105 protein-coding genes, 1 tRNA gene, 1 other RNA gene, 1 pseudogene, 1 riboswitch and 1 other annotated feature (2 of these 110 running past the window's edge) are annotated in these 113364 nt (G+C 60.5%); of the genes and pseudogenes, 41 read left to right on the plus strand and 67 right to left on the minus strand.

Annotated elements, in window-relative coordinates:
- Together glnK and amtB are read left to right on the plus strand one after the other, a co-directional pair.
- Positions 1-219 carry the 3' portion of a P-II family nitrogen regulator gene (gene glnK, locus IT763_RS04785; protein ID WP_049299676.1) on the plus strand. The gene continues 120 nt to the left of window position 1, outside the view, so 219 of the gene's 339 nt are visible here — the last part of the coding sequence; its start codon lies off the left edge, out of view; the stop codon is at positions 217-219.
- A gap of 35 nt (positions 220-254) precedes the next feature.
- Positions 255-1541 carry an ammonium transporter AmtB gene (gene amtB, locus IT763_RS04790; RefSeq protein WP_206195216.1) on the plus strand — a complete coding sequence of 429 codons (1287 nt, stop codon included), beginning with the start codon at positions 255-257 and terminating at the stop codon, positions 1539-1541.
- A gap of 90 nt (positions 1542-1631) precedes the next feature.
- Here the strand turns inward: amtB and tesB are convergent, their stop codons facing one another.
- Positions 1632-2495, minus strand: coding sequence for an acyl-CoA thioesterase II (tesB, locus tag IT763_RS04795; RefSeq protein WP_016928847.1), 864 nt, complete (start codon positions 2493-2495; stop codon positions 1632-1634).
- A 230-nt stretch (positions 2496-2725) separates the two neighbouring features.
- On the opposite strand from tesB, the gene IT763_RS04800 reads away from it, so the two are divergent.
- Positions 2726-3217, plus strand: coding sequence for a YbaY family lipoprotein (locus IT763_RS04800; RefSeq protein WP_016928846.1), 492 nt, complete (start codon positions 2726-2728; stop codon positions 3215-3217).
- Between the two features lie 64 nt (positions 3218-3281).
- Here IT763_RS04800 and IT763_RS04805 read toward each other — a convergent pair whose 3' ends face one another.
- Entirely contained in the window at positions 3282-3596 is a 315-nt protein-coding gene (locus tag IT763_RS04805; RefSeq protein WP_004940317.1) for an MGMT family protein, read from the minus strand.
- 156 nt (positions 3597-3752) lie between these two features.
- On the opposite strand from IT763_RS04805, the gene ffs reads away from it, so the two are divergent.
- Positions 3753-3849, plus strand: an RNA gene (gene ffs / locus IT763_RS04810) — signal recognition particle sRNA small type.
- 330 nt (positions 3850-4179) lie between these two features.
- Here ffs and IT763_RS04815 read toward each other — a convergent pair.
- The 3 genes from IT763_RS04815 to IT763_RS04825 all read right to left on the minus strand — a co-directional run bounded on the left by IT763_RS04815 (position 4180) and on the right by IT763_RS04825 (position 5313).
- Positions 4180-4383 (minus strand): HHA domain-containing protein, encoded by a 204-nt coding sequence (locus IT763_RS04815; protein ID WP_004940313.1) that lies wholly within the window; start codon positions 4381-4383, stop codon positions 4180-4182.
- A 49-nt stretch (positions 4384-4432) separates the two neighbouring features.
- Entirely contained in the window at positions 4433-4801 is a 369-nt protein-coding gene (tomB, locus tag IT763_RS04820; protein ID WP_004940312.1) for an Hha toxicity modulator TomB, read from the minus strand.
- A gap of 158 nt (positions 4802-4959) precedes the next feature.
- Positions 4960-5313, minus strand: a complete 354-nt coding sequence (locus IT763_RS04825) for a hypothetical protein (protein ID WP_016928845.1) — start codon at positions 5311-5313, stop codon at positions 4960-4962.
- A 404-nt stretch (positions 5314-5717) separates the two neighbouring features.
- Between IT763_RS04825 and IT763_RS04830 the strand changes: the two genes are divergently transcribed.
- The 3 genes from IT763_RS04830 to IT763_RS04840 are packed head-to-tail and all read left to right on the plus strand — an operon-like array spanning position 5718 to position 8189.
- Complete coding sequence (locus IT763_RS04830) at positions 5718-6431, plus strand: metal ABC transporter ATP-binding protein (protein WP_206195217.1); 714 nt, start codon at positions 5718-5720, stop codon at positions 6429-6431.
- Positions 6428-7285 carry a metal ABC transporter permease gene (locus IT763_RS04835; RefSeq protein WP_206195218.1) on the plus strand — a complete coding sequence of 286 codons (858 nt, stop codon included), beginning with the start codon at positions 6428-6430 and terminating at the stop codon, positions 7283-7285. The genes IT763_RS04830 and IT763_RS04835 overlap by 4 nt, the downstream gene beginning before the upstream one ends.
- Positions 7286-7310: 25 nt before the next feature.
- The gene (locus IT763_RS04840) at positions 7311-8189 is read left to right on the plus strand and encodes a metal ABC transporter substrate-binding protein (RefSeq protein ID WP_016928843.1); all 879 of its coding nucleotides are present in this window, start codon (positions 7311-7313) and stop codon (positions 8187-8189) included.
- Positions 8190-8296: 107 nt separating this feature from the next.
- Here IT763_RS04840 and ykgO read toward each other — a convergent pair whose 3' ends face one another.
- From ykgO to sdeX, 4 genes are all read right to left on the minus strand, one after another.
- Positions 8297-8437 (minus strand): type B 50S ribosomal protein L36, encoded by a 141-nt coding sequence (gene ykgO, locus IT763_RS04845; protein ID WP_004940304.1) that lies wholly within the window; start codon positions 8435-8437, stop codon positions 8297-8299.
- 12 nt (positions 8438-8449) lie between these two features.
- Entirely contained in the window at positions 8450-8704 is a 255-nt protein-coding gene (locus IT763_RS04850; RefSeq protein ID WP_004940303.1) for a type B 50S ribosomal protein L31, read from the minus strand.
- Between the two features lie 186 nt (positions 8705-8890).
- Positions 8891-12037 carry a multidrug efflux RND transporter permease subunit SdeY gene (gene sdeY, locus IT763_RS04855; protein ID WP_206195219.1) on the minus strand — a complete coding sequence of 1049 codons (3147 nt, stop codon included), beginning with the start codon at positions 12035-12037 and terminating at the stop codon, positions 8891-8893.
- Positions 12038-12054: 17 nt separating this feature from the next.
- Entirely contained in the window at positions 12055-13242 is a 1188-nt protein-coding gene (gene sdeX, locus IT763_RS04860) for a multidrug efflux RND transporter periplasmic adaptor subunit SdeX (RefSeq protein WP_004940290.1), read from the minus strand.
- Positions 13243-13384: 142 nt separating this feature from the next.
- On the opposite strand from sdeX, the gene acrR reads away from it, so the two are divergent.
- From acrR to mscK, 3 genes are all read left to right on the plus strand, one after another.
- Positions 13385-14068, plus strand: coding sequence for a multidrug efflux transporter transcriptional repressor AcrR (acrR, locus tag IT763_RS04865; RefSeq protein ID WP_042705619.1), 684 nt, complete (start codon positions 13385-13387; stop codon positions 14066-14068).
- A gap of 11 nt (positions 14069-14079) precedes the next feature.
- Positions 14080-14433, plus strand: coding sequence for a DsrE/DsrF/TusD sulfur relay family protein (locus IT763_RS04870; protein WP_016928839.1), 354 nt, complete (start codon positions 14080-14082; stop codon positions 14431-14433).
- A gap of 100 nt (positions 14434-14533) precedes the next feature.
- The gene (mscK, locus tag IT763_RS04875) at positions 14534-17926 is read left to right on the plus strand and encodes a mechanosensitive channel MscK (RefSeq protein ID WP_206195220.1); all 3393 of its coding nucleotides are present in this window, start codon (positions 14534-14536) and stop codon (positions 17924-17926) included.
- Between the two features lie 31 nt (positions 17927-17957).
- Here mscK and rsmS read toward each other — a convergent pair whose 3' ends face one another.
- Together rsmS and priC are read right to left on the minus strand one after the other, a co-directional pair.
- Positions 17958-18137, minus strand: coding sequence for a pleiotropic regulatory protein RsmS (rsmS, locus tag IT763_RS04880; protein ID WP_016928837.1), 180 nt, complete (start codon positions 18135-18137; stop codon positions 17958-17960).
- Between the two features lie 106 nt (positions 18138-18243).
- On the minus strand, positions 18244-18780 hold the full coding sequence (gene priC / locus IT763_RS04885; RefSeq protein ID WP_033641136.1) for a primosomal replication protein PriC: 537 nt from the start codon (positions 18778-18780) through the stop codon (positions 18244-18246).
- 134 nt (positions 18781-18914) lie between these two features.
- On the opposite strand from priC, the gene IT763_RS04890 reads away from it, so the two are divergent.
- The 12 genes from IT763_RS04890 to IT763_RS04945 all read left to right on the plus strand — a co-directional run bounded on the left by IT763_RS04890 (position 18915) and on the right by IT763_RS04945 (position 32217).
- Positions 18915-19295, plus strand: a complete 381-nt coding sequence (locus tag IT763_RS04890) for a DUF454 family protein (protein ID WP_049299671.1) — start codon at positions 18915-18917, stop codon at positions 19293-19295.
- Positions 19296-19448: 153 nt separating this feature from the next.
- A complete protein-coding gene (apt, locus tag IT763_RS04895; RefSeq protein WP_015376864.1) occupies positions 19449-20000 on the plus strand; it encodes an adenine phosphoribosyltransferase in 552 nt (183 codons plus the stop codon).
- Positions 20001-20092: 92 nt separating this feature from the next.
- Positions 20093-22051, plus strand: a complete 1959-nt coding sequence (gene dnaX / locus IT763_RS04900) for a DNA polymerase III subunit gamma/tau (RefSeq protein WP_016928834.1) — start codon at positions 20093-20095, stop codon at positions 22049-22051.
- Positions 21384-21448 (plus strand) — a sequence feature (DnaX frameshifting element). It overlaps the preceding gene by 65 nt.
- A gap of 41 nt (positions 22052-22092) precedes the next feature.
- Positions 22093-22422 (plus strand): YbaB/EbfC family nucleoid-associated protein, encoded by a 330-nt coding sequence (locus tag IT763_RS04905; protein ID WP_004940264.1) that lies wholly within the window; start codon positions 22093-22095, stop codon positions 22420-22422.
- The gene (gene recR / locus IT763_RS04910; RefSeq protein WP_004940263.1) at positions 22422-23027 is read left to right on the plus strand and encodes a recombination mediator RecR; all 606 of its coding nucleotides are present in this window, start codon (positions 22422-22424) and stop codon (positions 23025-23027) included. The genes IT763_RS04905 and recR overlap by 1 nt, the downstream gene beginning before the upstream one ends.
- A gap of 143 nt (positions 23028-23170) precedes the next feature.
- Complete coding sequence (htpG, locus tag IT763_RS04915) at positions 23171-25036, plus strand: molecular chaperone HtpG (RefSeq protein ID WP_016928833.1); 1866 nt, start codon at positions 23171-23173, stop codon at positions 25034-25036.
- Positions 25037-25238: 202 nt separating this feature from the next.
- A complete protein-coding gene (gene adk / locus IT763_RS04920) occupies positions 25239-25883 on the plus strand; it encodes an adenylate kinase (RefSeq protein ID WP_004940261.1) in 645 nt (214 codons plus the stop codon).
- Positions 25884-26048: 165 nt separating this feature from the next.
- On the plus strand, positions 26049-27182 hold the full coding sequence (locus tag IT763_RS04925; protein ID WP_016928832.1) for a sugar diacid recognition domain-containing protein: 1134 nt from the start codon (positions 26049-26051) through the stop codon (positions 27180-27182).
- Positions 27183-27301: 119 nt separating this feature from the next.
- Positions 27302-28567, plus strand: coding sequence for a GntP family permease (locus IT763_RS04930; protein ID WP_033641131.1), 1266 nt, complete (start codon positions 27302-27304; stop codon positions 28565-28567).
- A gap of 9 nt (positions 28568-28576) precedes the next feature.
- Entirely contained in the window at positions 28577-29740 is a 1164-nt protein-coding gene (locus IT763_RS04935) for a glycerate kinase (RefSeq protein WP_049299669.1), read from the plus strand.
- 119 nt (positions 29741-29859) lie between these two features.
- Positions 29860-30822 (plus strand): ferrochelatase, encoded by a 963-nt coding sequence (hemH, locus tag IT763_RS04940; protein ID WP_049299668.1) that lies wholly within the window; start codon positions 29860-29862, stop codon positions 30820-30822.
- A gap of 90 nt (positions 30823-30912) precedes the next feature.
- Positions 30913-32217 carry an inosine/guanosine kinase gene (locus tag IT763_RS04945; protein WP_004940249.1) on the plus strand — a complete coding sequence of 435 codons (1305 nt, stop codon included), beginning with the start codon at positions 30913-30915 and terminating at the stop codon, positions 32215-32217.
- Positions 32218-32276: 59 nt separating this feature from the next.
- On the opposite strand, the gene ybaL is transcribed toward IT763_RS04945, so the two are convergent.
- On the minus strand, positions 32277-33968 hold the full coding sequence (gene ybaL / locus IT763_RS04950; protein WP_004940247.1) for a YbaL family putative K(+) efflux transporter: 1692 nt from the start codon (positions 33966-33968) through the stop codon (positions 32277-32279).
- A 245-nt stretch (positions 33969-34213) separates the two neighbouring features.
- Positions 34214-35434: an MFS transporter gene (locus IT763_RS04955; RefSeq protein WP_048795904.1), complete on the minus strand. Its 1221-nt coding sequence runs from the start codon at positions 35432-35434 to the stop codon at positions 34214-34216.
- Between the two features lie 178 nt (positions 35435-35612).
- On the opposite strand from IT763_RS04955, the gene ushA reads away from it, so the two are divergent.
- Positions 35613-37265, plus strand: coding sequence for a bifunctional UDP-sugar hydrolase/5'-nucleotidase UshA (gene ushA, locus IT763_RS04960; protein WP_033641128.1), 1653 nt, complete (start codon positions 35613-35615; stop codon positions 37263-37265).
- A gap of 149 nt (positions 37266-37414) precedes the next feature.
- Positions 37415-38881 carry a D-alanyl-D-alanine carboxypeptidase/D-alanyl-D-alanine-endopeptidase gene (dacB, locus tag IT763_RS04965; protein WP_049299667.1) on the plus strand — a complete coding sequence of 489 codons (1467 nt, stop codon included), beginning with the start codon at positions 37415-37417 and terminating at the stop codon, positions 38879-38881.
- Between the two features lie 10 nt (positions 38882-38891).
- On the opposite strand, the gene ybaK is transcribed toward dacB, so the two are convergent.
- The 17 genes from ybaK to IT763_RS05050 form a co-directional block, all read right to left on the minus strand.
- Positions 38892-39371 (minus strand): Cys-tRNA(Pro)/Cys-tRNA(Cys) deacylase YbaK, encoded by a 480-nt coding sequence (ybaK, locus tag IT763_RS04970; protein WP_016928825.1) that lies wholly within the window; start codon positions 39369-39371, stop codon positions 38892-38894.
- A gap of 228 nt (positions 39372-39599) precedes the next feature.
- On the minus strand, positions 39600-40406 hold the full coding sequence (locus IT763_RS04975) for a TraB/GumN family protein (protein ID WP_016928824.1): 807 nt from the start codon (positions 40404-40406) through the stop codon (positions 39600-39602).
- 133 nt (positions 40407-40539) lie between these two features.
- Entirely contained in the window at positions 40540-43251 is a 2712-nt protein-coding gene (copA, locus tag IT763_RS04980; RefSeq protein ID WP_206195221.1) for a copper-exporting P-type ATPase CopA, read from the minus strand.
- 206 nt (positions 43252-43457) lie between these two features.
- Positions 43458-44186: a DUF1295 domain-containing protein gene (locus tag IT763_RS04985; RefSeq protein ID WP_206195222.1), complete on the minus strand. Its 729-nt coding sequence runs from the start codon at positions 44184-44186 to the stop codon at positions 43458-43460.
- Positions 44187-44204: 18 nt separating this feature from the next.
- The gene (locus IT763_RS04990) at positions 44205-45263 is read right to left on the minus strand and encodes a hypothetical protein (RefSeq protein ID WP_016928821.1); all 1059 of its coding nucleotides are present in this window, start codon (positions 45261-45263) and stop codon (positions 44205-44207) included.
- Positions 45260-45907, minus strand: coding sequence for a 4'-phosphopantetheinyl transferase superfamily protein (locus tag IT763_RS04995; RefSeq protein WP_164052916.1), 648 nt, complete (start codon positions 45905-45907; stop codon positions 45260-45262). The genes IT763_RS04990 and IT763_RS04995 overlap by 4 nt, the downstream gene beginning before the upstream one ends.
- Complete coding sequence (locus tag IT763_RS05000; protein WP_004940233.1) at positions 45891-46205, minus strand: RedY-like protein; 315 nt, start codon at positions 46203-46205, stop codon at positions 45891-45893. The genes IT763_RS04995 and IT763_RS05000 overlap by 17 nt, the downstream gene beginning before the upstream one ends.
- A 13-nt stretch (positions 46206-46218) precedes the next feature.
- Positions 46219-48507 (minus strand): polyketide synthase, encoded by a 2289-nt coding sequence (locus tag IT763_RS05005; protein ID WP_206195223.1) that lies wholly within the window; start codon positions 48505-48507, stop codon positions 46219-46221.
- Positions 48504-49979 (minus strand): D-alanine--poly(phosphoribitol) ligase, encoded by a 1476-nt coding sequence (locus IT763_RS05010; RefSeq protein ID WP_241005489.1) that lies wholly within the window; start codon positions 49977-49979, stop codon positions 48504-48506. Before IT763_RS05010 ends, IT763_RS05005 begins: the two co-directional genes overlap by 4 nt.
- Positions 49980-49983: 4 nt before the next feature.
- Positions 49984-51930 carry an aminotransferase class I/II-fold pyridoxal phosphate-dependent enzyme gene (locus IT763_RS05015; RefSeq protein ID WP_143778562.1) on the minus strand — a complete coding sequence of 649 codons (1947 nt, stop codon included), beginning with the start codon at positions 51928-51930 and terminating at the stop codon, positions 49984-49986.
- Positions 51927-52190, minus strand: a complete 264-nt coding sequence (locus IT763_RS05020) for an acyl carrier protein (protein WP_004940224.1) — start codon at positions 52188-52190, stop codon at positions 51927-51929. The genes IT763_RS05015 and IT763_RS05020 overlap by 4 nt, the downstream gene beginning before the upstream one ends.
- Positions 52191-52213: 23 nt before the next feature.
- Positions 52214-53230, minus strand: coding sequence for a methyltransferase (locus tag IT763_RS05025; protein ID WP_004940222.1), 1017 nt, complete (start codon positions 53228-53230; stop codon positions 52214-52216).
- A gap of 10 nt (positions 53231-53240) precedes the next feature.
- Complete coding sequence (locus IT763_RS05030) at positions 53241-55802, minus strand: aminotransferase class III-fold pyridoxal phosphate-dependent enzyme (RefSeq protein WP_164052928.1); 2562 nt, start codon at positions 55800-55802, stop codon at positions 53241-53243.
- Positions 55799-58402, minus strand: coding sequence for a biosynthesis protein PigD (locus IT763_RS05035; RefSeq protein ID WP_206195225.1), 2604 nt, complete (start codon positions 58400-58402; stop codon positions 55799-55801). Before IT763_RS05035 ends, IT763_RS05030 begins: the two co-directional genes overlap by 4 nt.
- Positions 58403-58572: 170 nt before the next feature.
- Entirely contained in the window at positions 58573-61239 is a 2667-nt protein-coding gene (locus IT763_RS05040; protein ID WP_206195226.1) for a PEP/pyruvate-binding domain-containing protein, read from the minus strand.
- Positions 61236-63251 carry a DUF6041 domain-containing protein gene (locus IT763_RS05045; protein ID WP_228009801.1) on the minus strand — a complete coding sequence of 672 codons (2016 nt, stop codon included), beginning with the start codon at positions 63249-63251 and terminating at the stop codon, positions 61236-61238. Before IT763_RS05045 ends, IT763_RS05040 begins: the two co-directional genes overlap by 4 nt.
- The gene (locus IT763_RS05050; protein ID WP_228009804.1) at positions 63248-64420 is read right to left on the minus strand and encodes an acyl-CoA dehydrogenase family protein; all 1173 of its coding nucleotides are present in this window, start codon (positions 64418-64420) and stop codon (positions 63248-63250) included. The genes IT763_RS05045 and IT763_RS05050 overlap by 4 nt, the downstream gene beginning before the upstream one ends.
- Positions 64421-64811: 391 nt before the next feature.
- Between IT763_RS05050 and cueR the strand changes: the two genes are divergently transcribed.
- On the plus strand, positions 64812-65213 hold the full coding sequence (gene cueR, locus IT763_RS05055; RefSeq protein WP_015376888.1) for a Cu(I)-responsive transcriptional regulator: 402 nt from the start codon (positions 64812-64814) through the stop codon (positions 65211-65213).
- On the opposite strand, the gene IT763_RS05060 is transcribed toward cueR, so the two are convergent.
- Together IT763_RS05060 and IT763_RS05065 are read right to left on the minus strand one after the other, a co-directional pair.
- On the minus strand, positions 65210-65671 hold the full coding sequence (locus IT763_RS05060) for an NfeD family protein (RefSeq protein WP_016928811.1): 462 nt from the start codon (positions 65669-65671) through the stop codon (positions 65210-65212). The genes cueR and IT763_RS05060 overlap by 4 nt on opposite strands.
- Positions 65672-65673: 2 nt before the next feature.
- Positions 65674-66579 (minus strand): SPFH domain-containing protein, encoded by a 906-nt coding sequence (locus IT763_RS05065; protein WP_004940203.1) that lies wholly within the window; start codon positions 66577-66579, stop codon positions 65674-65676.
- A 325-nt stretch (positions 66580-66904) separates the two neighbouring features.
- Here IT763_RS05065 and cfa point away from each other — a divergent pair, with 325 nt between their 5' ends.
- Positions 66905-68056: a cyclopropane fatty acyl phospholipid synthase gene (gene cfa, locus IT763_RS05070; protein ID WP_110146740.1), complete on the plus strand. Its 1152-nt coding sequence runs from the start codon at positions 66905-66907 to the stop codon at positions 68054-68056.
- Between the two features lie 114 nt (positions 68057-68170).
- Here the strand turns inward: cfa and IT763_RS05075 are convergent, their stop codons facing one another.
- The 3 genes from IT763_RS05075 to tesA form a co-directional block, all read right to left on the minus strand.
- The gene (locus IT763_RS05075) at positions 68171-69025 is read right to left on the minus strand and encodes a co-chaperone YbbN (RefSeq protein ID WP_025160052.1); all 855 of its coding nucleotides are present in this window, start codon (positions 69023-69025) and stop codon (positions 68171-68173) included.
- 77 nt (positions 69026-69102) lie between these two features.
- Complete coding sequence (locus IT763_RS05080) at positions 69103-69879, minus strand: SDR family oxidoreductase (RefSeq protein WP_097102630.1); 777 nt, start codon at positions 69877-69879, stop codon at positions 69103-69105.
- 26 nt (positions 69880-69905) lie between these two features.
- Positions 69906-70544, minus strand: coding sequence for a multifunctional acyl-CoA thioesterase I/protease I/lysophospholipase L1 (gene tesA / locus IT763_RS05085; RefSeq protein ID WP_161545168.1), 639 nt, complete (start codon positions 70542-70544; stop codon positions 69906-69908).
- Between tesA and ybbA the strand changes: the two genes are divergently transcribed.
- The 3 genes from ybbA (at position 70515) to IT763_RS05100 (ending at position 74059) form a co-directional block, all read left to right on the plus strand.
- On the plus strand, positions 70515-71201 hold the full coding sequence (gene ybbA / locus IT763_RS05090; RefSeq protein WP_004940192.1) for a putative ABC transporter ATP-binding protein YbbA: 687 nt from the start codon (positions 70515-70517) through the stop codon (positions 71199-71201). The two genes, tesA and ybbA, sit on opposite strands and share 30 nt — an antisense overlap.
- A complete protein-coding gene (gene ybbP / locus IT763_RS05095) occupies positions 71198-73630 on the plus strand; it encodes a putative ABC transporter permease subunit YbbP (protein WP_206195227.1) in 2433 nt (810 codons plus the stop codon). The genes ybbA and ybbP overlap by 4 nt, the downstream gene beginning before the upstream one ends.
- Before the next feature lie 129 nt (positions 73631-73759).
- Positions 73760-74059 carry a hypothetical protein gene (locus IT763_RS05100; protein WP_016928804.1) on the plus strand — a complete coding sequence of 100 codons (300 nt, stop codon included), beginning with the start codon at positions 73760-73762 and terminating at the stop codon, positions 74057-74059.
- 78 nt (positions 74060-74137) lie between these two features.
- Here the strand turns inward: IT763_RS05100 and purK are convergent, their stop codons facing one another.
- From purK to ppiB, 4 genes are all read right to left on the minus strand, one after another.
- The gene (purK, locus tag IT763_RS05105; protein WP_115435648.1) at positions 74138-75205 is read right to left on the minus strand and encodes a 5-(carboxyamino)imidazole ribonucleotide synthase; all 1068 of its coding nucleotides are present in this window, start codon (positions 75203-75205) and stop codon (positions 74138-74140) included.
- Positions 75202-75726 (minus strand): 5-(carboxyamino)imidazole ribonucleotide mutase, encoded by a 525-nt coding sequence (gene purE, locus IT763_RS05110; RefSeq protein ID WP_016928802.1) that lies wholly within the window; start codon positions 75724-75726, stop codon positions 75202-75204. The genes purK and purE overlap by 4 nt, the downstream gene beginning before the upstream one ends.
- A 149-nt stretch (positions 75727-75875) precedes the next feature.
- Positions 75876-76598: a UDP-2,3-diacylglucosamine diphosphatase gene (locus IT763_RS05115; protein WP_049299651.1), complete on the minus strand. Its 723-nt coding sequence runs from the start codon at positions 76596-76598 to the stop codon at positions 75876-75878.
- A 10-nt stretch (positions 76599-76608) separates the two neighbouring features.
- Complete coding sequence (ppiB, locus tag IT763_RS05120; protein ID WP_016928800.1) at positions 76609-77103, minus strand: peptidylprolyl isomerase B; 495 nt, start codon at positions 77101-77103, stop codon at positions 76609-76611.
- A gap of 309 nt (positions 77104-77412) precedes the next feature.
- Here ppiB and cysS point away from each other — a divergent pair, with 309 nt between their 5' ends.
- Positions 77413-78798 (plus strand): cysteine--tRNA ligase, encoded by a 1386-nt coding sequence (gene cysS, locus IT763_RS05125; RefSeq protein WP_016928799.1) that lies wholly within the window; start codon positions 77413-77415, stop codon positions 78796-78798.
- Between the two features lie 60 nt (positions 78799-78858).
- Here the strand turns inward: cysS and ybcJ are convergent, their stop codons facing one another.
- Complete coding sequence (ybcJ, locus tag IT763_RS05130) at positions 78859-79071, minus strand: ribosome-associated protein YbcJ (RefSeq protein ID WP_015376914.1); 213 nt, start codon at positions 79069-79071, stop codon at positions 78859-78861.
- Positions 79072-79081: 10 nt separating this feature from the next.
- A complete protein-coding gene (folD, locus tag IT763_RS05135) occupies positions 79082-79948 on the minus strand; it encodes a bifunctional methylenetetrahydrofolate dehydrogenase/methenyltetrahydrofolate cyclohydrolase FolD (RefSeq protein ID WP_016928798.1) in 867 nt (288 codons plus the stop codon).
- Positions 79949-80153: 205 nt separating this feature from the next.
- Between folD and IT763_RS05140 the strand changes: the two genes are divergently transcribed.
- Positions 80154-80363: a hypothetical protein gene (locus IT763_RS05140; protein ID WP_028128232.1), complete on the plus strand. Its 210-nt coding sequence runs from the start codon at positions 80154-80156 to the stop codon at positions 80361-80363.
- A gap of 412 nt (positions 80364-80775) precedes the next feature.
- Positions 80776-80852 (plus strand) — tRNA-Arg (locus IT763_RS05145).
- Between the two features lie 21 nt (positions 80853-80873).
- Here IT763_RS05145 and IT763_RS23335 read toward each other — a convergent pair.
- Both IT763_RS23335 and IT763_RS05150 read right to left on the minus strand, forming a co-directional pair.
- Positions 80874-81109, minus strand: a pseudogene (locus tag IT763_RS23335) (tyrosine-type recombinase/integrase); the annotation flags it as partial.
- 188 nt (positions 81110-81297) lie between these two features.
- Positions 81298-81609: a hypothetical protein gene (locus tag IT763_RS05150; RefSeq protein WP_115435688.1), complete on the minus strand. Its 312-nt coding sequence runs from the start codon at positions 81607-81609 to the stop codon at positions 81298-81300.
- Positions 81610-81965: 356 nt separating this feature from the next.
- Between IT763_RS05150 and IT763_RS05155 the strand changes: the two genes are divergently transcribed.
- The 4 genes from IT763_RS05155 to IT763_RS05170 all read left to right on the plus strand — a co-directional run bounded on the left by IT763_RS05155 (position 81966) and on the right by IT763_RS05170 (position 86721).
- Complete coding sequence (locus tag IT763_RS05155) at positions 81966-82109, plus strand: hypothetical protein (RefSeq protein ID WP_185976506.1); 144 nt, start codon at positions 81966-81968, stop codon at positions 82107-82109.
- Positions 82110-82234: 125 nt separating this feature from the next.
- Positions 82235-83767, plus strand: coding sequence for a glycosyltransferase family 39 protein (locus IT763_RS05160; RefSeq protein ID WP_197758195.1), 1533 nt, complete (start codon positions 82235-82237; stop codon positions 83765-83767).
- A gap of 324 nt (positions 83768-84091) precedes the next feature.
- Positions 84092-84643: a flavodoxin family protein gene (locus IT763_RS05165; protein ID WP_004940045.1), complete on the plus strand. Its 552-nt coding sequence runs from the start codon at positions 84092-84094 to the stop codon at positions 84641-84643.
- Positions 84644-85272: 629 nt separating this feature from the next.
- Positions 85273-86721: a GGDEF domain-containing protein gene (locus IT763_RS05170; protein ID WP_033634293.1), complete on the plus strand. Its 1449-nt coding sequence runs from the start codon at positions 85273-85275 to the stop codon at positions 86719-86721.
- 24 nt (positions 86722-86745) lie between these two features.
- On the opposite strand, the gene IT763_RS05175 is transcribed toward IT763_RS05170, so the two are convergent.
- Positions 86746-87225 carry a cold-shock protein gene (locus tag IT763_RS05175; protein ID WP_016928791.1) on the minus strand — a complete coding sequence of 160 codons (480 nt, stop codon included), beginning with the start codon at positions 87223-87225 and terminating at the stop codon, positions 86746-86748.
- Positions 87226-87391: 166 nt separating this feature from the next.
- Between IT763_RS05175 and IT763_RS05180 the strand changes: the two genes are divergently transcribed.
- Positions 87392-87901, plus strand: a complete 510-nt coding sequence (locus IT763_RS05180) for a VOC family protein (RefSeq protein ID WP_016928790.1) — start codon at positions 87392-87394, stop codon at positions 87899-87901.
- A gap of 36 nt (positions 87902-87937) precedes the next feature.
- On the opposite strand, the gene IT763_RS05185 is transcribed toward IT763_RS05180, so the two are convergent.
- The 6 genes from IT763_RS05185 to IT763_RS05210 form a co-directional block, all read right to left on the minus strand.
- Positions 87938-88765 (minus strand): amino acid ABC transporter ATP-binding protein, encoded by an 828-nt coding sequence (locus IT763_RS05185; RefSeq protein WP_015376924.1) that lies wholly within the window; start codon positions 88763-88765, stop codon positions 87938-87940.
- A 9-nt stretch (positions 88766-88774) separates the two neighbouring features.
- The gene (locus IT763_RS05190; protein ID WP_004940038.1) at positions 88775-89662 is read right to left on the minus strand and encodes an amino acid ABC transporter permease; all 888 of its coding nucleotides are present in this window, start codon (positions 89660-89662) and stop codon (positions 88775-88777) included.
- A 31-nt stretch (positions 89663-89693) separates the two neighbouring features.
- Positions 89694-90221: a GNAT family N-acetyltransferase gene (locus tag IT763_RS05195; protein WP_016928789.1), complete on the minus strand. Its 528-nt coding sequence runs from the start codon at positions 90219-90221 to the stop codon at positions 89694-89696.
- A 9-nt stretch (positions 90222-90230) separates the two neighbouring features.
- Positions 90231-91151 carry an ABC transporter substrate-binding protein gene (locus IT763_RS05200; RefSeq protein WP_004940036.1) on the minus strand — a complete coding sequence of 307 codons (921 nt, stop codon included), beginning with the start codon at positions 91149-91151 and terminating at the stop codon, positions 90231-90233.
- 26 nt (positions 91152-91177) lie between these two features.
- The gene (locus IT763_RS05205; RefSeq protein ID WP_016928787.1) at positions 91178-92503 is read right to left on the minus strand and encodes an LLM class flavin-dependent oxidoreductase; all 1326 of its coding nucleotides are present in this window, start codon (positions 92501-92503) and stop codon (positions 91178-91180) included.
- Positions 92504-92692: 189 nt separating this feature from the next.
- Positions 92693-93856, minus strand: a complete 1164-nt coding sequence (locus IT763_RS05210) for a M20 peptidase aminoacylase family protein (protein ID WP_033641098.1) — start codon at positions 93854-93856, stop codon at positions 92693-92695.
- A gap of 346 nt (positions 93857-94202) precedes the next feature.
- Between IT763_RS05210 and cspE the strand changes: the two genes are divergently transcribed.
- The gene (gene cspE / locus IT763_RS05215) at positions 94203-94412 is read left to right on the plus strand and encodes a transcription antiterminator/RNA stability regulator CspE (protein WP_004940030.1); all 210 of its coding nucleotides are present in this window, start codon (positions 94203-94205) and stop codon (positions 94410-94412) included.
- A 57-nt stretch (positions 94413-94469) separates the two neighbouring features.
- Here the strand turns inward: cspE and IT763_RS05220 are convergent, their stop codons facing one another.
- The 3 genes from IT763_RS05220 to crcB form a co-directional block, all read right to left on the minus strand.
- Positions 94470-95660, minus strand: a complete 1191-nt coding sequence (locus IT763_RS05220; protein WP_206195228.1) for a multidrug effflux MFS transporter — start codon at positions 95658-95660, stop codon at positions 94470-94472.
- Between the two features lie 6 nt (positions 95661-95666).
- On the minus strand, positions 95667-96263 hold the full coding sequence (locus IT763_RS05225) for a TetR/AcrR family transcriptional regulator (protein WP_016928784.1): 597 nt from the start codon (positions 96261-96263) through the stop codon (positions 95667-95669).
- Between the two features lie 289 nt (positions 96264-96552).
- Positions 96553-96936 carry a fluoride efflux transporter CrcB gene (gene crcB, locus IT763_RS05230; RefSeq protein ID WP_016928782.1) on the minus strand — a complete coding sequence of 128 codons (384 nt, stop codon included), beginning with the start codon at positions 96934-96936 and terminating at the stop codon, positions 96553-96555.
- 79 nt (positions 96937-97015) lie between these two features.
- Positions 97016-97078, minus strand: a riboswitch (Fluoride riboswitch).
- Between the two features lie 83 nt (positions 97079-97161).
- On the opposite strand from crcB, the gene IT763_RS05235 reads away from it, so the two are divergent.
- Entirely contained in the window at positions 97162-97590 is a 429-nt protein-coding gene (locus IT763_RS05235; protein ID WP_079449585.1) for a GNAT family N-acetyltransferase, read from the plus strand.
- Between the two features lies 1 nt (position 97591).
- Here IT763_RS05235 and IT763_RS05240 read toward each other — a convergent pair whose 3' ends face one another.
- A complete protein-coding gene (locus IT763_RS05240; protein ID WP_079450890.1) occupies positions 97592-98659 on the minus strand; it encodes a diguanylate cyclase in 1068 nt (355 codons plus the stop codon).
- Between the two features lie 218 nt (positions 98660-98877).
- On the opposite strand from IT763_RS05240, the gene tatA reads away from it, so the two are divergent.
- Positions 98878-99093: a Sec-independent protein translocase subunit TatA gene (gene tatA, locus IT763_RS05245; protein ID WP_004940019.1), complete on the plus strand. Its 216-nt coding sequence runs from the start codon at positions 98878-98880 to the stop codon at positions 99091-99093.
- Positions 99094-99186: 93 nt separating this feature from the next.
- Here tatA and lipA read toward each other — a convergent pair whose 3' ends face one another.
- The 13 genes from lipA to leuS all read right to left on the minus strand — a co-directional run bounded on the left by lipA (position 99187) and on the right by leuS (position 112688).
- On the minus strand, positions 99187-100152 hold the full coding sequence (gene lipA / locus IT763_RS05250) for a lipoyl synthase (protein WP_004940018.1): 966 nt from the start codon (positions 100150-100152) through the stop codon (positions 99187-99189).
- Positions 100145-100813, minus strand: a complete 669-nt coding sequence (gene lipB, locus IT763_RS05255) for a lipoyl(octanoyl) transferase LipB (RefSeq protein WP_015376934.1) — start codon at positions 100811-100813, stop codon at positions 100145-100147. The genes lipA and lipB overlap by 8 nt, the downstream gene beginning before the upstream one ends.
- A gap of 134 nt (positions 100814-100947) precedes the next feature.
- Positions 100948-101214 (minus strand): DUF493 family protein YbeD, encoded by a 267-nt coding sequence (ybeD, locus tag IT763_RS05260; RefSeq protein ID WP_004940012.1) that lies wholly within the window; start codon positions 101212-101214, stop codon positions 100948-100950.
- A 104-nt stretch (positions 101215-101318) separates the two neighbouring features.
- Positions 101319-102530 carry a D-alanyl-D-alanine carboxypeptidase DacA gene (gene dacA / locus IT763_RS05265; RefSeq protein WP_004940010.1) on the minus strand — a complete coding sequence of 404 codons (1212 nt, stop codon included), beginning with the start codon at positions 102528-102530 and terminating at the stop codon, positions 101319-101321.
- Positions 102531-102710: 180 nt separating this feature from the next.
- The gene (gene rlpA, locus IT763_RS05270) at positions 102711-103796 is read right to left on the minus strand and encodes an endolytic peptidoglycan transglycosylase RlpA (protein WP_079449582.1); all 1086 of its coding nucleotides are present in this window, start codon (positions 103794-103796) and stop codon (positions 102711-102713) included.
- Between the two features lie 10 nt (positions 103797-103806).
- On the minus strand, positions 103807-104919 hold the full coding sequence (mrdB, locus tag IT763_RS05275; RefSeq protein WP_004940006.1) for a peptidoglycan glycosyltransferase MrdB: 1113 nt from the start codon (positions 104917-104919) through the stop codon (positions 103807-103809).
- An 8-nt stretch (positions 104920-104927) separates the two neighbouring features.
- Positions 104928-106823 (minus strand): peptidoglycan DD-transpeptidase MrdA, encoded by a 1896-nt coding sequence (mrdA, locus tag IT763_RS05280; protein ID WP_016928775.1) that lies wholly within the window; start codon positions 106821-106823, stop codon positions 104928-104930.
- A 38-nt stretch (positions 106824-106861) separates the two neighbouring features.
- Entirely contained in the window at positions 106862-107332 is a 471-nt protein-coding gene (rlmH, locus tag IT763_RS05285; protein ID WP_004940002.1) for a 23S rRNA (pseudouridine(1915)-N(3))-methyltransferase RlmH, read from the minus strand.
- A 3-nt stretch (positions 107333-107335) separates the two neighbouring features.
- Entirely contained in the window at positions 107336-107653 is a 318-nt protein-coding gene (gene rsfS / locus IT763_RS05290; RefSeq protein ID WP_016928774.1) for a ribosome silencing factor, read from the minus strand.
- Between the two features lie 194 nt (positions 107654-107847).
- Complete coding sequence (nadD, locus tag IT763_RS05295) at positions 107848-108510, minus strand: nicotinate-nucleotide adenylyltransferase (protein ID WP_015376938.1); 663 nt, start codon at positions 108508-108510, stop codon at positions 107848-107850.
- Positions 108500-109534, minus strand: coding sequence for a DNA polymerase III subunit delta (holA, locus tag IT763_RS05300; protein WP_016928772.1), 1035 nt, complete (start codon positions 109532-109534; stop codon positions 108500-108502). The genes nadD and holA overlap by 11 nt, the downstream gene beginning before the upstream one ends.
- Positions 109531-110091, minus strand: coding sequence for an LPS assembly lipoprotein LptE (lptE, locus tag IT763_RS05305; RefSeq protein WP_016928771.1), 561 nt, complete (start codon positions 110089-110091; stop codon positions 109531-109533). Before lptE ends, holA begins: the two co-directional genes overlap by 4 nt.
- Positions 110092-110105: 14 nt before the next feature.
- Positions 110106-112688 (minus strand): leucine--tRNA ligase, encoded by a 2583-nt coding sequence (leuS, locus tag IT763_RS05310; RefSeq protein WP_033641093.1) that lies wholly within the window; start codon positions 112686-112688, stop codon positions 110106-110108.
- Between the two features lie 286 nt (positions 112689-112974).
- Between leuS and IT763_RS05315 the strand changes: the two genes are divergently transcribed.
- Positions 112975-113364 carry the 5' portion of a zinc ribbon-containing protein gene (locus IT763_RS05315; RefSeq protein WP_004939988.1) on the plus strand. Its footprint extends 93 nt past the window's final position, so only the first 390 of its 483 coding nucleotides appear in the window; it begins with the start codon at positions 112975-112977; the stop codon falls past the right edge of the window.

Consider the following 113364-nt stretch of genomic DNA (forward strand, 5'->3'; position numbering starts at 1 on the left):
GGGCACGCCGAGCTGTATCGCGGTGCCGAATATAACGTCAACTTCCTGCCCAAGGTCAAAATCGATATCGCCATCGCCGACGATCAGTTGGATGAAGTGGTTGAGGTGATTAGCAAAGCCGCCTACACCGGCAAAATCGGCGACGGCAAAATTTTCGTTGCCGAATTGCAACGCGTGATCCGCATTCGCACCGGCGAAACCGACGAATCGGCACTGTAACCGCGAACTCAGTTAAGTGATGGGGATGATTGATAATGAAAAGACTGTTATCCATGTTGGGCCTGAGTTCGGTAACCCTGGTTCCTTCTTTGGCCCTGGCCGCCCCGGCGGTCGCCGATAAGGCCGACAACGCCTTTATGATGATCTGCACCGCGTTGGTGCTGTTCATGACGCTGCCGGGCATCGCGCTGTTTTACGGCGGTCTGCTGCGCGGTAAAAACGTGCTGTCGATGCTGACGCAGGTCACCGTCACCTTCGCGTTGGTCTGCGTGCTGTGGGTGCTGTATGGCTACAGCCTGGCGTTCAGCGAAGGCAATGCGGTGTTCGGCGGATTCGAGACGGCGATGCTGAAAGGCATCGGCATCGACAGCGTCACCGGCAGCATCAGCCAGATGATCCACGTCGCTTTCCAGGCCTCCTTCGCCTGTATCACCGTGGCGTTGGTGGTGGGCGGCTTCGCCGAACGCATTCGTTTCTCGGCGGTGCTGATCTTCGCGATCCTGTGGTTCACGCTGTCTTATCTGCCGATCGCGCACATGGTGTGGGGCGGAGGCTACCTGGCCGCCGACGGCGCATTGGACTTCGCCGGCGGCACCGTGGTGCACATCAACGCCGCCAGCGCCGGGTTGATCGGCGCCTACCTGATTGGCAAACGCGCCGGCTTCGGTAAAGAGGCCTTCAAACCGCACAACCTGCCGATGGTGTTTACCGGGGCGTCCATCCTGTATATCGGCTGGTTCGGCTTCAATGCCGGTTCCGCCAGTGCGGCCAACGGCATTGCGGCCTTGGCATTCCTCAATACCGTGGTTGCCACTGCGGGCGCCATTCTCTCCTGGACCTTCGCCGAGTGGATGCTGCGCGGCAAGCCTTCATTGCTGGGCGCCTGCTCCGGCATGATCGCCGGGCTGGTTGCAGTGACGCCGGCGGCGGGCACCGTGGGGGTGGGCGGGGCGTTGATCATCGGCCTGGTGGGCGGCGTCGCTGGCCTGGGGGGCGTCGTGACGCTGAAAAAATGGCTGAAAGTGGACGACACCTGTGACGTGTTTGGTGTGCACGGGGTGTGCGGCATCGTCGGCTGCCTGTTGACCGGGGTGTTCACCGCCTCTTCACTGGGCGGCACCGGTTACGCCGAAGGGGTGACGATGGGCCATCAGGTCTGGATCCAACTGGTGAGCGTGCTGATCACGCTGGTGTGGTCGAGCGTCGCCGCCTTTATCGCCTTCAAGATCGCGGGCGCCATGGTTGGATTGAGAGTGCCGGAGGAGCAGGAACGCGAGGGGCTGGACGTCAACAGCCACGGCGAGAGCGCCTACAACCAGTAAGGCTCAAAGCAGGGCAGTGCGCTAAAGACTAAAATAATGATGAAGCCAAAAGGGGCGATGGAAACATCGCCCCTTTCTTTATGCTGCGGATCAGGCGTCGCGTTGGCGAATCACCCCTTCCTGCACGGTGGTGGCGACCAGTACGCCGTCGCGGGTATAAATCTGGCCGCGCACAAAGCCCCGTGCGCCGGAGGCGGAGGAGCTCTCCACCGCGTACAGCAGCCAGTCATCCATGCGGAACGGGCGGTGGAACCACATTGAGTGGTCAATGGTGGCCACCTGCATGCCCGGCTCGAGGAAACCGACGCCGTGCGGCTGCAGCGCCGTCGGCAGGAAATTAAAGTCCGACGCGTAGCCCAGCAGATATTGGTGGATGCGCTGATCGTCCGGCATGCTGCCGTTGGCGCGGAACCACACGTAGCGATGCGGTTCTTCCACGCTGCCTTTCAGCGGGTTATGGAATTTCACCGGGCGCATTTCGATCGGCTTCTGGCCGATAAATTTTTCGCGCACTTTTTCCGGCAGCATATGCGCCAGCTTCTGGGCGATCTCTGATTCAGACAGCAGCCCTTCCGGCGGCGGCACGTCCGGCATCAGGTTCTGATGCTCGAAGCCCGTTTCCGGACTTTGGAAGGAGGCGGTCATATAGAAGATAGGTTTGCCGTGCTGGATGGCGCTGACGCGGCGCGCGCTGAAGCTGTTGCCGTCGCGCAGGGTTTCCACGTCGTAAACGATAGGTTTGCTGCTGTCGCCCGGGCGCAGGAAGTAGCTGTGGAACGAATGCACGCTGCGCTCGTCCGGCACCGTTTGTTTGGCGGCGTACAACGCCTGGCCGACCACCTGCCCGCCGAACACCTGGCGCAGCCCCAGATCTTCACTCTGACCGCGGAACAATCCTTCTTCGATTTTCTCCAGATCCAGCAGATCGAGGAGGTTTTGCAATGCCTGGCTCATAAAGTTGTTACCTTTCTAATAATCATTTTGCGCAGTGTGCGGAATATCACGGCGCGGCGTCAACATTTTGCGTTAAGGGCCGATGAGAATGCTCTTAATCATGGACGCCTTGGGCTGTTTAAGTGATTAATAGACGGGGTAAAGTGGATTTATCAGTGTTTTGTGCTAGGTTTAATAGGTGAGGTGGTGAAAGCCACCAACATGTTGATAATAAAAAAGGAGACCGATCCATGAAACTCTGGCAAATCGTAGGCGGTGCCGCGGCACTGACGATCACGCTGGCAGGATGCGCGCAAAAGAGTGCCGATGTGCCTACCCAGGCGGCCGGTAACCCGGCGGCTGCGCAAACGCAGATTCAGGGCCCGGCGGTGACAGGTTCGGTTAATATACGTCAGCGCATTGCGCTGCCGCCGGACGCCGTACTGACGGTCACCCTCTCTGACGCTTCGCTGGCAGATGCGCCGTCCAAAGTGATTGCACAGCGCGCGGTACGTACTGAAGGGCAGCAGGCGCCATTCAGCTTTACGCTGCCGTACAACCCGTCCGACATCCAACCGAATGCGCGCATCATTCTGAGCGCGGCGGTGACGGTCAACGGGCGCCTGATGTTCATTACCGACACCATCCAGGAAGTGGTTAACCGCAACGGCACCCGCGCCGATCTGCTGCTGGTTCCGGTTCAGGGTGTGCCGATTCAGGCTGCGCCAACCGCCATGCAGTAAACTTACTGCGGTACAGCAAGATGAAATCAACAGCCTTTGCGCTTCGGCCAAAGGCTGTTTTGTTTTACCAGCGCCAGCCGTAGCGTTCGAAATCGACCGTGCTGTGCGGGCCGAAAATTATCCCCTCCGCCAGCAGTGCCTGCCGTTGCCGTTGAAAATCCTCCCCCTGCTGCGAGATCTGTCCGTGCCGGTTGATCACCCGGTGCCAGGGCAGCGTGCTGCCTTCGGGCAAACGCCGCAGCACGCCGCCAACCTGACGCGCGGCGCGCGGCGAGCCGGCCAGCCGGGCGACTTCACCGTAAGTGGTGACTTTGCCGAACGGGATGGCGGCCACGATATGGAAAACCCGCTGGCTGAAAGAGGCGTCTTCTGGTTGCATATTGCTGTTCCTGCACGAGTCAAAACCCAGGCGAAGAGTGTGCCACAGCGCAGGTGGGTAAGAAAACAGCGGTTGGCCCCGGTTGGCTTGCTATTTGGTGGGGCATCGCCGATAATGCCCACCGCTTCAGAGTACAGAAGCCGTCAATGGGGGCCCTGTTGGTTCTCCCGCAACACTAACTTGTGAACTCGGTCAGGTCCGGAAGGAAGCAGCCGCAGCAGGTGACGTGTGTGCCGGGATGTAGCTGGCAGGGTCCCCACCCATTTGGGCTTCGCCAATCCGCGCTTTTGTCACCTCTCTTCCACGTATCTATTATCCATTTCTGTCATCAGGCAGAGCGACACGCATTTCTTTTCTTCCCGCCCTCAATTCTTTTGGATAATGAATTAGCGGTGCTGGGGGCAGGCATAGTGAGGCGGGCGATGAGGTAACCTGTCTCGATAAAAAAAGAAAATTGTTTCCGGACAATATTATTATCGAAAGAGGGAACGTAAATGAAGTTTTACTGTCAATAGGAAAAGTACGTATTTAACTTGAACATTGAGGCCGATAAAAGCATCGGCTCAACGCGTTGGGGGGCTGATTATCTGACATATTTCCAAACGGAGGTGGGGATTTTGTCATACAGTTTGTTCATGGTGAGCTCTGCCAGACGGTGATCGGCCGCTGAGTAAAACAGCTCCAGTTCATCATCGGAAAGCTCGTACTTATTTTTCTCAATAACACGTTCGAGAGTATCAATCGTGGTGCATTTACGTAAACGCATCAGATAGTCGGTTTTAGTCATGGTGGCCTTTAGTTTAATAACCGTAAAATAGCTTGGGAATAATTATCCCCTAAGTTTTCATTGTCGTACAGATGTCCTCTCCTGAGAACATTCTGAATAATCTCGCCTTGGTTTTTTGCCAGCGGCGCAGGTCGGAATCATTGATACCATAGCTGCTGAACAGCGTATAGGTATCGTCGAGATATTCTTCGACTAACTCCGACAGGTCAGATTCGTCCATGTATTTAATTTTATAACTCATCACAAACGAAGCGATATGTTCGATCAACTCATTAAGCTGCAGGTTGACGGAGGACGTCGGATCGTTGACCCACCCATGATGACTGTCTCCCAGGGTAGCGATACCTTCATCATACAAATTTTCGCACAAGAATTTGAGCTGAGCAATGTCGTGCCGCTTAGGCGAATACTCATCCATATCATCCCCTCCGTAAGTCTTAATTGCGGTGTGATAACACTATGTGAGTAAGCTGATTTACATCATGAACGGAGGCAGCTTAACGGTGGTTAAATAAACTTCCCGTAAAATGAATATAAATCATTTTTTCGCGTTTGGCCTGTAGTTATTACGTAAACTTACAATTCATCCGCAGTTGATGGGCGTGAGTTATCAATGATGTCGAAGATTAAACCCCGTGACGTCACTTGAAACCGGACGCTGTCGTTGATGATATCTTCGCTGTTGATATCCAGGCAGGCATTAAAAATGCCCCACTTATAACGATAACTCATTGAATAATCGCCGCCACCTTGCTGCACTATATCAAGTATTTCTAATGAATCTTCGGCATAGCGTGCGCTTTCAGAATAAAAGCTGAGTCCGCTGGTCAGCGCCGGCACTAACTCCGCGCTATTGTCATTAATCACTTTCTTTAATTTTTTAACAGAAAGTGCGTTGACTTCCAGGTTACAGGCAAGGGTAACAAGCATTAATCTCGGCCAACAACAATGTTATCTGCTTATCTTACTCCTTTTCCACCCTCGTCGGTAAATTTTTCGATTTACCGCTGTTCTTTACCTTACGCCAACATTCCAACCGAATGGAAATAGCCCTGAGTTTTGTAAGGGGGACAGGGGAAGATCCGCTGTGCGAGGGATTGTTACGTTCCGTTGCATTATTGTCGCGCCATAGCTTGAGATACGGTAGTTGTTGTGATGTTATATTATAACCATTAACCCGTCATTTTGGTCACCACATTGATTCCCACTTCGCAACATGGCGCCGCGTCGTCACTGAATTCGTTGTTCACCACCTCCGCTGCCGCGCGTTGTGCGGGTGCCGCTGTGCTGCTGGCTCTGCTGTGGCTCGGCATCTTTTGGGCGGTATCGCTGCCATGATCACCCTGCGTCAGTTGGTGCTGGGCTATGGCACCACGCCGCTTTTTCCGCCGCTGAGCGGGCAGTTTACCGCCGGCTCGTTGACCGCGGTGGTGGGCGTCAATGGGGCCGGAAAATCGACATTGCTGAAAACGCTCGCCGGTTTGCTGCCGCCGATGAGCGGCAGCCTGAATTTTAGCGGCGGAAAGCCGCCGCGCAGAGCTTATTTGCCGCAGCAGGCGGAATTGGATCGGCAATTCCCGATCGCGGTGAGCGATCTGGTGGCGATGGGCTGTTGGCCGCAAAGCGGCATGTTCGGAGGCATGAACAAGCGTGCGGCGAGCCAGGTCAATGAGGCGTTGGCGAGCGTTGGCATGAGCGCGCTGGTGCGCAACCCGGTGGGCGAGCTGTCCGGCGGTCAGCTGCAGCGGGTGTTGTTTGCGCGCCTGCTGGTCCAACAAGCGCTGCTGATTTTGCTGGATGAACCTTTCACCGGTATCGACAGCGCCACCACGCAGATCCTGCTGCAGGCGATCGCGCAACTGCACCGGCAGGGGAAAACGGTGATCGCCGTGCTGCACGATATGTCGATGGTCGCCGAGCATTTTCCGCAGGCGCTGTTGCTGACGCCGCAGGCTTGCCACTGGGGCGCGGCCGAGCAAGTGCTGGAGCAGGTGCCGAGGCATCATGCCGCCGAACGGCAGCCGGATCTGCGGGCGGTGGCGCCATGATGCTGTTGCATGGGCTTATCGATCCTTTTCTCTCTTTCGGTTTTATGCGTCGCGCGCTGATGGCTTGCCTGGCGTTGTCGCTCAGCGCCGCCCCGCTGGGCGTGTTTCTGCTGCTGCGCCGCATGAGTCTGGTCGGGGATGCCTTGTCCCACGCGGTGTTGCCGGGCGCGGCGATCGGCTATCTGGTCTCCGGCATGTCGCTGGTGGCGATGGGCGTAGGCGGCTTTATCGCCGGGCTGGCGGTGGCGATGTTGTCCGGCCTGGTGAGCCGCCGCACGCCGCTGAAAGAGGACGCCAGCTTCGCCGGATTCTATCTGGGTTCACTGGCGCTGGGGGTCACGCTGGTCTCGCTGCGCGGTTCCAGCGTGGATCTGCTGCACGTGTTGTTCGGTTCGATCCTGGCGGTGGATGTGCAGGCGATGCTGATGGTCGGTGCGATCGCCTCGGTTTCGCTGCTGGCGCTGGCGGCGCTGTACCGCGCGCTGGTGATCGAATCATTCGACGTCACTTTCCTGCGCGTTAACGCGCCGCGCCGGTTGGCGCTGATCCACGGCCTGTTTTTGGCGCTGGTGGTGGTCAATCTGGTGGCGGGATTCCAGATCCTCGGCACCCTGATGTCGGTTGGGTTAATGATGTTGCCCGCCGCCAGCGCGCGCTTCTGGGCGCGCAATCTGCCGCAGACGCTGGCGACGGCGATGGGCATCGGCGCGCTTTCCAGTCTGATTGGGCTGGTGTGGTCCTATCACGCTTCGCTGCCCGCCGGCCCGGCGATCGTGCTCAGCGCCAGCATCCTCTTTTTTGTCTCAATCCTGTTTGGAACGCGCGGAGGCATTTACGCCTTTGCGCGCCGTTGAGAAGTGCCATTTGCAAGGAGAAAGTATGAAACGTTTACCTATATCGCTGGCGGTTGCTGCTCTGCTGGCCAGCCCATTGGCGATGGCGAAGACCGTCGACGCCGTCGCCAGCTTTTCCATTCTGGGAGATATCGTCAAGCAGGTGGGCGGCGATCACGTCAAGGTCAGCACGCTGGTGGGGCCGGATGGCGATCCGCACAGTTTCGAGCCTTCGCCGCAGGACGGCAAGAAGCTGGCTCAGGCTGATGTGGTCTTCGTCAGCGGCCTGGGGCTGGAAGGGTGGATCGATCGCCTGGTCAGCGCTTCGGGTTATAAAGGGCAGGTGATCACCGCTTCACAGGGCATCAACACCCGCCAGATGGAAGAGGATGGCAAACCGATTACCGATCCTCACGCCTGGAACAGCATGAAAAACGGCGTGCAGTACGCCACCAACGTGATGAACGCCCTGATCGCCGCCGATCCTGAGGATGCCAACTATTTTCGCCAGCGCGGCGCCGACTACATTCAGCAGCTGCAAAAGTTGGATCTGTGGGCCAAAACCCAGTTCGCCGCAGTGCCGCCGCAGAAACGTAAGGTGCTGACCAGCCATGATGCTTTTGGCTACTTTGGGCAAGAGTATGGCGTCACCTTCCTTGCCCCGGTCGGATTTTCCACCGAAGCGGAAGCCAGCGCCAGCGACGTGGCGAACCTGATTAAGCAGATTAAACAGGAGAAGGTTAACGCTTACTTTATCGAAAACCAGACCGATCCGCGGCTGGTGAAACAGATTGCCGCCGCCACCGGCGCCAAGGCGGGCGGCGAGCTGTACCCTGAAGCGCTCTCCCGCGCCGGCGGCCCGGCGGCCACCTATGAGCAGGCGTTCAAACACAATGTCGACACGCTGCTGAGCAGCATGAAGTAATCTCTGCCCCCCGCCCGCGGGTGGGGGACAGCTTGCAGGCACTTTCTCGCCATAAAAAAAGCCCCGTTGAGCAGCAACGGGGCTTTGCGACAGATGACACTTGGGAGTTAACGCTTTTTCTTACGTCCCTGTACCGCTTTGAATCGCGGATTGCTTTTACAGATCACATAGATGCGGCCACGACGACGCACGACTTTGCAATCCGGGTGGCGGTTTTTCGCCGAACGCAATGAACTCAATACCTGCATGGGGTTTCCTTGTTACTTATTGCCGATAAAGCGGCCAAAGCGCTGCTGGAAGCGCGCCGTGCTGCCTTCTTTGGAATAGTCTTTCTGCTTGCCGGTGTAATACGGATGCGAAGCGGAAGAGACGTCGAGGGTGACATACGGCCAGCTTTCGCCGTCCAGTTCGATAGTGCGATCGGTTTTGATGGTCGATCCCACTTTGAAGTAGGCATTGGCGCTGACGTCGTGGAACACCACGGTGCGGTAATCGGGGTGGATGCCGGGTTTCATAACAGCTCTCTCGTGTAATGTTATACTATAACAATAATTATGCGCTGACCTGGCATCGCGATCAAGCGCAAATTGCACACAAAAGTGAATTAATGAGAATGGTTTGCATTAAGTAACTGAAACAAAATAAAAAGGCCGCATGCGCGGCCTTTTCGATTATCAGGTGGAGCTCACGTCACTGAGCGATCAGTGGTGCTCTACCGGATGGCTGTGTTCCAGGTCTTCGTTCTTCTTGCTGAAGCGGCGGCGAACCACCACGAAGAACACCGGTACGAAGAAGATCGCCAAGACGGTAGCGGTGATCATCCCGCCCATTACGCCGGTACCAACCGCGTTCTGTGCGCCGGAGCCCGCACCGCTGCTGATAACCAGCGGCAGAACCCCGAGGATGAAGGCCAGGGACGTCATCAGGATTGGACGCAGACGCATACGCACCGCTTCCAATGTCGCTTCGATCAGGCCTTTGCCTTCTTTTTCCATCAGGTCTTTGGCGAACTCCACGATCAGGATGGCGTTCTTCGCCGATAGACCGATGGTGGTCAGCAGCCCCACCTGGAAGTACACGTCGTTGTTCATGCCGCGCATCGTCGCGGCCAACAACGCACCGATAACCCCCAGCGGCAATACCAGCATGACCGAGAACGGCACGGACCAGCTTTCATACAGCGCCGCCAGCGACAGGAACACCACCAGAATCGAGATGGCGTACAGCGCCGGCGCCTGGTTGCCCGACAGACGTTCCTGATAGGACATGCCGGTCCAGTCGTAACCGATGCCGCTTGGCAGTTTGGACGCCAGTTGCTCCATCAGGTTCATCGCTTCACCGGTACTCTTGCCCGGTGCGGCCTGGCCCAGAATTTCCATCGACGGCAAGCCGTTATAGCGTTCCAGACGCGGTGAGCCGTATTCCCATTTCGCCGAAGAGAAGGCGGAGAATGGCACCATCTGGCCGCTGGTACCGCGCACGTACCACTTGTTGATGTCTTCCGGCAGCATGCGGAACGGCGCTTCGGCCTGTACGTACACCTTCTTCACACGACCGCGGTCGATGAAGTCGTTGACGTACGAACCACCCAGTGCAGTGCTCAGCGTGCTGTTGATGGTGGTGATGCTCACGCCCAGCGCCTTGGCTTTCTCCTGATCGACGATCAGTTTGAACTGCGGCGTATCTTCCAGGCCGTTCGGGCGCACGCCCACCAGCACGTCCGGATGCTGAGCAACCATGCCCAACAGCTGGTTACGCGCTTCGGTCAGTTTTTCGTGCCCCAGGCCGCCCTGGTCAATCAGCTCGAAGTCGAAGCCGGTTGCGGTACCGAGTTCGATGATCGCCGGCAGGTTGAACGGGAACACCAGGCCTTCTTTAATCTGCGAGAAGGCGCCCATGGCGCGACCCGCGATCGCTTCTACCTTGTTCCCGGCCCCTGGGCGCTCGCCCCAGTCTTTCAGGCTGACGAATGCCAGGCCGTTGTTCTGGCCGTTACCGTTGAAGCCGAAGCCCGCGACGGTAAACACCGAAACCACGTTGTCCTTTTCCTTGTTCAGGAAGTAGTCGGAGACTTCTTCCAGCACTTTGTTGGTGCGGGACTCGGTGGCACCGGCAGGCAACTGCACCATGGTCAACAGGATGCCCTGATCTTCGTCCGGCAGGAACGAGGAAGGCAGGCGCAGGAACAGCAGGCCCATGCCAACCACGATCAGCAGGTAGATGATCAGATAACGGCCGGTGCTGCGCAGGATGTTGCCCACGCTGTCGGTATAGTGATGCGTGCTCTTCTCGAACATGCGGTTAAACCAGCCGAAGAAGCCTGTTTTAACCCCGTGATCGCCTTTCGGGATCGGTTTGAGCATGGTGGCGCACAGCGCCGGCGTCAGGATCAAGGCCACCAGCACCGACAGCGCCATCGCGGACACGATGGTGATCGAGAACTGGCGATAGATGGCGCCGGTTGAGCCGCCAAAGAACGCCATCGGCACGAATACCGCCAACAGCACCATGGCGATGCCCACCAGCGCGCCCTGGATCTGGCCCATCGATTTACGGGTGGCTTCTTTCGGCGGCAGCCCCTCTTCGGACATGACGCGCTCGACGTTTTCCACCACCACGATGGCGTCATCCACCAGCAGGCCGATCGCCAACACCATGCCGAACATCGTCAGGGTGTTTATCGAGAAGCCGAACGCCGCGAGTATCGCAAAGGTCCCCAGCAGTACTACCGGCACCGCGATGGTTGGGATCAGCGTCGCGCGGAAGTTCTGCAGGAACAGATACATCACCAGGAACACCAGGATGATGGCTTCGATCAGCGTTTTCACCACTTCGTTGATGGAGATTTTAACGAACGGGGTGGTGTCGTACGGATAAACCACTTTCATCCCTTGCGGGAAGAATGGCGCCATCTTGGCCAGCTCGTCTTTCACACCTTTGGCGGTGTTCAAGGCGTTGGCGCCGGTTGCCAGTTTGATACCCAGGCCGGCGGCAGGCTTGCCGTTATAACGCGCGGTAACGGCATAGCTTTCCGCGCCGCGCTCGATGTGAGCGACGTCGCGCAGGCGCACCTGGGAACCGTCGGTATTCACCTTCAGCAGGATCTTGCCGAACTCTTCCGGCGAAGTCAGACGGGTCTGCGCGATGATCGAGGCGTTCAACTGCTGCCCCGGCACCGGCGGCAGGCCGCCCAGCTGGCCTGCGGCGATCTGGTTGTTCTGCTCGGTGATGGCGGAGGTCACGTCCGTGGTCGTCAGCTGGTAGTTGTTCAGCTTGTTCGGATCCAGCCAGATACGCATCGCGTACTGGGCACCGAACAGCTGCACCTCGCCCACGCCGGACGAACGGCTGATCGGATCCTTGATGTTGGACGCCACGTAGTCCGCAATATCGTCCTGCGTCATGTTCGGATCGTCGGAAACGAAGCCGGCCACCATCAGGAAGCTGCTGCTGGATTTTTCTACTTTCAGGCCCTGTTGCTGAACTTCTTGCGGCAGCAATGGGGTGGCCAACGACAGTTTGTTCTGAACCTGAACCTGCGCGATGTCAGGATCGGTGCCGGAATCAAACGTCAGGGTAATGGTGACGCTACCAGAGGAATCACTGGTGGAGGACATGTACATCAGGTTATCGATACCGTTCATGTTCTGTTCGATAATCTGCGTGACGGTATCCTGCACCGTTTTGGCATCTGCGCCCGGGTAGGTGGCGGAAATACTCACCGCCGGCGGTGCAATAGTGGGATACTGCGCGATCGGCAGTTTCATTATTGCAAGCACCCCCGCCAACATGACGATGATGGCGATTACCCAGGCGAAAATTGGGCGGTCTATAAAGAACTTAGCCATGTATTACAGGCTCCTTTTTATGACTTCTGCGCTTCAGACTGCGGCTGTTTTTGCGCCTGAGTGTCAACTTCCTGCACCTTTACCTGCGCGCCTGGATGCACTTTCATCAGGCCGGAGACGATCACGCGATCGCCGGCTTTCAGGCCATCGGTAACCAGCCATTTGTCGCCAATCGCCTGATCCGCCTTCAGCGTGCGCAGCTCAACTTTATCGTCTGCACCGACCACTAACGCCGTCGCTTCACCACGCGGGTTGCGGGTGACGCCTTGCTGCGGCACCAGCAGCGCATCGCTGCGCACGCCTTCGTCCAGACGGGCGCGCACGAACATGCCAGGCAACAGCGTATCGTTCGGGTTAGGGAACAGGGCGCGAATGGTAATGGAACCGGTGGTCTCATCGACGGTGACGTCAGAGAATTCCAGCGTGCCTTCCTGCGCATATTCGGTGCCGTTTTCCAGCATCAGTTTCACCTTGGCCTTGCCGTTTTCCTGCTTCAGCGCGCCGCTGGCCAGTTCTTGCTTCAGGCGCAGGAAGTCGGTGCTCGACTGGGTGACGTCGACATACATCGGATCCAACTGCTGCACGGTGGACAGGGCGGTCGCCTGGCCGTTGCTGACCAGCGCGCCTTCGGTCACGGCGGATTTGCCGATGCGGCCGGAGATCGGGGAGGTCACTTTGGTGTACGCCAGATTAATGCGCGCGGTTTCGACGGCGGCCTTGGCGGCCACGACGGCGGCATCCGCTTGCTGCAGCGTGGAGACGGCGTTGTCGTAGTCCTGCTTACTGATATAGCTGGTACCCAGCAATGGCTTGTAGCGGTTTACCGTCACGCGTGCGATGGAAGCGCTGGCCTGTGCTTTGGCCAAATCGCCTTTCGCGCTGTCGTAGCTGGCTTGATAGGTTGCGGGATCGATTTGGTACAGAGACGTCCCGGCCTTGATATCGCTACCTTCGACGAAGTTGCGCTTCAGGATGATGCCGCTGACCTGAGGGCGAACTTCGGCGATACGATACGCAGCGGTGCGGCCAGGAAGATCGGTAGTGATGTTGAGAGGCTCGGCCTTCAAGGTGACTACGCCCACTTCAGGTGCCTGTTGTTGGGCACCTTGCTGTTGGGTTTCTTTATCGTTACATCCTGTTAGCACTAAGCTGCCTGAAAGCATCAGAACGGCCGCCAGAGGCGTTAACCCTCTGTTTTTGTTCATAGAAAAACCTCAAGTGTCCGATTTCAAAATGATCAATGGATCACAAGCTTTAAAACCCATTGCTGCGTTAATTATATGTGCGTGCTATGGTACATACATTCGCGAATGTATGTAAATCACACTCCCCCTAAATAACAATGCCATGGCACGAAAAACCAAACAGCAGGCGCAAGAAACCCGACAGCAAATCCTCGATGCTGCGGTGAGAGAGTTCTCTGAACGTGGCGTTGCTGCAACGTCACTGACAGATATTGCCACCGCTGCTGGGGTTACGCGTGGAGCCATTTACTGGCACTTCAAGAATAAGGTAGACCTGTTTAATGAAGTTTGGGAATCTACCGAGCCGAAAATTGACCAGCTCGAAACAGAGTATCAGGCAAAGTTTCCCGATAATCCACTGCGGGTTATCCGAGAAATTCTGATTTACATTCTGACGTCTACGGTTGAAGACGGCCGCAGGCGGGCGTTGATGGAAATTATATTCCACAAATGCGAGTTTGTCGGTGAAATGATGCCGCTGCTGGATTCGCGCAAGGTGCTGTACCTCGCCGGTTACGAACGCATCGAGGCGGTGCTGTGCAACTGCATTCACCACGGGCAATTGCCGGCCGATCTGCACACTCGTCGCGCGGCGATCATCCTGCGCGGTTATATCACCGGCCTGCTGGAAAACTGGCTGTTTATGCCGGAAAGTTTCGATTTGCGGGCTGAAGCCGAAGCGCTGGTGGATGCGTTTTTGGAGATGCTGCAGTTTTGCCCCACCTTGCGCCTCAAATCCGATATGCCGACGGCAGCACCGTCCAACGCCGGCTCCCTGCCTTTATAAGGAGAGATTTCATGTCATCAGTCGTTCTCATCGCCAATGGCGCCGCCTATGGCCACGAATCCTTGTTCAATGCGCTGCGGTTGGCCATCGCCATGAAAGAGCAGCAGAGCGATCTCGATCTGCGGCTGTTTCTGATGTCCGATGCGGTGGTGGCCGGGTTGGCCGGGCAGCAGCCGCACGAGGGGTACCACCTGCAGCAGATGCTGGAAATCCTCACCGCGCAGCAGGTGCCGGTCAAGCTGTGCAAGACCTGCGCCGACGCGCGCGGCGTCAGCCGCTTGCCGCTGGCGGACGGCGTGGCGATCGGCACCTTGGTCGAGCTGGCGCAGTGGACGCTGGCGGCGGAGAAAGTGCTGACTTTCTGATTTCGCGACAATGGGACATCACCGGCAACGCTTTTGTTGTTCGTTGCCTGCCGGCGATCGTGATAATCTTCAGGCTTCTTAACCGATCCGAAGCTAAATCATGCATCGCTGGTTGACTCTGCCTTCTCTGGCGCCGCTCATGTTTGTCGGCGCATGCCGGCGGCGCATCGCCGCCGCGACTCTCCTTTTCCTTATTTACGCGTTCAGCTCGCCGGCGCAGGCGGCGCTGAGCGGCGATCTGCCGCAGCGCAGCGAAGTGCAAAGCCAGCTGGAAATGCTGAACAAGCAAAAAGCCCTGACGCCGGTCGAAAAGCTCTCCCAGCAGGATTTGACCCGCACGCTGGAGCTGCTGGATGCCCTTGAGCGCAACCGGCAAGACACCGCGCAGCTTAAACAGCAGGTGCAGCAGGCGCCGGCGAAACTCAGTCAGGTCACCGCCGAATTGGATGCGCTGAAGCAGCCGGTAGACAATGCGGCGGCGCGCGCTGCGCTGTTGCCGCTGTCGCTGCGTCAGTTGGAAAGCCGGCTGTATCAAACGCTCGACGAGCTGCAAAGCGCGCAGGAGAGCCTCTCCACCTACAACAGCCAACTGGTGTCGCTGCAAACCCAGCCCGAGCGGGTACAAAGCACCATGTACGCCGCCTCGCAGCGCCTGCAGGAGATCCGCAGCCAGCTCAGCGGCCAGACGCCGGGGCAAGATTCGCTGCGCAACAGTCAGCAGGTGATGCTGAGCACCGAGCAGGCGCTGCTCAATGCGCAGCTGGAGTTGCAGCGTAAAAGCCTGGAAGCCAATACCACGCTGCAGGATCTGCTGCAAAAGCAGCGCGATTACACCACCGCGCATATCGATGCGCTCGATCGGTCGGTGCAACTGCTGCAGGAGATCGTCAACAGCAAGCGGTTGACGCTGTCCGAAAAGACCGCCAAAGAGGCGCAGAACCCGGAAGACGCCACCGATATTCAGCACGATCAGCTGGTCAGCAAGCAGCTGGACGTCAACCGCCAACTGAGCCAGCGGCTGATCGCCGCCACCGAAGAGAGCAACACCCTGTTCCAGCAGAACATTCGGGTCAAGAACTGGCTCGACCGCGGGCTGCAGGCGGAGCGTAACCTGAAAGAGCAGATCCAGGTGCTGAAAGGCAGCCTGGTGCTGTCGCGCATTCTGTATCAGCAGCAGCAAAGCCTGCCGCAGGGCACGCTGCTGGCGGATATGGATACACGCATCGCCGATCTGCGGCTGGAGCAGTTCGATATCAATCAGCAACGCGACGATCTGTTCAAGGGCGAAGATTACATCAACCAGCTGGTGACCGAGAGCAAGGAAAAGGCCGGCCCGGAAGTGATCGACGCGTTGAACGAGATCGTCGACATGCGCCGCGAACTGCTGGATCAGTTGAACAAGCAGCTCAGCAACCAGCTGTCGCTGTCGATCAACCTGCAGATTAACCAACAGCAGCTCACCAGCGTCTACGGATCGCTGCAGGATACGCTGACCCAGCAGATTTTCTGGGTCAACAGCAACAAGCCGGTCGATCTGGCGTGGCTGAAGGCGATGCCGGAGGCGGTGCGCGATCAGATTGCCGGGCTCGATCTCAAATTCGACGGCGGCAAGCTATTGCAGGGCGGGGTGAATGCGCTGGTGTTCCTGATCCCGCTGCTGTTGGCGATCGGGGTATTGCGTTGGCGCTACCGGCTGATCGACGGCCATTTACAAAAGCTGGCCAACGATGTGGGGCAACTGAAGCGCGACGGCCAACTGCATACGCCGAAGGCCATCGCGCTGACCTTGCTGAAGGTGTTGCCCGGCGCCGCGTTGCTCCTTGGCGTCGGTTTCTGGATGTATCGCGCAGATTTTGGCATCAGCGACTTTATCTGGGCATTGTCGCAGCAGCTGGCGCTGTCATGGCTGGTATTCGCTTTCAGTTACCGCATGCTGAAACCGGGCGGCATCGCCGAGCGGCATTTCAACTTCGGCGCCAACCTGTGCGCGCATTACCGCCGCCAGACGCTGCGGCTGGGGCTGGCGCTGCAGCCGCTGATCTTCTGGTCGGTATTGGGCGAAAAAGCGCCGCTGCGCCTGGTGGAAGACGTTATCGGCCAGATCGTGGTGATGTTGACGCTGGCGCTGCTCACGGTGCTGGTGTTCCCGCTGTGTCGCGACAGCTGGCGTGAAAAGGGCTCGCACGCCGTGCGGCTGGTGATGGTCACTGCGCTGGCCGCCACGCCGCTGATCCTGCTGGGGCTGATGTTCGCCGGCTACTTTTATACCACGCTGCGGCTGGCCAGCCGCTGGATAGACAGCCTGTATCTGTTTTTCCTGTGGAATATTGTGTACCTGACTGCCCTGCGCGGCCTGAGCGTGGCGGCGCGGCGTCTGGCCTACCGGCGCGCGTTGGCGCGGCGGCAAAACGTGGCGAAAGAGGGGGCCGAAGGCGGTGAACCGGTGGTGGAAGAGCCGCCGCTGGCGCTCGATCAGATCAACCAACAGTCGCTGCGCCTGACCACCCTGGTGCTGTTCGCCATCTTCGCCAGCGCCTTCTACGCCATTTGGTCGGATCTGGTGACGGTCATCGCTTACCTGGACAGCATCACGCTGTGGCATTACACCAGCACCGTGGCGGGCAGCAGCGTGGCGCAGGCGGTGACGCTGGGCAATATGATGGTGGCGATCGCCGCGGTGATCGTCGCCTACGTGCTCACCCGCAACCTGCCCGGTTTGTTGGAGGTGGTGGTGCTGTCGCGGCTGCAGCTGCGGCAGGGGGCGTCCTATGCCATCACCACCGTGCTCACTTACCTGATTACCGCCGTGGGCGCCGTGGTTGCGCTGGGATCGCTCGGCGTATCCTGGGACAAACTGCAATGGCTGGCCGCCGGTCTGACGGTCGGGCTGGGCTTCGGCCTGCAGGAGATCTTCGCCAACTTCGTCTCCGGCCTGATCATTCTGTTCGAACGCCCGATCCGCATCGGCGATACCATCACCATCGGCACCTTCTCCGGTTCGGTCAGCAAGATCCGCATTCGCGCCACCACCATTACCGACTTCGACCGCAAAGAGGTGATCATTCCGAACAAGGCGTTCGTCACCGAGCGGCTGATCAACTGGTCGTTGTCCGATACCATCACCCGCGTGCTGATCAAGGTCGGCGTGGCCTACGGCTCCGATCTCGACAAGGTGAAAAAGGTGCTGCTGCAGGCGGCGCACGACAACCCGCGGGTGATGACCGATCCCGAACCGCAGGTGTTCTTCCTCAACTTCGGCGCCAGCACGCTGGATCACGAACTGCGGCTCTATGTGCGCGAACTGCGCGATCGCAGCTACACGGTGGATGAACTGAATCGCTCAATCGACCGCTTGTGCCGGGAAAACGACATCGACATCGCTTTCAACCAGCTGGAGGTGTATCTGCATAACCAGCAGGGCAACGAAGTGCAGGAAGTGAAAAGAACGCTGTCGCCGGACGACGGCGGCCAGACGGCGGCGGATAAGCAATGAGAGGCGAAAGGGACAGCGGCGCTGTCCCCGGTTACTGTCCGGCGGGCAGATAGGGCGAGGTGACGCCGGCGCGCTGCAGCTTTTCCTGATAATCCCGTTTGACGATATCCAGCGCCGCCAGCGCGGTAGCCGGATCGATCTCGTTGCATTCCAGCAGGTAAATCAAGTCTACCGCCAGCTGCAGTTCGGGTGAGGCGTTTTCCAGAGACATAGCACCTGCGCTTATTAATTAATGGGATGAAAAACTCGTGTCTCGGCAGAGTATAGTGAACCCGGCGCGCAACCGGGAATAATCATTAAAATATTGTGATAAATCTTCAAAAACCGTTTTCTTTGCGCTCGATATTGCGCTCGATGCGCGCCAGCGCCTGACGGCAGCGCATCAGTCTCCCCTCCAGCGCCGCCAGCTCGTGCTGCAGCTTTTGCTGCGCCGCCAGCGTGGTCTGGCGCCCCAGCAGGCTTTCCCGATCCTGAATCATGGCGATCAGCCGGCGTTCGTAGTCCTGATGTTCGGCCAGTTTGTGGTACAGATCGGCCTCGGGGGCTTCTTTCGGCTGGTTCTTGCGCCGCAGCGCCTGGGTTGCCAGCTCGCGCTGCAGGGCAGAGATTTGAGCCACCAGTTTTTCGGCCAGAAAGGCCACCTGGCTGGTGCGGTTGTCGTTGGCGGCGCTTTGCAATTGGGCGAAATTTTTCTCCACTTCGGCCAGGTAGTCGCGCAGCCGCGTGCCGCGATTGGCGAACAGGGCGGCGTCGAAGCGCGCCTGCGGGATCGGAACGTCGCCGCGCGGGGTCACTTCGGCCGCCAGCGCCGCGATCTGCTGTGCCAACACCTGTAATAGACGCTGAGTGCTCACATAAGCTCCCTCTTGATTTCAACAGGCGTAAGCTTGCCCGCGATCCTGCCGTGAAACAAGCGCCGTACGCATATTCCGCCGGCGCGGCGCCGATGCTACAGTAGGCGGCAACCGATTGAGGAGCGAAGAGCCGCATGACGCGTGGGTTATTGATCATTTTGGGTTGGCTGGCGGTGGTGCTGGCGACGTTGGGCGTGGTGCTGCCATTGCTGCCGACCACACCGTTCCTGCTGTTGGCCGCCTGGTGTTTCGCCCGCTCTTCGCCGCGCTTTCATCACTGGCTGCTGTACCGCTCCTGGTTCGGCCCTTATCTGCGCCACTGGCAGCAGCATCGCGCGCTGCCGCCGGGGGCGAAGTGGAAGGCGGTGCTGGTTATTGTACTTACCTTCGCCTGTTCGCTGTGGCTGGTGAAAATCTGGTGGGTGCGCGGGCTGTTGCTGCTGATGTTGGCTATTTTGCTGACCTTTATGCTGCGCCTGCCGGTTATTGACCTGTCGCAACAAAAACAGCGCTGATTGTGCGCCGCTGGTTGCATTTGTCCGCCAGTTTGCATAGATTTGGGCGTTTTCGTGCGCGGATCGCCTGCCATTTCTTCTCCGGTGTGTTTCACCCGGGGGCGGCGGGTGAGCGGCGCGCCGGTTTTCAGGCAGTTTTATCAGGCAACAATTATGACCGCTACTGCGCAGCAGCTTCAGTTTATTAAAGACAGTATCAAAACCATCCCGGATTATCCGAAGCCGGGCATCCTGTTCCGCGACGTGACCAGCCTGCTGGAAAACCCGTTGGCCTACGCCGCCAGCATCGAGCTGCTGGTTGAGCGCTATCGCGAAGCGGGCGTGACCAAGGTGGTGGGTACCGAAGCGCGCGGTTTCCTGTTCGGCGCGCCCGTCGCGCTGGCGCTGGGCGTCGGTTTCGTGCCGGTGCGCAAACCGGGCAAACTGCCGCGCGCCACGCTCAGCGAAAGCTATGAGCTGGAGTACGGCACCGACAAGCTGGAGATCCACACCGACGCCATCACTGCGGGTGACAAAGTGCTGGTGGTGGACGATCTGCTGGCGACCGGCGGCACCATCGAAGCGACCACCAAACTGATCCGCCGTCTGGGCGGTGAAGTGAACGACGCCGCGTTCATCATCAACCTGCCGGATCTGGGCGGGGAAGCGCGTCTGAACAAGCTGGGCATCGATTGCTACTGCCTGGTGGACTTCGCCGGCCATTGATGCGGCATTGCCCCTTGGGCACAACGGCCTCGCGGATCGCCGCGGGGCTGTGTTAGCATGACCCTCCAGATTCCTCGACTTCTCCGGTATTAATGAGCTATCAGGTTCTCGCCCGTAAGTGGCGCCCTCAAACGTTCGCAGACGTGGTCGGCCAGGAACATGTCCTGACCGCGCTGGCCAACGGCCTCTCACTGGGGCGGATCCATCACGCCTATCTGTTCTCGGGCACGCGCGGCGTGGGGAAAACCACCATCGCCCGCTTGCTGGCCAAAGGCCTGAACTGTGAAACCGGCATCACCGCCACACCGTGCGGCCAATGCGACAACTGCCGCGAGATCGAGCAGGGGCGCTTCGTCGATCTGATCGAGATCGACGCCGCTTCCCGAACCAAGGTGGAAGATACCCGCGATCTGCTGGACAACGTCCAGTACGCGCCGGCGCGCGGCCGCTTCAAGGTCTACCTGATCGACGAAGTGCACATGCTCTCGCGCCACAGCTTCAACGCGTTGCTGAAGACGTTGGAAGAGCCGCCGCCGCACGTCAAATTCCTGTTGGCCACCACCGATCCGCAAAAGCTGCCGGTGACCATTCTCTCGCGCTGTCTGCAGTTCCACCTCAAAGCGCTGGACGTCGATCAGATCCGTCAGCAGCTGGAAACGGTGCTGACGGCGGAGCAGATCACCAGCGACGCGCGTGCGCTGCAGCTTCTGGCGCGCGCCGCCGACGGCAGCATGCGCGACGCGCTGAGCCTGACCGATCAGGCGATCGCCATGGGGCAGGGGCAGGTGACCGCCGCCACCGTCAGCCAGATGCTCGGCACGCTCGATGACGAGCAACCGCTGGCGATCCTCGAAGCGCTGGTCAGCGCCGACGGCGAAAAGGTGATGGCGCAGGTCGCGCAGGCCGCTTCGCGCGGCGTGGACTGGGAAAATCTGCTGGTGGAGACGTTGGCGCTGCTGCATCGCATTGCGATGGTGCAGCTGTTGCCTTCGATGCTCGACAACCAGTACGCCGCCGTGGAGCAACGGCTGCGCGAGCTGGCGCGAACCCTGCCGCCGGCCGATGTGCAACTTTACTACCAGACGCTGTTGGTGGGCCGCAAAGAGCTGGCCTATGCGCCGGATCGCCGCATGGGGGTTGAGATGACCCTGCTGCGTGCGCTGGCGTTTCACCCGAAAGCGGTGATCCCGGAGCCGGTGGCGTTGGTGCAGACCGCGCCGGCGCCGATGGCGCAGCCGCAGGCCGCCGCTTCACAACAGCCGCCGCAGTTTCAGGACGCGCCGCCGCCGCTAGGGCAGCCGGCCGCGCCACAGCGACAATCATCGGCCCCTTTACCGGATGCCACCGCCCAGCTGTTGAAAGCGCGGTCCCAGCTGCAACGGCAGCAGGGAGCATCTACACCAAAAAAGAATGAGCCGGCGGCGCCAGGAATAGCGCGGCCGGCAAACTCGGCGCTGGGGCGTTTGGCTTCCGTGACCGAGCGCAGCCAGCAGCGCCTGGCGGAGAAGAAGGTGCCGGAAAAACCGGCGAAACCGGAAGCCTATCGCTGGCGCGCGCAGACCGAGCCGGAAGCGGCGCCGGAACCGCTGGCGACGCCGAAAGCGCTGCGCACGGCGTTGGAGCACGAGAAAACGCCGGAGCTGGCCGCCAAGCTGGTGGTGGAGTCGCTGGAGCGCGACGCCTGGGCGGCGGAAATCGATAAGCTGAAGATCCCAAAATTGGTGCAGCAGCTGGCGTTGAACGCCTTCAAGCAGCAGCCGGAGCCGGGCAAAATTAACCTCCATCTGCGGTCTTCGCAGCGCCATCTGAATTCGCCTTCGGCGCAGAAGACGCTGGCCGACGCGCTCGGTGAGCTGTACGGCGGCCCGATTGAGCTGACCGTGGTGGAGGACGATAATCCGGCGGGGCGGACCCCGCTGGAATGGCGACAAGCCATCTATGAAGAAAAGCTGGCGCAGGCGCGCCAGTCCATCGAAGCGGATACCAACATTCAGACGCTGCGCCGATTCTTCGACGCGGATCTGGATGAAGAGAGTATTCGTCCCCTTTAAACGCCGCGCGAGGTGCGCGGCCCTAGCGACGAGAGACGACTATGTTTGGTAAAGGCGGTCTGGGCAACCTGATGAAGCAAGCCCAGCAAATGCAAGAGAAAATGCAGCAGATGCAGGAAGAAGTCGCCAAATTGGAAGTGACCGGCGAATCCGGCGCGGGCCTGGTGAAAGTCACCATCAACGGCGCGCACAACTGCCGCCGCGTGGAGATCGATCCTAGCCTGATGGAAGACGACAAAGAGATGCTGGAAGATCTGATCGCCGCTGCGTTTAACGACGCCGCGCGCCGCATCGAAGAGACTCAGAAAGAGAAAATGGCTTCCGTCTCCAGCGGCATGCAGTTGCCGCCTGGCTTCAAGATGCCGTTCTGATGCAAACCAGCCCGCTCCTTGAATCCCTGATGGAGGCGTTGCGCTGCCTGCCGGGCGTCGGCCCGAAATCGGCGCAGCGCATGGCGTTTCAGCTGCTGCAGCGCGATCGCAGCGGCGGGATGCGCCTGGCGCAGGCGTTGACGCGCGCGATGTCGGAGATCGGCCACTGCGCCGACTGCCGCACCTTCACCGAACAGGACGTCTGCACTATTTGCGCCAATCCGCGCCGTCAGCAAAACGGCCAGATTTGCGTGGTGGAAAGCCCGGCGGATATCCACGCCATCGAGCAGACCGGCCAGTTCGCCGGGCGCTACTTTGTGCTGATGGGGCATCTGTCGCCGCTGGACGGCATCGGGCCGGGCGATATCGGTCTGGATCGCCTGGAGCAACGGCTGGAAAAGGAAAGCATCACCGAAGTGATCCTCGCCACCAACCCGACGGTGGAAGGGGAAGCGACCGCCAACTACATCGCCGAGATGTGCGGCCAGTATGGCGTGCTCGCCAGCCGCATCGCCCACGGCGTGCCGGTGGGCGGCGAGCTGGAGATGGTCGACGGCACCACGCTGTCGCATTCGCTGGCCGGGCGCCACGCCATCAAGTTCTGATGTTTTCCCGGATGGGGCCGCCCGGCCCCACCGTTTTTTGCCAAAAAATTCCCGCTGTCCGCTTGAAAAACAACACCCTGACCCTCATCTGATCCTCATTGTTCGATTTTGGTAGCCATTGTCTTTTGAGGTAATCAATGAGTATGAAAGGTCAAGAAACCCGCGGGTTCCAGTCTGAAGTAAAACAGCTGCTTCATTTGATGATCCATTCGCTGTACTCCAACAAAGAAATTTTCCTGCGCGAGCTGATTTCCAACGCCTCTGACGCCGCCGACAAGCTGCGCTTCCGCGCCCTGTCCGCGCCAGAGCTGTACGCCGGCGACGGCGAACTGCGCGTACGTTTGTCCTTCGATAAAGAGCAGCGCACCCTGACCATCGCCGACAACGGCATCGGCATGCGCCGCGAAGAAGTGATTGAAAACCTCGGCACCATCGCCAAGTCAGGCACCAAAGCGTTCCTGGAGTCCATCGGTTCCGATCAGGCGAAAGACAGCCAACTGATCGGTCAGTTCGGCGTCGGTTTCTATTCGGCGTTCATCGTGGCGGACAAAGTGACCGTGCGCACCCGCGCCGCCGGCGCCGCCGATGACGAAGGCGTGTTCTGGGAGTCCGCCGGCGAAGGCGACTACACCATCGCCGACATCACCAAAGAGACCCGCGGCACCGAAATCACCCTGCATCTGCGCGAAGGCGAAGATGAGTACCTCGACGCCTGGCGCCTGCGTTCTGTGATCGGCAAATATTCCGATCACATCGCCTTGCCGGTGGAGATCGAAAGCAAAAACGAAGAAGACGACACCGTCACCTGGGAGAAGATCAACAAGGCGCAGGCCCTGTGGACCCGCAGCAAGGCTGACGTGACCGACGAAGAGTACAAAGAGTTCTACAAACACATCGCCCACGACTTCACCGATCCGCTGAGCTGGAGCCACAACCGGGTGGAGGGCAAGCAGGAATACACCAGCCTGCTGTACATCCCGGCGCAGGCGCCGTGGGACATGTGGAACCGCGATCACAAGCACGGCCTGAAGCTGTATGTGCAGCGCGTGTTCATCATGGACGACGCCGAGCAGTTCATGCCGAACTACCTGCGCTTCGTGCGTGGCCTGATCGATTCCAACGATCTGCCGCTGAACGTGTCGCGCGAGATCCTGCAAGACAGCCGCGTGACGCAAAACCTGCGCGGCGCGCTGACCAAGCGTGTGCTGCAGATGCTGGACAAGCTGGCCAAAGACGACGCCGAAGGCTACCAGAAATTCTGGCAGCAGTTCGGTCTGGTGCTGAAAGAGGGCCCGGCGGAAGACAACGGCAACCAGGAAGCGATCGCCAAACTGCTGCGCTTCGCGACCACCCACGGCGACAGCTCGGCGCAGACCGTATCGCTGGAAGAGTACGTCGGCCGGATGGCGGAAGGCCAGGAGAAGATTTACTACATCACCGCCGACAGCTACGCCGCGGCCAAGAGCAGCCCGCACCTGGAGCTGTTCCGCAAGAAAGGCATCGAAGTGCTGCTGCTGTCCGATCGCATCGACGAGTGGATGATGAGCTACCTGACCGAGTTCGACGGCAAGCCGTTCCAGTCGGTCAGCAAGGCGGATGAAGCGCTGGATAAACTGGCGGATGAAACCGAAGAGCAGAAGGCCGCCGAGAAGCAACTGGAACCATTCATCGAACGCGTGAAAACCCTGCTGGGCGATCGCGTGAAGGATGTGCGCCTGACGCACCGCCTGACCGATACGCCGGCGATCGTCGTGACCGACGCCGACGAAATGAGCACCCAGATGGCCAAGCTGTTCGCCGCTGCCGGCCAGCAGGCGCCGGAAGTGAAGTACATTTTCGAGCTTAATCCGGAACATGCTCTGGTCAAACGCGCATCCGACGTGGGCGATAACGAACATTTTGCCGAATGGATCGACCTGTTATTGGATCAGGCGCTGTTGGCTGAACGCGGCACATTGGAGGATCCGAACCTGTTCATCCGCCGCATGAATAAGTTGCTGTCCGCCTAAAGTTGAAGATATGCGCCCTTAACGGTACCGTTAGGGGCGCATTTTCGGTTTTTCCCCACCTTTTCTCGCCTTTTGTACGTCGGTTTTTTTGCACATTCCGCAATCGATTTCCTTCGCGCGCCTTGAGCCTGCCCCCCCTGAAATGGTATCGTTGAGCGTTTTCGCAATTTTATAAAAACTACATAGCAAGGGGATTTACGCAATGCGTATCATTCTGCTGGGCGCTCCGGGCGCTGGTAAAGGTACTCAGGCTCAATTCATCATGGAGAAATACGGCATTCCGCAAATCTCCACCGGTGATATGTTGCGCGCAGCCGTGAAGGCCGGCAGTGAACTGGGCAAGCAGGCGAAAGAGATCATGGACGCCGGCAAGCTGGTGACCGATGAACTGGTGATCGCGCTGGTCAAAGAGCGCATCGCTCAGGAAGATTGCCGCAAGGGCTTCCTTCTGGACGGTTTCCCACGCACCATTCCGCAGGCTGACGCGATGAAAGAAGCCGGCATCAACGTGGACTTCGTGCTGGAGTTCGACGTGCCGGACGAGCTGATCGTTGACCGCATCGTTGGCCGCCGCGTGCACGCGCCGTCTGGCCGCGTATACCACGTGAAGTTCAATCCGCCGCAGGTGGAAGGCAAAGACGACGTGACCGGCGAAGAGCTGACCACGCGCAAGGACGATCAGGAAGAGACCGTACGCAAGCGTCTGGTGGAATACCATCAGATGACCGCGCCGCTGATCTCTTACTACAGCAAAGAAGCGGCAGCGGGCAACACCCAATACCGCAAAATCGACGGCACCCGCAAGGTGGCCGAAGTGAGCGCAGAGCTGGCGACCATCCTCGGTTGATCGCAAGCGCATTGTGCATGACGCCGGGCCCGTGGCCCGGCGTTTTTTTTGCCGTTTTGCCGCCAAATTGTGATCGCTGCGGCTTGTTGCAACCGTGCCCGTTAATCGCCCACGCCAAATGGCGTATAACAAGCCTGCGTTTTCACCCTCAGCAGGGAGCCGGGCATGCTCAGACAAACCAATCTTCTGGCGGAAGCCACCGCGCGCCAGATCGTCCAGCGGGCGATGGGCATCATCAGCCATTCCGTCAACGTGATGGACAGCAACGGCGTGATCATCGCCTCCGGCAACCCGCAGCGCCTGTTCCAGCGCCATGAAGGCGCGGTGCTGGCGCTGGCGGAGAATCGGGTGGTGGAAATCGACCGCGCCACCGCCGAGCACCTGAAGGGCGTGCGGCCAGGCATCAACCTGCCGTTCAGCTTTCGTAACCAGCGGGTGGGGGTGATTGGCATTTCCGGCGAACCGGCCGAGGTGCGCGCCTACGCCGAGTTGGTCAAGATGGCGGCGGAGATGATGGTAGAGCAGGCGGCGCTGCTGGATCAGCACCAGTGGGAAAAGCGCTACCGGGAAGAGCTGGCGAACCAGCTGTTGCAGCCGCAGCCGAACACGGCGTCGCTGGAAGCGATGGCGGCGTATCTGGGATTGGATCTGCGCCAGACGCGCATCGTGTGGATCGTCGAGCTGCAAGAGGCGCAGCCGCACCTGTTGCGCGAGCTGTTGGCGGAGCTGGAGGCCACCCAGCGCGACGCGTTGATCGCCATTACCGGCTTCAATGAAATGACCCTGTTGCGCCCGGCCTGCATGGCTCAGGGCGAATGGAGTTTGAAGCTGGAGCGCCAGCAGGCGCAGCGTTTGCAAAATCAGCTTAAACACCGCTTTCGGGTGCGGCTGATCGTCGGCGGTTTTTATGACGATCCGCAAAGCGCCTACCGTTCCAGCCTGACGGCGCGCGCCACCCAGGCAATGGCGCAGCGCCTGAAACTGCGTCACGCCACGCTGTTCTACCACGACTATCCGTTGCCGTCGCTGCTGTGCGATCTGGGAGAGGACTGGCGCGCGCAAGAGCTGGGGCGCCCCTGGCGGACGCTGGGCGAACAGGATGAAAAAGGCGTGCTGCGCAGTACGCTGCGCCACTATTTTTCGCAGAATTGTGATCAGACGCAGACCGCCGCGCAGCTGCATATTCACGTCAATACCCTGCGTTATCGCCTGCAGCGCATTGAAGCGATAACCGGCATGAAAATCAATCAATTAACTGACTCTCTGCGGTTGTTTATCGGCATGCTGATGCACGACTGAGTTGTGCCAACCCACAAATTCCGCGCCGTTCCCCCGGCGCTTTTTTGTTGTTTCCCCTCAGGTCAACGCCGGACGCGCGCGATATGTTGGCCTGCACATCAACCACGGAGAAAACAACAATGACAACCGTATCCACTCTGGGGGCGCTGGTGGCGTTAGCCGTCGCCATCGTCCTGATTCTACGCAAGGTGCCGCCGGCTTACGGCATGATCGCCGGCGCGCTGGCGGGCGGGCTGTGCGGCGGCGCCGACCTGGTGCAGACCGTGACGCTGATGATCGGCGGGGCGCAGGGCATCACCAACGCCGTGATGCGCATTTTGGCGGCGGGGGTATTGGCCGGGGTGCTGATCGAATCCGGCGCGGCGCACACCATCGCCGAAACCATCGTGCGCAAGGTGGGCGAAACCCGCGCGTTGCTGGCGCTGGCGGTGGCTACACTTATCCTGACGGCGGTGGGGGTGTTTATCGATGTGGCGGTGATCACCGTCGCGCCGATCGCGCTGTCGATCGCCCAGAAGGCCGGCATTTCACGCGCGGCGATCCTGCTGGCGATGATCGGCGGCGGCAAGGCCGGCAACGTGATGTCGCCTAACCCGAACACCATTGCGGCGGCGGACAACTTCCATGTGCCGCTCACTTCGGTGATGATGGCCGGTATCGTGCCGGGGCTGTGCGGCCTGGTGGTGGCCTATCTGCTGGCGCGTCGCCTGAGCGATAAAGGCAGCAGGGTGATGGCCGAAGAGCTGACTCAGCATGCCGAAGGAGCGCGGCCGGGTTTTGCTGCGGCGATCAGCGCGCCGCTGGTGGCGATCCTGCTGTTGTCGCTGCGGCCGATCGCCGGGATCGCCGTCGATCCGCTGATCGCGCTGCCGGTCGGCGGGTTGGCGGGTGCGCTGCTGATGGGGCGCATTCGTCAGTGCAATCAGTTTATGGTTTCCGGCCTGTCGCGCATGGCGCCGGTGGCTATCATGCTGCTCGGCACCGGCACATTGGCGGGCATCATCGCCAATTCGGCGCTGAAGGATGTCTTGATTAACGGCTTAACGCACACCGGGCTGCCGGCCTGGCTGCTGGCGCCGCTGTCCGGCGCGCTGATGTCGATGGCGACCGCCTCGACCACCGCCGGCACCGCCGTCGCCTCCGGGGTGTTCAGCTCAACGCTGCTGGAACTGGGGGTGAGCGGGTTGGCCGGCGCGGCGATGATCCACGCGGGCGCCACGGTGCTGGATCACCTGCCGCATGGCAGTTTCTTCCACGCCACCGGCGGCAGCGTCAATATGGCGGTGCACGAGCGGCTCAAGCTGCTGCCGTATGAAACGTTGGTGGGGTTCACCATCGCGGCAATCTCGGCGCTGATGTTTGGCGTATTTAACCTGGCGGGATAAGGAACAGTGATGAAAGCGCTGAAAAAAGTGGTTATTGCTCCGGATTCTTTCAAAGAGAGCCTGAGCGCGCTCGGCGTCGCCGACGCCATCGAACGGGGATTCCGTCAGATTTATCCGCAGGCGCACTACGTGAAGCTGCCGATGGCGGACGGCGGCGAAGGCACGGTGGAGTCGATGGTGGCGGCCACCGGCGGCGAGATCGTCCAGGTAACGGTCACCGGGCCGCTGGGGGAGCCGGTACAGGGATTCTATGGTCTGCTGGGCGACGGCGAAACCGCGGTGATTGAAATGGCCGCCGCCTCCGGACTGCATTTGGCGCCGCCCAACCGGCGCGATCCGCGCATCACCACCAGTTACGGCACCGGCGAACTGATGCTGGCGGCGCTGGAACGCGGCGTGAAGGCGATCATTCTCGGCATCGGCGGCAGCGCCACCAACGACGGCGGCGCCGGGATGATGCAGGCGCTGGGCGTTAAATTGCTGGATAAGGATGGTCGCCCGCTGCCGGTGGGCGGCGCGGCGCTGGCGCAGCTGGCGCACCTCGATCTCGCCGGACTGGATGCGCGTTGGCAACGGGTGAGCGTGACCGCCGCCTGCGACGTCGATAACCCGCTGTGCGGCGAAAAGGGCGCGTCGGCGGTATTCGGGCCGCAGAAGGGGGCGACGCCGGAGATGGTGGCGCAGCTCGATGCGGCACTGCATCACTATGGCGAACTGCTGGAACGGGAAACCGGCCGCGCCGTGCTGGCCCAGCCAGGGGCGGGCGCGGCGGGCGGCATGGGGGCGGCGCTGCTCGGCATGCTCGACGCGCGCTTGCGGCCGGGCATCGAGATCGTCACTGAAACCCTGCGCCTGGATGAGGCGGTGCGCGATGCCGATCTGGTGATCACCGGTGAAGGGCGGCTGGACAGCCAGTCGATTCACGGCAAAACGCCGATCGGCGTGGCGCGGGTGGCCAAGCGTTACGGCGTGCCGGTGATCGCCATCGCCGGCAGCCTGACGCCGGATTATTCGGTGGTGCATCAACACGGCATCGATGCGGCGTTTTCGGTGCTCGATCGCATTGTGACGCTGGAAGAAGCGCTGGCGGACGCCGATCGCAATCTGCAAGTGACGGCGCGCAACGTGGCGGCGGTATGGCAGCTGGCGCAAGGAAGAAGCCCACAGGCATAGCCTGTTGCTGTTATCGGTTTCGATGCAGGACTTTTCCGTTACAATAGCCGGCATTAATGGCTGCTGACATCCCGACCCAGAACGGAATGCCGGCCGGAAAGGAAATGAGGGGAACTGAGATGAAGCAAGAGAAACACGGCGTATTGCTGGTGAACCTGGGCACGCCAGATGCGCCGACCTCGTCGGCGGTCAAACGCTATCTGAAGGAATTCCTCAGTGACGATCGCGTGGTCGACACGGCGCCGCTGATCTGGTGGCCGATCCTCAACGGCGCGATCTTGCCGATCCGTTCGCCGCGCGTGGCGAAACTCTATCAGTCGGTGTGGATGGAAGAAGGCTCGCCGCTGCTGGTGTACAGCCGCCGCCAACAGCGGGCGCTGGCGGCGCGTATGCCGAATACGCCGGTGGAGCTGGGGATGAGCTACGGTTCGCCGAGCCTGGCGGAAGCCATCGACAAGCTGCTGGCGCAGGGCGTGACCAACCTGGTGGTGCTGCCGCTCTATCCGCAATATTCCTGTTCCACCAGCGCGGCGGTATGGGATGGCGTGGCGCGGGTGCTGAAAGGTTATCGCCGCTTGCCTTCTGTGGCCTTCATTCGCGATTACGCCGAACACCCGGCCTATATCGCCGCGCTGCAACAAAGCGTGGAGCGCTCGTTCGCCGAGCACGGCCAGCCGGACCGGCTGGTGCTGTCGTTCCACGGCATCCCCAAGCGCTATGCGCGGCTGGGCGACGACTACCCGCAACGCTGCGAGGATACGCTGCGTGCGCTGAGCGCCACGCTGCCGCTGGCGCCGGAGCGAGTGATGATGACGTACCAATCGCGCTTCGGCCGCGAGCCTTGGCTGACGCCGTACACCGATGAAACCCTGAAGGGGTTGCCGGCGCAGGGCGTGAAGCACATTCAACTGATTTGCCCCGGCTTCTCGGCAGACTGCCTGGAAACGCTGGAAGAGATCAAAGAGCAGAACCGCGAGATATTCATCAAGGCGGGCGGCGAGAAGTTTGAATACATCTCTGCGTTGAACGACGAGCCGGCGCATATCGACATGATGCAGCAGCTGGTGGCGCAACGTCTGTAATCATCCATAATCTGTCTATTAGGTGCATCGTGATCGGGCGGGGATGTGTTAACATTCTCCGCTTGTTAAACCGTCACCACCGCCAATCACATGAAATTTCCTGGTAAACGCAAGTCCAAACACTATTTTCCGGTGAGCGCCCGCGATCCGCTTCTGCAGCAGGCCCAGCCCGAAAGTGAAATCAGCACCTCGTATATTGTCGGCATCGACCAGACGCTGGTGGATATCGAGGCAAAAGTGGACGATGCTTTTGTCCAGCGTTACGGCCTGAGCCTGGGCCACTCTCTGGTGATCGAAGACGACGTCGCCGAGGCGCTGTATCAGGAACTGAATGAAAACAACCTGGTCACCCATCAGTTCGCCGGCGGCACCATCGGCAATACCATGCACAACTATTCGGTGCTGGCGGACGATCGTTCGGTACTGCTCGGCGTGATGTGCAGCAACGTGAAAATCGGCAGCTACGCCTACCGTTATCTGTGCAATACCTCCAGCCGCACCGATCTTAACTATTTGCAGGGTGTTGATGGCGCCATCGGCCGCTGTTTCACGCTGATCGGCGAAAGCGGCGAGCGCACCTTCGCCATCAACCCTGGCCAGATGAACCAGCTGCGCCCGGAAAGCATTCCTGAAGAGGTGATCGCTGGCGCGTCGGCGCTGGTGCTGAGCTCTTATCTGGTGCGCTGCAAGGAAGGGGAGCCGATAAAGGACGCGACCCTGCAGGCGATCGAGTACGCCAAAAAACACGATGTGCCGGTGGTGCTGACGCTGGGCACCAAGTACGTGATCGCCGACAACCCGCAGTGGTGGCGCGACTTCCTGAAGGAAAATGTGACGATTCTGGCGATGAACGAAGACGAAGCGCTGGAGCTGACCGGGCTGAGCGATCCGCTGACCGCGTCGGACATGGCGCTGGAGTGGGTGGATCTGGTGCTGTGCACCGCCGGGCCGAATGGCCTGTATATGGCGGGCTACACCGAAGAAGCCAATAAGCGCCAGACCCAGCACCCGCTGTTGCCGGGGCATATCGCCGAGTTCAACCGCTACGAGTTCAGCCGCGCCATGCGCCGCGAGCACTGTGAAAATCCGCTGCGCGTTTATTCGCACATCGCGCCGTATATGGGCGGGCCGGAGAAGATCATGAACACCAACGGCGCCGGCGACGGCGCGCTGTCGGCGTTGCTGCACGATATCGCCGCCAACGGTTATCACCGCCACAACGTGCCGAACTCGAGCAAGCACGTGCGCAGTTACCTGACCTACTCCTCCCTGGCGCAGGTGTGCAAATACGCCAACCGCGTCAGCTACCAGGTGTTGAACCAGCATTCGCCGCGTCTCACTCGCGGCCTGCCGGAGCGCGAAGACAGCCTGGAAGAGTCCTATTGGGAGCGTTAACCCGCTGAAAAAGAAAAGGTCCGGCAATGCCGGACCTTTTTATATGCGCGCGCGGCGCTTCAGATCGGGCAGCCGCCCATTTTTTCTTCTTCGCTCAGGGTGTCCAACTGCAGGATGTTCAGCATGCTGTTGGCGATCTCCCGTTCGCCCATCACCACCTGATTGGCGCCGCGATCGGTGATGTAGGCCACCTCATCGTCGTAGTGGGCGCGGGCGATGATCTCGATGTTCGGCCGCTTGGCGCGCGCCGAGGCGACGATCTCGCCGGCCTCGTAGCCATTCGGGATGGTCAGCAGCAGCCAGCGCGCGCAGTCGAGCCGCGCCAGATCCATCACTTCCGGATTGGCGGCGTTGCCCAGCACCGTCTTGATACCCTGTTCGCGCAGCGCTTCCACCCGCGGGCGGGAATTCTCGATCACCACCAGCGGAATGCCCGCCTCGGCCAGTTTGCCGCCCAGCAGGCTGCCGACGCGGCCGTAGCCGACCACCAGCGCGTGATTGCACATATCCACCGGGATCTGTTTCTCTTCTTCCACCGCCTCTTCGAGGATTTGCTCTTCGATGGTTTCGGTTTTGGCCAGATAGCGTTCCAGCAGGGTGAACAACAGCGGGTTGAGCATGATGGACAGGATGGCGCCGGCCAGCACCAGATTGCGGCCGTGCTCCGACATCATGCCGAGCGCGATGCCGAGGCCCGCCAGAATAAAGGCGAACTCGCCGATCTGCGCCAGGCTGGCGGAAATGGTCAGCGCGGTGCGCTTGGAGTGACCGAACATTTTCACCAGCAGGAACGCGGCGGCGGATTTGCCGAACACGATGATCGCCAGCGTCGCCAGCACCGCCAGCGGTTCGTTAATCACGATCATCGGATCGAACAGCATGCCGACCGAGACGAAGAACAGCACCGCGAACGCATCGCGCAGCGGCAGGGTGTCGTGCGCCGCGCGATGGCTCAGTTCGGACTCGTTCAGCACCATGCCGGCAAAGAAGGCGCCCAGCGCGAAGGAGACGTCGAACAGCTTCACCGCGCCGTAGGCGATGCCGAGCGCCAGCGCCAATACCGCCAGGGTGAACAGCTCGCGCGAGCCGGTGCTGGCGGTTTTCGACAGGATCCATGGCACCAGGCGGCGGCCGACCACGATCATCAGCGCGATGAAGGCGATGACTTTACCGATGGTCAGCGCCAGCTCCATCAGCAGCTGGCTGCTGCTGGCGTTGTCGTTGCCCAGCATATTGCCGAAGGCCGGCAGCAATACCAGCGTCAGCACCATCGCCAAATCTTCGACGATCAGCCAGCCGATGGCGATTTGCCCGCGCTGGCTGTCGATCAGTTGCCGTTCCTCCAGGGCGCGCAGCAGCACCACGGTGCTGGCGGTGGAGAGGCAGAGGCCGAACACCAGACCGGAGATCAGATCCCAGCCGAGCAGCTTGGACAGCCCCATGCCGAGCAGGGTAGCGACGGCTATCTGCGCCACGGCGCCGGGAATGGCGATAGATTTTACTGCGAGGAGGTCTTTCAAAGAGAAGTGCAGGCCAACACCGAACATCAACAGGATAACGCCGATTTCCGCCAGTTCCGGCGCCAGTGAGGTGTCGGCGACGAAACCGGGGGTGAACGGGCCGGCGAGCACCCCTGCGGCCAGATACCCCACCAGAGGGGAAATGCGCAGGCGGTTCGCCAGCATGCCGAGGAGGAAGGCGAGTACTAACCCTCCGACGATGGTGGTGATGAGCGGTGTTGAATTATGCATCCATACTCCTTCTGGCTATGCATCGCGGCACGGGAGAATCGCAACAAAGTTACGAAAAGATACATTTAGTTTATTGCATTTGTTCGCGGCTTGCTTGGCTAATTTGGCCTTTTCTGTAAAAAAACAGAGGATCTCACTTAAGGCGCGGCAATGAGGGGGTTTTGGGCCAGATAAACCAAATAACATTGATTTATCCGTAGGATAACCCGGATGAATAAATAATTTCATCCGGGCGGTTCGCGGGGTTATTGCGGTTTATGCTCCATATTGGGCAGTAATGCGGTGATAATGCCGATCAGCGGCAGGAAAGCACAGATTTGGTAGACCAGTTCGATACTGGTCAAATCGGCGACATAACCAAGAACTGCCGCACCTAACCCGCCCATACCGAAAGCAAAACCGAAGAATAAGCCGGAAACCATGCCCACTTTACCGGGGATCAGCTCCTGAGCGTAGACCAGAATGGCGGAGAACGCCGAGGCGAGAATAACCCCGATGATCACCGTTAAAATGCCGGTCCAATAGAGGGATGCATAGGGTAAAACAAGGGTAAACGGCGCAGCGCCGAGAATAGAGCCCCAAATCACGTATTTACGTCCTATCTTGTCGCCAAGAGGCCCGCCGATAATGGTGCCAGCCGCTACCGCGAACAGGAAAGCGAACAGGTGAATTTGGGCATTCTGCACCGAAACGCCGAACTTATGTATCAGATAAAAGGTGTAATAGCTGCTGATGCTGGCCAGATAGAAGTATTTGGAGAAAATCAGCACCAGCAGGATGCCCAGCGAGTAGGCGACGGTACGTTTTGGCAGCGGTTTCAGCAGCGACGGGCTTTTCGGCTGCCCTTTAGTTGCCCGATGCTGATGTTGATACCACTTGCTGACCTGCAGCAACACCACGATCGCCAGCAGCGCCGCCAGCGAGAACCAGGCGACGTTGCCCTTGCCGTAAGGCGCGATGATCAGCGCCGCCAGCAGCGGGCCGAGCGAGCTGCCGAAGTTGCCGCCGACCTGGAACAGCGACTGCGCCAGGCCGTGCCGCCCGCCGGAGGCCATGCGCGCCACGCGCGAGGATTCCGGGTGGAAGACCGATGAGCCGGTGCCCACCAGCGCCGCCGCCAGCAGCACCAGCGGGAAGGTGCTCGCCACCGACAGCAGCAGCAGGCCGGACAGGGTAAAGCCCATGCCGATCGGCAGCGAGTAAGGCTGCGGGTGTTTATCGGTGTAATACCCGATCAATGGTTGCAGCAGCGAGGCCGTTAGCTGATAGGTCAGGGTAATCATGCCGATCTGCACGAAGCTGAGGTGGAAATCGGCTTGCAGGATCGGGTAAATCGCCAGGATCAGCGACTGGATCATATCGTTGAGCAGGTGAGACACGCTGATGGCGCCAAGGATGGAGAAGGCGGTTCCCTTCACCGCACTGCCCTTGGCGGGCGGCATCGCGCTTTGGCTACTGTCGGTCATATTATTATTAGCCTGATAAGTTGTTGAGCACAGAGATGACATCTTAGGCAGGACGTTCAATTTTTACCATATCTGAAATAATCAGACTCACATCGCAAAAATTTGAAATCAGCTGTCATTAATTCGCGCTACAATTTCGGCCTCATCATAAAAGCCATTTAATACACGGAGATCCGCCATGCGTTTTTCGCTGAAAACCACCGCATGCGCGTTGGCCGTTTCCCTGACGTTGCTGTCGGGGGCCGCCAGTGCCTGGGAAAAGGATAAGACCTACGCCATTACCATTCTGCACACCAACGATCATCACGGTCACTTCTGGCAGAACGATCACGGTGAATATGGCCTGGGCGCGCAGAAAACGCTGGTGGACGGCATTCGTCAGGAAGTGGCGGCGCAGGGCGGCAGCTTGCTGTTGTTGTCCGGCGGCGATATCAACACCGGCGTGCCAGAATCGGATCTGCAGGACGCCGAGCCGGACTTCCGCGGCATGAACCTGGTGGGTTACGACGCGATGGCGATCGGCAACCACGAATTCGACAACCCGCTGAGCGTGCTGCGCCAGCAGGAGAAGTGGGCGACCTTCCCGCTGCTGTCCGCCAATATCTATCAGAAAAGCACCGGCCAGCGCCTGTTCAAGCCTTACGCCTTGTTCGACAAGCAGGGCATCAAGATTGCCGTGATCGGCCTGACGACCGACGACACCGCCAAGATCGGCAACCCGGAGTACTTCACCGACATGGAATTCCGCGTGCCGGCGCAGGAAGCGAAGCAGGTGGTGGAGCAACTGCGTAAGGACGAGAAGCCGGACGTGATTATCGCCGCCACCCACATGGGGCACTATGACAACGGCGAACACGGCTCGAACGCGCCGGGCGACGTGGAGATGGCGCGCAGCCTGCCGGCCGGATATCTCGACATGATCGTCGGCGGCCACTCGCAGGATCCGGTGTGCATGGCCGGCGACAACCGCAAGCAGGCGGATTATGTGCCGGGCACGCCGTGCTCGCCGGATCGCCAGAACGGCACCTGGATCGTGCAGGCGCACGAGTGGGGCAAATACGTGGGGCGCGCCGATTTCGAATTCCGCAACGGCGAGCTGAAGCTGGTGCATTATCAGCTGATTCCGGTGAACCTGAAGAAGAAAGTGGAGAAAGCGGACGGCACCAGCGAGCGGGTGTACTACACCCAGCAGATTGCGGAAGATCCGACCATGATGAAGCTGCTGACGCCATTCCAGGATAAGGGCAAGGCGCAGTTGGAAGTGAAGATCGGCAGCGTCAACGGCAAGCTTGAAGGCGACCGCAGCAAGGTGCGCTTCGTGCAGACCAACCTGGCGCGGGTGATGCTGGCCGCGCAGAGGGAGCGCGCCGACGCCGACTTCGCCGTGATGAGCGGCGGCGGGGTGCGCGATTCAATTGAAAGCGGCGATATCACCTACAAGAATGTGCTCAAGGTGCAGCCGTTCGGCAACACCCTGGTGCATGTCGATATGAAAGGCCGCGAGGTTGAGCAGTACCTGGCGGTGGTGGCCAACATGAAGCCGGATTCCGGCGCCTACGCCCAGTTCGCCAACGTCAGCCTGGTGGCGGACGGCAAGGGCGTCAGCGAGGTGAAGATCAATGGCCAGCCGCTGCAGGCGGATAAAACTTACCGCATGGCGACGCTGAACTTCAACGCGCTGGGCGGCGACGGCTATCCGAAGCTGGACGGGCTGCCGAGCTATGTCAACACCGGCTTTATCGACGCCGAGGTGCTGAAGCAATACATCGAGAAACACTCGCCGCTGGATGCGGCGGCTTACGAACCGAAGGGCGAAATCGTTTATCGCTAATCGCCACCGCCGCGGCCTGCCCCCATGGGCGGGCCGCCTGTTTTCCCGCCGAAAACCCCGCCTCAAACGCACGCAAAAGTCGCCGCCGCCGCCTTCCAATGATAGCCTGAGCGACAATTTGGTTTTGATAACGCAAACAGGAAGATGACATGTTGAAAACCGCAGGCTGGCTGCTGCCCGCCATCGTGGCGCTGGCGGGGTGTTCGTCATCCGGCCCACGTCACGAACAAACCCTCAGCCAGGCGCTGGCGGCCATCGGCCAGGACAAGGCGTTGGCCGGGGCGTCGAGCGGCGTGATGGTGCGCGACGCCAACAGCGGCAAGGTGCTGTATCAGGCGCACGCGGATCAGCGTTTGGCGCCGGCTTCCAACATGAAGATGTTCACCTCTCTGGCGGCGTTCGGCGTGCTGGGGGCCGATTACCGCTTTGAAACCCGGCTGCTGACCGCCGGTAAACAGCACGGCGACACCTTGCAAGGGGATCTCTATCTGCAGGGCAGCGGCGATCCGACGCTGCATCCGGACGATCTCGACACCTTCGCCGCGGCGCTGGCGCAGCGCGGCGTCCGTCATATACAGGGGCGGTTGTTGCTGGATGCCGGCGCCTTCGATCAGACGCCATTCGGCGCCGGTTGGAGCTGGGACGATGAACCTTTCGCCTTCGCTGCGCCGATCTCGGCGCTGAACTACGCCTTTACTCCCGGCGGCGATATCAACGTGGTGCAGGTGGCGGTGCGGCCGGGCGCCCGCGCCGGCGCGCCGGGACGGGCGAGCTTCTATCCCGCCAATGACGCGGTGACGCTGGTCAACCGCACCACCACCGGCAGTGACACCGCGCTGACGTACGAGCGCCGGCCGGGCAGCAACCGGATCGTGGTCAGCGGCACCATCGCCGCGCAGGCGGAGGCCAGCTCGCGATTGATTACCGTCGATCAACCGTCCCTCGTCGTCGGCGCCTTATTGCAACATGCCCTGCGCGCGCACGGCATCACCCTGCGTGGCAAGGTTGACGAGGGCGTGACGCCGGCCGGCGCACAGCTGCTGGCGGAAAAAACCTCGCCGCCGCTCTCCCGCCTGGTCGTCACCTTCCTGAAAGTCTCCAATAACGGCTACGGCGAGATATTGACCAAGGCGATGGGCCGTAAGACGCAGGGTAAAGGGGATTGGGCCGCCGGCCTTCAGGCGATAAACGGATTTGTGCAAAGTCAGGGCGTCGCGGCCGACGCCTATCGCCAGGTGGACGGTTCAGGGCTGTCGCGCATGAACCAGATCACGCCGCAACAGCTGACGACGCTGCTGCTGGCGGCCAGAAAACAGCCGTGGTTCGCCGACTGGTATCACGCCTTGCCCATTGCGGGCGAGCCGGGATTGCTGGTGGGCGGCACGCTGCGTAACCGCATGGTGAACAGCGCGGCGGCAGGGCGCGCCCACGCCAAGAGCGGTTCCATGACCGGCGTATCGTCGCTCAGCGGCTATGTCGATTCGGCGACCGGTCGGCCGCTGGCATTCGCCATCATCAGCAATAACTATTTGGTGCCCGGCGCGCAGGTGAAGGCGCTGGAGGACCGCCTGGTGGAAACGCTGGCGGCCTGTGACGCCACGGTGGCGTGCCGCTGAGCGCGCGGCGTCAGTCGCGTTTGGCGATGTCGGCGAAGCTGCCGGCCAGCAGGCGGCACAGATCGGCGGCGGCCAACTCGATGTCCAGCCCGCGTTTGCCGCCGGAAACATAGATGGTGGTGAACGCTTGCGCCGGGCTGTCGATCACCGTCGGCAGCCGTTTTTTCTGCCCCAGCGGGCTGATGCCGCCCACCAGATACCCGGTGACGCGCTGCGCCAGCTGCGGATCGGCCATCTCGGCCTTTTTGGCGCCGAGGGCGCGGGCGACCTTTTTCAGATCCAACTGGGTTGCGACCGGCGTGACCGCCACCGCCAGGTGTTTGGCGTCGCCGTTCAGCGCCACCAGCAAGGTTTTGTAAACCCGATCGGCATCCAGCCCCAGCTTTTTCACCGCTTCGTCACCGAAGTTGGTTTCGTCACTGTCGTGGTGATAAGGATGAAGGGTGAAGGCGACCTTTTGTTTCTCAAGCAGAACGACTGCGGGCGTCATGATGTGTTGTCCAAAATGTCCCCAGCGGGGAAAGGGTGATAACCAGCCTTAAAAATACAAAAATCCAACCTGCCCGGCAACCTGAGCGGCTGTTACATAAAGCGGGTTGCCAAGATATTCACCGGGTTGCTACCCTGTTTACTGTAACCGTTAACACGGTTGCTATGCGTATAACTAGAATACAAGAAATTCCTCTTTGACTGGCCAATAGCGATATTGGCCACTTTTTTACCCCTGCGGCTGCAGCATCGCCGGCAGGTTATCCTCGCCGTACAGGTGCAATGCGCCAACCGCCACCACATAGTCACCGGCCGGCAGCGCCTCCAACTGACGCCGCCAGTCGCGATTGCGCTGATGCATCAGCACGTCGTACAGCCCGGCGCTGAAGGTGGCCGGCAGCGTGTCCAGCGTGCCGCGCGGTTTGGCGTCCAGCCACCAGCTCACCATGGTTTGCAGCAGCCGCGCGTTGGTATGCCAGTGTTCCAGCGTATCGCGCAGCAGCGCGATGCCGCCTTCCGGCAATTGTTCCAGCATCGCCAGCTGCTGCTGCGCGCCTTCCAGTTCGATCACCGGTTTGTCCTGCGCCCGGGCGGCCTGCAGCAGCTGATAGTCCACGCCATATTCCGCGCGCAGCCCCAGACGCTGAGCCTGGCGCGCCTGCATCATCAGCGCCACCTGCCAGCCGGGCAGGGTGGCGAAGGTGTGCGGGTCGGCGCCTAACTCATGGCACAGCGCCAACAACCGTTGATAATCTTCGGCGGACAGGCGCTGTTCCAGCGCCGGCTGCAGTTCGGCGTGGTCGAAAGGGGAGGCGGAGTCGGTGATATCGGCTTCGACGATCAGCGCGTCGGCCTGCTGCAACCGGGCGGCCAGCCGGGGCGGCAACGGCGACATATCGACGGTGCCCATATGGATGCTGCCCACCAGATGCAGCCGACGATCGCCTGGCAGAGTGATGTCCAGCGCCGGATAAGCGTAACGTTTGGGGGAAATCAGGCCGAGAAAGGCGGCGAGGCGGCGTAACAGTTGACCCATACGGCGTGGCTCCTGAATAACGGGTGCGCGTTTCAGCATGAAAGGCGAGGGGAAATCGTCATTCATGCTAAACGCTATCCGCCGCGCAGGAAAGCCCGGAAAACGGCGGGGCGCCATGACGGCGCCCCGGAGCTTACTTCCTGGGTTTAAAACGCAGCAGCCGGTTGGCGTTGCTGACCACGGTAATGGACGACAGCGCCATCGCCGCGCCCGCCACCACCGGGCTGAGCAGCGTGCCGGTCAGCGGGTAGAGCACGCCGGCGGCGATCGGAATGCCCAGCGTATTGTAGATAAAGGCGCCGAACAGGTTCTGCTTCATGTTGCGCAGCGTGGCCTTCGACAGTTCCACCGCATCCGCCACGCCGTGCAGGCTGTGGCGCATCAGGGTGATGGCGGCGGTCTCGATGGCGATGTCGCTGCCGCCGCCCATCGCGATGCCCACGTCGGCCTGCGCCAGCGCCGGGGCGTCGTTGATGCCGTCGCCGACCATCGCCACGCGCTGGCCCTGCGCCTGCAGCTGCTTGATCGCCGCCGCTTTGCCGTCCGGCAGCACGCCGGCAATCACCCGATCGATACCGGCCTCTTTGGCGATGGCGTTGGCGGTTACCGGGTTGTCGCCGGTCAGCATCACCAACTGATACCCCTGTTGGTGCAGGCGCTGCAGCGCCGCGATGCTGTCCTCGCGCAGCGGATCGCGAATGGCGAACAGCGCGGCCGGTTTACCGTCCACGGCCAGCAGCACCGGCGTCACGCCGCGTTCGGCCTGGGCGCGCATCGGCGCTTCCAGTTCGGCGGTCGCGACCTGATGCTGCTCCAGCAGCGCGGCGTTGCCCAACAGCACCTGCACGCCGTCGATCTCCCCGCTGACGCCGGCGCCGCGCAGGGTGCGGAACTGCGCTACCTGCGGCAGCGTTTGCCCGGCGGCGCGTTCCATGATGGCGCGCGCCAGCGGGTGGTTGGAGCCTTGTTCCAGCGCGGCGGCCCAGCCGATCGCCTGCTGTTCGCTGACCTGATTGAAGGTGAGGATCTCCACCACCTGCGGTTTCCCTTCGGTCAGGGTGCCGGTTTTGTCGAATACCAGGGTGTCCAGCTGGCTGGCCTGCTGCAGGGCGTCGGCGTCGCGCACCAGCACGCCGAACTCCGCCGCGCGGCCGACGCCGGAGATGATCGACATCGGCGTCGCCAGACCCAATGCGCACGGGCAGGCGATGATCAGCACCGTGGTGGCGATCACCAGCGTATAGACCAGCTGCGGCTGCGGGCCAAAGAAGTACCATATCGCCGCGCTGAACAGCGCGATCGCCACTACCGCCGGCACGAACACCGCCGAGACGCGGTCAGCCAGTTGGCCAATCGCCGGTTTGCTGCTCTGCGCCTGACGCACCAGTTTGATGATGCGCGCCAGCGTGGTTTGGCTGCCGATGGCGGCGGCGCGGAACAGCACGCTGCCGTCGTCGACCACCGTCCCGGCATGCACCGTGTCGCCGGGGCCTTTCTGCTGCGGCACCGCTTCGCCGGTCAGCATCGCTTCATCGAGCCAGACTTCGCCCTGCTCGATTTCACCGTCGACCGGCACGCGATCGCCGGTGGTCAGCCGCAGCGTCATGCCGAGCTGCACCTCCGCCAGCGGGATATCGCGCTCGCCGTCGTCGGTCACCAGGCGCGCGGTGGGCGGCGTCAGATCCAGCAGCCGCTCCAGCGCCGGTGAAGAACGCTGACGGGCGCGCTGCTCCAGCGCATGGCCGAGGTTGATCAAACCGATGATCATCGCGCTGGCCTCGTAATAGAGGTGGCGCGCCGCCATCGGGAAGAAATCGGGCCAAATGTTAACGGCGATCGAGTAAAGCCAGGCGGCGCCGGTGCCGAGCGCCACCAGGGTGTCCATGGTGGCGCTGCCGTTCATCAGCGCGCGCCAGGCGTTGCGGTAGAAGTGCCCGCCGGCGAACACCATCACCGCCAGGGTGATGACGCCGACCAGCAGCCAGGGGCGCTGGGTTTCCGGCGTCAGCGTCATGCTGCCGCCGAACAGCCCCCAGGCCATCAGCGGGATACCCAACGCCAGACCGAGCGCCGCCTGCCAGCTAAAGCGCTTCATGTTGGCGCGTGCGGTCTGCTGCTGGCGCTCGCGGCGTTCGGTCTCGTCCTGAATCATCTCGGCGCCGTAGCCGGCTTTTTCCACCGCCGCCACCAGCGCTTGCGCATCGGCGGCGCCGGTCACCAGCGCGCTGCGTTCCGCCAGGTTGACGCGCGCGTGTTCTACGCCGGGTACGCTTTGCAGCGCCTGCTGCACTTTATTGACGCAGCTGGCGCAGGTCATGCCGCTGAGCAGCAGCTGTACGCTGTCGTCCGCGCTGTCGGTTGCCGGAAGGGAAGGTTGCGCCGCTGGCTGAACGTCCGGCAACGAAGGTGTTGCGTCAGCCAACGGCTCAGTTTTTGGGGCGGCGGCGCCCGCTGCGCTGGCGTGATAACCGGCATCTTCCACCGCGGCGATCAGCGTTTGCGGATCGGCATCGCCATACACTTTCGCGCTGTCGATAGCGACGTCGGCGGCGAACACGCCCGGCACCGCTTCCAGCGCCTTGCGGGTGGTGCCGACGCAGTGCATGCAGCTCAGGCCGCTCAGCTGTAGTTCGGTATCGGCGTGCGGCGCGACTTCGGCCTGATAACCGGCGGCGATCACGCTGTCGATCAGCGCGCTGTCCGGTGCGTCGCCGGTCACTTTGGCGTAATGCACGTTAACGTCCGCCTGTTCGACATCGCTGCGGCTTTCCAGGGCTTTTTTCACCCGCTGCGCGCAGTTCATGCAGGACAGCCCCTGCAATGCCAGCATAGTGGTGTGTGACATGATTGGACTCCTTGCTTAGAAGGCGGTGTTTAAAGGTTGACCGCCTGACCTGTTTTCACTAAGAAGGGAGCTTAAACCTTCCAGCAAGGGTAAGGTCAAGGCGGTTTTTACTTGCGCGGGCGTGACGGTCGTTTTGTGTTGTATGACAAGGCGTTTTATCGGCGGCAGCGCGGTCGGCTTACCCGAACCGCGCTGCCGCGTTGGGGTTACAGCACGAAAGGAATGAAACACTTAACCTGACGTTTATAGTTGCGCCAGACCTCGCCGTAGCGCTTCTCGGCCATTTTCTCGCTTTTGGGAATGGCGTCGGCGAAATACTGCACCAGGTTAGTCAGCGGTGCGATCAGGCCAAGCAGGTTGCCGGCAAGCAGCCCGAAGCTGACGAAAATAAGAAAGTCGCCGAAATAATTCGGATGGCGCGCCAATCCCCAAAAGCCACTGTTCAGCAACCGGCCTTTATTGTTCGGATCCTGTTTGAAGCGCCGTTTTTGATAATCGCTGCCGAAGTGGAACAGCGTGCCTATCAGGTAGACCCCAATGGCCAGCCATTGCAGCGCGCCCCACGTCCCCTGCAGTTGGCTGGCCCAGTAAAAGGGCAGGCAGTACAGGCCGCCGAAGATCATGACCATCATCACCGCCAGCCAGGGCACCTGCTGCGTGGGCATCACGTCCTTGAGTTTGGCCGCGGCGGTGTTGCCGTACCAACGTGTCAGCACGATGTTCATGCGCAGCAGGTACAGGCCGACCATGAGAAGGAGCAGGGCTTTGTGGCTCAGATCGCCCTCGCCGAAATAGCAATAGACCAGGGTAACCGGCCCCATGGCGTTGAACCCCCACAGGAACATCGGGCGAGTGTCCTGGGCGCCGCGGCTGGTAATAAACGCCAGCAGGGCAAGGATCAACAAAACAACGGCCAAAGCAATCCATACATTCATTGTGTTCTCCTCAGCGGATTAGGGGGAATCGTTCCCCGGGTGCGCGCATTCGCCGGATGGCGGCGCGGTCAAAATGCTTTGCCAACTGCGTCTGGGCGCTGCGCTGCCCCATTGTTGCAGGTGGCCGAAGCGGGCAAAAAACACCGGGGGAGCGCTGAGCGCCAGGGTTGCTGCGAGCTCGCGACGTGCCTCGGCGTGTTGCACCAGAACGCTGATCGGATGCAATCCCCAACCCCAGTGTTGCAGCGTGAGCCACAGACGCCCAAGCCGCATGCCGGTGGCGAACAGGTGCTCGGCACTTTCGTCGTTCAGACACAGCGCCAGGTATTGCGGGCCTTCCGCGACGCGTTGCGCCAGCCCTTGCGCCATATAAGCCGGCAGGCGCAGCCCGGTCGCCAGCCGGCTTAAGCGAGGATGAAACGCCACTTGAAAGAAGCGCTTGAATGCTGGGGATACCGGGCCAAACAGGTGGTGCAGGTGAAAACCGTCGTCGGTAGGCTGCCGTTCGTTGAAGCGGATGTATTGATAGGTTTCCCGCCAGGCTTGGCGATCCGAGAAATCGAGCGCGGCGTGACGAGCGGTGAGCTGCGCGACCCGACGGCGAGCGCGTTCGTCACCTGCGATACTGAGTGAACTTGCCGTTCCGTCGAACAAGGTCTGCAGCTGCATCCGCTGCGCTTCATTGATTGGCGTAGGCTGATAGGCCGCCCGTGCGGTATGCCGCTCGCCGATCAGCTGCGCCAATTGGCGATGGGCGGCGCGATCGGGCGCGGCAGGCGCGGCGGGCGCAAAGCTCAGTAAATGCGTGGGGCCATTCTCCCAACGCCAGGCGAGAGGCGAGCCTGCACAGTTGAGCAGCGCGCTGAGGTACTCGAAGAAAATCCCGCAGCTCATCAGCATCTCGCGTTCCAGCGAAGGCAGGCTCTGCAAGGCGCGACGGCGGTCGATAGCCAACCGGCCACATCGGGCGTCGGCGTCATAGTGGAGAGACCAGGGTTGACAGTTGTGTGAAGAGGGCGCCTGCCGCGCGATGTCCACGGCCTGTTGCAGCGCCGCGGCGAAAAGGTCTTGGGTCATGATAAGGCTCCGAAAGCGGAAGGGGCGGGCAGGGAAAATACGGTAACGTTCGCTCTGAACGACATGCTCTCCTCCGCCGGAAAGCAGAGTGCGCATGCCCAGTCCAGGCTGCGCCACAGCCAGAAACGTCTGCTCGCCAAACTGCCGTCGGCGCTTGAGACCAACCCGGTGCGCCAGTCGATGCCGATCGTCCGCAATTCGTAGGGCAGACCGCGGCCGTGACTTTTTAAAAATGCTTCGCGAATGGCCCAGACGGCGCAGGCCTGTATGCGTCCCAATCGCTGCTCCGCCTCGCTAAAGGCCCAGCGCAGCGCCGCGCCGGAGAAGGGGCGATAATGCTGCAGATCGATGCCGAGCGGGATATCGCCGGTGGCGCTGGCGTACCAGGCATGCGAATGGCTGAGGGAAACGTGGCGGCGTCCCAGCAGGAGGTGTTCGCCGAACGGTTGTCCACTCGTCTCATGGCGCAGCGTAAAGCCGGTCGCGTGCCCCTGGCACCATGTCCGGTTCAGCAGCGCGACGGCCTGCGCCCGCGCGAGGTTTTTCACCGCCGACAGATGCCGCAATCCCCGAACGGCGGCGCAGCGGTGGGTGCCGCCCAGGGCGATGACGATACGCGGCGCCACGCTAAGCTCGATAACCATCGGCGATGCGTTCTCCGCTGATTTCGTCAACGACTTCCGCCAACTGATTAAAGCGTTCAACCAGGCTTTGAAACAGCGGGGTTTGCATCTCGCGCTCGAACATTTTCAGCGAGTTCAGCTGAATGATTTCGATAAAGTGAAACGGCGCCTCCGCCGAAGGGCTGACTTCGATGACATCGAAGGCGCGTACCGCATCGAGGTGGCGGCAAGCCTGGTAATCGGTCGTCTCCACCCAGTCGCGAAACGCGGCGCGGTGGGCGATGTCTTTTAGCCGAATCTTATGGACGATAATGTGCATCTGGGCGGCCTTTTTAAACGGGTTGATGGATAAGCAAATGGTAATTGATGCCACCGGTGCCAAAGCCGTTGATCGCCGCCCGACGTCCGCCTTCACCGTGTGGCCAGTCGAGCGCGACTTGCGGGATTTCGGCCGGGATCGCCGCCAGCGGCAGTTCGGCATTCAATGTCGCCACCGGCGTGGGCGGGATTTGACCGTGTTCGAAAGCGCTCAGCACTTTGCACAGGCTGAGCGCGCCGGCACCAGCGAAACAGTGGCCGAAGTTGTACTTCACCGAACCGATGTACAAAGGGGCGTGCGCGGCGCGGCGATACCCCTGATGCAATGACGCGACTTCTGCCCGATCGCCCAGTTCGGTGCCGGTGCCGTGCGCTTCGAGATACTGTATCTGGCGCGCTTCCACGGCGCTCAGGCTCTGGGTTTTTTCGATTGCCAACGCCTGACCCTCGGGATCGGGCGCGGTCATGGAATAGCTGTCGCAAGATCCCGATATCGCTTCGATGGTGGCGATGGCCCGCGATGTCGCCTGGCCGGTCAGAATGAAGAAGCCGCCACCGTCGCCGGGAGTAAAACCGTCGGCTTGTCGGGCGAAAGGTCGCATACGCGAAGCGGAAAGCATCATCTGCGCGCTGCACAGCACCATATCGCGTTCGAGCGTCGCCGTTTCTATGCCGCCGACGAGCACCGCATCGTAGCGGCCGGCCTGTAACGCCCTGACCGCATTGTGCAAGGCGGCCAGCGAACTGGCGCAGGCCGCCTCGACCGCGTAGCAGTCCGCCTCGACGCCGAGCTGTTGCGCCAACAGCTGCGCGGTGCCGAGGCCGCAGGCGCCATGCCAGCTCCAGCGGTTGATCGCGGGTTGGGGCGGTGGCGAAAGGGCGACGCCGGCGGGAGGCAACGTCGGCCACAGGGCGCGCATGGCCTGTTGTCGATCGGCGCTCAAAGACAGGTTGCTGGCGACGATAATGGCGATGCGTTCAAAGCGTCGCAGGCTGTCGGGCCACGCCGCGCAGCCGTTGAGGGCGTGCAGTTGTGTGACGTCGAGGCGCTGTTTTTTGGCCGGCATCATAGGCCGCGTCAGCTCAAGCCGCACCGGATCGTGCGTTGGGAAGCACATGGCGTGAGCGGTGTAGGCGCTGAGCTTTTGCGGCGTGGGTCGCACGAAGGCGCCGGGGTGCAGCTGCTCGGGGCTGTGATCGCGCAGGGTGTCCTCCCCGTTGCGCAAGGCCTGCCAGAAACGCGCTTTATCCAGCCCCTGCGCGGTGATGGGCTGATAGTCGATGATGCTGATGCGTGGCGAAGCCGTCGGTTTTAATGAGGGGGGAGACGCCGCGTCGATCCGCCAGCGGTAGCCGGTGAACGAGTGCCCGGCGCACGCCTGTTGCCGTTGCAACAGCATGTCGAGGAGATGGCAGAAAACCTGATTGGCGCCGGCAAAATAGCCGGCGCTCGGCGCGGCATCCTGCCGTTCGGCGATCAGGGTCGACAAATGTGCGATCGCTGGCCATCCCTGTTCCTGAGCGACGTCCAGCGGGCAAACGACCAGGCTGATCGCGCCCTCCAGCCAACAGGCCGAAGAGGAAACGCCCTGCGCCAACAGCATGTCCGCCTGAGGTTGATGGTGGAAGCATTGTACGGCGGTCAGCACCGCCATGCGGCTGTCGGCATGGCGAAAACAGTCTTGCGCCAGCTGCAGCAAGCGCAGGCCGCCCAGATCGGCGCCGTCGAGGGTTTGGCATTTACCGCGCGTGCGGGCGAAATGGGCGATGCGCGCGGGAATGCTGGAGGCCATTTCCCCCACGCGATCGTGGGATGAACTGCCGAACGCCTGGGCCAGCGGCTGTTTGTAATCGTCAATCCGGCGCATGACCGCCGCCGGTGAGAGACCCTGAACGTCAAGCCGTTCGGCCAGCCTGCGCAGCGCGCCGATTTTGGTGGCGTTGCGATAGGCCGCATCACTGCCCAAATGGGTGGCGCAAAATTGATCGCAGCGGTCGCGCAACGCGTCGGATAACGTCAGATGCTGCATGGCGGCGGAGGCGGCCTGCAGCGCCAGGCGGGTCTCGCGGCTGACCGCCAGTCGAAACAGCGGCGGGATGGCGAATTTTTTGAAATCAAACGCGGCGTCGTCGATCTGACGGCCGCGGATCGGCGCGGCCGCATCGCTCCACGGCATCGGCGGCGGGGCGTCGAACAGCGCCGACCAGGCGGCGCCGTTGGACAGATCGATACGATCGATGCCGGGCAGTGCGCAGCCGATGCCGACCAGCGCCAGCGGCGCGGCATGAATTTCCTGGTTCATCGCGCATTCACCTCGGACAAACGTCCTCTGTCCACCTTGCCGTTCGCGTTGGTGGGCAGGCTGTCGGCGACCACCAGTTGGCTGGGGAGCATATAGGCGGGCAGCCTGGGCTGCAGGAACTGCTTGAGCTCCAGCAGGTTGGGGCGGAGCGCGCCGGGATGGAGGGTGATCACGGCGATCAGTTTTTGCTTCAGCTCGCCGAGCTCGACATACAGTGCGGCCTGGCAGACCGAGGGATGGTGATGAAGGATCGATTCTATCTCCCCCAATTCCACCCGGTAGCCGTTGATTTTCACCATGTCGTCCAGCCGGCCGCGGTAGACCAGCCCATTCGCCGTCGTCTCCACCCAGTCGCCGGTCGCGTGGCATTGGCGCGGATGCCATTGCGCTTGCCGCGATGAGGCGACGTTGCTGTAGCCGGGGGTGACGCACCGCCCGCCGATCAGCAATTCTCCGCGTCGGCCCAGCGTACCGTCAATCGGCTGCAGACGCCCCTGCTCATCGACCAACTGCGCCGTCAAGCCGGGCAGCGGATGGCCGATGGGGATCTGCTCCAGCGTCGCCAACTGCATTCGATCCAGCGCGTAGGCGGTGCAGACATTGGTTTCCGTCGGGCCATACCAGTTGCTGACGCGGCAGCGAGCCGGCAGATGCGCAACCAGGCGCCTCAGCGCGGCGGCCGGATAAGGCTCTCCGGCGAACGTGACCTGGCGCAGCGTTTTCACCGTCGACGGCGCCAGCAACGCGCTCTTTTCCAGCATGGCTAAAATCGAAGGCACGCTATACCACAGGGTGACGCCGTGCGTTTGCAATCCGCGAACGAGAGCCTGGCAATCTTTCTGTTCATCTTCGCGCACGATCCAGGTCGCGGCGCCGGCACAAACGCCGGCGAACAGATCGAAGGTGCTCAGATCAAAGGCGAAACTGGCATGGTTGGCCAGCACGTCGCGCGCCGTCAGTTGTGTATCGCTGACGGCCCAGCCGATGAAAAACGTCAGCATGTCATGGGTGATTTGCACCCCTTTCGGGGTGCCTGTGGAGCCTGAAGTATAGAGAATGGCGGCGAGGGGAGAGCCGAGCGCGGCGATCGCTTCCGGCCAGGCGCCATCGAGATCGGTGCGGTCATCGAGCGCGTTCAACCAGCCCTCATCGACGATCAGCGCGGGTGAGGCGGCGGCGATAATGCGTTCGATGCGCGCCGTCGGTTGGCTGAAATCGATAGGGACATAGTGGTTGCCGCTCAGCCAACACGCGTACATGGCGGCGACGGCGTCGGGCCCTTTCTGCAGGTTGAGCAGCACGGCCTGCTGCTTCAACCCGGCATGTCGCAGCGCCGCCGCCATCATGCAGGCGCGATCGGCCAGGCGACGATAGCTCCAGCGCCGATCGCCGCACAGCAGAGCGGTGCTTTCCGGCGCTTGGCGGGCGTGCCGGAACAGGGCCTCCAGTATCGGTGAAATGAAGGTTGCCATGATGTCAGACCTCGGCGGCGCGTGCGCGCTCTTCCCGTCGGACATCGCCGTTGACCGGCACGCCGGTCTCCAGCGCCGCCGCCACCAAAATGGCGTAGGCTTCATCCAGATCTTCACGCGTGTGTTCACTGGTCACGCTGATGCGTAAGCGGGCGTCACCCACGCTGACGCCCGGGAAGACCACGGTCTGGCAGAATAGCCCGCGCGCCCGGACGGCGCGGCCGAACAGCAGCGTTTTGGCGTCGTCGCCCACCACCACCGGAATGATGGCCGAGTCGGAATGCTCAAGGTCAAAACCGGCGTTAAGCAGCAACGTGCGGAAGTAGTAGATGTTGTCCCACAGCTTGGTCAGTCGCTCGGGTTCACGCAGCATCACGTCGATGGAGGCGATCACGCCGGCGGCGACTGCGGCGGGGATGGTGGCGGCGAAAACATAGGAGTTGGAGTAGAAACGCAGGTATTCGACCACTTCGCCATCGGCGCAAACGAAGCCGCCTAACCCCGACAGCGCCTTGCTCATGGTGCCCAGTTCGAGATCCACCTGGCCTTTCATATTGAAGTGTTCCGCCGTGCCCGAGCCGGTTTTGCCCAAGACGCCCGTCGCGTGCGCGTCGTCGACCAATACGCGTGCGCCGTAGCGTTCGGCCAGCTTCATCAGGCGCGGCAGATCGACGATATCGCCGTGCATGCTGAAAACGCCATCGGTGACGATCAGCTTGCCGCCGGGGTGATCGGCGTATTTGGCCAGCGATTTCTCAAGGCTGGTCAAAGAGTGGTCATAAATTTTCCGCTGCGCGCCCGCCAACTTGCAGCCGTCCTGGATGCTCATGTGGTTGATGGCGTCGGTGAACACCAGGTCGTGTCGGCTGGTCAGAGCCGAGATGCATCCCAGGTTGGCCGAGTAGCCGGACGGATAGACGATGCAGTCTTCGCGCCCTTTGAGCTTGGCCAGTTTGCGCTCCAATTCCAGATGCAGCACGTTGCTGCCGGCGATGATGCGGCACCCGGTGTTGGTGGCGCCGTACAGGCCAGCGGCGTCCTGGATGGCGTGGATCACTTCCGGATGGTTCGACAATCCCAGATAGCTGTTGGAGCCGAACATCAGAAATTCGCGGCTTTTGCCGGTGACCTCGTCGAACATGACCGCGCGGTTTTTGCACGGCGTTTCAAGCGGCATGCCGTACCAGTAAAGCTGACGCTGTTTTTTATCGCGATAAAAAGCGCCGAATTCACGCGTTTTATGGAACAAATCCGGGTGCTCGATGCCGACGAAGTCCCGCATGGTGCGCGGATCGCCGAGCTCATCGCGCGCGTCCGGCGATGCGGGCGCCTTGGTGGGCTGCGGCGCGGCGGACGCGGCGGTGTGCTGGCCAAAGCGGCTGAACCACGCTTCGCCCTGTTCCTGAACCAGCCGCGCCGCCAGGTTGTGCTCCAGCTCAGCCAGCGTGCGGCACTCCGCCAGCGCTGCGTTATCGTCCAGGCCCAGCGTTTTGAGCAACTCGTTGCGCGCCATCACCACCGCTACGGAGTCGATGCCCAGGTCGCCTTCGATGGCGGCGTCGGGGGACAGATCACGCACTTCATATCCGCTGTGGGTGGCGAACACCTGGCGCACGAGAGCGCTCAACCAGGCCTGAGGCGTCTCGGGGGCAGGTTGCGCGGCGGCGTTCGGCGTCGGCAGCGTGAAACCGCGCTGCAAAATACCGTCGAGCGCATCCTGAATGGTTTTGATCTCCTGGATCGCCAGCGGCGTATTTAATTGGAACTGACGGTTCAGCACCATGGCAATTTCCGCCAGCGCGATGGAGTCGACGCCCAAATCGTTTTCCAGATGGCTGGTCAGGGCCAGTGCCGACGGTTCGTACTCGGTCAGCCGGGCGAAGGTGTGCAGCACCGACTGCCGGACGGCTTCATGCGCGTTTGCGGCGCTATCGACGGCGTGAACGCTCATGCGACACCCCCTGCGGCGACTTGCGCTTGCAACCGTTGCACCAGCGCGACCATCGCCTGCACCGAGGCGAAGTTCGCCGGATGGATCTCATGCATGCCGATGGCGACATGAGACTCCTGACGCAGAAAATCCACCAGATCGAAAATGGAGGCGGAATCGACGACGTTCAGTTCAAACAGCGGGGTTTGAGCATTCAGGCCGTCGTGATCGCCATCCAGATACTGGGTGGCGATATGCTGGATCAATTTGCTTTCTAACATTGCGAGCTCCCGTTGCTAACTGGTTATTTTTCGCCGACGATCAGGGTGCGTGGGCCGGCTATTTTCATGATGCGCGCGTTGCTGAATCCCGCCAGACGGAATCTGTCCAGGTATTCCTGCGCGCTGCTCTCTATGCCGCCGTCGGTGGAGACCAGCATGTTCAGCGACAGCAGGGCGGTAAATTCCGGCCCTGATTTGTCTTCGTTCAGCGGCGTTTCGGAAGCGATGAAGCGGCCGCCGGCCGGCATCGCCCGATAGATGTTGCGCAGGATGGTCAGTTGGGTTTCCGGGGCGTAGTCGTGCAGCATCCATCCCAGGTGGATCAGGTCATAGCCGCCGATCGGCAGATCGCCGCTGATGACATCGCCCTCCACGACGTCAATGCGTTCGCCATAGCCTTGCAGCGTCAGCTTGTCGCGCAAGAACGCCGAGGCCTGCGGCAGTTCGCAGATCGCGAGTGCGATCCCCGGATAAGCGTCGGCGATCGCCATCGGCAGGCTGCCGATCCCGCTGCCGATGTCCAAAAACGCACGGTGTTGCGAGAAGTCGTAATCGCGAACAAAGCCGGCGATAAAGGGCGCGGCGAATTTACCGAGAAATTCCTGGAAGTCCGCCACGTCGTCCGGATTTTGGTACAGGATGTCGAACCAACTGCGGTCATCGCCGAAGACCGTGCGGCGCTGGTGGGCATCGTTTCGCACCGCCGTTTTCAGCTCGCCCCACAGCGGATACAGGAAGGTATCGATGTGGCGGCCCAGCCATCCCAGCCACTGGGGTTCGTCGCTCAACAGAAAAGCCCGGTGGGCGGCGGGCAAATGATAAAGGCCGTCTCGTTGGTCGAGATACCCCATGGCCCGCAGCGCGATGAGCAACTGCTCGGTGGAACGCGCCGGGCAGTCAAGCCGCGCGGCGATGTGCGCCGCGTCGGCGTCCCGATCGCGCAGCTGATCGAACAGCTTCAGCGCCAGCGCGGCGGTCAGCGCCTTGGCCTGGAAAAAGCCCATCATCTGATTGACGGCATCTTGCTTGGTTAAAGGCATTGCTGGCTCCCTAGTCTAAAAAGGTGGAGAGTTCCTCGCACACCGTGGCAAAGGCGCCGACGAAACGGTCGATCTCGGCTTTGCTGATGATGAGCGGGGGTTGAATACGGATCACCGTCGAGCTGTTGGCGGTAATGAAGGTCAGGATCTTGTGGTCCTGGCACAGCTTGGTGACGAATTTCATGCAGAACATTTCGCCGAGCGCCTGTTCCATGCGATCCATCGCCGCCCGCAAATGGGCTTGCACCGGATCGGGCAAGAATTTCCAGGTGGTGTGCCAATCGCCCGGCAGCCGGGTGGCGAATTCGCGGGCGGAGGCGTTGACCGCGCCGGTGAACGCCTGATCGAACTGGATCCCCAGCATCAGGCCGCGGCCGCGCACTTCGCTGACGAACGGATAGCGGGCGGCGATCTCGCTCAGTGCCTGCTTAAAGTAGGCGCCCATCCGTTCGGCATGGCCGACCAAATCCTGCGCCAGGATCTCGCGCAGCGCGCTGAGGGCGACGACCGAGGCGAGGTTGCCGCCGCCGTAGGTGGAGCTGTGCACCAGGAAGCGGTCCGCCGTGCCATAGGCTTTTTGCCAAAGATCGGTTCGGCACAGCGTGGCGCCGATGGGGATCAGGCCGCCGGACAGGGATTTCGACAGCATCAGCACGTCCGGCTCGATACCGTCCCATTCGCAGGCGAAAAGTTTGCCGGTGCGCCCAAGCCCGGTTTGCACTTCGTCCACCATCAGCAGCACGCCGGTCTCGCGGCAGAGCTGCTGCACCGCCTGCAGGTAACCGGCGGGCGGGATATGCACGCCGCCTTCGCCCTGGATCGGTTCGATCATCAGCGCGCCGACGTCTTCACGGTTCAGCGCTGCCCGCAGCGCGGCGAGATCGCCGAACGGCACTTCCACCATCGCGTCCAGCAGCGGTGTGAAATAGCGGCGGTGTTTGTCTCGTCCGGTGATGGACAACGCGCCCAGCGTTTTACCGTGGTAACTGTTGCGCAGATAGGCGATGCCCGGCTTGCCCGTCGAGGCCTTGGCGATCTTCATCGCGGCCTCGACGGCTTCGGTGCCGGAGTTGCTGAAGAACACCCGGCCCATGTTGCCCGGCGCCAGACGACAGAGCACTTCGGCCAGCTTGGCAGTCTGTTCGGGAATGGAAATGTATTGAATGAAGTTGGGGCCTTGAGCGTCGAGGTAGTTTTTCAGCGCGTTGACCACTGGCTGCGGGTTGTGGCCCAGGTTTAGGCACCCGTAGCCCGCCACCATGTCCAGGAAAGCCTCGCCCGCATCGTCATACAACTGGGTGCCGGCGGCGCTGCGGAAAACGTTGTCGCAGCGCTGCAACTTGAGGAAGTCCACCATCATGGGGTTGATGTATTGATGATAGCGGTCGAGGGTGTCTTCCCTGGCCGGCGTTTGGGCGATGACCGCATCGATAAACGCCAGGCGCGATGCGGGCAGCGCCGCATCAGCCGGTTCCCCGGCATAGATGTCATGGTGGTAGTAGCGCTTGAGATTGGTCACGCTCTGCCGATCGATGCGCTCGCCGTACGAGGCCAGCGGATAGGCGAAGAACCCGTGGCGCTCGGCGATTTCACCGATCTCCAGCACTTTTTCCGGCGCCAGATAGCGGCCCAGCGAAAAGTTTTCCCGCCGGTTTTCCAGCGCCAGCACAATGGTTTCCGCCATGCAGCCGTTCAATTGTTGCTTGATGGTGACGTTGAGCGATTCTCCACCCAACTTGACCGCATCGGTGGCGGTGACGCAGCCGCCGTCGATGATCAGAATGTCATCCCGCGCCGGGCGCGTTTCCGAAGCGATATCGCGCGGCAGCGCCACGTCGATGAAGATCGAACCGGGTTGCAGTCTGGCGGGGTCGATCACGCCGCCGGCGGAGGTCGCGGCGGCAAACAGTTTGCAGCGCGGGTAGAGATCTTCGGGATCGCTGGTCAGGGTGACGCGCGAGTGATACTCCTCGGGCAAATGGCTGAGCAGTTCGCTGCGATCATGGTTGCCGGCGCGGTGCAGCAAATGGAGAGAGAAACCGTGCGCCAGCAGCAGACGGCTTAGCGCCAGGCAGATCGACCCCGGATAGCCGACGATGGCGACGGGTTCCTCCTCCGGGCGAATTTCCAGCCAGGACTGGATCTGCATCAAGGCCTTGTAGCCGGCGTAGGTGGTCAGCGAGTTGCCGGAGGTGACCGGCACCGGCGACTTTTCCGCGGTGGCTTCGCCGCGTCGCCCAACGATAGAGGTAAAACCGCCGAGACCGACCAGTTCGGCGCCATCGCCGGCCAGCTCTTCGATGCCTTGGACCACCCTGGCGGCGATACCGCGTGCGTCGGCCAGCATCTCATCCGCCACCAGCGGCATGTATTTGATCACCCCTTCGCAAGTGGCGCCGGTCGCCGAGGTGATCCTGGCGAAGTTCATAAAGGGAACCAGGTTTTGTCGTTCCCACAGTTCACGCGTATAGCCGCTGTGCTGCTCGGTCGAGTTGCGTTGCAGCAGATCGAGCATTTTGACGTAACGTTTCAACCCCAGCGAGGTGGGATGAGCGATGAATCCGAATTTCATGAGGTGGCTTCCGGTGTAGGATCTTGGTCGAAGGCGGTGCTGGTCGATTCGGGCTGTTGGGCTGCCCAGGCTTTGCGCTTCTGCAGGGCGTCGTGGTCGCTCGGATCGCGCTGCCAGCCTTTGGCGGTGGCCAGCGAGATACCGTCGCCTTCATTGTTGTGTCCCAGCACCACGGAGAACAGATTGAGTCGGTGCGGGGTGGTCAGCGCCTGGCGAATGACGTCTTCGTCGAAATGCGTAAGCGTTTTGCTCTGGATATGGAAGTTATTGACCGTTTGTTCGACGTCCGGCTGTTCGACGTTCACCAACCGCATTTGCCGCGAGGTGCGATTGAACAGAATGCGTTCCTGATAGGTATTGATGACGGACAGACCGCCGTTGCATAAATAGAAGACGGTGATGCTTTTATTCAGCAACTGCGGATGGGTGAGAATGTTGTCGATAAAAGCCGGCAGGATGTCCGGTACGATCCCTTTAGCGCCGTCGCCGATAAACGCCATCACGTGGCTTGGGCTGGTGTAAGCCAGGTAGCCGGTGGCCAGCAGAGCGTCGCCCATTAGGGCGCGGCCATACCAGCCGGAAAAGCCGCGGCGCGTTTTGGCGACGTTGCGCGCGGCGGAGATGCCGCACCGGCCGACGTCATATACGCCGGTAAAATCGAAGCCCTCCGTTTCGATCAACTCTTCAATCACTCGGTTCAACTGGCAGAAGAAGTAGTTGGCCGACATGGGCAGACTGGGAAGCTGGCTGACCACGTCGGAAGGCGAATCGAGATAGGCGGCGATCAACGCGCGGCGTCTTTCCCGCAATGCCGGATCGACGTCGAGATGCGCTTTCACCGTGCGCAGGAACGCCAGACAGTTCATGTGCAGGTGCAGATCGGCATAGGGCGACAGATGGCGATCATCGTGCGTGAGCTGCACCAGATGAACCTTGCGCTCCAGCCTGCCGTCGGAGAAGGGGGTGGTGATCTGAGCGACGCGGCTTTTGATCATAAACAGGCTCTGCTCGCTCATGGCGTTGAGCTTGTCATTGGTGTGCAGGAAGTTGTAGACGCGCGGGCTATAGCCGTAAATCGCCAGGGTGCCCAGGTAGTGGGGATTGCGCCGGCCCTGATAATATTTCGGCGCCGAGCCAGGATGGGCCAACGAGTCCACCAGGGCGATGCCGGCGGCGTCGGCGATGTCATGGATCAGGGCGTATTCGTCGTCGCTGACCGGGCCCAACTGCCACACCAGCCGTTCCGGCCCGCGGTTGATCAGCGCTATCGCCTGTGCCAGGCTTTCGCTCATCGGCAGCGGATCGTCCGCCGACAGAACCGGGATCGGCGAGGGATCGCCGACGGCACCCTCCAGCGACAGGGTCGACTCCAGCACGTTTTGCGTCGCCAGAATCACCACCGGCCCCTGGCCTTGATGATAAAGGCGGAAGGCTTCCGTCAAACCGGCGCCGATCATTTCGACGTCATCGATATAAACGAACGGGATGCGGCGGGCGATAAGCACTTCGCGCATGTCCTCCGTCGGCGTCAGCGTTCCCTGGAAGCTGTACCATTGATTGCCGCGGTTTTCCGCCGCGACGATGATGCCCTGGGCGGCGGTTTCCTTGAGGTTGGCCAGCGTACCCTTGAATTCATCCATCATCCCGGAGGTCACTACGCCGAGGAACGGCATGCGATACAGCTGCCAGTTGGCCATGGCGCCGCAGGCGATGGCGTGTTCGTTAGGGCCGCGCAGGATCAGCGCGCCGCGCGCCTCCGCATGCCGATCCAGATAGCCGATCAGATTGGAGATGATCGACCCGGTGTAATAGGACACCAGCCAGCGTTCGGCGGCGGTACGCTCGAAAAATTGAATCAGCTGCTCACCCAGCGTGTTGTGCAGCGCCAGCGCGCCGATCGGCTTGACCCGGCGGTTGGTGTAGTTCATCTCGAAGAAGTCCATCCACAGGCACAACAGCTCGGTTTGGAAGATCGCCGGATCTTCGCTGCGCACGATTTCGCGGTATTGCTGCGGCAGGTAGCGGAAGGGCGATCGCAGCTGGCGAATGAACGCAACGGTGGAGAAGGTGGTGTAAAACGCGGGAATGCCGCTGCGCTGCAAGGCGCTGTAAAAGGCGTCCAGATCGCGATCGATCTGTTCGATGCTGTCATCGACGCCGGCCGGCGTGGTCTGATCGTAGAACAGCATGCCCAAATGAAATTCGGGACGCTGTTCCAGCGCATGCGTATAGATGATCTTGCCGGTGGCCTCGGCCAGGCTGGCGCATTGGATGATGCGAACGTTGATAGCCTTGTTTTGGCCTTTGAGAAAGTGCAGCGCCTTTTCGCGCGCGGCCAGATAAAGCGAGTCCGCCGCCAGATCCAACAGTTTCAGCGGCATCTCGGACTGGATATGCACGCGGTTGAAAACATAATCGCGGATATCGTTCAGTACGCTAAGCCCGGTTTGGAAAAACGCCGGGTTGCGCGTCACCACCACCACGCCGACCGTCAGGGTGTCGGGATCCGCGTCGGTGCGGCAGGCCTGGCGCTCCGCTTGCCACACTTGCTCGTAGGCGGCGGAGTTGGTGAGTCTTGCTTGTCCTGTCAGGGTCGTCATGATGAGTTCCTTGTGCAGCCAAAATGGAGTGACGGCTTCAGCCAGGCGGGCAAATTCGGCACGACAAAGCCCGCGACGGTCTCTGCAGGCGGCGGTTGCCGCGCGCATCACCTTCGTTGAATTGTGCTGTGTTCAGGCGGATGGTTTACCTTCGCCGGATGTGGTGTTGACTAGCCATCGGCACGTTCTCCGCGTTGAATAATGACCGTCCCGCTGTCGCCGTCGAGAATCAAGGTGTCGCCGCTGTTGATCAACTGGGTGGCGTTCTTGAGATTGACCGCCGCGGGGATGCCGAATTCGCGTGCGACGATGCAGCTGTGGGACAGCGCAGAGCCGATATCGGTGACGATGCCCGCCGCCAGCGCGAAGAGCGGGGTCCAGCTGGCGTCGGTAAAGCGCGCCACCAGGATTTCGTTGGGCTGCAGCTCGCCGGCCTGCGCCAGCAGGTCGGTGATGACGCGCGCTTTCGCCACCACTTTGCCGGGGCTGGCCGCCAGGCCGGACAGCATGCCGGCGGCATTTTCCGCCGTGGGGGCTTTCATCCTGGGCTGATACCCCCCGACGATCGCCATCGGCGGCTCTTCCGCATGCAGGTTCAGCAGATGCTGGTGGCGATTGCGCTCGATCAGATCGGCGGCGAACGCTTCCTGCGCCGACTGTTCCCCCGCCATAAACGCGCGGAAGCGCTCGAAGTCCACATAGGGCAGATCGGCCGGTTTGACCAGGCCTTGCGCCTCCAGGCGCCGCAGCACTTCCAGCATGATGCGGCGGTAGAACCAGGTTTCGGTGACGAAGGTTGGCCGGGTCGCTTCGCGGCGTTCGGCCATCACGCCATACAGTTTGGTGATGAACTTCAGCTTCATCCGGCCAAACCAGGGCATCGCTTTAAGCAGCGTCGCGCTGTCTTCATGGCGCAGCCGCTCTGTTTCCCGCAGTTTCGTGTGCAGATCCACCGGATGTTGCAGATACATTTTCATCACTTGCAGCAGGTAGCTGGGATCGTCGTTCCAGCGCGGAAGACTCAATTCGAACTCCTGGCGGCCACGGGCGCCGAACTCGAACAGGAAGGCGCTGAAGTCGCTTTGCCAGAAGGCGCGCGATTCGGGAGCGGTGGGCAGGACGGTGACCAGTTCCTGTGCGCTGTGTCGCTCGAACAGGGCCTTCAACGCCGGTTGACGATTGACCGTCTCCACCAGGCTGAGAATGCCCAGCGTGACTTCGATGGTGCGCAGGTTGTTCATCGACGCCTTGATGCGATTTTGCAATCCGTTGCCGCGGCCTTTGAGATAACGTTCGCAGGTCAGCGCCAGCGCATCGTAGAGCGCGAACGACTGAAGGAAGAAGGGCATATAGGCGGCGCAGCTGTCGAGGAAGTAACCGTCGATGCGGCTGAGTTCTCGCTCCAGTTCCTGATGTGTCATGGTCGTCAGATCCAGCGCCAGAAAGCGGCGCGTCTCGCGCTGGCGCAGGGCGATCATGGCATCGACGGTCGCGCCGGCGCTGCGCAGGTTATGCCTCTGCTGTTTCAGCCAATGCCAGGCGCTCTTGAGATAAGCCCATCCCTGTACGCCGGGGCCATAGGGGTTTTTGTACCCGCTGAAATCGATATCGGCGGTGGCGTAGCGGGTCGTGAACTTCATTTCGTCGCGGGTGGGCGGGCATTGGCGGAGCATGTAGGCCGATCCGGAGATATTCAGATAGACGTAGCCTTGCAAATACCCCATATAAATCTGCCAATCGCCGATATCCGCCAGCCCCATGGTTTTGATCGCCGGGCCATGAATATGCTTTTGGTAGAACTGGCAAAACGACAGCCCCAGCGGCGTCATCAAGCCGGTGACGATCTCGCCGGTGTCCATTCGGGAGAAAAAGGCCCGTTCCTTGATCGTCGGATCGCTTTCCCACGGGTTGGCGTAAAGCATCTGAACCGGTTTGGCCTGCGTGGTGATCGGCCGCGCCTGCAGGAGCCACACGCGATCGTCTTTCACCGCCCATTCGATATCCAGTTCCGTGCCGTAAATCATCCGCGTTTGCCGGGCCAGCCTGGCAAGCTGTTGCAGCTGTTCCGGGGTTAAGCTGGGGGCGTCTCGCCTGGCTTCGGGCGTTTGCAGCAGCGTGACCCGTCCCTGCGGATCGCGTTGGCAATAGTGCGGTTTGTGACGAATTTGCCGCTCGCGGATCTCGCCGCTCGCCTTATCCAAAATGAAGCTGTCGGTGGTGACTTGTCCGGATACCACGCCTTCCCCCAGCCCCCAGCAGCTGTCGATGACGATGTGGTTGGCATCGCCTGTCAGCGGATCTTGGGTAAACATGACGCCGGCGGCGTCTGCATCCACCATGATTTGCAAGACGACGGCGATATCGCTCTGCGCCGCCGATGTCCGGCTATACTGGGCGGCGCGTTCTGCCCACAGCGACGCCCAGCAGGATTGCACTTTGCGCACCACCTCGTCATCCCCGCGCACGTGCAGGTAAGTGTCGTATTGCCCGGCGAAAGAGTGGGTCAGGCCGTCTTCTTCCAGCGCCGAAGAGCGCACGGCGAGCGAGGCGCCGTCGCCCAACTGTTTGCAGGCGTGACGGATCGCCAGATCGAGCGGGGCGGGGATAGCGGCGCTCAAAATCATATCGCGCACGTTGCCCGGTACGCCCGTGTTGAGCAGCGCTCCCGGCACGGCGAATTCGATAAACTGCCGGTAAGCCTGCGCGGTGATGCAAAACGCCGGCGGCACCGGCAAGCCCGCCTGAATCAAATGATTCAACGAATGGGCTTTGCCGCCCAGGCGATGGGGTTCCAGCGTTTTATCGCCGGAAAGTTCAACCACCAGGGTAGGATTCATGACATCACCTCCGCAGGCGTAACGGGCATTGCGAGGCGTTCTCTCACCGCTTTGGCGGCGTTCAGTCCGGCTAACACCGCGCTTTCGATATTACCGATGCCCACGCTGTCCTGATTGGCGAAGTGAATATTCTCAAACGGCCTGCTGGCCTGGTGAAACACGCCCTGGGCCTGTTGCCCGGCGACCGAGGTCACCAGACCCGCGGGCCAGAACCAGATTTGAATGTCTTCAATGATGTCGGCGTCAATGCCCATGTTGCCCAGCACTTTGGCGATTTCGACATAGGTCTGTTGCTGCAGCGCCAGGAACTCGTTTTGCGCGGTGCGACCTTGCCGCTCTGGACGAGTGGTTGGTTTGAGCAGGGTTAATACCCCGGCTTCCGCGCTGAGGTGATTGTCCATCCAATTGGCGACCAGGCAGGTGCCGGCTTTGCTCCAATAGTAAGGTGTGCGGGTGTTTTCCGGCTCGATCAGATAGCCGCCGAACGAGCGTTCGAGGATCGGTTTTTTCAACAGCACGTTCGCCAGGTAGTAATCTTCATGGCGGATCTGGCGGATCGCCGCCAATTGCTCTTTGGGCAGGGTGGGCAACCAGGTGGGCACATGCGTTTTGGGGGCGGCCCAGATCACTTGTTTGGCTCTGATTTCGCTGGCCGCGCCATTGACGCTGAACCGGATCACCGTTTCGTCGCCGCCGGGCGTGATGCTTTGAAGCTGTACGCGGCTTTGCAGCCTGACGTTGTTTTGCTCCTCAAGATAGTCGAGCAGCCCGGCGCTGATGCTGCCGTTACCGCCCGGCAGCGTGACCAGATTGCCGCGTAAATACCCCACCAGGAAGTGCAATCCGACATAGGCGGAGACTTCGCGAATATCGAGACATTCCACGCGCAGCGTGGTGCTGACGGCATTCTCTACCAGCTTGCCGAATTTTCTCGGTGGCCGCAGATCCGTCGGGATCTGATCCAGTTTGTGCGGTTCGAACAGATACGTGTACAGCGGGATAGTGTCGAGCAGCGCCATATTCGTTTTGCTCCAGGCGCTCTGCGGCGTCCAGGGCAGGCTGGGGTACCGCTCGCCGCGCGGCGAGAAGGTATCCAGGAAGGCGTACAGATCGGCAAAGATCGGATCGCCCAGCTGTTTTGCCGCGATAACATAAGGTTTACCGATCAAGGCATGCAGGAATAGTTGTCCCGTCAGGCGCCAGACGGCGGGTTTAAGCAGGTAGCCCGGTTGTTTGATAAAACCGACGACGACTTCACCCAGGCAGCGGAGCAGCAAGACGGTGTCGAAAAATACCAGCGTGTCCTTTTCATTGGATTTATATACGCCGCTCAGACCGATTTTCTTCAGCAGTTGCGCCATGAAAGAATTCGGCAGCGGTTCCTGGAAGCAGACGCCGGCGATAGGAAATTTCAGGCGGTTCACCGTACTGTAGCGGGCGTTGCCGCCGAAGGAGGCGCTTTTTTCCAGCACCAAAACCCGGCGATCGGTCAGTTCGCTGGCCGCGGCCAAACCGGAGACGCCGCCGCCGATGATCACCACGTCATACTCGCCGTCCAGCGCGGGGGTTACCGGGCCGCCTGCCGCCGGCGTGGGCGTGGAAAAGTCGCGCGTGGGGAACGTGCGCGGCTTGGGTTTGCGGTGGTGCTGCTGACGCAGCATGTACAGCGCCGCCAGCGCGAAAATCGCATCGAGCAACATGACCTGCGGCTGGGCGCGGTGCAGGATCGTGACAAATCCCGCCATCATCAGCAGCTGGCAGTAGATGATCAATGGCGTCCAACGCGGGTTGAACATCAAGACCGCACCGGAGGCAAACAGCGCCACGCCGATCAGCGCGTTAACCACTGTACCCTGCGCCGCCAACCAAGCCGTCGCCCCGGCGTACCAGGTGCCCTGGTTCGCCACGGCCGCCTGCTGCAGAATATCGGCGACGTTTTCCAACTGAGGGAAGGCTTTCGCCAGGCCGGCCAACATATAGAGCACGGCAAAAACGCGTTGAACGATCATCATGCGCCTCCCCGCAGACCCAGCTTGCGGGCGACAATTTCTTTTTGTATCTCGTTGGTGCCGGAGAAGATCCGGCTGGGGATCACGTTCAGCAAGTGGCGCACCAGACCGAGTTCTTGATCCATGCCGGCTCCGCCGAAGATTTGAATCGCGTCCAGCGCGGACTGCACGGCATATTCGGAAATCAACAGTTTGCTCATGGCGATGTCGATCTCGGCATCCTGGCCCCGATCGTGTTTCCAGCAGGCGCGGTAGAGCATTAGCCGACACTGTTCCAGACGCAGTTTCATATCGATGATGCGGTTGGAGACGGACTGAAATTGGCCGATCGCTTTGCCGAATTGCCGGCGTTGTTTGGCATAGTCCAGCGCGCTGTCGAACACGCGCTCCATTGCGCCGATAAACAGAGCCGACAGGCAGCCCTTTTCCCAGATCATTGAATCGTGGAAGATGGCGCCGCCGGCGCCCGGCATACCGATCCGTTGGGCCTCTGGAATGAAGACGTCGTTGAAGGTCAGTTCGCTCCACGGGCAGTTGGAGAGGCAATCTTTCGGGCTGACGGCGCCTACGTTTAAGCCTGGCATCCCTTTCTCGAGCACAAATGCGGACACGCCCATAAAGCCATGTTCGGGATGGGTTTTCGCATAGACGATGAAGATGTCGGCAATCGGCGCGTTGGTGATGAAAATTTTGTTTCCGTTGAGCCGGTAGCCGCCTTCACAGGGTTGAGCGGTTGATTTCATGGCATAAATATCGGAACCGGCGTCCGGCTCCGTCGCCGCATTCGCCGCGATCAGTTTTCCGGCCGCCAACGCTTCGAGATAGCGCGCTTTTAATGCCTCGGAACCGAAGCGGGAAAGCGGGATCACGCAGGCGCACAGATGGGCGCAGAGCGAGAAGGACATGCCGATGTCGCGGCTGCCTTTACCCAGCGCCTCAATCATCAGTGCAGTATCGAGCGCATTCATGCCCAATCCGCCGAACGCGGTCGTCACGGGGGCTCGGGTAAAACCATAGGCGGCGGCTTGTCGCCACAAATCCAGGCTTAATACCTGCTGTGAAAGCCGAGCATGCGCATCCTGATCCAGCACCTCGCGGGCAAAACGCTGAGCGGATTCGCTTAGAGCCTGCTGCTCACTTGATAAGTTAAAATCCATGACGAACTCCGCCATTGGGTTGAGAGATTAAATTAGCTAATATTTCTAGTTTGGAGGTGGCCAAAACTCAAACAGGCAAAGTAATGGTAAATGTAAACAAATGTTTATTTGTGTGGTCTATTATTACAACTTTGTTAATTGATGTTTTTATTTTGTTGTTTTAATTGTGTTTTATTTTGTGTTATTTATACACAAAAATTTACATATAATAAAAATCTTAATTTGATCAAATTTTAATAGGTTAGATTGTCTATTGTTTTTTGATGAATACTTTGCAGGTGAAGTATCTATCTTTTGGCTGTGGCTATCGGTTTCTCATCGATATCGACGGTAGGGCGTTGAGGCTTGGTGAGTGGCGGAAAGCGGCTTAAGATAGGAGATGAGCAGGAGCATTCCGGAGGAAAAAATGAATATTAGCGACGTCGCGAAAAAGACCGGGTTAACCAGCAAGACGATTCGTTTTTACGAGGAGAAAGCGCTGATTACCGCCCCGATCCGCAGCGATAACGGTTATCGCCATTATTCCGCCAGGCACGTTGAAGAGCTGACGCTGCTGCGCCAGGCGCGGCAGGTGGGCTTCAACCTGGACGAGTGCCGTGAGCTGGTGGCGTTATTCAACGATCCGGCCCGCCACAGCGCCGACGTGAAGGCGCGCACGCTGCAGAAGGTGGCGGAGATCGAAAGGCACATCAGCGAACTGGGAGAAATGCGCCAACGCCTGTTGACGCTGGCGGAACAATGTCCGGGCGACGAGGGGGCGGAGTGCCCCATCATCAATAATCTGGCGGGATGCTGTCGTTCGAATTAACGGCTGATGGCGCGGATCACCAGCGTGACCCCTTCCACCGCCACCACTTCCACTTCAGTGCCGGCAGGCAGATCTTCCGCCGCCTGCGCGCGCCAGCTGCTGTCGCCGATATTGATGCGGCCCATGCCGTTGTGCATCGGTTCCGTCAGCGTGGCGCGGGTGCCGATCAGCTGGCGGTTGCGCTGGTTGAGCACCGGCGACCCGCCGGATGCGGCCGCCGGGCGCCGGCGCAGCCAGTACCACCACAGGTAAGCGACGACGACGGTCAGGACGGCGAAGATCGCGCCTTGCCACGCCCAGGAAAGTTGCGGAAGCAGCCAGATCAGGACGCCGACCAACAGCGCCGCCACGCCGCTCCACAGCAGGTAGCCGCCGGCGCCGAGCATTTCCGCCGCCAGCAACACGCCCCCGAGGGAGAGCCAAAACCACAGCGGATTCGCCGCGATCAGTTCGAGCATGATTATTTGCCTTTGCTTTCTTTCAGCAGTTCGGTAATGCCGCCGATCGAGCCGAGCAGGCTGCTGGCGTCCAGCGGCATCATCACCACTTTGCTGTTGTTGGAGGAACCGATCTTCTGCAGCGCGTCGGTGTATTTCTGCGCCACGAAGTAGTTCACCGCCTGAATGTTGCCGCTGGCGATGGCGTCGGACACCAGTTGGGTGGCGCGCGCCTCGGCCTCGGCGGCGCGTTCACGCGCTTCCGCCTGCAGGAACGCCGACTGGCGTTCGCCCTCAGCCTTCAGGATCTGCGATTGTTTCTCACCCTCGGCGCGCAGAATGGCCGCCTGGCGCACCCCTTCCGCCTCCAGGATGTCGGCGCGCTTGGTGCGCTCAGCCTTCATCTGGGCGTTCATCGAGGCGATCAGCTCCGCCGGCGGCCGCACGTCGCGGATCTCGATACGGGTGATCTTCACCCCCCAAGGGTTGGTCGCTTCATCGACGATGTGCAACAAGCGGCTGTTGATGCTGTCGCGCTGCGACAGCATTTCGTCCAGCTCCATCGAGCCGAGCACGGTGCGGAAGTTGGTCATGGTCAGGTTGACGATCGCCTGTTCGAGGTTGCTGACCTCGTAGGCGGCGCGCGCCGGGTCGACCACCTGGATAAAGCACACCGCGTCGATGGCGACGTTGGCGTTATCGCGGGAAATCACTTCCTGCGAGGGGATATCCAGCACCTGCTCCATCATGTTGATTTTGCGGCCGATGCGGTCCATGAACGGCACCACCAGGTTCAGGCCCGGCATCAGCGTCTTGGTATAGCGGCCGAAGCGTTCTACCGTCCATTGGAACCCCTGCGGCACAATTTTGACGCCGGCGAACACCACAATCAGCGCGACGACGATCACGATGGGAATAAAAGTAAGCATGCAAACCTCCTGTCAGACATATGTAAACAGATATTACGTCAGCGCCGGAAAAATGCCTACCGATACCGCGACTTAATCCAGGACATTGGCGACTCCGCCATAAGCGGAACCGCTGTTCCGAACAGGGAGAAAAACGTTATTGAAATAAGTCTGGCACAGTTGGCGGATAAGTATGCCTAAATGGCATGGTTTCAATAATTTTTATTCATTTCATGATGTTGCTCGCCTTGGCTAGAGTAAAAACACCCCCGTGTTTACCGTCAAAAATTTGTCATTTTTATTTGCGACTATGCTTTTTGAAATGACATTTCGGCCAAGGATTGTTATGGATTCGCTCAGTGTTGATGAACTCGCCCAGAAGAAAGACCGCTGGTATCGCATTGTAGAGGAGATGCTGGCCGAAGCCGGCGTCGCCATCAACGGCCCGCGCGCCTGGGATATTCGGGTGCACAACCCGGCCCTGTTCAAACGCATTTTGCAGGAAGGCTCGCTCGGCTTCGGCGAGAGCTATATGGACGGCTGGTGGGAATGCGAACGGCTGGACATGCTGTTTACCCGCATTCTGCAGGCCGGCGTCGATGAGCGCCTGCCGAAAAGCCTGAGCGACATCGCGCGCATCGCCTATGCCCGGCTGTTCAACCGCCAATCGCGCAAGCGCGCCTGGCAGGTGGGCAAAGAGCATTACGACATCGGCAACGACCTGTTCCGGGCGATGCTCGATCCTTACATGCAATACTCCTGCGGCTACTGGAAAGAGGCGCAGACGCTGGAGCAGGCGCAGCAGGCCAAGCTGCGGATGATCTGCGAGAAGCTGCAGCTGAAACCGGGCATGACGCTGCTGGATATCGGCTGCGGCTGGGGCGGGCTGGCGCAGTTTGCGGCGCAAAACTACGGCGTCGCGGTGCACGGCGTGACCATTTCGGCCGAGCAGCAGAAGCTGGCGCAGGCACGCTGCGCCGGGCTGGACGTCGAGATCTTGCTGCAGGATTACCGCGATCTGGATCATCAGTTCGATCGCATCGTGTCGGTCGGCATGTTCGAGCACGTCGGGCCGAAAAACTACGAGACCTATTTCAGCGTCGCGGCACGCAACCTGAAGCCGGACGGCCTGTTTTTGCTGCACACCATCGGTTCCAATCAAACCGACCTTAACGTCGATGCCTGGATAGACAAATACATCTTCCCCAACGGCTGCCTGCCTTCGGTGCGGCATATCGCCGAGGCCAGCGAAGGGCGTTTCGTGATGGAGGATTGGCACAACTTCGGCGCCGATTACGATCGCACGCTGATGGCCTGGCTGGAGAATTTCAAACGGGCGTGGCCGGAATTGGCGGGCGGTTATTCCGAGCGCTTCGAGCGCATGTTCACTTATTACCTGAACGCCTGCGCCGGCGCGTTCCGTTCGCGCAACATTCAGCTGTGGCAGGTGTTGTTCAGCCCGGCGGGCGTGGAGGGCGGGGTGCGGGTCTATCGCTGATATCCCCGCCATATTTCAAGCTGACTGCACGTTCGAGCCCTGGTCGCTTAGTTATCTAAGCTCCTAGGGCTTCTCACCTTTGCTGCCTGGATGCAGCTTCAAGCATGACGAGTATCAGTACAGCAGTGAGTACAGCTGGCGGCGATATTTAGCGGCCAGTGCGTCGCCGGTGCCGAGCGCGGCCAGAATGTCCATCAGCGTCTTGCGCGCGTTGCCGTTGGCGGCGGCCAGATCCTTCTTCAGATGCCCCATCAGCAGTTCCAGCGCTTCTTCGTTACGCCCGACCTGATGCAGCTGCAGCGCCAGCTGCACCGCCAGCTCGACGTTGTCCGGCTGCTGCTGCACCTGCTGTTGCAGCTGTTGGATTTCCGGCGTGTCCGCCGCCTGTTTCAACAGTTCAATCTGCGCCACCAGGCCTTGATAGCGCGTATCACGATCCTGCAACGGGATGGTCGCCAGCACCGCTTCGGCATCTTCGCTGCGGCTGAGGGCGATCTGCGTTTCGGCCAGCGTCAGGCCGATGTCGCTGCGCTGTTGGCTGCTCTGCCAGGCGTCTTTCAGCAGCGGCAGCGCTTCGGCGGCGTTGCCGGCGGCCAGCAATTCTTGCGCCTGCGCCAGTTTCAGATCTTCTTCCTTCGGCAGGAAACGCTGCAGCAAGTCGCGGATCGCTTCTTCCGGCTGCGGGCCCTGGAAGCCGTCGACCGGTTGGCCGTCTTTAAACAGGTAGACCGTCGGAATGGAACGCAGCCCGAATTGGGAGGCGATCATCTGTTCGGCGTCGCAGTCCACCTTGGCCAGAATGAACTGACCGGCGTATTCCGCCGCCAGCTTGTCCAGCACCGGCGTGAGCTGCAGGCAGTGTTGGCTGCGCTCGGACCAGAAGTAGAACAGCACCGGAATGGACATCGACTGTTCCAGCGTCTGGTGCAGGTTAGTTTCGTTAATATCAACAACAGCTTGAGCTAGCATCTTTTTTCTCTCTGATCGTGCGGAGCCATGGGGTGTAGATGGGGGCGCGCCGCCATTCTTCAACCCCGTCGGGCGAATTAAGCGTTGCTGCGCAGCAGCCAATCCAGACAGCGGCCCGGCAAAATGCGGCGCAGCACGCTCATCGCGTGCGCCAGCAGGGTGACCGGATAGCGCAGTTTGGCGCGCGGGCTTTCCAGCGCGTGGCGCAGTTTGGGCAGGATGGCCTCCGGCGGCAGCGTCAGGCGCTTGGCGATGCCGGGATTGTGCACCGGCTTGTCGCTCTGCGCCTGGTTGACGTTCTGGCTAAAGTGGGTGGCGATCGGCCCCGGTTCGATCAGGCTGACCTGAATGCCGCTGCCGTGCAGCTCCATGCGCAGCGCGTCCGACCAGGCTTCCAGCGCGAACTTGCTGGCGGCGTAGGCGCCGCGCCCGGCGCTGGAGACCAGCCCCATCACCGAGCTGGTCTGAATGATGCGCCCTTCGCCGTGCGGCAACATCGCCGGCAACAGCAGCTGGGTCAGTTGGTGGGTGCCGAACAGGTTGGTGGCGAACTGCCGCTCCAGCTGGCGGCGCGAAATGCGGCTAAGCGGGCCGTAAACACCGAACCCCCCGTTATTGAACAGGCCGTACAGGCGGCCGTCGGTCAGCGCGATCACCTCGGCGGCGGCGCGCTCGACGCTGGCGCTGTCGTCCAGATCCAGCTCAATGCCTTCCAGCCCCAGCTGGCGCATGTTTTCCACGTCCTGCGGCTTACGGCAGGCGGCCAGCACCCGGTAGCCGCGGTTGCGCAGATCCTGCGCCGCAATCAATCCAATCCCGCTGGAACAGCCGGTTATCAATACCGCTTTTTGCATAACTTTACCTAGTGTTCGACCCTAATTTAGTGAGACTCATGCTTTACTAGCGGTTCCAGGCGCTCCGCCATCCAGGTGGCGATAAACGGCTGAGCGTCCCCATTGGGGTGCAATCCGTCATCCTGCATCCATTCCGGCTTCACCACCACCTGTTCCATATAGAACGGCAGCAGCGGAATGTTGAACTGCTTGGCCAGCGCCGGGTAGACGGCGCTGAACGCCTCGGTGTAGCGGCGGCCGTAGTTCGGCGGGATGCGGATCTGCATCAGCAGCGGCTGCGCGCCGGCCTGCTGCACCCGCGTGATGATTTGGCCGAGATCGCGCTGTACGTCCTGCGCCGGGAAGCCGCGCAGGCCGTCGTTGGCGCCCAGCTCGATCAGCACCCAGCGCGGCTGATGCTGTTTCAGCAGCGCGGGCAGACGCGCCAGCCCCTGCGCGGCGGTGTCGCCGCTGATGCTGGCGTTGACCAGCTGCGGCGCGCCCGGTTTTTTCTGCCACTGTTCGGCCAACAGCGTCGGCCAGGCCCGCTCGATCGGCAGGCGATAGCCGGCGCTTAAACTGTCGCCCAAAATCAATAAGGTATCGGCGGCGGCAGCGCGTAAACTGAATAATCCCAACAGCAAAAGGAAGGGAAGATGCCAGCGGAAAACGTTCTTGAAGTTCATCATCTTAGTAAACACGTTGGTCAGGGTGAGCATCAGCTCACCATCCTTACCGGAGTCGAGCTGCTTGTCAAACCCGCGCAGACGATCGCCCTGATCGGCGAATCCGGATCGGGGAAATCGACCTTGCTGGGCATTTTGGCCGGGCTGGACGACGGCAGCGAGGGCGAGGTGCGTTTGCTCGGCGAGTCGCTGACCGCGTTGGACGAAGAAGGCCGCGCCGCGCTGCGCGCCAGGAACGTCGGTTTCGTGTTTCAGTCGTTCATGTTGGTGCCGACGCTGAACGCGCTGGAGAACGTGCAACTGCCGGCGCTGCTGCGCGGCGAGAGCGACAGGCAGAGTCGCGAGCAGGCGGTGCAGTTACTGGAACAGCTGGGACTGGGCAAACGTCTCGATCACCTGCCGGCGCAGCTGTCCGGCGGCGAGCAGCAGCGCGTGGCGCTGGCGCGCGCCTTCAGCGGCCGGCCGCGGGTGCTGTTCGCCGATGAACCGACCGGCAACCTCGATCGTCAGACCGGCGATCGCATCGCCGACCTGCTGTTCTCTCTCAACCGCGATTTTGACACCACCCTGATCCTGGTGACCCATGACGAAACCCTGGCGGCGCGCTGCCAGCGGCGGTTGCGGCTGCGTGAAGGCAAGCTGTGGGAGGAAGCATGATCTGGCGCTGGTTCTGGCGCGAATGGCGCTCGCCGTCGCTGCTGATCGTGTGGCTGGCGCTGACGCTCTCTGTCGCCTGCGTGCTGGCGCTGGGCAGCATCAGCGATCGCATGGACAAAGGGCTCAGCCAGCAGAGCCGCGATTTTATCGCCGGCGATCGGGTGCTGCGCAGCGCGCATTCGGTGCCGGAAGGCTGGCTATTGGACGCGCAGCAGCAGGGGCTGAAGGTGAGCCGCCAGCTGTCGTTCACCACCATGACCTATGCCGGCGAGCGGCCGCAGCTGGCGGACGTGAAAGCCACCGATCTGACCTATCCGCTGTACGGCAAGCTGGAAACGCGCCCGGCCAACATCAAGCCCGAACCGGGTAGCGTGCTGGTGGCGCCGCGTTTGCTGGCGCTGCTGAACGTGAAAGTGGGGGATTCGCTGGAGGTGGGCGACACTACGCTGCGTATCGCCGGTGAAATCATTCAGGAGCCGGACGCCGGCTTCAATCCATTCCAGACCGCGCCGCGCATCATGATCAACCTGGCGGACGTCGAGAAGACCGGTGCGGTGCAGCCGGGCAGCCGCCTGACCTACCGCTACATGTTCGCCGGCACCGAGCCGGATATTCAGCGTTACGAGGAACGGCTGGCGCCGCAGTTGACGCCGGATCAGCGCTGGTTCGGGCTGCAGGAGTCCGGCAGCGCGCTCGGCAAGTCGCTGCAGCGATCCCAACAGTTCCTGCTGCTGTCGGCTCTGCTGACGCTGCTGTTGTCGATCGCCGCCGTGGCGGTGGCGATGAGCCACTATTGCCGCAGCCGTTACGATCTGATCGCGGTGCTGAAAACCCTCGGCGCCGGGCGTGGCGCGCTGCGTAAATTGATCGTCGGCCAGTGGCTGGCGGTGATGGCGCTGGCGGCGGCGTGCGGCGGGGCGATCGGGCTGGCGTTTGAAGCGTTGCTGATCCGCCTGCTGAAGCCGGTATTACCGGCTGCGTTGCCTGCCGCCGGCGCCTGGCCGTGGCTGTGGGCGCTCGGCGCGCTGGTGCTGATCTCGCTGCTGGTCGGGCTGCGGCCGTATCGCCAGCTGCTGGCCACCCAGCCGCTGCGGGTGCTGCGCCGCGACGTGACGGCCAACGTCTGGCCGCTGCGCTACTTCCTGCCGGTGACGGCGGCGATCGTGGTGGCGCTGTTGGTGGCGCTGATGGGGGCCAGCACGCTGCTGTGGGCGATCCTGGCTGGCATGGCGGTGCTGGCGCTGCTGCTGGGCGGCATCGGCTGGGGCAGCCTGCTGTTGCTGCGCCGCATCACGCTCAAGAGCCTGGCGCTGCGGCTGGCGGTCAACCGCCTGCTGCACCAGCCCTGGGTGACCATCAGCCAACTGGCGGCGTTTTCGCTGTCGTTCATGCTGCTGGCGCTGCTGTTGGTGTTGCGCGGCGATTTGCTCGAACGCTGGCAGCAACAGCTGCCGCCGGACAGTCCGAACTATTTCCTGATCAACATGACCGAGGCACAGGTGTCGCAGGTGAAAGCCTTCCTGCAGCAGCACCAGATCAAGCCGGAAACCTATTACCCGATCGTCCGGGTGCGCCTGACCGAGATAAACCAGCAGCTGGCGACCGAACGGGTGCATGAAGACGATCCGGGCGGCGAGGCGGTGAACCGCGAGCTGAACCTGACCTGGTTGGCCGATCTGCCGGATCACAATCCGCTGGTGGCGGGCAATTGGCCGCCGAAAACCGGTGAGGTTTCGATGGATGAAGGCATCGCCGGGCGGCTGAAGATCACGCTGGGCGATACGCTGACCTTCAGCGGCGATACCCAGGCGTTCAGCGCCAAAGTCACCAGCCTGCGCCAGGTGGATTGGGAAAGTCTGAAGCCGAACTTTTACTTTATCTTCCCGCCGGGCGCGCTGGACGACCAGCCGCAGACCTGGCTCACCAGCTTTCGCTACGACGGCGACGGCCAGATGCTGACTCAGCTCAATCGCCAGTTCCCGACGCTCAGCCTGCTGGACATCGGCGCGATCCTGAAACAGGTCGGCGGCGTGCTGCAACAGGTCAGCCGCGCGCTGGAGGTGATGGTGGTGCTGGTGGTGCTGTGCGGCGGCCTGCTGCTGCTGGCGCAGGTGCAGGTCGGCATGCGTCAGCGGCGGCAGGAGCTGGTGGTCTATCGCACGCTGGGCGCCGGCAAACGGCTGCTGCGCCGCACGCTGTGGTGCGAGTTTGCTTTGCTGGGGCTGGTGGCGGGCATCGCGGCGGCGATGGGCGCCGAGGCGGCGCTGTGGCTGCTGCAAAGCCGGGTGTTCGACTTCCCGTGGACGCCGACGCCGGTGCTGTGGTGGGCGCTGCCGCTGGCCAGCGCGCTGCTGCTGTCGCTGTGCGGCGGCTGGCTGGGCGTGCGCCTGCTGCGCGGCAAGGCGCTGTTCCGCAGTTATGAGGGTTGATGCGGCTATTTATAACGCCGGATGTGATAAGCACCCGGCTTGGCAGAAAAGAGAGGCGTCGTCTTTAAACTGTATTATTTTCTTGTTTTATAATGTGTTATCTGCGGGTTACCACCAGGAACGAAGGGAATGAAAATCTACTGGTCACTTAAAAGTATCCCGGAATTAAAAAATTTGCCTTTGCGCGAACGTCTCGGACGTTGGCAGCGTGGCCTTGCTTCAGCGGGATTCTTTAACGGAACGGGCATATTGCTGGTTGCATTGTTGCCGTGGTTTTCGATTCTTATCGCTAACGATCTGACCCTTAATTACCCTTTCTTGCGCAATCATATCGTCACAGCGCTTGGATATGGCATCAGCGGTTTTTTGGGTGTGAATCTGATGATAAGAAGTATGCTAAGGAAAAATAAGAATATTTTTTCTGATTAAGTGCAGCGGTTTAAAATTGTCGTCATAAAAAAGGGGTTAGCCTTGGGCTAACCCCTTTTACTTTCGGCGGCGTGAGCCTTAGGCCAGCTTCTGCTGCGCCCAGGCCAGCCCGCTTTGGTATTCGCCCGGCAGCAGCGGCGCCAGCGCCTGCAGCGCCTGGCGCAGATCGGCGGCGCTCGGGTCGTTCAGATTGAGGTGGCCGACCTTGCGGCCCGGGCGCACCTCTTTCTCATACCAGTGCAGATGCACCAGCGGCAGCGACAGCCACTGTTCGTTGACGGCGGTGCCGATCAGGTTGACCATCACCGACGGCGTGCTCACCACCGGCTGCGGCAGCGGCAGGCCGAGGATGGCGCGCAGGTGCAGCTCGAACTGGCTGATGGAGGCGCCGTTTTGCGTCCAGTGGCCGCTGTTGTGCACGCGCGGCGCCAGTTCGTTGATCAGCAGCCGATCGCCGACGATAAAGCACTCCATCGCCATCACGCCGACATAGTTCAGCTCGTTCAGGATCGCCGCCAGCATCTGCTCGGCCTGTTGCTGCAGCGCTGGATTGGGCTGCGGCAGCGCCACGCTGGCGCGCAGGATGCCGTCTTCATGCAGGTTATGGGTCAGCGGGTAGAATACCGAACGGCCGTCGTGGCCGCGCGCGCCCACCAGCGACACTTCGCCGGAGAAATTGATGCCTTGCTCGACGATGCACTCGCCATAGGCGTCAGCCGGCAGTTCGGCTTCTTGGCTCGGACGCAAGCGCCACTGGCCGCGGCCGTCATAGCCGCCGACCCGGCGTTTGACGATCGCCAGTTCGCCCAGCGCAGCGAATACCTGCGGCCATTCGGCGGCGCTCGCCAGCAGCTGCCACGGCGCGGTCGCCAGGCCGAGCTGGTCGAGCAGCTGTTTTTGCGTCAGGCGATCCGCCAGACGCGGGAAGATGTCGCGGTTGACGAAGGCGCTGTGGGTCGCCAGCTCACGCGTCAGCGCGGTTTCCGGCCAGCGTTCTATCTCGGCGGTAATGACGCTGTTCTGATACGGCACCGCTTCAGGTTCGGCATCGATGCCGACAGGGTAGACGGCGATGCCCAGCGGTTCGCCGGCCTGGCGCAGCATGCGCCCCAGTTGGCCGTTGCCCAGTACGCAAACCGGCTTCATGCGTCCTCCCGCGGATCGGGGTGGTTCAAGACGTCTTCGGTCTGCGCCTGACGCCAGTCCGCCAAACGCTGTGCCAGCGCGGCGTCGTGCAGCGCCAGGATCTGCATCGCCAGCAGCCCGGCGTTGGCGGCGCCGGCTTTGCCGATCGCCAGCGTGCCCACCGGAATGCCGCGCGGCATCTGCACGATGGAGTAGAGGCTGTCTACGCCGCTCAGCGCGGCGCTTTGCACCGGCACGCCCAACACCGGCACCAGGGTTTTCGCCGCCAGCATGCCCGGCAGATGCGCCGCACCGCCGGCGCCGGCGATGATCACGTCAAAGCCGTTGGCGGCAGCCTGCTCGGCGAAGCTGAACAGCTTGTCCGGCGTGCGGTGAGCGGAAACGACTTCGACATGGAAGGGGACGTCGAGCTGGGTCAGGACTTCGGCAGCGAACTGCATGGTGGCCCAGTCACTTTTCGATCCCATTACAATTGCGATTTTCGCCCCGGTATTGGCGGCTGAAGCGGCGTTGGCTCCCATGGGTGTAAGGCTCCGGTGATTTGTCTGGCGTCGGCTGAGGGCCGAATGAGGGCGTAGAGCATACCATGAGCGCACGGCGAGGAAAACGGTTGCGTCGCCGGTTTTCACCGTCGAAAGCGCGAATTTTCACTCTCGCGCCAGTGCGGAATTCAGAATGGGAATGAGATCAGCTCGACGGCGTCGGCGCTGACTTTGATCATCGATCCTTCGACGTGCCAGGCACCCAGCACCGCACGATGGGCTTCGCCATTGCTCAGCGCCAGTCGGTGCACCGCCGGGCGATGGGTATGGCCGTGGATCATCCAGTGCACGTCGTGGCGCAGCATCGTTTGCTCGACCGCCTGCGGGTTGACGTCCATGATGGCGTCCGACTTGCCTTGGTTGGATTGCTGGCTGCGGGCGCGCATGTTGGCGGCGATCTTCAGTCGCCAGCGCAGCGGCAGCGCGAGGAACAGTTTTTGAATCAGCGGGTTGTGCACTTTACGGCGGAATTGCTGATAGGCTTGATCGTCGGTGCACAGGGTGTCGCCGTGCAGGATCAGGATCCTGCGGCCGTACAGCTCCAGCACTTTTTCTTCCGGCAGCAGCTGCATGCCGCTGGCGCGGGCGAAGCGCTTGCCGAGCAGAAAATCGCGGTTGCCGTGGATGAAATAGCAGGGCACGCCGGCCTGTTGCAGCGCTTTCAGCGCCGCGGCGATCTCCGCGTGCAGCGGCTCGGGATCGTCGTCGCCGATCCAGGCCTCAAACAGGTCGCCGAGGATGTACAGCGCGTCGGCGTGCATCGCTTCGCGCCGTAAAAAACGCAGAAAACCGGCAGTGATTGCCGGTTCCTGTGCGCACAAGTGCAGATCTGCGATGAACAGCGTACTCATGCAGCCGCGATTACTCGCTGACGGTCACGCTGTTGATGACGACGTCTTCTACCGGTACGTCCTGGTGCATGCCGCTGCGGCCAGTTTTCACGCCTTTGATCTTGTTGACCACGTCCATGCCTTCAACCACTTCAGCGAACACGCAGTAGCCCCAGCCCTGCACGTTTTCGCCGCGGAAGTTCAGGAAGTCGTTGTCAGCCACGTTGATGAAGAACTGTGCGGTGGCGGAGTGCGGATCGTTGGTACGCGCCATTGCCAGGGTGCCGATGGTGTTTTTCAGACCGTTGTTGGCTTCGTTCTTGATAGCCGCATTGGTCGCTTTCTGGTTCATGCCCGGCTCGAAACCGCCGCCCTGGATCATGAAGCCGTTGATCACACGGTGGAAGATGGTGTTGTCGTAGAAACCGGCGCGGCAGTAGTTCAGGAAGTTTTCAACGGTAACCGGCGCTTTGTCAGCAAAGGTCTTGATGACGATATCGCCGTGATTGGTGTGGAAAGTAACCATAGTTTTAATCCTAACAAGATGAAGTGAGACGCCACGTAAAGCGAGTGAACATTCAGACCGCCCTTATAACATATCCGCCCCGGCGAGTCAGCAGCGGGTCAACCGCGCACTGTCTGTGGTAATTGTTTTGTTGTTATATTATAACAATTATGCCGGCGACCGGATTTTACGCGTTTTCTTCGCGTGAAATCAGCAAAGCTTGGCCTTAACCTTGCAATAGATCAGGCTTCAGGTTTCAATACGCTACCGGGCGTAAAACCTGAAGCCCGGTTATCTTTTTTGTTATCACGCACACCACGGAATCTCCCGATGCTAAAGATTTTTAATACCCTGAGTCGTCAAAAAGAGGAATTCAAACCCATTCATGCCGGGAAAGTGGGCATGTACGTGTGCGGGGTAACCATCTATGACCTGTGTCACATCGGCCACGGTCGTACCTTTGTCGCTTTCGACGTGGTGGCGCGTTATCTGCGCTATCTCGGCTATTCGCTGAACTACGTGCGCAACGTCACCGACGTAGACGACAAAATCATTCGCCGCGCGGCGGAAAATCATGAGACTTGCGACCAACTGACCGAACGCATGCTGGCGGAAATGCACGCCGACTTCGACGCGCTGCTGATCGATCGTCCGGATCAAGAGCCGCGCGCGACCCAGCACATCGCCGAGATCATCGAGATCACGCAGCGTCTTATCGATCGCGATCACGCTTACGTGGCCAGCAACGGCGACGTGATGTTCTCCATCGACAGCGATCCGCAATACGGCCTGCTGTCGCGTCAGGATCTGGATCAGCTGCAGGCCGGCGCGCGCGTGGAGATCGACGACGTGAAGCGCAACCCGATGGACTTCGTGCTGTGGAAAATGTCCAAGCCGGGCGAGCCGAGCTGGCAGTCGCCGTGGGGGCCGGGCCGTCCGGGCTGGCACATCGAATGCTCCGCCATGAACTGCAAACAGCTGGGCACCCACTTCGACATCCACGGCGGCGGTTCCGATCTGATGTTCCCGCACCACGAGAACGAGATCGCGCAGTCGAGCTGCGCCCACGATGGCCCGTACGTCAATTACTGGATGCACTCCGGCATGGTGATGATCGACAAAGAGAAGATGTCCAAATCGCTCGATAACTTCTTCACCATCCGCGACGTGCTCGGCCATTACGATGCGGAGACGGTGCGTTACTTCCTGATGTCCGGCCATTATCGCAGCCAGTTGAACTACAGCGAAGAGAACCTCAAGCAGGCGCGCACCGCGCTGGAGCGCCTCTATACCGCGCTGCGTGGCACCGACGCCGATGCCGTGCCGGCCGGCGGCGAAGCGTTCGAAGCCCGCTTCCGCGAAGCGATGGACGACGACTTCAACACTCCGGAAGCCTACTCGGCGCTGTTCGATCTGGCCCGTGAGGTTAACCGCCTGAAGAGCGAAGACATGGCGGCGGCCAACGGCATGGCGGCGGAACTGCGCAAGCTGGCGAAAGTGCTCGGCCTGCTGCAGCAGGAGCCAGAGCAGTTCCTGCAAGGGGGCGCACAGGTTGACGACGGCGAAGTGGCGGAGATTGAAGCGCTGATCAAACAGCGTAACGAAGCGCGCGCCGCCAAGGACTGGGCGCTGGCGGACGCCGCGCGTGATCGGTTGAACGAGATGAACATCGTGCTGGAAGACGGCCCGCAGGGCACCACCTGGCGCCGTAAGTAAGCCGGCCGAAGTGAAAACAAAAAAGGCGCTGAATTCAGCGCCTTTTTCTATGGCTGCGGGTTAGGGTTTAACCATGACCTTGCCGCCGTTGAACTCCACCACCTGATCGGCGACGATCTTGCAGCGCTTGCGGGTTTCGACCTTGCCGTCGACTTTCACCAGCCCTTCGGCGATGACTTCTTTGGCGGCGCCGCCGCTTTCACACCAGCCCTGGAACTTCAGCAGATCGCACAGTTCGACATGGGGATGATTGTCCAGATTGAAAATTTCCATACTGCCTTACTTATTTAGGTTGAACGTCGTGATATTCCTCGCAGGCCTGCAAGGTATTTTGGATCAGTGTAGCCACGGTCATCGGGCCAACGCCACCCGGCACCGGGGTGATGTAGGCGGCGCGCTCGCTGGCGGCGTCGAAGTCGACATCGCCCACCACTTTACCGCTTTCCAGACGGTTGATGCCGACGTCCACTACGATGGCGCCCGGTTTGATCCAGTCGCCCGGGATGAAGCCCGGTTTGCCAACCGCCACCACCAGCAGATCGGCGTTCTCGACGTGGTGACGCAGATTTTTGGTGAAACGGTGGGTGACGGTGGTGGTGCAACCGGCCAGCAGCAGCTCCATGCTCATCGGGCGGCCGACGATGTTGGAGGCGCCGACCACCACAGCGTTCAGGCCGTAGGTATCGATGTTATAACGCTCCAGCAGGGTGACGATGCCGCGCGGCGTGCACGGGCGCAGCTTGGGCGCGCGTTGGCACAGGCGACCGACGTTGTAGGGGTGGAAGCCATCGACGTCTTTGTCCGGATGGATGCGTTCCAGCACCTTGACGTTATCGATGCCGGCCGGCAGCGGCAGCTGCACCAGAATGCCGTCGATTTCCGCGTCGGCGTTCAGCTGGTCGATCAACGCCAACAGCTCGGCTTCACTGGTGGCAGCGGGCAGGTCGTAGGAGCGGGAGAGGAAGCCGACTTCATCGCAGGCGCGGCGCTTGCTGGCGACGTAAATTTGCGAAGCCGGATTCTCGCCGACCAGCACAACCGCCAGCCCTGGGGCGCGCTTGCCGGCCGCCAGACGTTGTTTCACTTGCTCAGCCACTTCGTTTCTAACCTGCTGCGCAATCGTTTTACCATCAATAATCTTTGCTGACATCAGTGTGGAAATCCATCAATTAAGAAAAGCGGGGATGCCGCTATTCTGTCAGAAGCTGAGCGCGCTGTCAGGCGCAGAATCACCCTCGCCGCCGTTAGCGAGACCGATTTACGCTTTTTTTATGCCGACTTCAGGAACCTCTACGCCATTTTTACCGGCATTTGCATACGCTGGGGCCATACACAGGGCGAAAGAGGGCAGGATCATGAGAGCGATAACCCGGCTTTATCCGTTGCATCATCAGCCTGATCAGCAACCGGCGCAGCCTAAGCACGTTGGCGAGACGGTGTTCGATTCTTCGCTGCACCCGGCGGACGGCGCGCAGCTGACGGCGTTGCATCAGCTCGGCCGGCGCGAAGCGGCGCCGTCGTGGCGGGTACGCCTGAGCGCGCTGTGGCGGAAGCTGTGCGCATGAACGGCTGCGCATGGGTAGGCTGCACGCTATGGCTGCTTTGGGCGCCATGGAGCCAGGCTTCTTTAAACAGCGCGCGCCCTGACGCCGCATGGGTTGAAAGCGTGACGGCGACTTGCAACACACGGGTGATTGAGCATGCCGATTGGGGGGACATTGCCGCAGTGGTGCAGTCTACGCGCCTTTGTCTGCGGCGGGGCGGTGGGCGGCAAGAGGCTGAGCGCACGCCGATTTACGTAGGCGTTGGCCTGGTTCAGCATAACGGCGCTGGTTGACGAGAACCCTCGCCGCGCGGGCGCTGGCGGAAAAAACGCCATAAAGCACGGCCGCCGTCGTAACGTCATGAAAAGGCATTGACTCGCTAACCTCTGACCGTATAATCCCAACCCGCAGCCGCAGGTTGCCGCATCTCAATGCGCCCTTAGCTCAGTTGGATAGAGCAACGGCCTTCTAAGCCGTAGGTCATAGGTTCGAATCCTATAGGGCGTGCCATTAAGTATCAATGAGTTAGGCTCATTCTCCCACTGCAAGATTTTCCAAAAGTGCCAGATTAGTGACATTGCCCGCCAAGACTTCGTCAGTTTTTCTCGCATGTTCGGTTAGATGGGTTGGGGATAGGTGAGCATAGCGCTGAACCATTTCTATGCTCTCCCAACTGCCCATTTCGTGCAGTGCCGAAAGCGGGGCGCTGCCTGAACCAACCAGCTTGCCCACGTATGCCGCAGATCGTGAAAGCGGAAATCAGTTATCTATATGTTGAAGAAATACCCCAACTCTGGGGATTATCCTGACGGCTTGATTTAAAAAACGGCTGCGGCCGTTTTTTGCGTCATGTGGGAGCGATATGAGAAAGTCATAAAAATGGCCACCTTAAAGGATAGGCTATTTGATAGAGCGGCAATTAATATGCGTAAAGGATTAAAGGCGCTGAAGTAAATTAAAGCATTTTCCCTTCCATCACGTAAAAATCTCCACTCATCGTTGTGTAGTAAGCATAAGAAATGTTTTTTTCGAAATTATCGCAGTGAACAACGGTATTTTTATCGGATTCTTGCCAGGAAATCATGAAATAGCCGTCAGCCAATGAACGCCACTGGAAAGGCACATTCATAATGGTTCCGCGAAGTTCTCCGTTTAGAAACTCAACGGTAATGGTGTTTTCACTGGCATGGTAGGCGTTTTTAACTTCGAGACCATTGTCCATCTTGATGGTAAAAGATTGACCGGCATAAGGAAATTTTACAGCCATTGTCGCAACTCCTTTAATGTGTCGTAAAAGCGGCGGTGAAGCACGCTGCTATCCCGAATCACTCGTGCCTAAGACGGGAGTGAGGTCAGCCAACTGAGCGTTAAGCGGCTGGATAGGGCCAATAAATAGTAGAGAGGGCGCATCGGTGGAAAAAGGGACCGGCGGGCAATTCACTTTTCTCTTTTTGTTCATAAAGAGGACGGGCGGCTGGTTACTGTTCACTGCGGGGACAGTGGGGTTTAAGTGACGGGTCTTTGCCAGGCACCGAACGCGGTCACAGGAAACGGCAAGCGGCATTGAACCTTCGTTTAGTTTGTCACGCTACAATAGGTGAAAATTTCCCCATGGAGCCTATCGTGCGCAAATCCAGATTCCTGCTCGTGACCTTGCTGTGCCTGTGCGCCGCCGCCATGCTGTACGTTATGGCATATCGGGCACTGGGGCATTACCTCAGCGACGGCGAGAAGGCCTACCCGGATATCAGCGTTGAAATTCGCTGAGGGCCGTGCGCCCTGAAGGGGACTGCGCCGAATTTTTCGCACTGATTTACCCGCCATTTACCCGCCGTCGGCAATGATGACGCTGCGTCTCCACATTGTGTGGTTCTTTTGGGCGGAATGCGGTTATGTCACTGCAGCAGGTATCGAATGTTTCTTTGAGCAACAACGGCTTAAAGGGCATCGGTTACAAACATTATGCGTTGGCGATCGTGGCGTTTTCGGCGCTCGTACGGTCTATTTCCTTAACGGACAGGTATTTTTGGTGCGATGAAGCCTCCAGCGTGCTGACCAGCCGTTACGATGTGGGCGCTTTGCTCTATCACGCTTCCTTCGATGTTCACCCGCCGTTTTATTACCTGCTGCTGCATGGCTGGATGGCGCTGTTTGGCGACGGCATTCTGGCGGCCCGCTCGCTGAGTCTGGTGTTCGGCGTGATGACGGTGGCGCTGGCGATGCGCTTTACCCGTTGGCTGGCCAATGAGCGGGCGGCGCTGATCGCGGGATGGCTGATGGCGATCATGCCGATGGCGGTGCGCTACAGCCAGGAGGCGCGCATGTATGCGCTGATGGGGCTGCTGGCGATCGCCGCCGCCATGGCGTTGGCGAAGTGGCTGAAAACGCCGGATAACCGCCGTTATCTGGCGCTGTATGCGTTAGTGATGACGCTAAGCTTTTATACCCATTACTTCACGATTTTCACGCTGATCGCTCACTGGATGGTACTGCTGGCGCTGTCGTGCCGCCGCGAAGGCGAACGTTACATCAAACGGCCGGCGTGGTGGTTGGCCAATGCGGCGATCGGGATGGCCTACATTCCCTGGCTGCTGGCGCTGTTCAATCTGCTGGCGCATATCGCCGAACTGCGGGTCGGCGGCGACGTCGGTTGGATCCCTCGGGTTTCCTGGGGCGATCTGCCCGCGATGTATTGGCGTTTTCTCACTGGGCATGATGGCAGCAACTATCCCATGGCCATTCTCTGGCTGTTGCCGGCGATGTTTGTCGCGTTGTGTTCATTGCTGCTGTGGCGGCGGGAGACGCCGAGAACATTCTCTCTGTTGTTGCTTGGCGGGATTCTGATCCCGGTGACGCTGGTCTTCGCCATTTCCTGGCGCTCGCCGCTGTTTGTCGATCGCTACCTCTATTCGGCCGCGCTCGGCATCCCGTTGGTGTTGGGTGTGCTGATCGCCAGAACGAAAAGCCGAGTGCGCGGGATCTCTTTGCTGCTGTTCTTCAGTTTGTTGTTCGGTTGCGGTGTGCGTAACGATTACCCGGTCGAGAAAGATGAGTTCAAGGTGATGGTGCACTACATCAACAGCCACTATCAGCTCAACGATGCGGTGGTGGTCAGCAACATGTTCAACTACCTGAGTTATGTGTATTACAACAAGAAGGGTTATCGCGCCTTGCTGTACACGCCGGCCAGGCCCAACGGCATCTCGGGTAAGCCCAATGCCTATGGTTTCGGTACCTTTTTCCACGATCGGGCGGCGCAGACCTACGTCGATAAGCTCAGCGCCTTATCGAAAGGCCATCGCCGGATTTGGCTGGTCAGCGGCGGCGATTTCAACCAGGACTTCGGCCGTTCGCCGCCGGGTTGGGTCAACACCGCTACCTTCAAGAGCGGCGGTTTTGAGTCGCGCCTGTTCGTGGTGCGTTGAGTAAAATGTCATATTTCCCATTCGGCGTTACATCTGGCTGAGCAAACTTACGCGGGGATGACAGTTCTATACATTGAGATTGGTACTGTAGCTCTACCCGATGATGTTGTGTGTTATCCATTCCCTGTAGTGTATTACCCCATCCCTGTTAAGTTTATCCCGCCTTGTGCGGGATTTTTTTTATCTGTGTATGCCTGGCGGGGTAACGCGATTTTTTTGAATAACACCGTCAGTTTTATTCGGTATTCAGTCGCTGCGCGCTTGATTAGATTGAACGCGAGAGGGGCGCCGTCGGCGCCTTTGTGCAATGAGTGGAGAATTTCTATGGCGAAGACAGTAGTGGTGTTTCATTCCGGCTACGGCCATACCGAGCGTTTGGCGAAAGTGGTGGCGGAAGGCGCCGGGGCGGAATTGATCGCCATCGATCAGAACGGCGATATCAGCGACGAAGCCTGGCAGACGCTGGATGAGGCGGACGCCATCATCTTTGGCTCGCCGACATATATGGGCGGCCCATCCTGGCAGTTCAAGAAATTCGCCGACGCCAGCTCCAAAGCCTGGTTCGGCCGCAAGTGGCAAGACAAAGTGTTCGGCGGCTTTACCAACAGCGCCAGCCTGAACGGCGACAAGCAGGTGACGCTGATCGCGCTGCAGACGCTGGCTTCGCAACATGGCGGCCTGTGGGTCAGCCTGGGGCTGCTGCCGGCCAACACCAAATCGGCGCAGCGCACCGACGTCAATAACCTGGGCGGTTCGGTGGGGCTGCTGGTGCAGACCCCGGCGGATGCCGGCGTGGATGAGATGCTGTCGGGCGATCTGGCGACCGCCAAGCTCTATGGTCAGCGCGTAGCGGGCTTTGCCGCCAAACTGGCGTAATACCTATCGCGTAGATGGGACGGTGACGCGGTTGAACGGATGCCGCGTTCATTTTCTCTGCACAATTGGCGTGTAATCTGCGAAATGTTATTAGCCTGCTTGGGCTAACACTGCATTTCGTACAAATATTCCCGGTTCCTAGGCCGGGTTTTTTGTTGCTAAGGTCTGCTTAAGCTTTCGCCGCTATACTGCGCGTCAGCATGGTCATGCAATGCATGGCCGTGTCGTAACTGTCGATTTGCTGTTGTTCAAGCAAGCCCGCTTCATGCGGGCTTTTTTTGGGTTGTTATTGCACAGGCGGCCCAGTTGCAGGAAAATAATCGCGCAGTGATTCAAACATCATTTAATGACCAATAACCATAAACTTATTAATGTAATTAACGCTGTCGGCGGCCTATTACGCCATGCGCTATGCTGACAGCAGAGTAGGTATTATTTGCTGACGCTATGCGGGGGGGCCCGCCGCGGCCGCCTCAGGCTAAGAAAAGTCTGTTAATTAAATGTTAATGTTTTTTATTATTGATTTGTCTGGCTTTTTTGGTTGAAATTCGGATTGACTATCCCTCACTGGCCGGGCGAGCGAGTATGCACATTATTATTCTGGTTATTAGCAAAATATGGGCGAGGCGATGAACGCCAGAATAAACGCCAGGCATGGCCTGCCGCTAACGGTTCAGCTGATCAATCTTTTCATGCTGGCCTTTTTACTTTCCCTGGTGGGTATTCTTAGCCGGCCAATTGGCTCGCTTTCCTTATTTTGGCCGGTGAATGCGATTCTGCTCGGTCTGCTGCTGCGCAAACCCATTTACGCCACGCCGCTCGGCTGGCTTACCACCTATCTGGGCATGATAGTCGCCGATCTCATTACCGGCGAAGGCTGGTCCCTGGCGCTGTGGCTGAACGCCTGCAACATGTCGCTGATCGCCGTCGGTTACGGCATCATGCTGATGCTGCCCCAATCTCAACGGCGCATGGGCAAGCCCCAGGCGATACTCTATATGTTCAGCGCCAGTTTGGCCGGCGCGGCGGTGGCGTCGACGCTGTCGGTGCTGCGTAATGACAGCCTCTATAACAACACGGTGGTGATCGCCTGGCTGGCCTGGTTCAGTGAGCAGTTCTCGACGACCTTGCTGCTGTTGCCGGTGCTGATGGCGGCGCCGCGGCTGAAGCAACTGTTGCGCATGCAGGTGCGTTGGCGTTTGCAAGGTTGCCTGCCGCTGCTGGCGCTGCTGCTGTCGCTGGTGTTCAGCGTCTATATCGGCGGGCCGGGTGCTATCGCCTTCCCGATCCCGGCGCTGCTGTGGTGCGCGGTGCGCTACCAGCTGTTCCCCGTGACGTTGCTGACGCTATTGACCGGCATGACCGAGATCAGCAGCATTTCCGCCAACCTGATGCTGTATGAAACGCCGAACAACCACAACGCCTTCCTCGATACGCTGATGTCCGCCCGATTGGGCATCGCCATGCTGGTGATGGGGCCGCTGATCCTCGCCAGCTCTATCGCCGCCAACCGCAAGCTGATGCGGCGTCTGGAGCACAGCGCCAACCACGATTTTTTGACCGGCGTGCTGGCGCGCAGCGCGATGACGCGTAAAGCGGGCGAGCTGCTGGAGCATAAACATCGCTCCAAAGAGGCGGTGTCGCTGTTGCTGATCGACATTGATCATTTCAAGCAGATCAACGATACGCACGGCCACAGCGCCGGCGATCAGGTTTTGGCGTCGTTTGCGCACATCGTGCGGCGCGAGCTGCGGCACGATCAGCTGTTCGGCCGCCTGGGCGGGGAAGAGTTCGCCATCATGCTGCCGCGCGCGTTGGCGGCGCAGGGCGTGGCGTTGGGGGAACATTTGCGCCGGCTGGTGGAGCAGACGGCGCTGCAGGTGGAAGGCAAGCAGACGTTGAAAATCACCATCAGCGTCGGCGTCGCCAGCCTGGCGATGAACGAAGTGAAATCGCTGGAGCAACTGATGAACATGGCGGATATCGCGCTGTATCGCGCCAAATCGCAGGGGCGTAATCGGGTGGAGTCGTTCAACGTGGTGAACGGCAACAGCGTCGAGCATATCCTGTTCCGTTAGGGCTCGACGCCGGGCAACCGTTGCTTACAGGCTTTTCAGCGCCTTGATGGTTTCATCCATGTCGATCTCGTGCTCGGAGAAGGTATGGGTGGTGTTCTGGAAAGTGGTGATGGTCAGCATGCGCAGCGTTTGCATGGCCTGTGCCTGCTCTTCTGACTGCGGGCGAATGCGATTCATCAGCAGGCCGACCGACAGCACGGTGTTCTCTTTATCCACATCGGCTTTGACCGGCACTTCCTTGGTGAAGGTATTGAAAGACTTGATGCTGGTGATCTTGATTCTTTCATTGGCGATGATGATGTATTTGCTGGGCGCCAACACTTTGACCGCATAAGCCGACGGACCTTTGGTGTTATTGGTCGGTTCGAAGGTCACCGCCGCGTTTTTCTTAATCAGCTCCGGATTCTGCACTTTAATCACGTGAAAATAACGATTTTCTCCGTTCTCGTCGGTAATAAAGCCGAAGCCTTTGTCTTCAAAAAAAGTCGTTATCTTGCCGTTCATCGCTATTCTCACAAAAGGGATCAATACAGCGCTTATGATAGCGCGGAATGCCTTGCAGCGACAGATTGCGCGGGCGGCATTTAGTCATGCGATAACGGCATTTAGCGGCTTTCCCCCCACATGCTATGTTCATGCTGACTTCATTCAATGCGAAAAAGGAATATCGATGGGCATCAAACGTCTCAATCACGCCGTGCTGTATGTCAGCGATGTGCGGCAGAGCGCCGACTTTTATCATCAGGTTTTGGGCTTCAAGCTGAAGCCGTCCGACAGCCCCGACCGGGCGGTATTTACCCAGGCCGCCGATTCAGACAACGATCACGATTTGGCGCTGTTCAGCAAGAATCTGGGCCAGCAGCGCGCCGGGGTGTTTCGCGCCAACAACGAGCCGCCGGCAGAGCATGAGCCACCGGCCGGGCTGTACCATCTGGCCTGGGAAGTGGACAGTCTGGAAGAGCTGGAGCGCATTCGTCACCAGCTGGCCGAACGCGGCATTCTCGGGCTGGAAGAGGATCACGGCGTACACAAAAGCATTTATGGCCACGATCCGGACGGACTGCTGTTTGAGGTGACCTGGTTTATTCCGCCGGCGCTGCTGACCGAAGAGGATAAAAACCGGCAGGGAATTCGCCCGCTGGATTTCGCCGCCGAGAAGCGGCGTTTCGCCGGCCTGTAAGCGGATCAGGTGCGGGGCGCTGCGGCGCCCCGACGATCACAGCACTTTGTTGAGGAAGTTAACGGTGCGCGGGTGCTGCGGCTGAGCCAGCACCTGCCTGGCGTCGCCCTGTTCGACGATCTGCCCGTCGACCATAAACACCACCCGATCCGCCGCTTCGCGCGCAAAGCCGATTTCATGCGTGACTACCACCAGCGTGACGCCCAGATCTGCCAATCCCTTAATCACGTCCAGCACTTCGCCGACCAGCTCGGGATCGAGCGCGGAGGTCGGCTCATCGAACAGGATCACCTTCGGGTTCAGCGCCAGCGCGCGCGCGATGGCGATGCGCTGCTGCTGGCCACCGGAGAGGTGGCGCGGGTAGGCATCCGCCTTGTGGCGCAGCCCGACGGTATCCAGAAGTTCATAGGCCACCGCCTTCGCCCGTTCGCGGGAGTGAATTTTGTGCACCACCGGCGCTTCGATGATGTTTTCCAGCACCGTCAGGTGCGGGAACAGGTTGAAGTTTTGGAACACGTAGCCGACGTTGATGCGCTGCCGGAGAATGGCCTTTTCCTTCAGCTCGTACAGCCGGTTGCCCTTGCGGCGGTAACCGACGTAGTCGCCGTCGATGCGGATAAAGCCTTCGTCCACGCGCTCCAGATGGTTGATCGCCCGCAGCAGCGTCGATTTGCCGGAGCCGGAAGGCCCGAGGATCACGGTTACGGTGCCCGGCTGCAGCGTCAGGCTGACGTCGTCCAGCGCCTTGTGTTTGCCGAAAAACTTGCTGACGTTGCTGATTTCGATCAGGCCGCGCGCCGGCACCGGGGTGAGATTGCGCGCCGGCTGTTCGGGCAAGGCGTAATAATCAATGGCTTCAGACATGCGGGTCTCCTAACGTTTTAGCCAGCCGGCCAGTTTCTGCCAGGGCGTCGGCGGCAGTTCGCGCACCGCGCCCCGAGCAAAATAGCGCTCGATGTAGTATTGGATCACCGACAGCGCGGTGGTGATGAACAGATACCAGACGGTGGCGACCATCAGCAGCGGTATCACCTGCTGAGTGCGGTTATAGATCACCTGGATGGTGTAAAACAGCTCCGGCAGCGCCAGCACGTAAACGATCGAGGTGCCTTTCGCGAGGCTGATGATCTCGTTGAAGCCGGTCGGAATAATGGAGCGCAGCGCCTGCGGCAGAATAATGCGGAAGGTGCGGCGATAGCCCGGCAGGCCCAGCGCCGCCGCCGCCTCGTGCTGGCCGTAATCCACGCCCAGAATGCCGCCGCGGATGATCTCGGCGGTGTAGGCGGACTGCACCAGCGTCAGGCCCAGCACCGCCACGGCGAACTGGCCGAGGATGTCGATGGTCGGGTAACTGGCGAACACCACCGAGGTAAAGGGAATGCCCAGCGAGATGGCGTCGTACAGATAGGAAAAGTTATACAGGATGATCAGCACCAGGATCAGCGGCAGCGAGCGAAACAGCCAGATATACCCCCAGGCCAGCGACGCCAACAGGTAAGAGCGCGACAGCCGCGCCAGCGCCAGCAGGGTGCCGAACAGGATGCTGAACAACGTGCCGAGCAGCGTCAGCAGCAGGGTCTGTCCCAGCCCCGCCAGCACCGCCGGGGCGAAGAACCACTCGGCGAACACGCCCCATTCCCAGCGCGCGTTGCCCGCCACCGATTGCACGATGGCGGCCAGAATAAACAGCGAGAACAGGGCGCCGATCAGCCGCAGCGGATAGCGGGCGGGCACCACTTTCAAGACTTCTTGTTTGGACATGTCATGTCTCCTGACTACAGATAAAGGGGGTTTAGGCGATTTTCCTTTCTGACGCGCAACAACACGCGTCCTCTGCAATCAGGCTTTTGCGGAACGGCAGGCGGCCATCGTAGGGCGGGCGGCTGTAAACCTCGCTGTCAACGGTGGGATCGAACTGCGGCTGGTAACCGTTGCTCAGGTACAGGCCCACCGCTTCGGGCTGGCGAAAGCCGGTGGTCAGGTAGAGCCGGCGATACCCCTGCGCCAGCGCCAGCGTTTCCAACTGTTGCAACACCCGCTGCGCCAGGCCCTGGCGGCGCAGATCGCCCCGGGTCCAGATGCGCTTCAGCTCGGCGGTTTGCCCGTCATAGCGTTTGAAGGCGCCCATGGCGATCGGCGCACCGGCGCGCAGCAGCACGATGAAGGCCCCTTGCGGCGGTGCATACAGGTCCAGCGGTTCCGGTTCCTGGTCACCAAAATAGTCGCCGTAGCGCTGACGATATTCGCCGAATAGCCCCTCGATCACCGGGGCGATCAGCGGATCGGTCGGCAGCGTCTGAATGAAAGTGTCTTGCGTCATCGCACGCTCCTAATCGCCCAGGCCGGGCGGGTTGATTTCCGACTGCGCAAGGCGTTCGACGCTCTCGCCCCAGCGGTTGAGCACCTGATCGTACTGTCCGCCGCGGATCGCGCCGTTCAGCGCTTCATTCACCGCCTGTACTAGGCCATTGCCTTTACGGGTGGTGACGGCGATGTGCGCCGCCTTGGGCCAGCCGCCTTCCACCGTGCCCGCCAGCCGGGTGCGGCCGTTCAACGCCGCCTTATAGGCGCCCAGCACGTTCGGCCCGAAGTAGGCATCGGCCCGGCCGGACTGGATCGCCAGCGTGGCGGCCGCATCGTCGGTCACGTAGATCGGCTGGAAGGGTTTGAGCCCCTGTTGCCGATTCTGTTTGTCCCACGCCAGCAAAATTGCTTCCTGATTGGTGCCGGAACCGACGATGATCTTTAATCCGGCGATATCGGCAGGCTGTTTGATCGTTGCGATCTTGCCGCCGGTTTTGACGTAAAAGCCGAGCGAGTCGATGCGGTAGGTGGCGAAGTCGAAGCGGGTTTTGCGTTCTTTGGTCACGGTGACGTTGGTGATGGCCGCGTCATACTTGCCGGAAACTACCCCCAGCGGCCAGTCTTCCCACGAGGTTTGCACTACGTTCAGCTCCAGGCCCAGGCTGTCGGCCACCAGTTGCGCGATATCCACTTCGCTGCCGATAAGCCGCCGGTTGTCGGCGGCGAACAGCGCCAGCGGCGGCGTGTTGAGCGCGGCGATTGCAACGGTGAATTGGCCCGGCTTCACGAAGTGGAAATCGGCCGGCAATTTGGCGATCGCCTGCGGGTTTTTCGGCGCATGGATCGGGGTTTCATTGGCCTGTAAATCGATGCCGGTGCCCGCCTGCGCGGCGCCGGTCAGGCTCAGCAAGGCCGCCACGAGGGCGGCGGTAACGGTTTTTTGCATAGCGGGTATCCCTGACAGCGTTCTTATTATTGGGTGAATCTGTTCAACGGGCGCGTCAGGCCCAGGTGCTCGCGCAGCGTGTCGCCATGGTACGCCCGGCGGAACAGGCCACGTTGTTGCAGGATGGGCACCACCCGATCGACGAAGTGGCCGAAGGCGTTGGGCGTGCCGCCGCTGATGATGAAGCCGTCGGCGGCTTCGCCGTCGAACCAGCGTTGCAGGCCGTCCGCCACCGCTTCCGGCGTGCCGCTGAACGCCGGGCGCGGCGAAGCGGCTTCCAGCGCCACCTGGCGCAGCGTGAGGTTCCGCTCGCGGGCATTGCGCTTGATGGCGTCGGTGGTGCTGCGGAAGCTGTTTTGCCCCAGATCGCCGATGTCCGGGAAGGGGGCGTCCAATGGGTGGCGGGAAAAGTCGTAATGTTCGAAGTAGCGGCCAAGATAGTTGAGGGCGTTCTCGATGCTGACCAGGCGGGCGGTCTCCTGGTATTGGCGCTCGACGTCCGCGTCGTCGTCGCCGACGATCACGCTGACGCCCTGGAAGATGCGCAGGTCGTCCGGCTCGCGCCCCTGTTCCACCAGTTGCCGCTTCACGTCCTGATAAAAATCCTGCGCCTGCTCCAGCGTGTCGTGATGGGTGAAGATCGCATCGGCGTGTTGGGCCGCCAGCCGTTTGCCGTCTTCAGAGGCGCCGGCCTGGAACAGGATCGGGCGACCCTGCGGCGTGCGACCGATGTTCAACGGCCCCTGCACCGAGAAGAACTCCCCCTGGTGATTGAGGGTGTGCAGCTTCCCGGCCCTGAAAAATTCGCCGCTGGCTTTATTGCGCACGAAGGCATCGTCTTCCCAGGAGTCCCACAGCCCTTTGGCGACGTCGAGAAACTCACCGGCAATGCGGTAACGCAGGCTGTGTTCTGGGTGTTCTTTGCGCGAGAAGTTTTTGGCTGAGCCTTCCAGCGGCGACGTCACCACGTTCCAGCCGGCTCGGCCGTTGCTCAGGTGGTCGAGGCTGGCGAACTGACGGGCGACGGTGAACGGATCGCTGTAAGAGGTGGAAAGGGTGCCCACCAGGCCGATTTTATCGGTGGCGGCGGACAGCGCGGCCAGCAGGGTGAGCGGTTCGAAACGATTAAGAAAATGGGGAATGGACTTTTCGTTGATATATAACCCATCGGCGACAAACACGAAATCGAATTTCCCCTGTTCGGCTTTTTTCGCCGAGGCGATATTAAATTCGAGGTTGATGCTGGCGTCGGCGGTGGCATCCGGGTGGCGCCAGGCGGACATATTTCCCGATGCGCCGTGCAGAATGGCGCCCAGCCGTAATTGCCGTTGATTATTCGCGTTGTCGCTCATCGTGATTATCCTGTCATGCGCCGCAAAGGCGCGCGGTGTCTGATGTGTCCACTATTGATGAGCGGCAACGGGATGTAAAACAACAAAACAGCATATTCAAATGTTGAAAACTGCAAATATCACGGCGAGCGAAAATAATAATCCCCGGCGCGGCATCTGCGGCGTCGGGGAAATACTCTTTCACGTTATTCAGGCGTTGCTGAGGGCTTTTTCTGGCGCGGTAGTGAGCTGTTGCAGCGTGCGTTCCGCCAGCAGTGTGAAATATTGTGCGGCGGGGAACAGGGCGCGTTCATCGGGGTTGAAACGCGGATGATGCAGGCCGAATTCGCTGGCGGAGCCGATGCTGACGAATACGCCCGGCACATGATGCAGATACAGCGCGAAATCTTCACCCCCCATTTGCAGCTCCGCCTCTTCGACCCGGTAGCCGGCCTCGGCGGCGACGGTTTTGCTGAACGCCGCCCAATGGGCGTCGTTGATCACCGCCGGCGGCCCCGGCTGCCAGTGGAGTTCTGCCTGCGCGCCCAGCGCGGCGGCAACGCCGTCGATCACCTGGCGAATTTTGTCCGGCACCTGGCGGCGCACCGCGTCGCTGTGGGTGCGCACCGTGCCTTCAAGCTCGACGGTTTGCGGCAGCACGTTCCAGGTATTGCCGCCTTCGATGCGCGTCACGCTCACCACCAGCGATTCCAGCGAGCTGAAGCTGCGGCTGGGCAGCGTCTGCAGCGCGCCGACGATCTGGCTGGCGGTGACGATGGTATCGACGCCCTGTTCCGGTTTGGCGGCGTGGGCGCCTTTGCCGGTGATGCTGATCTGGAAGCGATCGACGTTGGCATAGAACGGCCCGGCGCGGGTGGCGAAGGTGCCGGTGGGCAGCTCCGGCGCGTTATGCAGGCCAAATACCGCCGCGACGTTATCCAGCGCGCCGGCGTCGATCAGGTGCCGGGCGCCGTTGAAGGTCTCTTCCGCCGGTTGGAAGAAGATGCGCACCGTACCGGGCAGCTCGGCCTCACGCGCTTTGAGCAGGTGCGCGGCGCCGAGCATCACCGAGGTGTGAAAGTCGTGGCCGCAGGCGTGCATCACGCCGCTGTTTTGCGAGCTGAAGGGCACGTCGGCGATTTCGTCGATCGGCAGGGCGTCAATGTCGCCGCGCAGGGCGATGATCGGCCCCTTGCCGCTGCCGATCTCCGCCACGACGCCGGTTTTCAGCGCCAACGGCAGAATACGAATGCCCGCCTCTTGCAGCCAGCGGGTCAGCCGGGCGGTGGTGGCGAATTCGTGATTGGAAAGCTCCGGGTTTTGGTGCAGCTCACGCCGATAGGCGATGATCTTTTCTGCCAACTGGCTGGTCATAGGCTTGGCTCACAGTGGGAAATAAACCCTAACCCTAGTGCAGGGGGCGCAGAAGCAAAAAGACCATCTGGTTATATTTCATAGCGATTGCGTCTGCATGGGGGCGTCAACGCTGGGGGCAGCGGGCGGGTTTGGGCGTTCGCGCGTTGTTCGCCGGCGCAGGGAGAGGATTGGCCTGGAACGGTAACGTATCGCAACCGGTGCAATGCATTTACACCGGGCAACACGGATTTTTTCACTCTTTATCGGATTTCTGTGATCGCGGTGGTGGACAAAATCCTGCCTGCTTGCTGTACTGTAATCGACACAGGTTTTGTGTCTTTCATTCACGTTAAAGGTAAGTTTGATGTCTAAGATTAAAGGTAGCGTTAAGTGGTTTAATGAATCCAAAGGCTTCGGTTTCATTACTCCGGAAGATGGTAGCAAGGACGTTTTCGTTCACTTTTCTGCCATCGTTAGCAATGGTTTCAAAACGCTTGCTGAAGGCCAGCGTGTAGAGTTTGAAATCACGAACGGTGCCAAAGGCCCATCTGCCGCTAACGTTACTGCTATCTAAGCTGCGTAGCTGAATTTCTTAAAACCCGCTCATTGAGCGGGTTTTTTATTGGGCGCGTTATGCGTCGCTGCGGCGGGCCAACAGGTTGAACAGCAGGATGGCGATGGCGTAACAGCCGACGATGGTCAGCGCCATCGACAGGCCCGAAGTGCCGCCCAGCCCGGTGAGCGGCACGGCGCAGGCGCCAAGGGCGAACATGCACACGCCGATCAAGGCCGAAGCGCTGCCCGCTTTGTCCCCCTGGCTTTGCATCGCCAGTGAAGAGGCGGTCGGGCCGACGATGCCGATCACCGCCACCGAGAAGAACAGCGGCACCAGCAACACGGCCAGCGGCGCATGCAGCGCGGCGGCCAACAGCAGCAACAACGACGTGACGGCCGCCAGCGTTAACCCGCCCCTCAATACCCGGCGTTCCCCCCAACGTGAACTGAGACGGCTGGCCAGTTGCGCCGCAATGATCAGCCCGACGCCGTTAATGGCGAAGCACAGGCTGAACATCTGCGGGCTGAGGCCGTAGATCTGCTGCAAGACGAAAGGCGAAGCGCCGATATAGGCGAACATGCCGGCCATCACGAAGCCCTGTGTCAGGCACAGGCCCATGAAATAGCGCTGGGTCAGCAACCCGCCGAGCGACATCAGCATCGCCAGGATACCGCCCTGGCTGCGGCGCTCGACCGGCAGGGATTCGCGCAGCTTCAACGCCGACAGGCTGAACAGCAGTACGGCGATGGCCGCCAGCACGCCGAAGATACCGCGCCAGTTCATCACCTGCAGCATGACGCCGCCCAGCACCGGCGCGACGATCGGCGCCAGGCCGTTGACCAGCATCAGCAGGGCGAAGAAGCGGGTCAGTTCATGGCCGGCGTACAGATCGCGGGCAATGGCGCGGGAAATCACCGCGCCGCCGGCGCCGGCGATGCCCTGCAGCAGGCGGGCGATCAGCAGCTGGTCGATGGTGGGCGCCAGCGCGCACCACAGCGAAGCGCCGAGCAGCAGGATCAGCGACAGCAACAGCGGGCGCATACGGCCCAGCTTGTCGCTGTAAGGGCCAAAAATCAGCTGGCCGACGCCCAGGCCGAGCAGCCCGGCGGTCAGACTGAGCTGCGCGGCGGCGGTAGAGGTATTCAGCTCGCCCGCCATTTCCGGCAGGGCGGGCAGATAGAGATCGGTGCACAGCGGCCCCAGCGCGGCCAGCAGGCCAAGCACGACGGCGTACACCAGACGTTGTCTGGCTAAGTGTTTGGTCATGGGAGATTAAGATTTCCTGAACAGGTGAGAAATGGCCTGCTGATACAGATCGCGCAGCAGGGACGCATCGGCTTTTTGCGTGGTAAGGATACGGTAACCGGTGCCTTCGCTCATGACGGCGATAAACTCCACCCGCGCGGCGATCTCCTCCGCGCTGAAATGGGGATACAGCCGCTGCAGATTGTGGCACACGTGGCGAAACAGCCGCGCTTCCGCATCGCTGAGCATTTTGGCCACCACCGGGTTGCGCGTGGCCTCGGCGGTCACTTCCAGCATCAGCATGTGATCGGTTTCGCTCTCGCCCGGCTGCTGAAACAGCGTGCGCGCCGCCAACGTGCCGGCGATCAGGTTGATGTGATCGCCAAGGTTTTCCAGCCGCTGCATCTTGTTGGTGATGATGCGGTTGACGATCTCTTCGATAATCGCGTCTTTATTGGCGAAATAGCGATAGATTTGCCCGACGCTGAGCTGCGAGCCCTGGGCGATCTCCGCCATGCTGGCGGCGTGAAAGCCGTGGCGGCGAAAGCTGGTTTTCGCCGCTTCGACGATCTGATCGCGGCGAGCCTGCACTTTGGCCTGTTTACTGTCGTTGGGGGGGAGCATCTGCCCGATCCTTTGCTACGCGTGAGCCGGGTTCACATTTTTGAGTGTGAACGTTCATTCTCAATTGTAGTGTAAACGGCCGGAAAGACGCAAGATGAACGCGTGCTGCGGGGAAAAGGCGCTTATGTGAACAGGTAGGATTTGATAAAGGCGGCGACGATCAGGACGCACAGCGCAACGGCAATCGCTTCGGCGGCGGTTTTCGGCAGGCTAAACATAGCGGTTTCTCATCCAGTCAGGGGTACTGGATGAGATTATGCGCATGCAAGATTAAGGAAACATTAAGGGCTTAGCGCCCGTTGAGCCACATCACCAGCATAAAGGCCAGCAGCGTCATCGCCAGCGAGCCGGCCAGGTTGAGCAGCATGTTGGCCAGCGCCCAGCCGAAGCGGCCATCCTGCATCAGGTATACCACCTCCAGCGAAAAGGTGGAGAAGGTGGTCAGGCCGCCGCAGAACCCGGTGGTGATCAGTAATTTCCAGGTGGGATCCAGATGCGTCATGCGGGTGAAAATCGCCATCGCCAGGCCGATGATAAAACCGCCGATCAGATTGACCATCAGCGTACCGAGCGGAATGTGGGCGTTCAGCGGATTCATTTTCATGCTTACCGCCCAGCGCAAAACGCTGCCGACGCCGCCGCCGATAAATACGGCCAGTAAAGAGCTCAACATGGGGCAACTACCTTTCAATCAGAGAAATTCACGAGGCTCGGAAAGGGACAGGCGTAACGCTACGCGCCTCTCTCCGAGAGGTTACGTAGACATCATCAGCCTGTGAAGGCGGTTAGGGAGGAATGTCATCTCCAGCGTGCCGCACGGCCTTTTTCGCCGCACCCGGTGGATGTTACACCTAACGCCGCCTATTTTGTAGTATCGACACTCTGCGAGGTAAAACGGATGGAAATCAGAACGGCGCGTCTGAGCGACCGGCACGCTATCGCTGAATTAATGACGGCGCTGGATTATCCTGGCACCGAGGCGTTTCTGACGCAGCGAATGCAGCAATTGTTGGCGCATCCGGATGAGGCGCTGCTGGTGGCGGCGGACGGGGAGCAGGTGTTGGGCGTGTTGTCGCTGCATTTCCTGCCGCAGCTGGCGTTGGCCGGCGACATTGGCCGCATCAGCTATTTTTGCGTCGACGATCGGGCGCGCGGCGCGGGCGTAGGGCGGCGGCTGCTGGCGGCAGGCGAGGCGCTGGCGCACCGTCGCGGCTGCGATCGGCTGGAAGTCCATTGCCACAGCCGCCGCGAGCGGGCGCATGCGTTTTACCGGCGCGAAGGCTTTGTCGAAGCGCCGAAGTATTTTGCCAAGTTATTAAGTCAGTAAGTTACTCCCCTGGCGGCGCCGCCGTTTCCAGCCGGTTGCGGCCATTCTGCTTCGCCCGATAGAGCGCGCCGTCGGCCGCTTTCAGCCAGTCAAGATAGCCGCCCAGCGCGGGGTGGTAGTCAGCGATACCGGCGCTGATCTGCAGCCGCAGCTGCGGCGCCTCCTTGAAGCTGACCGCGTCCAGCCGCTGCTGGATGCGGCGCAGAACGATTCCCGCCTGTTCAGCGTTAGTGTTCGGCAGCACCGCGCCAAACTCGTCGCCGCCGTAGCGCCCGACGATATCCACGTTGCGCATGCCGATCAGCAACTCTTCCGCCAACGCCGCCAGGGCCTCATCCCCCAAAGCATGGCCGAAGGTGTCGTTGATGGTTTTGAAGCGATCGATATCCATCAGAATCAGCGTGGCGTTATCCTGGTAGCGGCGGCAACTGTCGAACTGGCGATGCAGCAGGTGCTCCCAGTGGCGGCGGTTATATAAGCCGGTCAGCCCATCGCGGGTGCTGATGCGTTGCAGCTCCTGTTTCTTTTCCGCCAGTCGTTTGGCGGTGCGGTAGGTCACCAGCCCAAGCAGCGTCGGATACAGGTAGATCATCGGCAGGCACAGATAGATTTGCAGCGCCGTGCTGTGCGGGTGAAACGGGAAGCCGAGCAGCGCGGCGGTGAGCATCGCCGTGGTCAGTTGAATGGCCAATCCTTTCACAAACAGCGCTTTGCCGGCCGAAGCGATGTTGTTCATGCTCATCATCGACAGGATGACGATGGCGGGCAGCGCGTTGAACGCCATCATCGCCGCCCAGAAGCCGCCGAAGGCGGAGTCGATCAAGAGGTTGCGGATCTCGGCTTTGAACGGTTCTTTGGCGCGGCAGGCCAGCCGATAGGCGAGATGCGGCCAGAGAAAGCCGTGAAAGGCCAGCAATAGCCAGACCGCCGTGGGCGGAGCCAAGGGGTAGAGCGCGGCGCAAACGCAGATAAAGCCGAGCCCCAGACCGGCGACGCGGGGCAGATAGGTGCGTTTGGCGAAGCTGAGGCCGGATTTTCGGGCATCGAAAATGGGTGGAGCAATATACATCCGGCATCTCCCTGATAGGCATCACGGCAGCGTAGCATGCGGGTGATAAACTAAGAATAGTCTTGGATTCACACCGCGGGGGCGCGTGGCATTCCTGCGACGGATCTCACTCTGTTACATGTTGCGGTTGTGCGAGCCGAAGGAAAGTCGCTAAATATTCGCAGGCAAGGTCAGTTTTTCTCGCTGTTCACGCAGCGCTCTATGATAAGAAGGTGAGTATGGAAGGTATCAGCATTACCAAACTTCTGGTGATTGCGGTGTTGGTGATTTTACTGTTCGGCACCAGCAAACTGCGCACGCTCGGCGCCGATCTTGGCGCGGCGCTGAAAGGCTTTAAAAAAGCGGTGGGCGATGACAGCACGCCGCCGGCCGCCGGCAACAATGCCGCCGAGAGCCAGTCCGCTCAGCAGAGCGTCGAAAAGAAAGACGTTTAATTCCGTCTGATGGCGCGCAATAAAAAACGGATGCCTTGCGGACATCCGTTTTTTGGCGTTTCCGCCGTCTTTAGCGTAACAAACTATTACGCGTTATTTCACTTCCATCCCTTTGGCCTGCAGATCGGCGTGGTAAGACGAACGCACGAACGGGCCGCAGGCGGCATGGGTGAAGCCCATCGCCATCGCTTCTTCTTTCATCTCGTCAAACTCGGCCGGGCTGACGTAGCGCTGCACCGGCAGGTGGTGACGGCTCGGCTGCAGGTACTGGCCCAGCGTCAGCATGGTCACGCCGTGGCGACGCAGATCGCGCATCACTTCAATGATTTCCGCGTTGGTTTCGCCCAGGCCAACCATCAGGCCGGATTTGGTCGGGATATCCGGGTGCGCTTCTTTAAAGCGCTCCAGCAGCTTCAACGACCACTCGTAGTTGGCGCCCGGACGCACCTGGCGGTAGACGCGCGGCACGTTTTCCAGGTTGTGGTTGAACACGTCCGGCGGCGTGGCGGTGAGGATCTCCAGCGCGCGATCCATACGGCCGCGGAAGTCCGGGACCAGCGTTTCAATTTTGATGTTCGGGCTCTTGGCGCGGATGGCCGAGATGCAGTCGGCAAAGTGTTGAGCACCGCCGTCGCGCAGGTCGTCACGGTCAACCGAGGTGATCACCACGTAACGCAGCGCCATGTCGGCGATGGTTTGCGCCAGCTTTTCCGGCTCGTTGGCGTCTGGCGCGATCGGGCGGCCGTGGGCCACGTCGCAGAACGGGCAACGACGGGTGCAGATAGCACCGAGGATCATAAAGGTGGCGGTACCGTGGTTGAAACACTCGGACAGGTTAGGGCACGAAGCTTCCTCACAGACGGAGTGCAGGCCGTTTTTACGCATGGCGGCTTTGATGCCCTGAATGCGCGTTGAGTCGGCAGGCAGTTTGATCTTCATCCACTCGGGTTTACGCAACAGCTCCTGCCGTTCGGTGACCACCGTTTTGACCGGGATCAGCGCCATTTTGTCAGCATCGCGGTATTTGACGCCGCGTTCCATCTGAATTGGTTTACTCATAATCGTGCAGGTTCCAGTTACGAAGCTCGACCGTCTGGTAGCCGAGTAAATGAACAAATTCCTGTACCAGGATTGGGTGTATGTCTTCAATGCCAACGCCGGGCGCCAGCGCGCTGACCTGCGTCATCTGCATGCCGGCGTAACCGCAAGGGTTGATGCGTTGGAAGGGGCTGAGATCCATCGCCACATTCAGGGCCAGGCCGTGGAATGAGCTGCCTTTGCGGATCCGCAAACCCAACGAACAGATTTTCTGCTCCCCCACGTACACGCCGGGCGCATCCGGACGGGCGCGCGATGCGAGGCGGAAGTGGGCGAGGGTGTTGATAACCGTATCTTCTATCGCCGTGACCAATTGGCGTACGCCGACCTTGTTGCGCTTCAGATCGACCATCACGTACATCACCTGCTGGCCCGGCCCGTGGTAGGTCACCTGGCCGCCGCGATCGCTCTGGACAACCGGGATATCGCCGGGCATCAGCACGTGTTCGGCTTTGCCGGCCTGGCCCTGGGTGAATACCGGGTGATGCTGCACCAGCCACAGCTCGTCCGGCGTAGTCTCGGTACGACTGTCGGTGAAGTTATGCATGGCTTGGGATACAGGCGCGTAGGGCTGCAACCCCAGCTGACGCAAAATGATCTTGTCTGGTTGCAAAAGAGTCATCGTCAGGTTACAGAAGTGGTAAAGCCATTATACCGGGCGCTCCGGCTGGCGGCCAGCCTTTCGCTGACCAAAAATGCGCAACCCGGGAAGACGCTGCGCCATCCCGGGTTGATAAGCAGGGGTTTATGCTGGAATTACAGCACCATGCGAACAATTTCAATGTTGCCCAACTCTTCGTACAGGGTTTCGACCTGCTCGATGTGAGTGGCGTTGATGGTGATGGAAACCGAGTGGTAGTTGCCTTTGCTGCTCGGCTTAACCTGCGGGTTGTAATCGCCCGGCGCATGGCGCTGCACCACTTCAACTACCTGGTCAACCAGCTCAGGCTGCGCCAGGCCCATCACCTTGTAGGTAAACGAGCAAGGGAATTCGAGCAGTTCGTTCAGTTTAGTTTTTTGCATGTGCGTGCGCTCCAGAGTGCTAGCTAATCTATAAATTATAACTCCCGCCGGGGCGGGAGTTAATGTTATTCAGTATATGGGGGCAATTTCGCCCGTTTCAACCGTTAACCGAACCAGTGGTGGAACATCAGTTTGATATAGTCCACGATGCGGCTGAAGAAACCGCCTTCTTTCACTTCGTTCATCACCACCAGCGGACGCTGGTCGATGGTTTTGCCGTCCAGCTGGAAGTTGATGCTGCCCACCACCTGGTTTTTCGCCAGCGGCGCGTGAATTTCCGGCGTGTTCAGCACATAGCTGGCCTTCAGATCTTTCATGCGGCCGCGCGGGATGGTCAGGTAGACGTCTTTATCCACGCCCAGCTCAACGCGGTCGGCATCGCCGAACCAGACCGGCTCGGAGGCGAACTCTTTACCGACTTTCAGCGGTGCCACGGTTTCGAAGAAGCGGAAGCCCCAGGTCAGCAGTTTCTTGCTCTCGGCTTCGCGGCCTTTGTAGGTGCGGCCGCCCATCACGGCGGAGATCAGACGCATCTGGCCTTCGGTCGCCGAAGCCACCAGGTTGTAACCCGCTGCGTCGGTATGACCGGTTTTGATGCCGTCGACGTTCAGGCTGTTATCCCACAGCAGACCATTACGGTTCATCTGGCGGATATTGTTGAAGGTGAACTCTTTTTCTTTATAGATCGCGTACTCTTCCGGCACGTCGCGGATCAGCGCCTGGCCGATCAGCGCCATGTCGCGCGCCGAACTGTACTGGCCCTGGGCATCCAGGCCGTGTACCGTCTGGAAGTGAGTGTTCTGCAGGCCCAGTTTGCTGACGTAGGTGTTCATCAGGTTAACGAATGCGTCCTGGCTGCCGGCGACGTAGTCGGCCATCGCCACGCAGGCGTCGTTACCGGACTGCAGGTTGATGCCGCGGGTCAGTTTGGAGACCGGCACGCGATCGCCCGGCTTCAGGAACATCAGCGAGGAGCCTTTGAACACCGGGTTGCCGGTCGCCCAGGCGTCCTGGCCGACGGTCACCAGATCGTCCTGGCCGATTTTACCCGCTTTCAGCGCCTGGCCGATGACGTAGCTGGTCATCATTTTGGTCAGGCTGGCCGGATCGCGACGCGCATCGGCGTTCATCTCGGCCAGCACCTTGCCGGAGTTGTAATCAATCAGGATGTACGCTTCCGCATCGATCTGCGGGACACCTGGGATCATGGTTTTGATGTTAACGTCATCGGCGTGCGCAACGGAGGCTGCGCTCATTGCGATAACGGTGCCGAGGGCGATGCTTTTGATTAAGCGAAAAGAAGTTACTTGTTTCATGATCGGGACTACAACATCCGTGAAAGTAAAGTTAAAAAACGAGCCACACTATAGCAGATGCGATCCCGGCAGGCATTACCCATTCATCTGACTAATTGCGGTTAGTGCCCTTTTAGCTGCAAGAAAATGTTTCAGCTAAATAACCGCTTATCGGCCGTGAATGCCCGCCGGGCTTAACGCTCAGGGTGCAGCAGTAACGAAAGACTGTTGTTGCGCTTCGCTCGCCAGGCGTTGCTGCAGCTGAGCCGCCTGCTGACGGCTGCTGAACGGGCCGAGCTGAACGCGATAAACGTTGCCGTTGGCCGCTACTTTGCCCGGGACGCCAAACTGTTGGCTCAGGCTCTGTTGCCAGCTCTGGGCGCGTTCGGCGCTGCTCAGCGCGCCAACCTGCACCACGTAGCCGCCGGAAGAGGCGGCGGCAGCCGTACCGACAGCCGCTGCGCCGGCCGCGACCGGTGCGGCCACCGCTGCGACTTCAGGTTCGGAACCTTCCAGCACGCCGGCCGGTAATGCGCTTGGCGCGCCGAGGAAACCGCTGCGGCCGTTGGCGGCATTGCCGCCGGCAGCAGGGGCGCTGTTGTCGTCGGTGCGCAGGGTGCTGTTATCGATCGGGCGCACCGCCGCGCCGCTGGCGACCGGCACGTCCTGTTGAATTGGGGTGCCCATGCCGCTGGAGCCGAGATCCGGGCGCGCCGGCAGGGCGTAGCTCTGTTTCGCCACGATGGTGCCGATGGTGCCGGGGCCGCTCAGCGTGCCATCCGGCGCCACGTTGATGAAATCGACTTTGACCTTGGTGTTGTTGGACAGGTTGAGGCGATCGGCGGCGGCTTTCGACAGATCGATGATGCGGCCCTTGGTGTATGGCCCGCGATCGTTGACGCGCACCACCAGCTGACGGCCGTTGGCCAGGTTGGTGACGCGCACATAGCTTGGGATCGGCAGCGTTGGGTGCGCCGCCGTCAGGCCGTTGGGGTCAAACTGCTCGCCCAGCGCTGTGGTGTTGCCGTTGGCCTCTTCGCCATACCAGGCCGCCAGGCCGGTCTGAGAGAAGTTCTGCGGATCTTTTACGATGCGGTAAGTATCGCCATTAACCTTATAATCCTGCATGTTATTAGGGTTATAGGGTTCATATTGAGGCTCGACGCCGCCGATTTCCACCACCGGGCCGTTGTACGGCTGCGGAGGGGCTTGCTGTTCCGTGGTCGGGGCGGTACAGGCGGAGAGCAACACCGCCGCGACGCCGATCCAAAGCCATTCCTTACGCATTACTCACCTCTTATAAACTTTTAGACAGCATTTTCCGATGCGTGTGGATCGACATGATGATGCCGAAACCGGCCATCAACACTATCAGCGCCGAACCCCCGTAACTGACCAGAGGCAAAGGTACGCCAACTACCGGCAAAATGCCACTGACCATACCGATGTTAACAAAGACATAAACGAACAAAATCAGCATCAAGCCGCCGACCATCACGCGGCCGAAGGTGGTTTGCGCCTTGGCGGCGATCATCAGCCCGCGAATGATCACCAGCAGGTAGAGCGCCAGCAGCACCAACACCCCGATCAGTCCCAGCTCTTCGGCCAACACGGCGAAGATAAAGTCGGTATGGCGCTCCGGCAGGAACTCCAGCTGCGACTGGGTGCCGTGCAGCCAGCCCTTGCCGGACAGGCCGCCGGAGCCGATAGCGATCTTGGATTGAATGATGTGATAACCGGCGCCGAGCGGATCGCTTTCCGGATCGAGCAGCATCATCACGCGGTCGCGTTGATAACCGTGCATCAGGAAGAACCACAGCACCGGGATAAAGGCCGCCAGCGCGACGGCGGCGACGGCGATCAGCTTCCAGCTCATGCCCGACAGGAACAGCACGAACAGGCCGGAGGCGGCGATCAGGATTGAGGTGCCGAGATCCGGCTGCGCGGCCACCAGCAGCGTCGGCAGGAAGATCAGCACCAGCGCGATGGCGGTGTTTTTCAGCGAAGGCGGGCAAACGTCGCGGTTCATAAAGCGCGCCACCATCAGCGGCACGGCGATCTTGGCGATTTCCGACGGCTGGAAGCGCACCACGCCGAGATCCAGCCAGCGCTGCGCGCCTTTACTGATCTGGCCGAAGGCGTCCACCAGGATCAGCAAAATCACGCAGAAAATATACAGATAGGGCGCCCAGCTTTCGTAGACGCGCGGCGGGATTTGCGCCATGACGGCCATCACGATCAGCCCCATGACGATCTGCCCGATCTTGCGCTCCATCATGCCGATGTCCTGGCCGCTGGCGCTCCACATCACGAAGGCGCTGTAGACCAGCAGGGCCAGGATCAGCAGCAGGAACGTCGGATCGATGTGGATTTTGGTCCAGATCGAGCCTTTTTGTTGGCTTTCAGTCATGTTCTACCTTAGTCACCTTCTACGCCAGGCGGCAGCGGGGCCTCGCTTGGCAATTGCGTATTGTTGTCGCCCAGCAGAATATGGTCGAGGATCTGGCGGGTGATGGTGCCCACCGCCGGACCGGAGCCGCCGTTTTCCAGAATGATGGCGACCGACACCGTCGGGTTGTTGAACGGCGCGAAGGCGGTCATCAGCTTGTGATCGCGCAGGTGCTCCGCCAGTTTGTGGGCGTTGTAGGTTTCGTAGCCGAATACCTGTGCGGTACCCGATTTCGCCGCGGCTTTATAAGGTGCGTCCGCAAAGTACTTGCGCGCCGTCCCGTTCGGACGGTTGGCCACACCATACATGCCGTCTTTGGCGATTTCCCAGAAGCCGGAGTGAATATCGCCGATTTGCGTGCTCTCTTCCTGTTTGAACGGCACCAGCGCGCCGTTGACGCGGGTGCTCTGCAGCAGGTGCGGCGTTTTGACGGTGCCGTCGTTGATCAGGGTGTTCAGCGCTTTGGCCATCTGGATCGGCGTGGCGGTCCAGTAACCTTGGCCGATGCCCACCGGAATGGTGTCGCCCTGATACCACGGCTTTTTATAGCGTTTCAGCTTCCACTCGCGCGTCGGCATCAGGCCGGATCGTTCTTCGGACAGATCGATGCCGGTGTACTGGCCGTAACCGAATTTGGTCAGCCAGCTCGACAGCCGATCGATCCCCATGTCATAGGCGACCTGATAGAAGTAGGTATCCGCGGATTCTTCCAGCGCTTTGGTGACGTTCAGGCGGCCGTGACCCCATTTTTTCCAGTCGCGAAAGCGTTTTTCCGAGCCGGGCAGTTGCCACCAGCCGGGATCGAACACTACGGTGTTCTTGGTGATCACCCCGGCGCTGAGTGCCGACACCGCGATATAAGGTTTCACCGTCGACGCGGGCGGATAAACCCCCTGCGTGGCGCGGTTGATCAGCGGGCGATTCGGATCGTTCAGCAGACCCTGATAGTCCTTGCTGGAAATGCCGTCCACGAACAGGTTCGGATCGTAGCTCGGATTGGACACCATCGCCAGGATGGCGCCGGTGCGCGGATCGCTCACCACCACCGCGGCGCGGCTGCCGACCAGCAGCTGCTCGATATAGCGCTGCAGATCAAGATCGAGCGTCAGGTAAACGTCCTGACCGGCGGAAGGCGGTTGCTCGTGCAATTGGCGGATCACCCGGCCGCGGTTGTTGACCTCGACCTCTTCATAGCCTGTTTTGCCGTGCAGCGTGTCTTCGTAATAGCGTTCGATGCCCAGCTTGCCGATATCGTGGGTGGCGGCGTAGTTGGCCAGCTTGCCGTCTTTGTCCAAACGTTCGACGTCGCGGTCGTTGATCTTCGACACATAGCCGGTGACGTGGGTGAGGGCGGAACCATAGGGGTAGTAGCGGCGCTGGTAGCCTTTCACTTCCACGCCGGGGAAGCGGAACTGATTGACCGCAAAGCGGGCGACCTGCACCTCGGTCAGCGCGGTTTTCACCGGAATGGAGACGAAACGGCGCGAGCGCTTGCGCTCTTTTTCGAAATTGGCGATGTCGTCGTCAGTCAGATCGACCACCGTGCGCAGCGCCTGTAGCGTGGCTTTGAGATCGTCGACCTTCTCCGGCATCAGCTCCAGCTGATAAATGGTGCGGTTGAGCGCCAGCGGGGTGCCGTTGCGATCGTAGATAATGCCTCGGCTGGGCGCGATGGGCACCAGCTTGATGCGGTTTTCGTTGGAGCGGGTGCGGTAATCCTCGACGCGGACCACTTGCAGATTATACAGGTTGGCGATCAGGATGCCGGACAGCACCAGGATGACCAGGAACGCCACCAGGGCGCGGCGTACAAACAGGGCGGATTCAGCCGTATAGTCGCGAAAAGGGTTACGTTCTATTTTCATCCCGCTGCTTTATTTCACTCTGTCACGGTCACCACCGGCTATTCCCGGTGGTAAGGATGATTTGTTGTAATACTCCAGGCGCGGTAGAGGCTTTCGGCCACCAGGACGCGCACCAAAGGATGCGGCAGCGTCAACGGAGAAAGCGACCAGCTCTGCTCGGCAGCGGCTTTGCAGGCGGGCGCCAGCCCTTCCGGGCCGCCGATCAGCAAGCTGACGTTGCGGCCATCCTGCTTCCAGCGCTCAAGCTGCTGCGCCAGCTGCGGCGTTTCCCACGGCGTGCCTGGGATATCCAGCGTAACGATGCGGTTGCCTTTGCCCACCGCCGCCAGCATCTGTTCGCCTTCCTTGTCCAGAATGCGCTTGATGTCGGCGTTTTTGCCGCGTTTGCCCGCCGGGATCTCGGTCAGCTCAAACGGCATATCTTTGGGAAAGCGGTGCAGGTAATCCATAAAGCCGGTTTGCACCCAGTCTGGCATTTTGGTGCCGACCGCCACCAATTGCAGTTTCACCGCTTAGCTCCAGAGTTTTTCCAGTTCGTACAGGCGACGGCTTTCTTCCTGCATCACGTGCACGATCACTTCGCCCAGATCGACCACGATCCAGTCGGAGGCTTCCTGGCCTTTCATGCCGTACAGCTCCATGCCCGCGGCGCGGGATTCCTGCACCACGTGGCTGGCGATCGACATCACGTGGCGCGTCGAGGTGCCGGTGCAGATGATCATGCAATCGGTGATGCTGGATTTGCCCTGAACGTCCAGAGCGATAATGTCTTGGCCTTTCAGATCATCGATTTTATCGATGACGAAATCTTGGAGCGCTTTACCTTGCAAAGGTTCCCCCTCGGGTGTGTTCTGTTCAGTCGGCTGCGGCGGGCAAAATGCGCGCGCCGCGGCGTAACCGGATAATGGTTTCGGCAGGCTGCCGTTGAAAGCCAGCTAACTGGTGACTGCCCGGCCAGCTAAGGTTTCCGGGGTTTTCAGCGGATACCTGAAAAATAGCGGCGCAGTATATCACGCACCTTTCGCTAGCGATATAAACCCTGCAACTCGATATAGCGCTGCACCGGGCGCGGCAGCAGGTCGTCGCAGTTGAGGCCCTGATGGCGACGCTGGCGGATCTCGGTGGCGGAAATTTCCAGCTCCGGCGTATCGGCCAAATAGATGTGGCCGTGCGGGCGACGGCTGAGCAGCGCTGGGTCGGCGGTGCGATGGCGTTCCAGCCACTGCTGCAGTTCCGGCGTGTCCATGCGATCGTTATAGCCCGGGCGCGCCAGCACCAGCAGGTGGCAGACGTCCAACAGCGCCTGCCAGCGGTGCCACTTATGCAGCGTCAGCAGCGAGTCCTGGCCAATAATAAACGCCAGCGGCTGGGCGGCGCCACGCTCTTTACGAATCGTTTCCAACGTCTCGATGGTGTAGGAGGGAGTCGTGCGGTGCAGTTCGCGATCGTCGACCGCAAACAGCGGATTGCCGGCGATCGCCAGCTCGACCATCTTCAGGCGCTGCTGCGCATTGGCCTCCGGCTGCGGGCGGTGCGGCGGCACGTGGTTAGGCAGCAGCGTGACGCGATTCAGACCCACTTCGGCGGCCAGCGCCTCCACCGGCCGCAGGTGGCCGTAGTGGATCGGGTCAAAGGTGCCGCCGAACAGCGCGTGCAATACGGTGGGGTGTTCCGGATTAGTGGGCATCGCTAAAACTCGTGGCCAGGGGTTTGCCGCACAGCAGCATCGACAGGGTTTCCAGTTCCGGCCAGACCGACTGACCATAGTCCTGCTTGAGCGTCAGCTCGATTTGCGTCAGCAACTGCACCGCCTGCTGCAGCTGGGGGCCGGACAGGCGTTGCAACGCCTGGGTCACCAGCGGGCGGCGGTTCTGCCAGACCTTATGCTGGTCGAACAGCGTGCGCAGCGGCGCGGAAGCCATGCGGCGCTGCAGCGTCAGCAACAGCAGCAGTTCGCGCTGCAGGGTGCGCAGCAGGATCACCGGCTCGACATCCTCTTGCTGCAGCTGCTGCAAGATATGCCAGGCGCGCTTGCTCTTGCCGGCCAGCAAGGCGTCCAGCCAGTGGAACGGCGTGAAGTGGGCGGCGTCGTTCACCGCCTGCTCGACGCGCGGCAGGGTGAGCTTGCCGTCCGGGTGCAGCAGCGACAGCCGCTCCAATGCTTGCGACAGCGCCAGCAGGTTGCCTTCGTAGCAGTAGCACAGCAACTGGTTGGCGGCGTCGTCCAACTCCAGCTTCATCGCCTTGGCGCGTGCGGCGACCCAGCGCGGCAGCTGCGCCTGTTCCGGCGTCTGGCAGCTGACGAGAGCGCCGTGCGGGCTGAGCGCCTTGAACCAGGCGCTGTTTTCCTGCGCTTTGGTGAGGCGCGGGCCGCGCAGGATCAGCAGAATATCCTCGTGCAGCAGCGTGGCCAGCTTGGTCAGCTGTTCGCCGATCGGCGCCGTCGGGCCGTTTTCCGGGAAGATCAGCAGCAGCGTTTGGCGGCTGGCGAACAGGCTCATCGCCTGGCAGATGCCGAAGATGGCGTCCCAGTCGGTATGGGCGTCGAGGGAAATGCTGTAGTGCTCGCTGAACTGCTGCTGTTGCGCAGCCTGCCGGAGCAGATCCTGGCTTTCCTGCAGCAGCAGCGGTTCATTGCCGCTCAATAAATAACAAGCGCGCAGCCCCTCTCGGAGCTGCGCGGCAAGTTGTTCCGGATAAATACGGATCATTGTGCGGTTTGGCTTGCCGCTCGTTCGCCGGCGGCAGCGGCTTTTTGCCGGTTTTCTTCTTCCGCCGCATGCACGGTCAGCAGTTTGCGCACCAGTTGCTGCGCCGCCTGCTCACGCATTTCCTGGCGAATGATCTCCTGCTCGGAGTCTTTGGCCAGCGCGGTCAGCGGGTTGTCGAAGAACGAACGGAACACTTTCACCGACAGCGGATACAGGTCGTGGCCCGGGAGCAGCACCTGCGCCTGCACGGTCAGCACCAGCTGGTACTCGGCGGTTTTACCGTCCTGGAAGATCGAGGCGGTATCCTGGCTTTCCGTCGCGCCGATGATGCGCAGGGAAGGCACGTCTTTACGCTTCGGATCGCTGACGATGGTCACGTCGTTCAGACGCAACTGCTCACGCACCGCGCGCGTCAACGGACCATAAGGGTCGGCGCTGTCGAGGATCAGCGTTTTCATTTCATTAGGCACCTGCGTGGTGCCACGCAGGTGAAAACCGCAGCCGGCGGTGACCAGCACCGCCAACCCCAGCAACAGCGTCAGAATACGTTGTCGCACAACTCCTCCTTGTGTTAACCCACAACCAGGTTAAGCAGTTTGCCCGGAACGTAGATCACTTTACGAATCGTGACGCCGTCCAGATATTTAGCCACCAGATGCTCTTCGGCAGCGCGCGCGCGCACTTGCTCTTCGGTCGCATCGGCAGATACGGTGATTTTAGCGCGAACCTTGCCGTTCACCTGCACCACCACCAGCTTGGAGTCCTCGACCATCGCCTGCTCGTCGGCAACCGGCCATGGCGCGGTGTCCACGTCGCCTTCGCCACCCAACGCCTGCCACAGGGTGAAGCACACGTGCGGGGTGAACGGATACAGCATGCGAACCACGGCCAGCAGCGCTTCCTGCAGCAGCGCGCGATCCTGCTCGCTCTCCTGCGGCGCGCGGGCCAGCTTGTTCATCAGCTCCATCACGGCGGCGATCGCGGTGTTGAAGGTCTGACGGCGGCCGATATCGTCGGTCACCTTAGCGATGGTTTTGTGCAGATCGCGGCGCAGCGCTTTCTGATCTTCGTTCAGCGCCGCCACGTCCAGCGGCTGCACCGCGCCTTTTTCCACGTGATCGTAGGCCAGTTTCCACACGCGTTTCAGGAAGCGGTTAGCCCCTTCCACGCCGGATTCCTGCCACTCCAGCGTCATTTCTGCCGGTGAAGCGAACATCATGAACAGACGCACGGTGTCCGCGCCGTATTTTTCCACCATCTCCTGCGGGTCGATGCCGTTGTTCTTCGACTTCGACATTTTGCTCATGCCAGCATAGACCAGTTCACGGCCTTGCGGATCGGTGGCTTTAATGATGCGGCCTTTGTCGTCGCGCTCGACGGTGGCGTCAACCGGGGATACCCAGACGCGTTCGCCGCTGTTGCCGGTGTAGTAGAAGGCGTCGGCCAGCACCATGCCCTGACACAGCAGGCGCTTGGCCGGCTCGTCGGAATCCACCAGGCCCGCATCGCGCATCAGCTTGTGGAAGAAGCGGAAGTACATCAGGTGCATGATGGCGTGTTCGATGCCGCCGATATATTGATCGACCGGCAGCCAGTAGTTGGCGGCGGCCGGATCCAGCATGCCCTGGTCATACTGCGGGCAGGTGTAGCGCGCGTAGTACCAGGAAGACTCCATAAAGGTGTCGAAAGTGTCGGTTTCGCGCAGCGCCGGCTGGCCGTCGACGGTGGTCTTCGCCCACTCAGGGTCGGCCTTGATCGGGCTGGTGATGCCGTCCATGACCACGTCTTCCGGCAGGATCACTGGCAGTTGGTCTTCCGGCGTCGGCATCACGGTGCCGTCTTCCAGCGTCACCATCGGGATTGGCGCGCCCCAGTAACGCTGGCGGGAAACACCCCAGTCGCGCAGACGGTAGTTGACCTTGCGTTGGCCGACGCCTTTGGCGACCAGTTTGTCGGCGATGGCGTTGAAGCCGGCTTCATTGTCCAGACCGTCGAACTCGCCGGAGTTGAACAGCGCGCCTTTGTCGGTCATCGCTTCGGCGCTTACGTCAGGCTGGCTGCCGTCGAGGTTCAGGATCACCGGTTTGATCGGCAAATCATATTTGGTGGCGAATTCCCAGTCGCGCTGGTCGTGCGCCGGTACCGCCATCACGGCGCCGGTGCCGTATTCCATCAGCACGAAGTTGGCGACCCACACCGGCAGCTTCTCGCCGCTCAGCGGGTGGACAACGAACAGGCCGGTCGGCATGCCTTTCTTCTCCATCGTCGCCATTTCGGCTTCGGCAACTTTGGTGTTGCGGCATTCGTCGATGAACTCGGTCAGCGCCGGATTGTTGCGCGCGCCCTGTTGCGCCAGCGGGTGGCCCGCGGCGACCGCCACGTAGGTGGCGCCCATGAAGGTGTCCGGGCGGGTGGTGTAAACCGTCAACTTCTCTTCGCTGTCCGCCACGTCGAAGGTGATTTCCACGCCTTCGGAGCGGCCAATCCAGTTGCGCTGCATGGTTTTCACCTGCTCCGGCCAGCTTTCCAGCGTGTCCAGATCGTTCAGCAGCTGATCGGCGTAAGCGGTGATTTTGATGAACCACTGCGGGATCTCTTTACGCTCGACCTTGGTGTCGCAGCGCCAGCAGCAGCCGTCGATAACCTGTTCGTTGGCCAGCACGGTCAGATCGTGCGGACACCAGTTCACCGCCGAAGTCTTCTTGTAGACCAGGCCTTTTTCATACAGTTTGGTGAAGAACCACTGTTCCCAGCGATAGTATTCCGGCTGGCAGGTGGCGATTTCGCGATCCCAGTCGTAGCCGAAGCCCAGCAGTTTCAACTGGTTCTTCATGTATTCGATGTTGTCGTAGGTCCACGGGGCCGGCGCGGTGTTGTTTTTCACCGCCGCGCCTTCCGCCGGCAGGCCGAACGCATCCCAGCCGATCGGCTGCAGTACGTTTTTGCCCAGCATGCGCTGATAGCGCGAGATCACGTCGCCGATAGTGTAGTTACGAACGTGGCCCATGTGCAGTCGGCCGGACGGGTAAGGCAGCATGGATAGGCAGTAGTACTTTTCCTTGCTGTCGTCTTCGGTAACTTTGAAAGTCTGCTTCTCTTGCCAGTGAAGCTGTACGTTCGATTCTATGTCTTCTGGACGGTATTGCTCTTGCATGGCGGCCGGTGGTCCTGTAGGTGTAAACCGTTGCCCCGGTCAGAGGCAACGCAATGAACATTTAGTATTCGTAGATCCGCATAGCATAGCTGATAAGACCTCCCGGCAACAACTCCAAGCGCCTGACTCGGCGCATTTAAAAAAAACGCCGTCATGACGCGGCTCACAACCTGCGGATCCCGCGTCTTGCCAAGTGGCATCAGTCATTTACGGCTAAAATAAGAACAAGTAGCTTAGGGGGGATCCCTACAGCCAAGTCCGGCGCAGCGTTTATCGAGGAGAGTCTATGAACAAGGTTGCTCAGTATTACCGCGAATTGGTGGCATCGTTGAGCGAACGCCTGAAAAACGGCGAACGCGATATCGATGAACTGGTGGCCAGCGCGGAGCGGCGCTTGAACGAGGCCGAAGATTTGACCCGCGACGAAGTGCGGCAGGTGACGCAGGCGGTGCGGCGCGATCTGGAAGAGTTCGCGCGCAGCTATCAGGAGAGCCGGGACGAGTTTACCGACAGCGTGTTTATGCGCGTGATCAAAGAGAGCCTGTGGCAGGAACTGGCGGATATCACCGACAAAACCCAGCTGGAGTGGCGCGAGGTATTCAAGGATGTCAGCCACCACGGCGTTTACCACAGCGGTGAAGTGGTGGGGCTGGGCAACCTGGTGTGCGAGCAGTGT

Source organism: Serratia sp. CMO1, from assembly GCF_015689115.1.
Taxonomy (GTDB): domain Bacteria; phylum Pseudomonadota; class Gammaproteobacteria; order Enterobacterales; family Enterobacteriaceae; genus Serratia; species Serratia marcescens.

Bases quoted from the DNA above. Each gene is read 5' to 3' on its own strand.
- IT763_RS05235 (WP_079449585.1), top strand. From the start codon at position 97,162: ATGGAAATCAGAACGGCGCGTCTGAGCGACCGGCACGCTATCGCTGAA.
- IT763_RS05100 (WP_016928804.1), top strand. From the start codon at position 73,760: ATGAAAATCTACTGGTCACTTAAAAGTATCCCGGAATTAAAAAATTTG.
- lipA (WP_004940018.1), bottom strand. From the start codon at position 100,152: ATGAGTAAACCAATTCAGATGGAACGCGGCGTCAAATACCGCGATGCT.
- nadD (WP_015376938.1), bottom strand. From the start codon at position 108,510: ATGCCCACTAATCCGGAACACCCCACCGTATTGCACGCGCTGTTCGGC.
- ykgO (WP_004940304.1), bottom strand. From the start codon at position 8,437: ATGCAGGTATTGAGTTCATTGCGTTCGGCGAAAAACCGCCACCCGGAT.
- IT763_RS04870 (WP_016928839.1), top strand. From the start codon at position 14,080: ATGTCATCAGTCGTTCTCATCGCCAATGGCGCCGCCTATGGCCACGAA.
- mrdA (WP_016928775.1), bottom strand. From the start codon at position 106,823: ATGAAAATAGAACGTAACCCTTTTCGCGACTATACGGCTGAATCCGCC.
- folD (WP_016928798.1), bottom strand. From the start codon at position 79,948: ATGTCAGCAAAGATTATTGATGGTAAAACGATTGCGCAGCAGGTTAGA.
- mrdB (WP_004940006.1), bottom strand. From the start codon at position 104,919: ATGACTGAAAGCCAACAAAAAGGCTCGATCTGGACCAAAATCCACATC.
- acrR (WP_042705619.1), top strand. From the start codon at position 13,385: ATGGCACGAAAAACCAAACAGCAGGCGCAAGAAACCCGACAGCAAATC.
- dacB (WP_049299667.1), top strand. From the start codon at position 37,415: ATGTTGAAAACCGCAGGCTGGCTGCTGCCCGCCATCGTGGCGCTGGCG.
- IT763_RS05175 (WP_016928791.1), bottom strand. From the start codon at position 87,225: ATGAACGGCAAGATAACGACTTTTTTTGAAGACAAAGGCTTCGGCTTT.
- rlpA (WP_079449582.1), bottom strand. From the start codon at position 103,796: ATGCGTAAGGAATGGCTTTGGATCGGCGTCGCGGCGGTGTTGCTCTCC.
- ybcJ (WP_015376914.1), bottom strand. From the start codon at position 79,071: ATGGAAATTTTCAATCTGGACAATCATCCCCATGTCGAACTGTGCGAT.
- ppiB (WP_016928800.1), bottom strand. From the start codon at position 77,103: ATGGTTACTTTCCACACCAATCACGGCGATATCGTCATCAAGACCTTT.
- IT763_RS05200 (WP_004940036.1), bottom strand. From the start codon at position 91,151: ATGCAAAAAACCGTTACCGCCGCCCTCGTGGCGGCCTTGCTGAGCCTG.
- IT763_RS05220 (WP_206195228.1), bottom strand. From the start codon at position 95,660: ATGACCAAACACTTAGCCAGACAACGTCTGGTGTACGCCGTCGTGCTT.
- IT763_RS05000 (WP_004940233.1), bottom strand. From the start codon at position 46,205: ATGCACATTATCGTCCATAAGATTCGGCTAAAAGACATCGCCCACCGC.
- IT763_RS05045 (WP_228009801.1), bottom strand. From the start codon at position 63,251: ATGATGATCGTTCAACGCGTTTTTGCCGTGCTCTATATGTTGGCCGGC.
- IT763_RS05170 (WP_033634293.1), top strand. From the start codon at position 85,273: ATGAACGCCAGAATAAACGCCAGGCATGGCCTGCCGCTAACGGTTCAG.
- IT763_RS05050 (WP_228009804.1), bottom strand. From the start codon at position 64,420: ATGGCGGAGTTCGTCATGGATTTTAACTTATCAAGTGAGCAGCAGGCT.
- IT763_RS05210 (WP_033641098.1), bottom strand. From the start codon at position 93,856: ATGACCAGCCAGTTGGCAGAAAAGATCATCGCCTATCGGCGTGAGCTG.
- mscK (WP_206195220.1), top strand. From the start codon at position 14,534: ATGCATCGCTGGTTGACTCTGCCTTCTCTGGCGCCGCTCATGTTTGTC.
- IT763_RS04935 (WP_049299669.1), top strand. From the start codon at position 28,577: ATGAAAGCGCTGAAAAAAGTGGTTATTGCTCCGGATTCTTTCAAAGAG.
- ybbP (WP_206195227.1), top strand. From the start codon at position 71,198: ATGATCTGGCGCTGGTTCTGGCGCGAATGGCGCTCGCCGTCGCTGCTG.
- ybaL (WP_004940247.1), bottom strand. From the start codon at position 33,968: ATGCATAATTCAACACCGCTCATCACCACCATCGTCGGAGGGTTAGTA.
- leuS (WP_033641093.1), bottom strand. From the start codon at position 112,688: ATGCAAGAGCAATACCGTCCAGAAGACATAGAATCGAACGTACAGCTT.
- IT763_RS04975 (WP_016928824.1), bottom strand. From the start codon at position 40,406: ATGGGTCAACTGTTACGCCGCCTCGCCGCCTTTCTCGGCCTGATTTCC.
- IT763_RS05180 (WP_016928790.1), top strand. From the start codon at position 87,392: ATGGGCATCAAACGTCTCAATCACGCCGTGCTGTATGTCAGCGATGTG.
- lipB (WP_015376934.1), bottom strand. From the start codon at position 100,813: ATGACTCTTTTGCAACCAGACAAGATCATTTTGCGTCAGCTGGGGTTG.
- IT763_RS05010 (WP_241005489.1), bottom strand. From the start codon at position 49,979: ATGGCAACCTTCATTTCACCGATACTGGAGGCCCTGTTCCGGCACGCC.
- IT763_RS05205 (WP_016928787.1), bottom strand. From the start codon at position 92,503: ATGAGCGACAACGCGAATAATCAACGGCAATTACGGCTGGGCGCCATT.
- IT763_RS05065 (WP_004940203.1), bottom strand. From the start codon at position 66,579: ATGCTTACTTTTATTCCCATCGTGATCGTCGTCGCGCTGATTGTGGTG.
- tomB (WP_004940312.1), bottom strand. From the start codon at position 4,801: ATGGATGAGTATTCGCCTAAGCGGCACGACATTGCTCAGCTCAAATTC.
- IT763_RS04835 (WP_206195218.1), top strand. From the start codon at position 6,428: ATGATGCTGTTGCATGGGCTTATCGATCCTTTTCTCTCTTTCGGTTTT.
- cueR (WP_015376888.1), top strand. From the start codon at position 64,812: ATGAATATTAGCGACGTCGCGAAAAAGACCGGGTTAACCAGCAAGACG.
- purK (WP_115435648.1), bottom strand. From the start codon at position 75,205: ATGAAGCCGGTTTGCGTACTGGGCAACGGCCAACTGGGGCGCATGCTG.
- rsmS (WP_016928837.1), bottom strand. From the start codon at position 18,137: ATGTCTCTGGAAAACGCCTCACCCGAACTGCAGCTGGCGGTAGACTTG.
- IT763_RS05190 (WP_004940038.1), bottom strand. From the start codon at position 89,662: ATGTCCAAACAAGAAGTCTTGAAAGTGGTGCCCGCCCGCTATCCGCTG.
- IT763_RS05060 (WP_016928811.1), bottom strand. From the start codon at position 65,671: ATGCTCGAACTGATCGCGGCGAATCCGCTGTGGTTTTGGCTCTCCCTC.
- IT763_RS04890 (WP_049299671.1), top strand. From the start codon at position 18,915: ATGACGCGTGGGTTATTGATCATTTTGGGTTGGCTGGCGGTGGTGCTG.
- IT763_RS05140 (WP_028128232.1), top strand. From the start codon at position 80,154: ATGAGAGCGATAACCCGGCTTTATCCGTTGCATCATCAGCCTGATCAG.
- IT763_RS05080 (WP_097102630.1), bottom strand. From the start codon at position 69,879: ATGCAAAAAGCGGTATTGATAACCGGCTGTTCCAGCGGGATTGGATTG.
- IT763_RS05185 (WP_015376924.1), bottom strand. From the start codon at position 88,765: ATGTCTGAAGCCATTGATTATTACGCCTTGCCCGAACAGCCGGCGCGC.
- ushA (WP_033641128.1), top strand. From the start codon at position 35,613: ATGCGTTTTTCGCTGAAAACCACCGCATGCGCGTTGGCCGTTTCCCTG.
- tesB (WP_016928847.1), bottom strand. From the start codon at position 2,495: ATGAGCCAGGCATTGCAAAACCTCCTCGATCTGCTGGATCTGGAGAAA.
- IT763_RS04815 (WP_004940313.1), bottom strand. From the start codon at position 4,383: ATGACTAAAACCGACTATCTGATGCGTTTACGTAAATGCACCACGATT.
- dnaX (WP_016928834.1), top strand. From the start codon at position 20,093: ATGAGCTATCAGGTTCTCGCCCGTAAGTGGCGCCCTCAAACGTTCGCA.
- IT763_RS04850 (WP_004940303.1), bottom strand. From the start codon at position 8,704: ATGAAACCCGGCATCCACCCCGATTACCGCACCGTGGTGTTCCACGAC.
- IT763_RS04925 (WP_016928832.1), top strand. From the start codon at position 26,049: ATGCTCAGACAAACCAATCTTCTGGCGGAAGCCACCGCGCGCCAGATC.
- IT763_RS05240 (WP_079450890.1), bottom strand. From the start codon at position 98,659: ATGTATATTGCTCCACCCATTTTCGATGCCCGAAAATCCGGCCTCAGC.
- IT763_RS04990 (WP_016928821.1), bottom strand. From the start codon at position 45,263: ATGACCCAAGACCTTTTCGCCGCGGCGCTGCAACAGGCCGTGGACATC.
- htpG (WP_016928833.1), top strand. From the start codon at position 23,171: ATGAAAGGTCAAGAAACCCGCGGGTTCCAGTCTGAAGTAAAACAGCTG.
- IT763_RS04905 (WP_004940264.1), top strand. From the start codon at position 22,093: ATGTTTGGTAAAGGCGGTCTGGGCAACCTGATGAAGCAAGCCCAGCAA.
- IT763_RS04930 (WP_033641131.1), top strand. From the start codon at position 27,302: ATGACAACCGTATCCACTCTGGGGGCGCTGGTGGCGTTAGCCGTCGCC.
- IT763_RS04840 (WP_016928843.1), top strand. From the start codon at position 7,311: ATGAAACGTTTACCTATATCGCTGGCGGTTGCTGCTCTGCTGGCCAGC.
- ybbA (WP_004940192.1), top strand. From the start codon at position 70,515: ATGCCAGCGGAAAACGTTCTTGAAGTTCATCATCTTAGTAAACACGTT.
- apt (WP_015376864.1), top strand. From the start codon at position 19,449: ATGACCGCTACTGCGCAGCAGCTTCAGTTTATTAAAGACAGTATCAAA.
- IT763_RS05030 (WP_164052928.1), bottom strand. From the start codon at position 55,802: ATGAAATTCGGATTCATCGCTCATCCCACCTCGCTGGGGTTGAAACGT.
- sdeX (WP_004940290.1), bottom strand. From the start codon at position 13,242: ATGAACAAAAACAGAGGGTTAACGCCTCTGGCGGCCGTTCTGATGCTT.
- tatA (WP_004940019.1), top strand. From the start codon at position 98,878: ATGGAAGGTATCAGCATTACCAAACTTCTGGTGATTGCGGTGTTGGTG.
- copA (WP_206195221.1), bottom strand. From the start codon at position 43,251: ATGTCACACACCACTATGCTGGCATTGCAGGGGCTGTCCTGCATGAAC.
- IT763_RS04830 (WP_206195217.1), top strand. From the start codon at position 5,718: ATGATCACCCTGCGTCAGTTGGTGCTGGGCTATGGCACCACGCCGCTT.
- dacA (WP_004940010.1), bottom strand. From the start codon at position 102,530: ATGAAACAAGTAACTTCTTTTCGCTTAATCAAAAGCATCGCCCTCGGC.
- IT763_RS05035 (WP_206195225.1), bottom strand. From the start codon at position 58,402: ATGACGACCCTGACAGGACAAGCAAGACTCACCAACTCCGCCGCCTAC.
- cysS (WP_016928799.1), top strand. From the start codon at position 77,413: ATGCTAAAGATTTTTAATACCCTGAGTCGTCAAAAAGAGGAATTCAAA.
- IT763_RS05150 (WP_115435688.1), bottom strand. From the start codon at position 81,609: ATGGCTGTAAAATTTCCTTATGCCGGTCAATCTTTTACCATCAAGATG.
- IT763_RS04985 (WP_206195222.1), bottom strand. From the start codon at position 44,186: ATGAATGTATGGATTGCTTTGGCCGTTGTTTTGTTGATCCTTGCCCTG.
- IT763_RS04825 (WP_016928845.1), bottom strand. From the start codon at position 5,313: ATGCTTGTTACCCTTGCCTGTAACCTGGAAGTCAACGCACTTTCTGTT.
- cspE (WP_004940030.1), top strand. From the start codon at position 94,203: ATGTCTAAGATTAAAGGTAGCGTTAAGTGGTTTAATGAATCCAAAGGC.
- cfa (WP_110146740.1), top strand. From the start codon at position 66,905: ATGGATTCGCTCAGTGTTGATGAACTCGCCCAGAAGAAAGACCGCTGG.
- IT763_RS05020 (WP_004940224.1), bottom strand. From the start codon at position 52,190: ATGTTAGAAAGCAAATTGATCCAGCATATCGCCACCCAGTATCTGGAT.
- tesA (WP_161545168.1), bottom strand. From the start codon at position 70,544: ATGAACTTCAAGAACGTTTTCCGCTGGCATCTTCCCTTCCTTTTGCTG.
- crcB (WP_016928782.1), bottom strand. From the start codon at position 96,936: ATGTTGAGCTCTTTACTGGCCGTATTTATCGGCGGCGGCGTCGGCAGC.
- IT763_RS04945 (WP_004940249.1), top strand. From the start codon at position 30,913: ATGAAATTTCCTGGTAAACGCAAGTCCAAACACTATTTTCCGGTGAGC.
- holA (WP_016928772.1), bottom strand. From the start codon at position 109,534: ATGATCCGTATTTATCCGGAACAACTTGCCGCGCAGCTCCGAGAGGGG.
- IT763_RS04800 (WP_016928846.1), top strand. From the start codon at position 2,726: ATGAAACTCTGGCAAATCGTAGGCGGTGCCGCGGCACTGACGATCACG.
- IT763_RS04955 (WP_048795904.1), bottom strand. From the start codon at position 35,434: ATGACCGACAGTAGCCAAAGCGCGATGCCGCCCGCCAAGGGCAGTGCG.
- IT763_RS05005 (WP_206195223.1), bottom strand. From the start codon at position 48,507: ATGAACCAGGAAATTCATGCCGCGCCGCTGGCGCTGGTCGGCATCGGC.
- sdeY (WP_206195219.1), bottom strand. From the start codon at position 12,037: ATGGCTAAGTTCTTTATAGACCGCCCAATTTTCGCCTGGGTAATCGCC.
- IT763_RS05160 (WP_197758195.1), top strand. From the start codon at position 82,235: ATGTCACTGCAGCAGGTATCGAATGTTTCTTTGAGCAACAACGGCTTA.
- IT763_RS05165 (WP_004940045.1), top strand. From the start codon at position 84,092: ATGGCGAAGACAGTAGTGGTGTTTCATTCCGGCTACGGCCATACCGAG.
- IT763_RS04805 (WP_004940317.1), bottom strand. From the start codon at position 3,596: ATGCAACCAGAAGACGCCTCTTTCAGCCAGCGGGTTTTCCATATCGTG.
- hemH (WP_049299668.1), top strand. From the start codon at position 29,860: ATGAAGCAAGAGAAACACGGCGTATTGCTGGTGAACCTGGGCACGCCA.
- IT763_RS04995 (WP_164052916.1), bottom strand. From the start codon at position 45,907: ATGGTTATCGAGCTTAGCGTGGCGCCGCGTATCGTCATCGCCCTGGGC.
- amtB (WP_206195216.1), top strand. From the start codon at position 255: ATGAAAAGACTGTTATCCATGTTGGGCCTGAGTTCGGTAACCCTGGTT.
- adk (WP_004940261.1), top strand. From the start codon at position 25,239: ATGCGTATCATTCTGCTGGGCGCTCCGGGCGCTGGTAAAGGTACTCAG.
- IT763_RS05075 (WP_025160052.1), bottom strand. From the start codon at position 69,025: ATGCTAGCTCAAGCTGTTGTTGATATTAACGAAACTAACCTGCACCAG.
- IT763_RS05225 (WP_016928784.1), bottom strand. From the start codon at position 96,263: ATGCTCCCCCCCAACGACAGTAAACAGGCCAAAGTGCAGGCTCGCCGC.
- ybeD (WP_004940012.1), bottom strand. From the start codon at position 101,214: ATGCAAAAAACTAAACTGAACGAACTGCTCGAATTCCCTTGCTCGTTT.
- IT763_RS05025 (WP_004940222.1), bottom strand. From the start codon at position 53,230: ATGCCTTTAACCAAGCAAGATGCCGTCAATCAGATGATGGGCTTTTTC.
- recR (WP_004940263.1), top strand. From the start codon at position 22,422: ATGCAAACCAGCCCGCTCCTTGAATCCCTGATGGAGGCGTTGCGCTGC.
- ybaK (WP_016928825.1), bottom strand. From the start codon at position 39,371: ATGACGCCCGCAGTCGTTCTGCTTGAGAAACAAAAGGTCGCCTTCACC.
- IT763_RS05115 (WP_049299651.1), bottom strand. From the start codon at position 76,598: ATGAGTACGCTGTTCATCGCAGATCTGCACTTGTGCGCACAGGAACCG.
- IT763_RS05195 (WP_016928789.1), bottom strand. From the start codon at position 90,221: ATGACGCAAGACACTTTCATTCAGACGCTGCCGACCGATCCGCTGATC.
- purE (WP_016928802.1), bottom strand. From the start codon at position 75,726: ATGGGAGCCAACGCCGCTTCAGCCGCCAATACCGGGGCGAAAATCGCA.
- IT763_RS05015 (WP_143778562.1), bottom strand. From the start codon at position 51,930: ATGAGCGTTCACGCCGTCGATAGCGCCGCAAACGCGCATGAAGCCGTC.
- IT763_RS05040 (WP_206195226.1), bottom strand. From the start codon at position 61,239: ATGAATCCTACCCTGGTGGTTGAACTTTCCGGCGATAAAACGCTGGAA.